Origin of the sequence: Streptomyces sp. NPDC032472 (assembly GCF_040636955.1) — a bacterium.
Taxonomy (GTDB): Bacteria; Actinomycetota; Actinomycetes; order Streptomycetales; family Streptomycetaceae; genus Streptomyces.
Genome location: NZ_JBEZVK010000016.1, coordinates 1 through 112,361, shown reverse-complemented (window position 1 = coordinate 112,361; position 112,361 = coordinate 1). Strand labels below are relative to the sequence as shown.

The 112,361-nt window shown below is 73.2% G+C and carries 99 protein-coding genes and 5 pseudogenes (1 of these 104 running past the window's edge); 44 read left to right on the top strand and 60 right to left on the bottom strand.

The genetic code is table 11. From position 1 onward, the window contains the following. On the top strand, positions 1–294 hold the 3' end of the coding sequence (locus tag AB0F11_RS13340) for a helix-turn-helix domain-containing protein (protein ID WP_362171833.1). It extends 1,269 nt beyond the left edge of the window; the window shows 294 of its 1,563 coding nt (coding positions 1,270–1,563); its start codon lies off the left edge, out of view; its stop codon occupies positions 292–294. A gap of 14 nt (positions 295–308) precedes the next feature. Further along, positions 309–2,219, top strand: a pseudogene (locus AB0F11_RS13335) (APC family permease); the annotation flags it as partial. Here AB0F11_RS13335 and AB0F11_RS13330 read toward each other — a convergent pair. Next, a complete protein-coding gene (locus tag AB0F11_RS13330) occupies positions 2,198–3,457 on the bottom strand; it encodes a helix-turn-helix domain-containing protein (RefSeq protein ID WP_362171831.1) in 1,260 nt (419 codons plus the stop codon). The pseudogene AB0F11_RS13335 and the gene AB0F11_RS13330 overlap by 22 nt on opposite strands. Before the next feature lie 146 nt (positions 3,458–3,603). On the opposite strand from AB0F11_RS13330, the gene AB0F11_RS13325 reads away from it, so the two are divergent. The 7 genes from AB0F11_RS13325 (at position 3,604) to AB0F11_RS13295 (ending at position 10,897) form a co-directional block, all read left to right on the top strand. Next, on the top strand, positions 3,604–4,182 hold the full coding sequence (locus AB0F11_RS13325) for a TetR family transcriptional regulator (protein ID WP_362171828.1): 579 nt from the start codon (positions 3,604–3,606) through the stop codon (positions 4,180–4,182). A 159-nt stretch (positions 4,183–4,341) separates the two neighbouring features. Continuing rightward, the gene (locus AB0F11_RS13320) at positions 4,342–4,746 is read left to right on the top strand and encodes a roadblock/LC7 domain-containing protein (protein WP_362171825.1); all 405 of its coding nucleotides are present in this window, start codon (positions 4,342–4,344) and stop codon (positions 4,744–4,746) included. Beyond that, on the top strand, positions 4,743–5,519 hold the full coding sequence (locus AB0F11_RS13315; protein WP_362171822.1) for a transcriptional regulator: 777 nt from the start codon (positions 4,743–4,745) through the stop codon (positions 5,517–5,519). The genes AB0F11_RS13320 and AB0F11_RS13315 overlap by 4 nt, the downstream gene beginning before the upstream one ends. 92 nt (positions 5,520–5,611) lie before the next feature. Next, the gene (locus AB0F11_RS13310; protein WP_362171929.1) at positions 5,612–6,031 is read left to right on the top strand and encodes a roadblock/LC7 domain-containing protein; all 420 of its coding nucleotides are present in this window, start codon (positions 5,612–5,614) and stop codon (positions 6,029–6,031) included. 109 nt (positions 6,032–6,140) lie between these two features. Further along, on the top strand, positions 6,141–6,515 hold the full coding sequence (locus tag AB0F11_RS13305) for a hypothetical protein (RefSeq protein WP_362171820.1): 375 nt from the start codon (positions 6,141–6,143) through the stop codon (positions 6,513–6,515). 178 nt (positions 6,516–6,693) lie between these two features. After that, a complete protein-coding gene (locus tag AB0F11_RS13300) occupies positions 6,694–10,269 on the top strand; it encodes a bifunctional glycosyltransferase family 2 protein/CDP-glycerol:glycerophosphate glycerophosphotransferase (RefSeq protein WP_362171817.1) in 3,576 nt (1,191 codons plus the stop codon). A gap of 142 nt (positions 10,270–10,411) precedes the next feature. Then, positions 10,412–10,897 (top strand): VOC family protein, encoded by a 486-nt coding sequence (locus tag AB0F11_RS13295; protein WP_362171814.1) that lies wholly within the window; start codon positions 10,412–10,414, stop codon positions 10,895–10,897. Between the two features lie 103 nt (positions 10,898–11,000). Here AB0F11_RS13295 and AB0F11_RS13290 read toward each other — a convergent pair whose 3' ends face one another. Then, positions 11,001–11,726, bottom strand: coding sequence for a Sir2 family NAD-dependent protein deacetylase (locus AB0F11_RS13290; protein ID WP_362171811.1), 726 nt, complete (start codon positions 11,724–11,726; stop codon positions 11,001–11,003). A 160-nt stretch (positions 11,727–11,886) separates the two neighbouring features. On the opposite strand from AB0F11_RS13290, the gene AB0F11_RS13285 reads away from it, so the two are divergent. Continuing rightward, a complete protein-coding gene (locus AB0F11_RS13285; protein WP_362171809.1) occupies positions 11,887–12,336 on the top strand; it encodes a hypothetical protein in 450 nt (149 codons plus the stop codon). Between the two features lie 112 nt (positions 12,337–12,448). Further along, entirely contained in the window at positions 12,449–13,300 is an 852-nt protein-coding gene (locus AB0F11_RS13280; RefSeq protein WP_362171806.1) for a GNAT family N-acetyltransferase, read from the top strand. Positions 13,301–13,379: 79 nt separating this feature from the next. Here the strand turns inward: AB0F11_RS13280 and AB0F11_RS13275 are convergent, their stop codons facing one another. From AB0F11_RS13275 to AB0F11_RS13265, 3 genes are all read right to left on the bottom strand, one after another. Further along, on the bottom strand, positions 13,380–13,823 hold the full coding sequence (locus AB0F11_RS13275) for a subtilase-type protease inhibitor (protein ID WP_362171803.1): 444 nt from the start codon (positions 13,821–13,823) through the stop codon (positions 13,380–13,382). Between the two features lie 236 nt (positions 13,824–14,059). Beyond that, positions 14,060–14,524: a cyclic nucleotide-binding domain-containing protein gene (locus AB0F11_RS13270; protein ID WP_362171800.1), complete on the bottom strand. Its 465-nt coding sequence runs from the start codon at positions 14,522–14,524 to the stop codon at positions 14,060–14,062. A 161-nt stretch (positions 14,525–14,685) separates the two neighbouring features. Beyond that, on the bottom strand, positions 14,686–14,988 hold the full coding sequence (locus AB0F11_RS13265) for a hypothetical protein (protein ID WP_362171797.1): 303 nt from the start codon (positions 14,986–14,988) through the stop codon (positions 14,686–14,688). 190 nt (positions 14,989–15,178) lie between these two features. Here AB0F11_RS13265 and AB0F11_RS13260 point away from each other — a divergent pair, with 190 nt between their 5' ends. Both AB0F11_RS13260 and AB0F11_RS13255 read left to right on the top strand, forming a co-directional pair. Beyond that, complete coding sequence (locus tag AB0F11_RS13260) at positions 15,179–17,104, top strand: cellulase family glycosylhydrolase (RefSeq protein WP_362171794.1); 1,926 nt, start codon at positions 15,179–15,181, stop codon at positions 17,102–17,104. Between the two features lie 428 nt (positions 17,105–17,532). Then, positions 17,533–20,289 (top strand): DNRLRE domain-containing protein, encoded by a 2,757-nt coding sequence (locus AB0F11_RS13255; RefSeq protein WP_362171791.1) that lies wholly within the window; start codon positions 17,533–17,535, stop codon positions 20,287–20,289. Positions 20,290–20,330: 41 nt separating this feature from the next. Here AB0F11_RS13255 and AB0F11_RS13250 read toward each other — a convergent pair whose 3' ends face one another. Further along, on the bottom strand, positions 20,331–20,735 hold the full coding sequence (locus tag AB0F11_RS13250; RefSeq protein WP_362171788.1) for a DUF3224 domain-containing protein: 405 nt from the start codon (positions 20,733–20,735) through the stop codon (positions 20,331–20,333). A gap of 126 nt (positions 20,736–20,861) precedes the next feature. Here AB0F11_RS13250 and AB0F11_RS13245 point away from each other — a divergent pair, with 126 nt between their 5' ends. Beyond that, positions 20,862–21,893 carry a transcriptional regulator gene (locus AB0F11_RS13245; RefSeq protein ID WP_362171785.1) on the top strand — a complete coding sequence of 344 codons (1,032 nt, stop codon included), beginning with the start codon at positions 20,862–20,864 and terminating at the stop codon, positions 21,891–21,893. 21 nt (positions 21,894–21,914) lie between these two features. Then, on the top strand, positions 21,915–23,012 hold the full coding sequence (locus AB0F11_RS13240) for a M20 family metallopeptidase (RefSeq protein WP_362171782.1): 1,098 nt from the start codon (positions 21,915–21,917) through the stop codon (positions 23,010–23,012). A gap of 15 nt (positions 23,013–23,027) precedes the next feature. Here the strand turns inward: AB0F11_RS13240 and AB0F11_RS13235 are convergent, their stop codons facing one another. After that, the gene (locus tag AB0F11_RS13235) at positions 23,028–23,489 is read right to left on the bottom strand and encodes a hypothetical protein (RefSeq protein ID WP_362171779.1); all 462 of its coding nucleotides are present in this window, start codon (positions 23,487–23,489) and stop codon (positions 23,028–23,030) included. Between the two features lie 106 nt (positions 23,490–23,595). On the opposite strand from AB0F11_RS13235, the gene AB0F11_RS13230 reads away from it, so the two are divergent. Continuing rightward, positions 23,596–23,916: a hypothetical protein gene (locus AB0F11_RS13230; RefSeq protein ID WP_362171777.1), complete on the top strand. Its 321-nt coding sequence runs from the start codon at positions 23,596–23,598 to the stop codon at positions 23,914–23,916. Positions 23,917–23,922: 6 nt separating this feature from the next. On the opposite strand, the gene AB0F11_RS13225 is transcribed toward AB0F11_RS13230, so the two are convergent. Beyond that, a complete protein-coding gene (locus tag AB0F11_RS13225; protein ID WP_362171774.1) occupies positions 23,923–24,498 on the bottom strand; it encodes a hypothetical protein in 576 nt (191 codons plus the stop codon). Positions 24,499–24,719: 221 nt separating this feature from the next. Between AB0F11_RS13225 and AB0F11_RS13220 the strand changes: the two genes are divergently transcribed. The 3 genes from AB0F11_RS13220 to AB0F11_RS13210 all read left to right on the top strand — a co-directional run bounded on the left by AB0F11_RS13220 (position 24,720) and on the right by AB0F11_RS13210 (position 28,339). Continuing rightward, positions 24,720–26,141 (top strand): MFS transporter, encoded by a 1,422-nt coding sequence (locus AB0F11_RS13220; protein ID WP_362171771.1) that lies wholly within the window; start codon positions 24,720–24,722, stop codon positions 26,139–26,141. 117 nt (positions 26,142–26,258) lie between these two features. Further along, positions 26,259–27,059: a peptidoglycan-binding domain-containing protein gene (locus AB0F11_RS13215; RefSeq protein ID WP_362171768.1), complete on the top strand. Its 801-nt coding sequence runs from the start codon at positions 26,259–26,261 to the stop codon at positions 27,057–27,059. Between the two features lie 203 nt (positions 27,060–27,262). Further along, entirely contained in the window at positions 27,263–28,339 is a 1,077-nt protein-coding gene (locus AB0F11_RS13210) for an RNA ligase (ATP) (protein ID WP_362171766.1), read from the top strand. Between the two features lie 60 nt (positions 28,340–28,399). On the opposite strand, the gene AB0F11_RS13205 is transcribed toward AB0F11_RS13210, so the two are convergent. Next, positions 28,400–29,137 carry an SDR family oxidoreductase gene (locus tag AB0F11_RS13205; RefSeq protein ID WP_362171763.1) on the bottom strand — a complete coding sequence of 246 codons (738 nt, stop codon included), beginning with the start codon at positions 29,135–29,137 and terminating at the stop codon, positions 28,400–28,402. 131 nt (positions 29,138–29,268) lie between these two features. Here AB0F11_RS13205 and AB0F11_RS13200 point away from each other — a divergent pair, with 131 nt between their 5' ends. Both AB0F11_RS13200 and AB0F11_RS13195 read left to right on the top strand, forming a co-directional pair. Next, positions 29,269–30,171 carry a LysR family transcriptional regulator gene (locus tag AB0F11_RS13200; RefSeq protein WP_362171760.1) on the top strand — a complete coding sequence of 301 codons (903 nt, stop codon included), beginning with the start codon at positions 29,269–29,271 and terminating at the stop codon, positions 30,169–30,171. A gap of 138 nt (positions 30,172–30,309) precedes the next feature. Then, on the top strand, positions 30,310–31,227 hold the full coding sequence (locus AB0F11_RS13195; protein ID WP_362171926.1) for an NADP-dependent oxidoreductase: 918 nt from the start codon (positions 30,310–30,312) through the stop codon (positions 31,225–31,227). A 118-nt stretch (positions 31,228–31,345) separates the two neighbouring features. Here the strand turns inward: AB0F11_RS13195 and AB0F11_RS13190 are convergent, their stop codons facing one another. From AB0F11_RS13190 to AB0F11_RS13180, 3 genes are all read right to left on the bottom strand, one after another. Next, the gene (locus tag AB0F11_RS13190; protein WP_362171757.1) at positions 31,346–34,273 is read right to left on the bottom strand and encodes a poly(A) polymerase; all 2,928 of its coding nucleotides are present in this window, start codon (positions 34,271–34,273) and stop codon (positions 31,346–31,348) included. Further along, complete coding sequence (locus AB0F11_RS13185) at positions 34,273–36,090, bottom strand: RNA ligase family protein (protein ID WP_362171755.1); 1,818 nt, start codon at positions 36,088–36,090, stop codon at positions 34,273–34,275. Before AB0F11_RS13185 ends, AB0F11_RS13190 begins: the two co-directional genes overlap by 1 nt. A 121-nt stretch (positions 36,091–36,211) precedes the next feature. After that, positions 36,212–36,646, bottom strand: a complete 435-nt coding sequence (locus AB0F11_RS13180; RefSeq protein WP_362171752.1) for a hypothetical protein — start codon at positions 36,644–36,646, stop codon at positions 36,212–36,214. Positions 36,647–37,151: 505 nt separating this feature from the next. Between AB0F11_RS13180 and AB0F11_RS13175 the strand changes: the two genes are divergently transcribed. From AB0F11_RS13175 to AB0F11_RS13165, 3 genes are all read left to right on the top strand, one after another. Continuing rightward, positions 37,152–37,664 carry an SRPBCC family protein gene (locus tag AB0F11_RS13175; protein WP_362171749.1) on the top strand — a complete coding sequence of 171 codons (513 nt, stop codon included), beginning with the start codon at positions 37,152–37,154 and terminating at the stop codon, positions 37,662–37,664. Positions 37,665–37,712: 48 nt separating this feature from the next. Beyond that, entirely contained in the window at positions 37,713–38,261 is a 549-nt protein-coding gene (locus AB0F11_RS13170; protein WP_362171746.1) for a hypothetical protein, read from the top strand. 423 nt (positions 38,262–38,684) lie between these two features. Beyond that, positions 38,685–39,569, top strand: a complete 885-nt coding sequence (locus AB0F11_RS13165; protein WP_362171923.1) for a class I SAM-dependent methyltransferase — start codon at positions 38,685–38,687, stop codon at positions 39,567–39,569. Between the two features lie 142 nt (positions 39,570–39,711). Here AB0F11_RS13165 and AB0F11_RS13160 read toward each other — a convergent pair whose 3' ends face one another. Together AB0F11_RS13160 and AB0F11_RS13155 are read right to left on the bottom strand one after the other, a co-directional pair. Continuing rightward, positions 39,712–41,088 (bottom strand): DEAD/DEAH box helicase, encoded by a 1,377-nt coding sequence (locus AB0F11_RS13160; RefSeq protein ID WP_362171920.1) that lies wholly within the window; start codon positions 41,086–41,088, stop codon positions 39,712–39,714. Positions 41,089–41,222: 134 nt separating this feature from the next. Continuing rightward, positions 41,223–41,777: a MarR family transcriptional regulator gene (locus tag AB0F11_RS13155; RefSeq protein WP_362171743.1), complete on the bottom strand. Its 555-nt coding sequence runs from the start codon at positions 41,775–41,777 to the stop codon at positions 41,223–41,225. A gap of 111 nt (positions 41,778–41,888) precedes the next feature. Between AB0F11_RS13155 and AB0F11_RS13150 the strand changes: the two genes are divergently transcribed. Next, entirely contained in the window at positions 41,889–42,248 is a 360-nt protein-coding gene (locus AB0F11_RS13150) for an HGxxPAAW family protein (RefSeq protein ID WP_362171741.1), read from the top strand. A 137-nt stretch (positions 42,249–42,385) separates the two neighbouring features. Next, entirely contained in the window at positions 42,386–42,589 is a 204-nt protein-coding gene (locus tag AB0F11_RS13145) for a cold-shock protein (RefSeq protein ID WP_362171738.1), read from the top strand. Between the two features lie 95 nt (positions 42,590–42,684). Here the strand turns inward: AB0F11_RS13145 and AB0F11_RS13140 are convergent, their stop codons facing one another. From AB0F11_RS13140 to AB0F11_RS13130, 3 genes are all read right to left on the bottom strand, one after another. Beyond that, positions 42,685–42,900 carry a ferredoxin gene (locus AB0F11_RS13140; RefSeq protein WP_362171735.1) on the bottom strand — a complete coding sequence of 72 codons (216 nt, stop codon included), beginning with the start codon at positions 42,898–42,900 and terminating at the stop codon, positions 42,685–42,687. A gap of 5 nt (positions 42,901–42,905) precedes the next feature. After that, positions 42,906–44,093, bottom strand: a complete 1,188-nt coding sequence (locus AB0F11_RS13135) for a cytochrome P450 (RefSeq protein WP_362171732.1) — start codon at positions 44,091–44,093, stop codon at positions 42,906–42,908. Between the two features lie 138 nt (positions 44,094–44,231). Next, on the bottom strand, positions 44,232–44,570 hold the full coding sequence (locus AB0F11_RS13130; RefSeq protein ID WP_362171729.1) for a thioredoxin domain-containing protein: 339 nt from the start codon (positions 44,568–44,570) through the stop codon (positions 44,232–44,234). Between the two features lie 174 nt (positions 44,571–44,744). On the opposite strand from AB0F11_RS13130, the gene AB0F11_RS13125 reads away from it, so the two are divergent. From AB0F11_RS13125 to AB0F11_RS13115, 3 genes are all read left to right on the top strand, one after another. After that, positions 44,745–45,014, top strand: coding sequence for a hypothetical protein (locus tag AB0F11_RS13125; protein WP_362171726.1), 270 nt, complete (start codon positions 44,745–44,747; stop codon positions 45,012–45,014). 199 nt (positions 45,015–45,213) lie between these two features. Next, positions 45,214–45,573 (top strand): YciI family protein, encoded by a 360-nt coding sequence (locus AB0F11_RS13120; RefSeq protein ID WP_361910204.1) that lies wholly within the window; start codon positions 45,214–45,216, stop codon positions 45,571–45,573. Positions 45,574–45,629: 56 nt separating this feature from the next. Then, positions 45,630–46,859, top strand: a complete 1,230-nt coding sequence (locus AB0F11_RS13115; protein WP_362171723.1) for an RNA polymerase sigma factor — start codon at positions 45,630–45,632, stop codon at positions 46,857–46,859. Between the two features lie 48 nt (positions 46,860–46,907). Here AB0F11_RS13115 and AB0F11_RS13110 read toward each other — a convergent pair whose 3' ends face one another. From AB0F11_RS13110 to AB0F11_RS13095, 4 genes are all read right to left on the bottom strand, one after another. Then, entirely contained in the window at positions 46,908–48,380 is a 1,473-nt protein-coding gene (locus tag AB0F11_RS13110) for a condensation domain-containing protein (protein ID WP_362171720.1), read from the bottom strand. 88 nt (positions 48,381–48,468) lie between these two features. Then, positions 48,469–49,413 (bottom strand): ABC transporter ATP-binding protein, encoded by a 945-nt coding sequence (locus tag AB0F11_RS13105; protein ID WP_362171917.1) that lies wholly within the window; start codon positions 49,411–49,413, stop codon positions 48,469–48,471. A gap of 41 nt (positions 49,414–49,454) precedes the next feature. Next, a complete protein-coding gene (locus AB0F11_RS13100) occupies positions 49,455–52,265 on the bottom strand; it encodes a hypothetical protein (protein ID WP_362171718.1) in 2,811 nt (936 codons plus the stop codon). Further along, complete coding sequence (locus AB0F11_RS13095; RefSeq protein ID WP_362171715.1) at positions 52,262–55,552, bottom strand: FtsX-like permease family protein; 3,291 nt, start codon at positions 55,550–55,552, stop codon at positions 52,262–52,264. The genes AB0F11_RS13100 and AB0F11_RS13095 overlap by 4 nt, the downstream gene beginning before the upstream one ends. Before the next feature lie 184 nt (positions 55,553–55,736). On the opposite strand from AB0F11_RS13095, the gene AB0F11_RS13090 reads away from it, so the two are divergent. Next, positions 55,737–56,474 carry an ABC transporter ATP-binding protein gene (locus tag AB0F11_RS13090; protein WP_362171712.1) on the top strand — a complete coding sequence of 246 codons (738 nt, stop codon included), beginning with the start codon at positions 55,737–55,739 and terminating at the stop codon, positions 56,472–56,474. A 16-nt stretch (positions 56,475–56,490) separates the two neighbouring features. On the opposite strand, the gene AB0F11_RS13085 is transcribed toward AB0F11_RS13090, so the two are convergent. From AB0F11_RS13085 to AB0F11_RS13075, 3 genes are all read right to left on the bottom strand, one after another. Next, positions 56,491–58,254: a hypothetical protein gene (locus AB0F11_RS13085; RefSeq protein WP_362171709.1), complete on the bottom strand. Its 1,764-nt coding sequence runs from the start codon at positions 58,252–58,254 to the stop codon at positions 56,491–56,493. Continuing rightward, positions 58,251–59,237 carry a LysR family transcriptional regulator gene (locus AB0F11_RS13080; protein ID WP_362171706.1) on the bottom strand — a complete coding sequence of 329 codons (987 nt, stop codon included), beginning with the start codon at positions 59,235–59,237 and terminating at the stop codon, positions 58,251–58,253. The genes AB0F11_RS13085 and AB0F11_RS13080 overlap by 4 nt, the downstream gene beginning before the upstream one ends. An 87-nt stretch (positions 59,238–59,324) precedes the next feature. After that, complete coding sequence (locus AB0F11_RS13075) at positions 59,325–60,071, bottom strand: GntR family transcriptional regulator (protein ID WP_362171703.1); 747 nt, start codon at positions 60,069–60,071, stop codon at positions 59,325–59,327. A gap of 271 nt (positions 60,072–60,342) precedes the next feature. Between AB0F11_RS13075 and AB0F11_RS13070 the strand changes: the two genes are divergently transcribed. The 5 genes and pseudogenes from AB0F11_RS13070 to AB0F11_RS13050 all read left to right on the top strand — a co-directional run bounded on the left by AB0F11_RS13070 (position 60,343) and on the right by AB0F11_RS13050 (position 65,087). Continuing rightward, complete coding sequence (locus AB0F11_RS13070; protein ID WP_362171915.1) at positions 60,343–61,470, top strand: extracellular solute-binding protein; 1,128 nt, start codon at positions 60,343–60,345, stop codon at positions 61,468–61,470. Continuing rightward, positions 61,470–62,465 (top strand): ABC transporter permease subunit, encoded by a 996-nt coding sequence (locus tag AB0F11_RS13065; RefSeq protein ID WP_362171700.1) that lies wholly within the window; start codon positions 61,470–61,472, stop codon positions 62,463–62,465. Before AB0F11_RS13070 ends, AB0F11_RS13065 begins: the two co-directional genes overlap by 1 nt. After that, positions 62,453–63,304, top strand: coding sequence for an ABC transporter permease subunit (locus AB0F11_RS13060; protein ID WP_362171697.1), 852 nt, complete (start codon positions 62,453–62,455; stop codon positions 63,302–63,304). Before AB0F11_RS13065 ends, AB0F11_RS13060 begins: the two co-directional genes overlap by 13 nt. A 5-nt stretch (positions 63,305–63,309) precedes the next feature. Next, positions 63,310–64,440: pseudogene (locus AB0F11_RS13055) on the top strand (ABC transporter ATP-binding protein). Next, positions 64,437–65,087: an HAD family phosphatase gene (locus tag AB0F11_RS13050; RefSeq protein WP_362171694.1), complete on the top strand. Its 651-nt coding sequence runs from the start codon at positions 64,437–64,439 to the stop codon at positions 65,085–65,087. The pseudogene AB0F11_RS13055 and the gene AB0F11_RS13050 overlap by 4 nt, the downstream one beginning before the upstream one ends. 16 nt (positions 65,088–65,103) lie before the next feature. Here AB0F11_RS13050 and AB0F11_RS13045 read toward each other — a convergent pair whose 3' ends face one another. Together AB0F11_RS13045 and AB0F11_RS13040 are read right to left on the bottom strand one after the other, a co-directional pair. Then, entirely contained in the window at positions 65,104–65,322 is a 219-nt protein-coding gene (locus AB0F11_RS13045; RefSeq protein ID WP_362171691.1) for a hypothetical protein, read from the bottom strand. A gap of 657 nt (positions 65,323–65,979) precedes the next feature. Beyond that, positions 65,980–66,459, bottom strand: a complete 480-nt coding sequence (locus tag AB0F11_RS13040; protein ID WP_362171688.1) for a hypothetical protein — start codon at positions 66,457–66,459, stop codon at positions 65,980–65,982. Positions 66,460–66,807: 348 nt separating this feature from the next. Here AB0F11_RS13040 and AB0F11_RS13035 point away from each other — a divergent pair, with 348 nt between their 5' ends. Further along, on the top strand, positions 66,808–67,899 hold the full coding sequence (locus tag AB0F11_RS13035; RefSeq protein WP_362171685.1) for a DUF2330 domain-containing protein: 1,092 nt from the start codon (positions 66,808–66,810) through the stop codon (positions 67,897–67,899). 15 nt (positions 67,900–67,914) lie between these two features. Here the strand turns inward: AB0F11_RS13035 and AB0F11_RS13030 are convergent, their stop codons facing one another. The 4 genes from AB0F11_RS13030 to AB0F11_RS13015 all read right to left on the bottom strand — a co-directional run bounded on the left by AB0F11_RS13030 (position 67,915) and on the right by AB0F11_RS13015 (position 70,211). Next, a complete protein-coding gene (locus AB0F11_RS13030; RefSeq protein ID WP_362171682.1) occupies positions 67,915–68,352 on the bottom strand; it encodes a hypothetical protein in 438 nt (145 codons plus the stop codon). 69 nt (positions 68,353–68,421) lie between these two features. Further along, positions 68,422–69,489, bottom strand: a complete 1,068-nt coding sequence (locus AB0F11_RS13025; protein ID WP_362171679.1) for a zinc-dependent alcohol dehydrogenase family protein — start codon at positions 69,487–69,489, stop codon at positions 68,422–68,424. 32 nt (positions 69,490–69,521) lie between these two features. Further along, the gene (locus tag AB0F11_RS13020; protein ID WP_362171676.1) at positions 69,522–69,677 is read right to left on the bottom strand and encodes a hypothetical protein; all 156 of its coding nucleotides are present in this window, start codon (positions 69,675–69,677) and stop codon (positions 69,522–69,524) included. A 36-nt stretch (positions 69,678–69,713) separates the two neighbouring features. After that, positions 69,714–70,211 (bottom strand): site-specific integrase, encoded by a 498-nt coding sequence (locus tag AB0F11_RS13015; protein ID WP_362171673.1) that lies wholly within the window; start codon positions 70,209–70,211, stop codon positions 69,714–69,716. A gap of 111 nt (positions 70,212–70,322) precedes the next feature. On the opposite strand from AB0F11_RS13015, the gene AB0F11_RS13010 reads away from it, so the two are divergent. After that, on the top strand, positions 70,323–70,622 hold the full coding sequence (locus tag AB0F11_RS13010; RefSeq protein WP_362171670.1) for a hypothetical protein: 300 nt from the start codon (positions 70,323–70,325) through the stop codon (positions 70,620–70,622). Positions 70,623–71,311: 689 nt separating this feature from the next. Here the strand turns inward: AB0F11_RS13010 and AB0F11_RS13005 are convergent. The 14 genes and pseudogenes from AB0F11_RS13005 to AB0F11_RS12940 all read right to left on the bottom strand — a co-directional run bounded on the left by AB0F11_RS13005 (position 71,312) and on the right by AB0F11_RS12940 (position 86,402). Beyond that, positions 71,312–71,539: a hypothetical protein gene (locus AB0F11_RS13005; RefSeq protein ID WP_362171667.1), complete on the bottom strand. Its 228-nt coding sequence runs from the start codon at positions 71,537–71,539 to the stop codon at positions 71,312–71,314. 138 nt (positions 71,540–71,677) lie between these two features. Continuing rightward, positions 71,678–72,238 (bottom strand): hypothetical protein, encoded by a 561-nt coding sequence (locus AB0F11_RS13000; protein ID WP_362171665.1) that lies wholly within the window; start codon positions 72,236–72,238, stop codon positions 71,678–71,680. Between the two features lie 970 nt (positions 72,239–73,208). Then, positions 73,209–73,544, bottom strand: coding sequence for a helix-turn-helix transcriptional regulator (locus tag AB0F11_RS12995; protein WP_362171662.1), 336 nt, complete (start codon positions 73,542–73,544; stop codon positions 73,209–73,211). Further along, positions 73,541–74,443 (bottom strand): site-specific integrase, encoded by a 903-nt coding sequence (locus AB0F11_RS12990; protein ID WP_362171659.1) that lies wholly within the window; start codon positions 74,441–74,443, stop codon positions 73,541–73,543. The genes AB0F11_RS12995 and AB0F11_RS12990 overlap by 4 nt, the downstream gene beginning before the upstream one ends. Beyond that, positions 74,398–74,664 (bottom strand): hypothetical protein, encoded by a 267-nt coding sequence (locus AB0F11_RS12985; RefSeq protein ID WP_362171656.1) that lies wholly within the window; start codon positions 74,662–74,664, stop codon positions 74,398–74,400. The genes AB0F11_RS12990 and AB0F11_RS12985 overlap by 46 nt, the downstream gene beginning before the upstream one ends. 351 nt (positions 74,665–75,015) lie before the next feature. Continuing rightward, positions 75,016–75,714, bottom strand: a complete 699-nt coding sequence (locus AB0F11_RS12980) for a CDP-diacylglycerol diphosphatase (RefSeq protein ID WP_362171653.1) — start codon at positions 75,712–75,714, stop codon at positions 75,016–75,018. 1,099 nt (positions 75,715–76,813) lie between these two features. Continuing rightward, positions 76,814–77,596 (bottom strand): type I-E CRISPR-associated protein Cas6/Cse3/CasE, encoded by a 783-nt coding sequence (gene cas6e, locus AB0F11_RS12975; protein WP_362171650.1) that lies wholly within the window; start codon positions 77,594–77,596, stop codon positions 76,814–76,816. Between the two features lie 78 nt (positions 77,597–77,674). Continuing rightward, positions 77,675–78,466: a type I-E CRISPR-associated protein Cas5/CasD gene (gene cas5e / locus AB0F11_RS12970; RefSeq protein ID WP_362171647.1), complete on the bottom strand. Its 792-nt coding sequence runs from the start codon at positions 78,464–78,466 to the stop codon at positions 77,675–77,677. After that, positions 78,463–79,602: a type I-E CRISPR-associated protein Cas7/Cse4/CasC gene (cas7e, locus tag AB0F11_RS12965; RefSeq protein WP_362171644.1), complete on the bottom strand. Its 1,140-nt coding sequence runs from the start codon at positions 79,600–79,602 to the stop codon at positions 78,463–78,465. Before cas7e ends, cas5e begins: the two co-directional genes overlap by 4 nt. Before the next feature lie 19 nt (positions 79,603–79,621). Beyond that, complete coding sequence (casB, locus tag AB0F11_RS12960; protein WP_362171641.1) at positions 79,622–80,209, bottom strand: type I-E CRISPR-associated protein Cse2/CasB; 588 nt, start codon at positions 80,207–80,209, stop codon at positions 79,622–79,624. After that, positions 80,206–81,810: a type I-E CRISPR-associated protein Cse1/CasA gene (casA, locus tag AB0F11_RS12955; protein WP_362171638.1), complete on the bottom strand. Its 1,605-nt coding sequence runs from the start codon at positions 81,808–81,810 to the stop codon at positions 80,206–80,208. Before casA ends, casB begins: the two co-directional genes overlap by 4 nt. Positions 81,811–82,383: 573 nt before the next feature. Continuing rightward, positions 82,384–85,227 carry a CRISPR-associated helicase Cas3' gene (gene cas3, locus AB0F11_RS12950; RefSeq protein ID WP_362171635.1) on the bottom strand — a complete coding sequence of 948 codons (2,844 nt, stop codon included), beginning with the start codon at positions 85,225–85,227 and terminating at the stop codon, positions 82,384–82,386. A gap of 114 nt (positions 85,228–85,341) precedes the next feature. Continuing rightward, a pseudogene (locus AB0F11_RS12945) lies at positions 85,342–86,040 on the bottom strand (nucleotidyl transferase AbiEii/AbiGii toxin family protein). Beyond that, entirely contained in the window at positions 86,037–86,402 is a 366-nt protein-coding gene (locus tag AB0F11_RS12940; protein WP_362171632.1) for a hypothetical protein, read from the bottom strand. Before AB0F11_RS12940 ends, AB0F11_RS12945 begins: the two are co-directional and overlap by 4 nt. A gap of 643 nt (positions 86,403–87,045) precedes the next feature. Here AB0F11_RS12940 and AB0F11_RS12935 point away from each other — a divergent pair. Together AB0F11_RS12935 and AB0F11_RS12930 are read left to right on the top strand one after the other, a co-directional pair. Then, a pseudogene (locus AB0F11_RS12935) lies at positions 87,046–87,213 on the top strand (ISL3 family transposase); the annotation flags it as partial. Between the two features lie 53 nt (positions 87,214–87,266). Continuing rightward, positions 87,267–87,704: a DUF4259 domain-containing protein gene (locus AB0F11_RS12930; RefSeq protein WP_362171629.1), complete on the top strand. Its 438-nt coding sequence runs from the start codon at positions 87,267–87,269 to the stop codon at positions 87,702–87,704. A 443-nt stretch (positions 87,705–88,147) separates the two neighbouring features. Here AB0F11_RS12930 and AB0F11_RS12925 read toward each other — a convergent pair whose 3' ends face one another. From AB0F11_RS12925 to AB0F11_RS12915, 3 genes are all read right to left on the bottom strand, one after another. Continuing rightward, positions 88,148–88,423 carry a hypothetical protein gene (locus AB0F11_RS12925; RefSeq protein WP_362171626.1) on the bottom strand — a complete coding sequence of 92 codons (276 nt, stop codon included), beginning with the start codon at positions 88,421–88,423 and terminating at the stop codon, positions 88,148–88,150. A 34-nt stretch (positions 88,424–88,457) separates the two neighbouring features. Then, positions 88,458–89,396 carry a CehA/McbA family metallohydrolase gene (locus AB0F11_RS12920; protein WP_362171623.1) on the bottom strand — a complete coding sequence of 313 codons (939 nt, stop codon included), beginning with the start codon at positions 89,394–89,396 and terminating at the stop codon, positions 88,458–88,460. A gap of 112 nt (positions 89,397–89,508) precedes the next feature. Further along, the gene (locus AB0F11_RS12915; RefSeq protein WP_362171620.1) at positions 89,509–90,795 is read right to left on the bottom strand and encodes a hypothetical protein; all 1,287 of its coding nucleotides are present in this window, start codon (positions 90,793–90,795) and stop codon (positions 89,509–89,511) included. A 490-nt stretch (positions 90,796–91,285) separates the two neighbouring features. Between AB0F11_RS12915 and AB0F11_RS12910 the strand changes: the two genes are divergently transcribed. Continuing rightward, a complete protein-coding gene (locus AB0F11_RS12910) occupies positions 91,286–91,909 on the top strand; it encodes a hypothetical protein (protein ID WP_362171617.1) in 624 nt (207 codons plus the stop codon). 1,131 nt (positions 91,910–93,040) lie between these two features. On the opposite strand, the gene AB0F11_RS12905 is transcribed toward AB0F11_RS12910, so the two are convergent. From AB0F11_RS12905 to AB0F11_RS12875, 7 genes and pseudogenes are all read right to left on the bottom strand, one after another. Next, a complete protein-coding gene (locus AB0F11_RS12905) occupies positions 93,041–94,051 on the bottom strand; it encodes a recombinase family protein (protein ID WP_362171614.1) in 1,011 nt (336 codons plus the stop codon). 377 nt (positions 94,052–94,428) lie between these two features. Continuing rightward, positions 94,429–95,268, bottom strand: a complete 840-nt coding sequence (locus AB0F11_RS12900) for a hypothetical protein (protein WP_362171611.1) — start codon at positions 95,266–95,268, stop codon at positions 94,429–94,431. Next, complete coding sequence (locus AB0F11_RS12895; RefSeq protein ID WP_362171608.1) at positions 95,265–95,999, bottom strand: MerR family transcriptional regulator; 735 nt, start codon at positions 95,997–95,999, stop codon at positions 95,265–95,267. The genes AB0F11_RS12900 and AB0F11_RS12895 overlap by 4 nt, the downstream gene beginning before the upstream one ends. A 137-nt stretch (positions 96,000–96,136) precedes the next feature. After that, positions 96,137–98,464: a Tn3 family transposase gene (locus AB0F11_RS12890; protein WP_362171913.1), complete on the bottom strand. Its 2,328-nt coding sequence runs from the start codon at positions 98,462–98,464 to the stop codon at positions 96,137–96,139. A 42-nt stretch (positions 98,465–98,506) separates the two neighbouring features. Beyond that, positions 98,507–99,258: pseudogene (locus AB0F11_RS12885) on the bottom strand (DUF4158 domain-containing protein). 161 nt (positions 99,259–99,419) lie between these two features. Continuing rightward, positions 99,420–101,729: an FtsX-like permease family protein gene (locus AB0F11_RS12880; RefSeq protein ID WP_362171605.1), complete on the bottom strand. Its 2,310-nt coding sequence runs from the start codon at positions 101,727–101,729 to the stop codon at positions 99,420–99,422. Further along, positions 101,726–102,436: an ABC transporter ATP-binding protein gene (locus AB0F11_RS12875; RefSeq protein ID WP_362171602.1), complete on the bottom strand. Its 711-nt coding sequence runs from the start codon at positions 102,434–102,436 to the stop codon at positions 101,726–101,728. Before AB0F11_RS12875 ends, AB0F11_RS12880 begins: the two co-directional genes overlap by 4 nt. A 147-nt stretch (positions 102,437–102,583) precedes the next feature. Between AB0F11_RS12875 and AB0F11_RS12870 the strand changes: the two genes are divergently transcribed. Together AB0F11_RS12870 and AB0F11_RS12865 are read left to right on the top strand one after the other, a co-directional pair. Next, positions 102,584–103,423 (top strand): histidine kinase, encoded by an 840-nt coding sequence (locus AB0F11_RS12870; RefSeq protein WP_362171599.1) that lies wholly within the window; start codon positions 102,584–102,586, stop codon positions 103,421–103,423. Beyond that, positions 103,420–104,145 (top strand): response regulator transcription factor, encoded by a 726-nt coding sequence (locus tag AB0F11_RS12865; RefSeq protein ID WP_362171596.1) that lies wholly within the window; start codon positions 103,420–103,422, stop codon positions 104,143–104,145. The genes AB0F11_RS12870 and AB0F11_RS12865 overlap by 4 nt, the downstream gene beginning before the upstream one ends. On the opposite strand, the gene AB0F11_RS12860 is transcribed toward AB0F11_RS12865, so the two are convergent. From AB0F11_RS12860 to AB0F11_RS12835, 6 genes are all read right to left on the bottom strand, one after another. After that, complete coding sequence (locus AB0F11_RS12860) at positions 104,079–104,936, bottom strand: DMT family transporter (RefSeq protein ID WP_362171594.1); 858 nt, start codon at positions 104,934–104,936, stop codon at positions 104,079–104,081. The two genes, AB0F11_RS12865 and AB0F11_RS12860, sit on opposite strands and share 67 nt — an antisense overlap. A gap of 95 nt (positions 104,937–105,031) precedes the next feature. Continuing rightward, positions 105,032–105,883, bottom strand: coding sequence for an alpha-L-glutamate ligase (locus AB0F11_RS12855; protein WP_362171591.1), 852 nt, complete (start codon positions 105,881–105,883; stop codon positions 105,032–105,034). Then, on the bottom strand, positions 105,880–106,782 hold the full coding sequence (locus tag AB0F11_RS12850; protein ID WP_362171588.1) for a hypothetical protein: 903 nt from the start codon (positions 106,780–106,782) through the stop codon (positions 105,880–105,882). Before AB0F11_RS12850 ends, AB0F11_RS12855 begins: the two co-directional genes overlap by 4 nt. 181 nt (positions 106,783–106,963) lie before the next feature. Next, a complete protein-coding gene (locus tag AB0F11_RS12845; RefSeq protein ID WP_362171586.1) occupies positions 106,964–107,698 on the bottom strand; it encodes a zf-HC2 domain-containing protein in 735 nt (244 codons plus the stop codon). Further along, entirely contained in the window at positions 107,695–108,294 is a 600-nt protein-coding gene (locus AB0F11_RS12840) for a sigma-70 family RNA polymerase sigma factor (RefSeq protein WP_362171583.1), read from the bottom strand. The genes AB0F11_RS12845 and AB0F11_RS12840 overlap by 4 nt, the downstream gene beginning before the upstream one ends. Before the next feature lie 112 nt (positions 108,295–108,406). Beyond that, positions 108,407–109,399 carry a DUF1996 domain-containing protein gene (locus tag AB0F11_RS12835; protein WP_362171580.1) on the bottom strand — a complete coding sequence of 331 codons (993 nt, stop codon included), beginning with the start codon at positions 109,397–109,399 and terminating at the stop codon, positions 108,407–108,409. Between the two features lie 114 nt (positions 109,400–109,513). Between AB0F11_RS12835 and AB0F11_RS12830 the strand changes: the two genes are divergently transcribed. After that, entirely contained in the window at positions 109,514–110,275 is a 762-nt protein-coding gene (locus AB0F11_RS12830; protein WP_362171577.1) for a DUF1838 family protein, read from the top strand. Positions 110,276–110,738: 463 nt separating this feature from the next. Beyond that, a partial coding sequence (locus AB0F11_RS12825) for a S8 family serine peptidase (RefSeq protein ID WP_362171910.1) occupies positions 110,739–112,361 on the top strand: 1,623 nt, incomplete at its 3' end.

Genomic DNA, 112,361 nt, shown 5'->3' with positions numbered 1-112,361 from the left:
TGGGCGCGCTCCCACCTGGAGCCGCTGAGCGCCCCCGATGCCCCGCCGGGGGCGGCGCACACCGTACGGGCCTGGCTGCGGCACGACGCCCACCTGGTTCCGGCGGCAGCCGCCCTCGGCATTTCGGTGCCGGGCGCGCGCAAGCGGCTGGTCCGGATCGAGGCCCTGCTCCAGCGCTCGCTGCTGCACTCGCCGAGCGCCCGGTACGACCTGTGGCTCGCCCACCGGGCCGTGGAGCTCGCCGGTTCATCCGGGGACACAGCCCCGAAAGCGCTCGTACCGGACGAAAAGTGAATGACCATGCCTGAATGAGGCGTATCAATCTCAAGCGCGTCCTGGTGGGCGAGCCGCTCGACACCGCCCGGCTGGGCGAGACCCTGCTGCCCAAACGGCTCGCCCTGCCGATCTTCTGCAGCGACCCGCTCTCCTCCGTCGCCTACGCCACCGAGGAGATCCTGCTCATCCTCGCCCTCGGCGGGACGGCGCTGCTCCACCTCGCCTGGTACCCGGCGGCCGCCATCGTCTTCCTGCTGATCGTGGTCGTCGCCTCCTACCGGCAGACCTGCTACGCCTATCCGGGCGGCGGCGGCGCGTACGTCGTCAGCTCCGAGAACCTCGGGCAGAGCGCCGCACTGACCGCCGCCAGCGCCCTCCTCGTCGACTACGTGCTGACCGTCGCCGTCTCCGTGGTCTCCGGCGTGGCCGCCATCACCTCGGCGATCCCCGCGCTCAGCGACCACCAAGTCAGTCTCTCCGTGGCCTTCGTGGTGCTGCTGATGCTGATGAACCTGCGGGGCGTGCGCGAGTCGGGCCGGATCTTCGCCGTCCCCACCTACGGGTTCGCCGCCGTCATCTACCTCATGTTCATCGTCGCGGCGGTCCGCCTCGCGACCGGCGCGACCATCCGCGCCGAGTCCGCCGACCTGCCCCTGACGCCCACCGGCACCTTCGTCGGCCTCGGGCTGGTCCTCCTCGCGATGCGCGCCTTCGCCTCCGGCTGCACCGCCCTCACCGGTGTCGAGGCGATCAGCAACGGCGTGCCCGCCTTCCGCAGGCCCAAGAGCCGCAACGCCGCCAACACCCTCGCCGCGATGGGCGCCCTGTCGGTCACCATGTTCTTCGGCATCACCGTCCTCGCCATGGTGTACGAGGTGCACGTCGCCGCCGATCCGACCGAACTGGGGCTCGCCCCGGGCACCCCGATGTCCACCGCCCTCGCGCAGATCGGCCGCGCCACCTTCGGCGACTGGCACGTCCTGTTCTACCTGCTCCAGGCGGCCACCGCGGGCGTCCTGGTGCTCGCCGCCAACACCGCCTTCAACGGCTTCCCGATGCTGGCCTCGATCCTCGCCCGGGACCGCTACGCGCCCCGCCAGCTCTTCAACCGCGGCGACCGGCTCGTCTACTCCAACGGCATCGTCCTGCTCGCCCTCGCCGCCGTCGCCCTCATCGTCGCCTTCGACGCCCAGCTGACCCGCCTCATCCAGCTCTACATCATCGGCGTCTTCGTCTCCTTCACCCTCTCCCAGGCGGGCATGGTCCGGCACTGGCGGCGCGAGCTCACCTCGCCGGCGACCCCGCGCAGGGAACGGGTCCACATCCACCGCCGGCTCGCCATCAACGCCGTCGGCGCGATGCTCACCGCCCTGGTCCTGGTCATCGTCCTGGTCACCAAGTTCACGCACGGCGCCTGGCTCGTCGTCATCGCCATGCCGCTGCTCTTCCTCGGCATGAAGAGGGTCCGCCGGCACTACGACCGGGTCGCAGCCCAGGTCGCCGTCCCGGCCGACGTCAGGCCCCGCAAGCCCTCCCGCCACCACGTGCTGGTCCTGGTCTCCGCCGTCCAGGCACCGACGCTGAAGGCCCTCGGCTACGCCCAGGCCCTCCACCCCGACACCCTCACGGCCGTCACCGTCGCCGCCGACGAGGACGACGCGCGCCGGCTGCGCGAGGCCTGGGCGGAGCACGACCCCGGCGTACCGCTGAAGGTCATCCACTCCCCGTACCGCGAGGTGGTCGGGCCGGTCCTCGCCCACGTCCAGGAACTGGCCGCCGCCGAGGGCACCGACGTGCTCTCCGTGGTCATCCCCGAGTACGTGGTGGGCCACTGGTGGGAGCAGCCGCTGCACAACCAGATCGCCCTGCGCCTGAAGGCGCGGCTGCTGTTCACGCCGGGGGTCGCGGTGATCGACGTGCCCTACCTGCTGGAATCGGCCCGGTCCGCCGCCCCGGACTGACGGGCGGGCGCCGCCGGGCGCCGGACGGCGGCCTTCGGGGTGCGGTCCGCCTCACCCGCGGCGTGCTGCAGGACCGCGGCGTGGGCGAGCGCCAGCTCCACCACGTGGGCCGGGTCGGACAGCGACCGGCCGGTGAGCTGCTCCAGCCGGCGCAGCCGGTTCGAGACGGTGTTGCGGTGGCAGTACAGCCGCTGCGCGGCCTGGGTCGTGGAGCCCTGGCAGGTCAGCCACGTGCCCAGCGTGGTCAGCAGCACCCGGCAGTCCTCGGCCGGAAGCGCCAGCACCGGCCCGAGCACCACCTGCCGCAGCCGGCCCGCGAGTTCGGCCTGGGAGGCGACCAGCGCCATCGGGAGCCGCTCGTCCAGCAGGGCCGTGTACGGGCGGCCGCCCGGCACCGGGGTCGTGCGCAGCGCGAGGGCCGCCAGCCACCGCGCCCGCGCCAGATCGCCCGGGCTCTCCACCACCGGGCTGACCCCCGCCCGCACACCGAGCGGGGCGAGCAGGTCCCGTACCGACTCCAACGGGGCGCGGCCCAGCTCCACCAGCCCGGTCTCCCCGTCCGCCCGGATCCGCCACAGCACGCGCGGGCCGGCCGCGGAGGGCTCACCGCTCCGCCCGTCGGCGCTGCCCGCGCCCAGCACCACCACCGCGAACCGGCCGCGCTCCGGCAGCCCCAACCGGGCCGCCGCCTCGGACACCGCCGGGCCGTCGGTCGACCCGGCCCCGTCCAGCAGGGTGTCCAGCAGGGCGGCGCGCCGCTCCCGGTCGCGGTCGCAGCGCGCCGCCTCAGTGGAGCGGTAGGCCTCGGCCACCGCGTCCGTCTGCTGGTCCAGTACGTCCCACAGCACCGCCGCCAGCGGCAGCAGCCGGGGCAGCCGCGCCGGATCGTACGCGGTCACGGCCTCGGTGAGGGTGTGCCACAGCAGGCGTCCGCCGCGCCGGTACGTCCGCAGCAGCGAGGCGAGCGGCAGCCCCTGCTCGGCGCGGAGCGTGCCGGTGGCCCGGGCGTCGGCGAGCTCCACCGGCAGCCCGCGCGCGCTGCGCAGCAGCCCCTCGACGGACTGGCCGAGGTTGTGGTGGATCCGCTCGCGCAGCTCGGCCCGGCCGAGCAGGGCGGCGTACGCGGGGTCCTCGGCGAGCGTCCGGTCGGCGAGCCGATCCGCCGTCACGGCGATGCGGCGGGACAGGTCCTCTCGTATCTCCTCGATGATCCGCTCCATGAGGGGCAGAGTGACACGGAAGGGGGACCGGTGGGGAGGTCCCGGACCGTGCCGCGTCCGCTAGCGTGTCCGAATCACTGCAAGTGGAGTGCCCTCGCGCAGTGCACTCCTGCACCCACAGCCCCCACACCGTCAGGAATCCTCGCATGCGCCAGAACCCGGAGCGCCGCGCCGCGCTGCTCGACGCCGCCATCGACGTGCTCGCACGCGAGGGATCACGGGGGCTGACGCTGCGGGCGGTGGACGCGGAGGCGGGCGTGCCGACCGGTACGGCCTCGAACTACTTCGCCAACCGGGCGCAGCTGCTCGTTCAGATCCTCCACCGGACCCGGGAGCGGCTGACCCCCGAGCCCGCCGACCTGTCCGGCGAGCTGGACACCAAGGAGCTGCTGGTCCGGCTCCTGGAGCGGATGCGCCGCGAGCGCAACGTGCACATCGCGATGCTGGAGCTGCGGCTGGAGGGCATCCGCCGCCCCGAACTCCAGGCGGAGCTGGCCGAGTTCCAGCGCGAGGAACTGGAGGCGAACATCGCATGGCACCTGGAAGCGGGCCTGCCCGGCGACCGGCAGGGCGTGGTCCTGCTGTACCTGGCGATGCTCGGCCTGATCGTGGACGACCTGACGGCCCCGGCCATGCTGGACGCCTACGCGCCCGAACACCTCATCGACACCATGGTCGAACGCCTGCTCCCGCGCACTGCAGCCCGGCGCGATCAGCATTCGTGATCAGAAGTCGACGGGATCCGGCCAATGAGCCGTGCTGTTCTGTGCATGTTCCCGCGGAAAATGCCAGAAGGCCCTTCCGGACTGCTGAACTTGAGTAGGTTCCCTCCTGTCGCGCCGTAGACCGTGCACCTCGCACGTCCGGCCGGGAGGGGAGCCCGCGTGCCCGGGATCGACGAATGCCTGCTCGAAGCCATGGCCCTGCCCGGGGCGCGCGGGGCCGCGCTGGTCGACTGGAGCAGCGGACTGGCCCTCGGCACCGCCGGGGACTCGCCGGTCGGGGACCACGAGACCACCGCCGCCGAGACCGCGGAGCTGGCCAGGGCCGCCGCCGAGTACGAGTCCTTCGCCCAGCCGACCGCGGAGCTCGCCGCGGACGACCCCGGCGGCCCGCCGGTGGAGGACGTGATCGTCACCACCCGGACCGGCTACCACGTCCTGCGCTTCGTGGAGACCAGCTTCGACAGCAGCGTCTTCCTCCACCTCTGGCTCGACCGCACCGACGGCAACCTCGCCCTCGCCCGCCACAGACTCCGCGCCCTCGCCGAGGGGCTGGTGCTGAGATGAACGCCACCGCCGCCGCTGCCGTCTCGCCCCTGCTCACGCGGCTCGCCGCCGAGCGCGCCACCGGCGCCCTGCTGCGCGACCGCGGCACCCTCTTCCTCGAGGACGGCCGCATCGTCCACGCCGAGAGCCCCGCCACCCCCGGCCTCGACGTCCTGCTCACCACCGGCGGCGGCCTCGCCCCCGAACGCTGGCGCGAGGCCGTGGACCGGGCCGGTGCCCGCCGCCAGGTCGCGCGCTTCCTCGTGGACAGCGGGGGCCTGGCCGGCGGCGAACTGGAGATCTGCCACCTCGCCGCCATCTTCGACGCCGCCTTCTTCGCCCTCTCCCCGGGCAGCGGCCCCTCCCGCTTCCGCCGCGGCGCCACCCACTGGATCGGATCCGTGCGCTCGGTCCCGGCCGCCGCCGTCGAGCGCGAGACCGCCCGCCGCCGGGAGCTGCTCGACGCCGTCTGGCCCTACCCGCAGCTCGACACGGTCCCCGTGGTGCCCCGGGCCGCGGCCCCCGGCCAGACCGTCACCGCCCGCCAGCGGATGCTGCTGGCCCACGCCGACGGCGTACGGACCCCGGCGGACTTGGCCTGGCTGCTGGGCCGGCCCGCCTTCCACACCCTGCTCGACGTCCGGCGCCTGGCCGCGGCCGGGCTGGTCGAGACCCCGCACGCGCCGGTCCCGGCGCACGCGGTCACCCCCCTGCCCGACTGGATGACCGAGACCCAATCCCCGGACGTGGCGCTGCTCCGCCGGTTACGCGACGCACTGGAGGCAAGCCTGTGAGGCTCCCGCTGCGACCGGCACTGCGCTCCGAGCGCGCCGACCGCTCCGAGCGGAGGCAGCCCGAAAGGAGAAAAGCCGACATGATCACGGCGATGGTGCCCGCCGAGGCAGAAGCCGAGATACTCGCCGAGCTCCGCCGGCTGCGGGCCAGGGTCCCCCAGCTCAGCGGCGCACTGGCCGGCAGCTCCGACGGCCTGGTCCTGGCCCAGGACAGCGCCGCCACCGAGGTCGAGGCCGTCGCGGCCCTGACCGCGGCCGCCCTCGGGGTGGCGCAGCGGCTGAGCGACAGCACCGGCCAGGGCGGCTTCCGCGAACTGCTCGTCCGGGGCGAGCACGGCTACGTGGCCACCTACGCCGCGGGCGACGCCGCCGTCCTGACCCTGATCGCGGAACCGCGCGTCAACGTGGGCCGGCTCCACCTGGAGGCCCGCCGGTCCAGCCTGCGGATAGCCGAACTCATCGACCACACCCTCGGGCGCCGCGGCCCCGAGACCCCTGTCCCGCAGGCCTGAGGGCCCCCGCACCGATCCACCCGTACGTTCACCGCCCGTACAGACCCGTACACACACGTCCAGACCCGCACAGATCCGTACATACCCGTAGAGAAAAGAGGAACCCGTCATGGCCAGTGTGGAAACCGCCCTCAAGGAAGCGACCACCGTCATCGACGGCGCCCTGGGCGCCGCCCTCGTCGACTACGACAGCGGCATGGCCCTCGGCACCGTCGGCGGCGGCAAGGACCTCGACCTCTCCGTGGCCGCGGCCGGCAACACGGACGTGGTCCGCGCCAAGGTCCGCACCATGGAGATGCTCGGACTGAAGGACGAGATCGAGGACATCCTGATCACCCTCGGCGGCCAGTACCACCTGATCCGGCTGCTGAAGGGCCGGGGGAGCAAGGGCTTCTTCCTCTACCTCGCGCTCGACCGCGGCCGGGCCAACCTGGCCATGGCCCGGCACCAGCTCAAGAAGATCGAGAACGAGCTCGAAGTGTGATCGAACGTTCGGTCGGTCACCGACGCCGAGGTGGCGGGCGGCTTAAATCTTTGCCGTCCGTCCCGGCCGACCGCCGCATATGTCCAGGATGGGGGGACTTTATCATCCCGTAACCGAGTAGGATGCTCTCACCTACCTGATCATCCAAAGAGTTTGCACGCTGGAGAACCTGCACCCCATGCCCCCGCGCCTGAGCATCGTCGTCCCCGTCTACAACGTCGAGCTCTATCTCGACGAGTGCCTGGAGTCCATTGCCGCCCAGACGTTCGCCGACTTCGAGTGCATCCTGGTCGACGACGGTTCCACGGACAACAGCGCCGCCATTGCCAAGGCCTTCGCCGCGCGGGACAAGCGCTTCCGGGTGGTCATGCAGGAGAACGCCGGCCTCGGCGCCGCCCGCAACGTCGGCGCCCGCCACCTCTCCGAAGGCACCGAGTACCTGGCGTTCGTCGACAGCGACGACACCATGCCCGACTACGCCTACGAGCGCCTGATCGCCGCCCTCGACGAGACCGGCTCCGACTTCGCCGGAGGCAACGTCCAGCGCTTCCGCTCCGTCGGCATGCAGCAGTCCTGGGGCCACCGCGCCGCCTTCGCCAAGACGCAGCTGAAGACCCACATCTCGAAGTTCCCCGCGCTGGTCACCGACCGCACCGCCTGGAACAAGGTCTACCGCCGCAGCTTCTGGGACGAGCACGGCTTCCAGTACCCCGAGGGCATCCTCTACGAGGACGCCCCCGTCAGCATCCCCGCGCACTACTTCGCCTCGAGCGTCGACATCCTCAGCGAGTGCGTCTACCACTGGCGCGTCCGCGAGACCGGCGAGCGCTCGATCACCCAGCGCTCCACCGACCCGGTCTCCGTGATCGACCGCGTCACCTCCATCCGCCTGGTCCGCGAGGCCCTCCAGGGCAAGCAGGGCGCCAAGTACGTCCGCTACCTGCGCGACTACGACTACAACGTGCTGAGCGAGGAGCTCCCGCTCATCTACAAGTACGTCGAGGAGGGCGGCCCCGAGTTCCGCGCCGCGTTCGTCAAGGAGGTCGGAGGCCTGATCCGCGAGATCGGGACCGAGCCCTGGTCCGGCCTGACCGTCGCCGACCGCCTCAAGGCGTTCCTCGCCAGCGAGGGCCGCGTCGAGGAGTTCATCGCGCTCAACAACCACCAGCGCGACTACTCCTACAGCGTGCCGGTCAAGGGACTGGCCCGCCCCCAGGCCGACTACCCCTTCCTGCAGGGCCGCCCGCCGGTCCCCGCCAAGCTCCTCACCCTCGGCAACCGCGAGCGCCGCGTCGTCAGCCGCCTGGAGCAGGCCGTCTGGAGCGACGGCAAGCTGCTGCTGCGCGGCTACGCCATCCCCGGCCACCTCGGCGCCGAGAGCCGTCTCGCCTCCCGCAAGATGCTGATCTTCCGCGAGGGCGGCAAGCGCCGCCGCACGGTCGTCAGCACCCGTACGGTCGCCTCTCCGATGGCCACCGCGAACGTCGCGCACCTGGCCCTGCGCCACGCCGACTGGGCCGGTTTCACCGCCGTCGTCGACCCCACCGTCTTCCAGTCCGGCGGCACCTGGCGCGACGGCATATGGACCACCTCGGTCGCCGTCACCGGCGCCGGCGGCCTGCACCGCGCCCGCCTCAAGGGCGGCGAGTCCGACAGCGGCCAGAACCCGCCGGCCCACTGGGTCGCCCCCGACGTCCGCATCCTGCCGAACGCCCAGGGCGCCCTCACCATCCAGGTCGAGGTCGTCCGCGCCCGCGCCCTGGACGCCCGCCCGGCCGGCGACGACGCCGTCGAGATCAGCGGCGAGCTCGCCGCGGCCCTCGGCACCGACGCCACCCTGCGCCTGGAGCACGTCTCCACCGGCACCGTGCTCACCCTCCCGATCGAGACCGCCGGCGGCGCCGACCGGATCCCCTTCACCGCCCGCGTGCCGCTCGCCGACCTGGCCGCCGTGCCGGACGCCGAGACCGCGCCCGGCGCCTGGGCCCCCGAGCCGTGGAGCGTCAGCGTCACCGCCGCCGACGGCACCGAGCACCGCCTGGCCTACGACGAGCGCGGCGGCTTCACCGGCCTGGTCGTGCCGCTGCCGGGCGACACCCCCGGCCGCACCCTCTACGTCAAGCGGGGCAACACCGGGCACCTGACCCTGTCCGTGCAGCCCTCGCCGCCGCTGGTCGACTCGGTCTCGGCGCAGGACGGCACCGTCACCCTGCGCGGCCGCTTCACCGCCCCCACCGACGAGCCGTACGAGCTGGTCTTCCACGACGCCAACGGCATGGAGTTCAGCTACCCCGTCACCCGGGACGGCGACACCTTCGAGGCCTCCTTCGAGCCCATGTGGCCCGAGCCCTTCGCCGGCCGCACCACCATCCCGAGCGGCCGCTGGTGGCCCACCCTGCGCCCCGTCTCCCAGGGCGGCACCACCGCCGGCCTGCTCGGGGTCGAGCGCGGCGCCCCGGTGCAGTTCGCCCCCGGCGCCCTGCACGCCGGTCCCGCCGCCCTCACCGTCCAGGGCCGCCGGATGCGGGTCGAGGCCCGCTTCTACGACCGCATGGCGCTCGTCGCCGACCCGATGCTCAGCCCCCACGACCGCTCCCGGTACGCCCAGCGCGTCCTGCGCTTCGAGACGTACCCGGCGCGCCGTGCCCTGCCGGTCAAGGACATCGTCGTCTACGACGTGCACCAGGGTCTGGGCGGCGGCGACTCGCCCCGCGCCATCCACGAGGAGCTGGTGCGCCGCGGCGAGAAGCTCGACCACGTCTGGCTCGTCCGCGACGGCCGCACCGAGGTCCCCTCGACGGCCCGCGCCGTGCAGTACGACAGCGCCGAGTGCTGGGACGTCCTGGCCCGCGCCCGCTACTACGTCGTGAACGACAGCGTGCCGCGGCACTTCCTGCGCCGCTCCGGCCAGGTCGTCGTCCAGACCTGGCACGGTACGCCGATCAAGGAGATCGGCCACGACTTCATCCACGACTACTACACGAGCCCGGACGTCCTCGACGGGCTGGAGCACGACAGCGCCCAGTGGACGCTGCTGGCCTCCCCGAGCTCGTACGCCACGCCCATCCTCAAGCGCGCCCTCGGCTACCAGGGCGAGGTCATCGAGTCCGGCGCCCCGCGCGCCGACGCCCTCGTCCGGCCCGACGCCAAGCGGATCGCCGAGGTCAAGCGGCGGCTCGGCCTGCCCGAGGACAAGAAGGTCGTCCTGTACATGCCGACCTGGCGGGAGAACCGCGAGGGCTTCTCCGGCGGCTACAAGCTCGACCTGCAGATCGACCTGGACGCCGCCCGCCGCGAGCTCGGCGAGGACCACGTCCTGCTCGTCCGCGGCCACCACAAGGTGAACGAGCAGGTCCGCGACCGCGTCCGCGACGGCTTCGTCATCGACGTGAACCGCTGGCCCGACCCGACGGACCTGCTGCTCGTCGCCGACGTGCTCATCACGGACTACTCGGCCGTGATGTTCGACTTCGCGCTCACCGACCGGCCGATCCTGCTCTTCACGTACGACCTGAAGCACTACCGGACCACGCTGCGCGCCCTCAACTTCGACCTGGAGGAGAAGGCGCCCGGCCCGCTGCTGGCGGACTCGGCGAGCCTGATCGAGGCCGTCCGCAACGCCGACGCGCTCGGGGACCAGTACAAGGACGCGCGGGCCGCGTTCCGCGCCGAGTTCTGCGACCTGGACGACGGCCGCGCCGCCGAGCGCGTCGTCGACCGGATGCTGGAGCAGGGTGCCAAGCCCAAGGCGTAAGCCATAGGAGTGCATTCCAGGCGCACCTGAGACCGGCCCCGGGCCCACCGATGAATTTCGGGCCCGGGGCCGGTCTGTAGTGGAAAGCGGTGCGGCCCCGCCGTCGGGGCCGCGTGCGACCCACCCCGCCTGGAGGGCAGTCATGAGCAGCACCGGTTTCACCACGTGCCTGTGGTTCGACGGCGTCGCAGAGGACGCCGCCGCGTACTACGTGTCCGTGTTCAAGGACGGCCGGATCGGCCGGACCGCCCGCTACACCGACGCGGGCCCCGGCCCGGCCGGCGAGGTGATGGTCGTCGAGTTCGAGATCAACGGGCAGAAGTTCGTCGGCCTCAACGGCGGCCCCCAGTTCACCTTCAACGAGTCGATCTCCTTCCAGATCCACTGCGAGGACGAGGCCGAGGCCGACTACTACTACGACGCGCTGACCAAGGACGGCGGCGAGGAGTCCGCCTGCGGCTGGGTGAAGGACAGGTTCGGGGTGTCCTGGCAGGTCGTCCCGCCCGGCGCGATCGACCTGGTCACCGACCCCGACCCGGGGCGGGCCGCCCGGGCCACCGCGGCGATGATGAAGATGAAGAAGCTGGACGTGGCGGAGATGCGCCGGGCCGCCGACGCCGCGGGCTGAGGGCCCGGGCGGAAGCCCCGGCCCAGGAGCAGGCCGGCCAGCCCGGCCAGTCGGCCTGCCCGCCCTGCCCGGCCCGGACGGCTCGGACGGCCCGGATCCGGTCTCAGCCGGCGATCCGGGCCAGCAGCTTCGGCAGCGCCGTCCCGATCGGCTCGCGGATCACCTCTTCGGCGAGGGCGTCGTACGGGGTCTCCTCCGCGTTCACGATGATCAGCCGGGCCCCCGCCTCGGCGGCCATCCCGGCCAGCGAGGCGGCGGGCTGCACCTGCAGCGTCGATCCGACGGCGATGAAGACGTGGCAGCCCTTGGCGATGGCCACGGCCTGGGCCAGCACCTCGGGGTCGAGGTGCTGGCCGAACATCACGGTCGCGGACTTCAGGATCCCGCCGCAGGACAGGCAGGCGGGATCCGGCTCCCCGGCCGCGATCCGGTCCAGGGCCTCGTCCATCCCCGTCCGCGCCCCGCACGCCGTGCACACCACGGCCCGCGCGGTGCCGTGCAGCTCCAGCACCTTGCGCTCCGGCACCCCGGCGAGCTGGTGCAGCCCGTCCACGTTCTGCGTGATCACGCGCACCGGCACGCCGCTGCGCTCCAGCTCGGCCACGGCCAGATGCGCGGCATTCGGCCGCGCCCCCAGCGCCCCGAGCTCGGCACGCATCCGCCAGGAGCGGCGCCGGATCTCCGGATCGGCCATGTAGTACTCGTACGTCACGAGCTTCTCGGCGTCGGGCTCCCGGCGCCACAACCCCTGCGGCCCCCGGTAGTCCGGAATCCCGGAGTCGGTGGACATCCCGGCCCCACTGAACACTGCGACAAGCGGCTTACCCATGCCCCGACCCTACGGAGCGCCGGCGGGGGACCGCGACCGGATTTGCGGCTCCCGCGGACGGGGGCGGAGAGCCGTTCCTGCGGTGAATCCCGCCCTCCACAGGAGTGAGATCCGGCCCCCACCCCTGTCCGCGACCCCGCCCGGCGGTTACACATCCCGCATGGACATCACGCCGTACCGCCTCGGCGCCGTGCTGCTGACCCTGCTCGTGCTGCCGGCCCCGACCACCGCCTTCGCCGATCCGGCCCCGGTGCCCGCCCGCCACCGGCACAGCGCGGAAGAGATCAGCGCCTTCCTCACCTCCTTCTACGGCCATCACGGCCCCTCCGAGCACGACCGCGAGCAGAAGGTGTCGCAGCAGCTCAAGGACAGACAGGGGCAGAGCCGGTACGTGGACGTGCTGCTCTGCGCCCGCAGCGACGCGCGGGACGGCGCCCGCCGTGAGCCGCAGGACATCGTCATCGGCCCGGTGACGGTGGCCCAGTCCGCCAAGGTGGGCTGGGCCACCGTCACCACCCACTGGAGCTCGGAGGTGACCGACACGTTCACGGCCTACGTTCGCCTCGACTCCCGCCCGATCAAGATCGACGATGTGATCTGCGCCGGGTGAGATCCGGAGCGCAGGTCTCCCGACTCGGCTGCCCGCGCGCCCCGTTGGGGCTTCGCCGGTGCGTTCCCCGGGCGCCTGCGGTTCCCTCGGCGCGTCTGGTACAACACCGGACATGACGGGATTCGAGATCGGCGGTGCGAGCGCCGCGGACATGGAACTGATGCGCACCTGGGCCGACGAGGAGGGCTGGAACCCGGGCGACTCCGACCGGTTCGCGTTCGCGGTCGCCGATCCGGCCGGCTTCCTCGTCGGCAGGATCGACGGCGAGCCGGTGGCCTGCATCTCCGCCGTGCGGTACGGCTCCGGCTTCGGGTTCATCGGCTTCTACATCGCCCGCCCCGCCTTCCGCGGCCAGGGGTACGGGATCCAGCTCTGGCACGCGGGGATGAAGCGCCTCGACGGGCGGCTGGTGGGCCTCGACGGCGTCGTCGACCAGCAGGACAACTACCGCAAGTCGGGGTTCCGTTCGGCGTGGAACAACGTCCGCCACGAGGGCCGCCCGCGGCGCGAAGACGGGGTGGCGGACGGCGGGGTGGAGGTGGTCGATGCCGCCACGCTGCCCTTCGGGCTGCTGGCCGCGTACGACCGCCGGTTCTTCCCCGAGGCCCGCGACGCCTTCCTGTCGGCCTGGACCGCCCTGCCCGGCCGTACCGCGCTCGCCGCCGTGCGCGACGGGCGGATCGAGGGGCTCGGGGTGGTCCGGCCGTGCAGCGGGGCCTCCCGGATCGGCCCGCTGTACGCGGACGGCCCGCAGATCGCCGCCGCCCTGCTGCACCGGCTCGCCGAGCACACCCCGGACGGCGTGGTCGCGGTGGACGTGCCCGACGCCAATCCGGTGGCCACCGCCCTGCTGGCCGACCTGGGGCTGGTCCCGACCTTCGAGGCGGCCCGCATGTACACCGGGCCGGCCCCGCAGCTGGAGCTGTCCGGGCTGTACGGGGTCACCAGTCTCGAACTGGGCTGAGGGGCAACGGTCGAGGGCGCCCGGGGTCCGGGCGGCGGTTGCACGGCGCCGCCCGGTCCCCCCCGGCCCACGTACCCGGTCAGAACCGGAAGAGCGCGCCGCTCGCGTGCCGCAGGCCGCACGGGTTGGCGAAGGTGTAGGAGTAGCTGAGGCGGCGGCCCTGCCAGACGCCGTCGGCGGTCACCGTCATCGGGTTCCACTCCCGGGTGCAGTCGACGCCCGGCCCGGGTTCGGCGCTCGCGTCCAGCCGCGTCGCGTGCGCCCGCAGGTCGGCGCAGGCCGCCGCCGGGGACGGGTGCGTGCCGCCAGGGGCGGGCGCACAGACCAGGGTGACCGCGCGCATCACCCGGTCCTGCGCCGGGTTCTCCCCGGCGGTGATGCTGAGGACGATCGCGGAGGGCGCGTACAGGCTTTCCGTGCCGGCCGGCGCGGCGTCGGCGGCTCCCGGCCAGGCCAGCGCGCTGAGCGCGGTGAGCGTCATGGCGGCGGAACCGAGACCGAGACTCCGTGCGATGGACCGCATTTCGAACTCCCTTGAGTGGTTGCTTCGGATAGCGGACAGGAGTCTTGCCGAACGAAGCCGTGAACGCCCGTTCGGACCGTGATTTTCCGTCACCGTTCGTGAGTGGATGTATGCAGTCCGCAGTGGGGTGGGTGCAGCTGACCTGTGCCGGAGCGCTGCCGCGAATCGGCCGAACACACGCGCTGAAACCTTTGCCGCAGCCCCGCGAAGGGCCGGTGACGCGCCGGGACGGGCCCTTATTGGGTGGCGTGGGCGTGCGGGGCGTACAGGTCGAGCAGCCGGGTGCGGGTCTGCTGCAGGCGCAGCGCGAGGACGCGCCCGACCCAGTGCCCGATGGCCGAGCCGAAGGCCGGGTCGGCGTCCATGAGCATCCGTACGGCGCTCGCGTCGAACTCGTAGCTGCGCACCGGGGTCATGGCCTCCGCGCTCAGCTGCCACACGTACGGCGGGAACAGCCAGGACCAGCCCACCAGCTCACCCGTGCCGAGGTTCTCGACGGGAGCCGGACGCCGCCGGCCCGGCACCGGGAGCTGGAGGGTCACCGTGCCGGAGCGGACGATCCAGAAGGACTCCGCCGGGGAGCCCTCGTCGAAGATGCGGGCGCCCTCGGGGAAGTTGACCTCGCGGGCCCGGTCCATCAGCCGGGCGCGGTGCTCCGCGGACAGGACGGCGGCGATGCGGACGGGGGAAGGTGTGCTCACGACGGCCTCCGATCACGGCCCCCCGCTACCGTCCAGTGTGGCCGACCCCGCGCGAATCCGGGTGAGGCCGCGCGCGCCGGCCCGGCCGCGTCCGCATGACCGCATGACCGGATTGCCGCATGACCGGATTGCCGCATGACGGAATGCCGCATTGCCGCCGGTCAGTCCTCGGCATTGGCCTCCAGACAGGCCAGCTCCATCGCGTCGAGGACCGCCTCGTGGCTGCGCCGGCTCAGCTCGGCCACGTTCTCGATCTGGGCCGTGGCCCAGGCGGCCAGCGTCATCACCAGCACCCGCAGCCCGTCCGTGCCGTGCTCCGCGAGGATCGCGTCGGCGACGAGCATCGCGTCCTCGGGCACCCGCTCCGGCGGCTCCAGGCCGGCGAGGCCCCGCAGCATGACGAGGGTGCGTCGGGAGATCTCCGGCGTCATCCTCGCCAGCCGCAGGTCTTCTTCTTCGTCCATCCGCCCCGCCCTCCGGTTCCTCGCCTGTCCCCTGAGGGCACGGTAGAGGCCGGCGGACGCGCGCGGGGCCGTTTCGCCGGGCCGGCTCCGCGGAACGCGCCCGTACCCGTGGGTTCCCTACCGCCCGACCGGCCGGTAACTTGGCCGCCGCAGTCGCCCGGATCGGGCGGCCCGACCCGGCGGGAGACCGATGAAGAGCCTCGTGCGCGCGGCGGTGGCGGCCGCCCTCCTGCTGCTGGCGGGCGCCCCGTCGGCGTCGGCCGCGCCCTCGACCGCCCCGGCGGCCGTCTCCTATGCCCCCGCCGCCGCGGCGGAGAGCTGGACCCCGCCGCTGTCCACCCGGGGCCGCTGGATCGTCGACGCGAACGGCAACCGGTTCCGCCTGCGCTCCGGCAACTGGGACGGTGCCCAGGGCTCCTGGACCGGATCCGGCGACCGCAACGACCCCGCCACCCACCACGCCGGCCAGGACTCCCACGGCATCCCCCTCGGCCTGGACCGGGTTGCGCTGCCCACCCTCCTCGCCGACTTCCGGGCCCTCGGCCTCAACAGCATCAGGCTGCCCTTCTCCAACGAGATGCTCCGCAGCACCGTCCCCGTCCCGGACGCGGCCGTCGCCGCCAACCCGGAGCTGCGCGGCCGGAGCCCGCTCCAGGTCTACGACGCGGTCGTGGCCGCGCTCACCGACGGCGGCTTCGCCGTCATCCTCAACAACCACACCGTCACCACCCGCTGGTGCTGCGGCCTCGACGGCAACGAACGGTGGAACAGCGGCCGTTCCACGGCCCAGTGGGCCGACGACTGGGTGTTCCTGGCCCGCCGCTACCGCGGCAACCCGCGCGTGGTCGGCGCCGACCTGTACAACGAGGTCCGCCGCGACACCTTCGACGACCCCAACTGGGGCCTCGGGGACGGCCACGACTGGCAGGCCGCCGCCCAGGAGGCCGCCGACCGCATCCTCACCGAGGCCAACCCGGACCTGCTGATCGTCGTCGAGGGCATCAACTGGACCGGCATCCCGGCCGACGGCCTCCCGCACGGCCGCCCCGTCCTCACCCCGGTCCGCGCCCTCTCCCACACCCTCGTGGTCTCGCACAAGCTCGTCTACTCGGCCCACTTCTACGGGTACACCGGCCCCCGGCACAGCGGCGCCACCGGCATCGGCGAGACCCACGACCCGCGCTACCAGGACCTGACCCGCGCCGAACTCGAACAGGTCCTGTACGACCAGGCCCTGTTCGTCGCGGCCGAGCCGGGTACGCACTTCACCGCACCCGTCTGGATCAGCGAGTTCGGCATCGGCGCCGACGAGGGAGCCGCCCGCCCGCGGGCCTGGTTCGAGAACTTGACCGCCCAGCTGGCCGCCGCCGACGCCGACTTCGCGTACTGGCCGCTCGTCGGCTGGAGCGCCACCGCCCAGGGCGCGCCCGGCGGCGACACCTGGGCCCTGCTCCGCTACGACGCCGCCGGCCGCCGCTCCGGCGTCCTCGACGCGGCCGACTGGCGCACCCCGCAGTGGACCGGCCTCGCCGCAGCCGCCGGGCGCACCGGGCCCGTGCCCGCCACCCCGTCCTCGTACCAGCTGAGCACCGACCACCGCGACCACAACGCCTCGCTGCTCACCCGGGCCGGCGGCGACTGGGACAGCGGAGCCCGCAAGGCGGTCTGCCCCGACGGCGCCCGCCTGGCCGGCCTCTCGCACACCGGCGGCCGCGGCCTGTGCACCGACGCGGACCTGCGGGCCGCGGCGGGCGGCCCCACCGTGGTCCGCGACGAGGCGTACGTCCCGCCCGGCGGCGACTGGGCCACCGGGTACACCAAGCTCCAGTGTCCGCAAGGCGCGTTCCTGATCGGCTACAGCCTGCGCGGCGAGCGGGTCTCGGCGGCCCTGTGCGCCCCGGCCCGCACGGCCCTGCCCGCGGCCGCCGGCCGCACCGTCTGGTTCGACCGGGGCGACGGCCGCCCGCAGGGCGCCACCGGCGGCGACTTCGCGTACGGCCACTACAAGGGCCAGTGCACGGCGGGCGAATACGCGGCGGGCATCGCCTTCACCACCCGCTTCGCCACCCGCCCGTCCCCAGCGGCCCTGCTCTGCCGGCCTCTGCGGGCCGACTGACCGCGGGCCGGCCCCGGGTCGGAAACGGTCCGGCCGGCGGCGCCCGGTGTGACGGCCGGCAGGCAATGGAGGTCGGGTCGAGAGCGGAGCCACCTCCAAACGGGCATCGCCCGTGCCGACACCCAGGGGGTCGTCGATCTCCCTGCCCCGCGGGCTCCGGGGCCGCTCAAGGTTGCGGGAGAACGATCCGGACTTCACCCTGCTGGATGCCCTGCCCTGCCCTGCCCTGCCCGGCCGTGCCCGCGACATCACACCGGCCGGCCGGCCGGGAGCCGTCCGCGGGACGGCGGTGGTCGGCGGGTTTCGCATGCATAACGCCAAGTGCGGTGAACGGGTGCGCGAATCGTCCTAGGGTGCCCGTACGCAGGGCCGGGGGCGGCGTACGGCCGGTGCCCGGCCACCGATGCACCGCGCACACTGGGGGGTTCATGCGCAGATCCACAGGGGCCGCGGCCACGCTCGCCCTGTCCTCGTCCCTGGCCCTGGTCGCGGCCGGAGCGGGTCTCGGCCTCGGCCTCGGGCTCGGACTCGCAGGGCCGGCGGCGGCCGTCACGCCGCCGGTGGCCTTCACCGCCGACCCGCTGCCGACCTGGCAGCCCAACGGGGTCGTCTGGGCGCTGGCCGAGGCGGGCGGCACCGTCTTCGCCGGCGGCACCTTCTCCGCCGTACGGCCCCCCGAAGGCTCCGGCGGCACCGAGCGGACCGCGGTGAACTTCGCCGCACTGGACGCCGCGACCGGCGCCCCGACCTCCTGCACGCTCTCCTTCACCGTCGGCAGCGGCACCGCCACCGTCCGGGCCCTCGCCGTCTCGCCCGACAAGAAGACCCTGTACGCGGGCGGCTACTTCGGCGCCGTCAACGGCACCCCGGTCTCCAGCCTCGCCGCCGTCGACGTCGCGACCTGCACCGTGAAGCCCTCCTTCCGGCCGGCGTTCGCCGCTACCGTCCGGGCCCTGGCCGTCACCGGCGACACCGTCTACGCGGGCGGCGACTTCCTGACCGTCGACGGCCAGCCGCGCCGCCGCTTCGCCGCCGTCGCCGCGTCCGACGGGGCCCTGAAGCCCTTCCGGGCCGACGCCGACGAGTCCGGCCGCGCCGTCGAGCTCACCCCCGACGGCGCCCACCTCGCCCTCGGCGGCGACTTCTTCACCGTCAACGGCACCGACACCCACGCCCTGGCCATGGTCGACGCCGCCACCGGCGCGATCGCCAAGGCATACCCGGGCTTCATCCAGACCAACTCCGTCGTCAAGGACCTCGCAGCCGACGCGAACGGCATCTACACCGCCAACGAGGGCACCGGCGGCGGCGTCTTCGACGGCCGGATCGCCCTGCACCCCACCGACTTCACCCAGCGCTGGCGCGACACCTGCCTCGGCGCCACCCAAGCCGTCCTGCCGTACCGGGACGTGCTCTACAGCGCCTCCCACGCCCACGACTGCTCCAGCGTCGGCGAGTTCCCCGACGGCCAGCGCCACCACCTGCTCGCCCAGCCGACGTCCGGCACCGGCAAGCTCGGCTGGGCCCCCGACACCGACGACGGCATCGGCGAGGGCATCGGCCCGCGCGTGATGACCGTCGGCTCCGGGAGCGGCGTCCCGTACCTCTGGGTCGGCGGCGAGTTCACCACCGTCAACGGCGCCGCGCAGCAGAGCCTGACCCGCTTCGCGTCCACCGGCGACACCGGCGCGCCCACCGCCCCGCTCGCGAGCGCGGCGAGCTTCCGGCCCGGCGAGGTCCAGGTCCGCTGGCGCACCGGCCTCGACCTGGACGACAGCACGCTGACCTACCGCGTCTACCGGGGCGGCGCGGCCGCGCCCGTCGCCACGGTCACCGCCGACTCGCTGTTCTTCCGGCGCCCGCAGGCCTCCTGGACCGACACCGCCGTCACGGCCGGCCAGACGTACACGTACCGGGTGACCGCGACCGACGCGGCCGGCAACACCAGCGCCCCGTCGGCGCCCGTGAGCGTCACCGTCCCGAGCTCGCCCGAGGCCTACGCCGGCCAGGTCCGCGCCGACGGCGCCCAGCTCTACTGGCGCTACGACGACACCGTCCTGCCGTACGCCGCCGACTCCTCGGCCGGCGGCAACCAGAACGGGGTCCACCTGAACGCCCCGGCCCTGCGCCAGACGCCCGCCGCGGTCACCGGGGCGAGCACCGCCATCGGCTTCAACGGCACCGACACCCAGGTGTACGGGGACCGGCGCCAGACGGTCGGCAGCAGCTACTCCCTCGAGACCTGGTTCAGGACCGACACCACCCGCGGCGGCAAGCTCTTCGGCTTCGGCAGCAACCAGTCCCGCGGCAGCAACCAGTACGACAAGCACCTGTACATGACCAACGACGGGCGCCTGGTCTTCGGCGTCTACACCGGGGCCACCCGCACCGTCACCACCGCCGCCGGCTACAACGACAACAGGTGGCACCACGCCGTCGCCACCCAGGGCCCGGGCGGCATGGCCCTGTACGTCGACGGCGTCCGCAAGGGCTCCCTCGACGTCACCACGCACGAGAACTACTCCGGCTACTGGCACGCGGGCGGCGACAGCCTCGGCGGCTGGCCGGACCGCCCGACCAGCGAGTACTGGGCGGGCCGGCTCGACGAGACCGCCGTCTACCCCACCGTCCTGAGCGCGGCGCAGGTCCAGAACCACTACGTCCTCGCCACCGCCCCCGCCGACTCGGTCGTCCGGGTCACGGCCGCCGAGGACACCTACGCCAACGCGGGCGCCCCCGACGGCAACTTCGGCGCCTCGGGCTCCCTCGCCGTCCGCGGCACCCCGCTGTACACGAGCTACCTGCGCTTCGACCTGCCCGCCGCGCCCGCGGGCACCGTACTGAAGTCGGCCGCGCTCAGCGTGAAGACCAGCACCATGAGCGGAGCCGGCACGGCCGATACGGTCTCGGTCGTCCCCGTCACCGGTGCCTGGACGGAAGGGGCCGTCACCTACAACAACCGGCCCGCGCTCGCGCCCTCCGCGATCGGCAGCTACCCGGGCGTCCCGGACGGCTCGGGGGTCCACACCACCGCACTGTCCACGCCCGCCGTCGCGGCCGCCCTCGGCACCGGCTACGGCCTCGCCCTCACCGGCAGCGGGACGGACGCCCTGTGGCTGTGGTCCTCCGAGGCGCAGGCCAACGAGGGCACGCCGCAGCTCACCCTCACCTTCGGCCCCCCGTAGCCGGTCCCCGCAGCCGCTCCGGCGCCGTCAGCGGTCCGCCGTCACGGCAGCGCGTACGTCAGGACGTAGTCGACGGACGTGTCACCGTGGCGGGACTCGAACCCGCCGGAGCCGGAGAGCCCGGCCAGCTCGCCCGTCCCCGACCCGGGGACGACCTCGAAGGTGCACCGGGTGCCGCCGGCGTCGAACGTGCCGCGCTGCTCCAGCGCGAACGAGCCCGTACGGCCGTCGACGGCACCCGACAGCAGCTCCACACCGGTGTACGAGCCGACGCTCTCCCCGGTGTAGGTGATGGTGTAGGCGCAGGACGTCGAGGGGGCCTCGATCCCGCCGGTGAAGGAGTTCACCACCGTGGAGCGGGCGAGCCGCGGGGTGGAGTCGGCCGGGCCGACCGGCTGCTCCTCCCAGTCGGCGAACGTGAAACGGCCCGTGGTGCGGATGGACACGGCAAAGCCTCCCGAGGGGCAGGGTGTCGGGGCGGGCCTGTCCCGCCCCGGTACGGGAACCAGCCTGTCCGGGATACCTGCCACCTGCTGTCAGGTATCCCGGACGGGGCGGGAACAATGGCCGGCATGCGTGCCGACCGCCTCCTGTCCCTGCTCCTGCTGCTGCAGAACCGCGGCCGGATGACCGCACCGGAGCTCGCCGCCGAGCTGGAGGTCTCCGTCCGCACCGTCTACCGCGACATCGAGGCTCTCGGCGCCTCCGGCATCCCCGTCCACGCCGACCGCGGACCGGCGGGCGGCTACCGCCTGATGGACGGCTACCGCACCCGCCTCACCGGCCTCACCGACACCCAGGCCGACTCCCTCTTCCTCGCCGGTACGCCCGGCCCCGCCCGCGATCTCGGCCTCGGCGCCGATCTCGCCGCCGCCCAGCTCAAGCTGCAGGCCGCGCTGCCCGCCGCACTCGCCGACCGGGCCCGGCGGCTCCAGGGCCGCTTCCACCTCGACGCCACCGCCTGGTTCCGGGATGCCGACCCCGTCCCGCACCTCGCGCAGATCGCCCAGGCCGTCTGGGACCAGCGAATCCTCGTCGCCGCCTACCGGCGCTGGAACGGCGAGGAGCGCACCGGGCGCACCCTGCACCCGCTCGGCCTGGTCCTCAAGGGAGGCATCTGGTACCTCGTGGCCCGGCCCGCGGACGGATCAGCCGGGGTGTCCGCGGACGGGCCTGCCGACGGGCCGGGCGAGACTCCCGTACGGACCTACCGCGTCTCCCGGTTCCTGGTCGTGGACACCGCACCCGGGACCTTCGTACGCCCCCACGGGTTCGCCCTCGCCGCGTACTGGGAGCAGTCCGCCCGGCGGCTGGACGACGCCCTGCGCCACCAGACCGCCGTCGTACGCCTCTCCCCGCGCGGCCTGCGGCTCCTGCCGATGCAGTTCGGCGCGGCCGGGAGCCGGGCCCTCGCCGAGGCCGGGCCCGCCGGCGCCGACGGCTGGACCACGGTCCGCCTGACCGTGGAGGTGCAGTCCGTCGCCGTCGGTGACCTGCTCCGCCTCGGCCCCGAGGCCGAGGTGCTCTCCCCGCCCGAACTGCGCCGGGCCCTCGCCGAGACGGTCGCGGTTCTCGCAGAGCGATACAAGGGAACCGCTCAGTAGCGTCCCGACTACCCTGGCGCCATGACGATGCAGAAGACCGTTCATGTGAGTGTTGAGGCGATGCTCGAGGACCTCAGGACACTCGTGGAAGTCGAGTCTCCGTCGCGTGACCTCGACGCGCTGACGGCATCGGCCAAAGTGGTGGCCGGGGTGCTCGAGAGCCGGCTCGGCGGGCAGGCCGTCCTCATCGACAGCGAGGCCGGGCCGCACGTCCACTGGTCGGGCGGGGGCGATCCCAAGGTGCTGATCCTCGGCCACCACGACACGGTCTTCCCGCTCGGCACCCTCGAACGCCGCCCGTTCGCGGTCGAGAACGGGCACGCGACCGGCCCCGGCGTCTTCGACATGCTCGGCGGACTGGTCCAGGCCGTCCACGGCGTGGCCGCCCTGGAGGACCGGTCGGGCGTGGAGATCCTCGTGACCGCCGACGAGGAGGTCGGCTCCCACTCCTCCCGCGCCCTCATCGAGGAGCGGGCCCTCGCCTGCGGCGCCGTCCTCGTCTTCGAGGGCGCCGCCGACGGCGGTGCGCTGAAGACCGGCCGCAAGGGCTGCGGCACCTTCCAGGTCTCCATCACCGGCCTGGCCTCCCACGCGGGCCTGGAGCCCGCGGCCGGGATCAACGCCCTGATCGAGGCGGCGCACCAGGTCCTGGACATCGCGGCGCTCGGCCGGCCCGAGATCGGCACGACCGTCACCCCCACCGTCGCGTCGGCCGGCACCCTGGACAACGTCGTCCCCGCGGAGGCGGTCGTCGTCGTGGACGTCCGGGTCGAGACGGACGAGGAGAAGGACCGCATCGAAGCCGCGTTCGCGGCCCTGGCCCCGCATCTGGACGGCGCGAGGATCGAGGTCCACGGAGCCGTCGGCCGACCCCCGATGCCCGAGTCGGCATCGGCCGAGCTGTTCGCGGTGGCGAAGAAGCTGCAGCCCGGACTGGAGGGCACGGCCGTCGGCGGCGGCAGCGACGGCAACTTCACGGCCGCGCTGGGCGTGCCCACGCTGGACGGCCTCGGCGCGGTCGGCGGCGGCGCCCACGCCGACCACGAGTACCTGGTCGTCGACACCATGGCGGAGCGCGCCGCCCTGGTGGCCGGTCTGGTGACGGCGATCCGCGCGTAGCCGGCCGGCGGCGGGTCAGCGCGGCGGTTCCACCTCCAGGAAGCGGCGCCGGCGCGGGCCCCGGTAGAGCAGGCAGACCCAGCCCAGCGCCTCCAGCGCGGCCGCGCAGGCCGCGAGGCGTTCCTGCTCCTCCCGGGCAGCGCCGCTGCCGGGCGGGCCGAGCCAGGCCACCTCGGCCCGGGGGGCGGCCGGCTCCGGCCCGGCCGAGACCCGGTAGCCGGTCCGGGTGGGCCGGCCCTCCCCGTCCACCGCCGACGGGGGCAGGCCCGCGGCCTCCAGGGCCAGGGCCACCGCCCGCGGCAGCTGCCGCAGCTCCCACCGCGCGGGAACCCCCTCGCCCGCCCCGCCGTTCACCAGACGGCGGATCTGCAGCAGCCCCTCGTACGCCGTGCGCACCTCGCGAGTCCGCTCCGCCGTGGCCGGCACGGGCGGGCCGTCGCCGGTCGCGGGCTCGAAGCCCCCTCCGGGCGCCGTCATCGGCCACCGCCTTCCCGGGCTCCACAGGGGACTTGAGTACGTCACGGCCAACGGCCTGAGTATCCGCCCCCATTCCCGGCCGGGCCCCCGCTGCTCGAATGGGGCCATGACCTCCGACGCCCCGCGCGGCCCGCACCGCCGCCCCTTGCACGACCGCCCGCGCATGCAGCACGTGGCCACCGCCGGCTCGGCCCTGGCCGTGGCGCTGCTCCCGGTCGTGGTCGGCGTCCTGGTGGCCAAGGGCATGGCCACCGACCCGCACGCCCCGGTGAACGCCTTCATCACGGGCGGAGGGCAGCGGGCGGGCCTGCCGCGGGCCGAGTGGCGGCGCCGCGGCCACACCACCCTGCGGCGGCTGCGCACGGTCCGGCGCAGCACCGTACGGCGCTGCGCCGCGGTCCGCGGGCGGCGCCCCGGCACCCCCTGACCCCGGTCAGCGGCCGTACTCGCGTACGCACAGGTCCACGATCGACGGCGGCACGGTGCTCTCGGCGGCGGAGCACAGCTCGTCCATGCGGGGCTCGGGCGCCTGGACCGGGGGCTGCCGGTGCTTGCTGCGGGGCGGCGAGGGCTGGGGCGCGTGGGCCCGCCGGGGCGGGGCGACCGGCTTCCCGGTCCGCGCGGCGGGCGGCCGCGCCGCCTCGGCCGGCGCGTTCCTCGGCTGCGGGGCGGCCTGCGGAGCCCGCGGCTGCCGCTGCAACTGCGGTTGCGGCTGCGGTGGGGAAGGCGGGGGAGACGGCGAGGGCGAGGGCCGGGAGGCAGGCGCCGACGGGTCCTGCAGGCCCTGTGGGTCCTGCGGGTCCCGCGGGTCCGCCAAGGGGGTGGCCGCCGGGGCCGGCGAGGGGGACAGTCCGCGGGAGGCTGCCGTCGCCCCGGCGGGCGGCAGGGGCGGCGTCCCGGACGTGCGCGCCGGAGCAGGATCCGGAGCCGGGTCCGGGTCGACGGAGACACAGCCGGTGCTCGCGAGCAGTGCGACGAGGGACAGGGGCAGGGCCCGGCGTAGCTGCATCCGTCCACGATGCCCGACCGCCGGGCCGCGGGGGCCCACGCGCTCACGCGTCCGGGTGACGGGACGCCCGGCCCCGCCCGAACGGCGAAACCATTGCTCCGGACGGGAATCTCCGTAGGCTGCCGTGGAACGGGAACGGCAGTGCGGTTCCGAGGGAGGCGCGACCCCCGGCACACCGCACTGCCCGCCCTCCTGCCCGACCCAGCCACGGAGCCCCGCCCATGCCCCGACCCGCCGCGCCCGACGATCCCATACCCGCCCCCGCCTCCGCCCCCGCCGCCTCCGCCCCCGCCCCCGCCGCCTCCGACGCCGCTGCCTCCGCCCCCGCCGCCTCCGACGCGGCGGCCGCCTCCGGCCCCGTGTCCTCCGTGCCCGCCTCCCCGGCGCCCGACCGCGCGGGCCGGCGGGCCTGGGGTGCGGTGCTCGCCGTGGCTCTGGGGATCTTCTGCCTGATCACCTCCGAGCTGCTGCCCGTCGGACTGCTTACCCCCGTCGGGGACACGTTCGGCGTGTCCGACGGGACCGCCGGGCTCATGGTCACGGTGCCCGGGCTCGTCGCCGGCTGCTGCGCCCCGCTCGTCACCGTCGGCGCCGGCCGGCGGGACCGGCGGCTCGTGCTGTGCGGGCTCATCGCCCTGATGGCCGCCGCCAACCTCGCCGCCGCCCTGGCCCCGGACTTCGCCGTGGTGCTCGCCGCCCGCCTCCTCGTCGGGATCAGCGTGGGCGGCTTCTGGGCCCTGGCCGGCGGGATCGCGGTACGGCTCGTCCCCGAGCGGCACGTCGGCCGGGCCACCGCCCTCGTCTTCGGCGGCGTCCCCACCGCGTCCGTCCTCGGGGTCCCGGCCGGCACCCTGCTCGGCGAGCTCGACGGGCTCGGCGGCTGGCGCGCCGCTTTCGGCGCGGTCGGCGTCCTCGGCCTCGTCGCGCTGACCGCCCTGCTCCTGCTGCTGCCCCCGCTGCCGCCGTCCCGGCACGTCGCCTTCCGCGAACTGCCCGTCCTGCTGCGCGGCAACCGCGCCGTCCGCGCCGGAGTGGCCGTCACCTTCCTCGTCGTGACCGGGCAGTTCGCCGCCTACACGTTCGTCCGGCCCGTCCTCCAGGACGTCTCCGGCATCGACGCCGCCTATGTGAGCACCCTGCTCCTCGGCTACGGGGCGGCCGGCGTCGCCGGGAACTTCCTCGCCGGGCCGCGCGACGCCTACCGGACCCTGCTCGCCGTCAGCACCGTGCTCACCGTCGTCCTCGCGCTGATCGCCACCCTGCAGGGCGCGGTCGCCGGGACCGTGCTGCTGCTCGCCTGGGGCCTGGTCTACGGCGGCGTCTCCGTCAGCCTCCAGCGCTGGATGCTCAAGGCCGCCCCGGCGGCCGCCGAGGCTGCGACCTCGCTGATGGTGGCCATGTTCAACCTGGCCATCGCGGCGGGCGCCCTGGCCGGCGGCGCCGCCGTCGACCGCGTCGGGCCCGCGGCCGCCCCGCTCACCGGTGCGGCCCTGATGCTGCTGGGCGCCGTCACCGTCACCCTCACCGTGACCGTACGGGCCGGGGCATCCGGGGCATCCGGGACGGAGGCGGCCACCCCGGCCGCGGACTGCCAGAGCGCCCGACAGCCCGGACGGATCGGGCACTTCGGACAGCAGGCTTGACCCGGACCGTGCCGGGCGGCAAGAGTGCGCCGGTCGGACCCCGAGGGCCCGACCGGCCGGGCGGGGGCCGGCACCGCACCGCCGCGCCGGCCCCTTGCCCCCTGCCGGGAGAGCACCGTGTCCCACCACCCCGACGAGAGCGGACCCGACCCCGTCGAGCCCCCGCTCGTACGCCCCTACCTCGCCCCCTCGGCCGCCCCCTCGGCGGCCCCCTCGGCCGCCCCCTCGGCCGCCCCCTCGGCGGCCCCCTCGGCGGCCCCCTCGGCGGCGCCGGCGGAGGCGACCGCGCCGCTCTGGCCGCAGTCCGGGCCGTTCGACCCGGAACCCGGTCAGGCGGAGCCCGCCGCACCTGCCCCGGTGCTCGGCTTCGCTTCCGCCCCGGCGCGGGACGGCCGCCGCAGCCACGCCCGCGGCCGGGAGCGGTCCGGCCTGCTCCCGTGGGCGGCCCTGGCCCTGGTCCTCCTCGGCGCGGCCGGCGGGCTGGTGTTCCTGCTGGGCGGCCCCGAGCCGGAGCCCGAAGCCCCGGCGGGGCGGCCCGACCTGTCCATCCCGCAGCTCCCGGCCCGCAGCATCGACGGCGCCGAGCCCTCGACGCAGGCGCCCGTACGCAGCTCCGCGTCCCCCTCGTCGCCGAGCCCCTCCCCGAGCCCGTCCGCGAAGCCGACGCCGACGGCCGGTGCTCCGGCCCCCGCCCAGGCGGCCGCCAAGTCCGGGACGCTGCGCATGGGCGACCGCGGGGCCGAGGTGAGCGCCCTGCAGCAGCGGCTGTACGGGCAGGGGTTCACGTACGTTTCGGTCACCGGCGTCTACGACGGCCAGACCAAGCGCGGCGTCGCGCAGCTCCAGCGCGACCGGGACATCAAGGGCGACCCGACGGGGGTCTACGGCCCGGCCACGCGGGCCGCGTTCGGCATCTGAGGCACCGCCGGCGAACGGCGTCGGGCGGCGTCGGGCGGTGTCGGACGGCTTCGGATGCGGTGGACGCGGTGGACGCAGCCCGGCCCGGCGGCCGGCCGCGGGGCAGGCTAGCAGCCGGAAAACGGCTGGACCAGCGCAAATGCCCGGGCGGAGAGTGGGCGCCGAGCGGCATTCACGACCGCCGCAGTCCGAGGAGGCGCCACATGTCCACCCTGAAGGTCACCGTCGAGGAGCTGACCGTCCACGAGCACCCGAACGCCGACGCGCTGGAGCTGGCCCAGGTGGGCCTCTACCGCGCCGTCGTCGCCAAGGGCGCCTACCGCAGCGGGGAGTTCGCGCTCTACATCCCCGAGCAGTCCGTCCTGCCCGCCGGGCTGATCGAGGAACTCGGCCTGACCGGACGCCTGGCCGGAAGCTCCGCCGACCGGGTCAAGGCGGTCCGGCTGCGCGGCGAGCTCTCGCAGGGCCTGGTGTGCCGGCCGAGCGCCCTCGCGGACGTGGACCTGGCGCAGGCGGCCCGGGAGGGAACGGACTTCGCGGAGCTCCTCGGCATCACCAAGTGGGCACCGCCCGTCCCCACCACCATGAACGGCGAGGTGGAGGCCGCCCCCGACCTGCTGCCGTGGGTCGACATCGAGAACCTCCAGCGCTACCCCCACATCTTCGAGGCCGGCGAAGAGGTCGTCCTCACGGAGAAGCTCCACGGCACGGCCTGCCTGGTGACGTACTGCGCGCAGGACGGCCGGGTCCTGGTCTCCTCCAAGGGCTTCGGCTCCAAGGGCCTGGCCCTGAAGGAGGACGAGCGGAACCTGTACTGGCGGGCCGTCCGGGGCCACGGCGTGCCCGAGGTGGCCGCCAAGCTGGCCGACCGGCTGGGTGCGACCCGGATCGGCGTGTTCGGCGAGGTGTACGGGGCCGGCGTACAGGACCTGGCGTACGGGACCGATGCGCGGGCCGCGGGGGAGGCGCCGGGCTACGCCGTGTTCGACGTGTCCGCCGAGATCGACGGGCAGGTGCGCTGGCTGGACCCGGCTGGGCTGTTCGCGGACGGCGAGCTGCCGCTCGTACCGCGGCTCTTCGCGGGCCCGTACGACCTCGACGCCGTGCTGGAGCTGGCGAGCGGCCGGGAGACGGTGTCCGGGCGGGCGGTGCACCTGCGCGAGGGCGTCGTCATCCGCCCGGCGGCGGAGCGGTACAGCCCGGTGGTCGGCGGCCGGGCCATCGCCAAGGCGGTCAGCCCGGCGTACCTGACGCGCAAGGGCGGCACGGAGTACGAGTGACGGCCGCGCCGGGCCGGTCCCGCGTACGGGTGCACCGCGCACGGGTGCCGCCCGGCGCCGTCAGACCAGGCGGGCGCCTCCGTCGACGTGCAGGACCGTGCCGGTGACGAACGGGTTGCCGACCGCGTACAGCACCGAGCGCACCACGTCGTCGGGGGTGCCCGTCCGGCGGGCCGGGTTGCGGGCGGCCGCGCCGCGCAGGAAGGCATCCTTGTCCGGGCCGAGCCGGTCCCAGGCCCCGGAGTCGACGATGCCGGGGGAGACCGCGTTGACCCGCAGCGGGGCCAGCTCGACGGCGAGCGCCTCGACGAGGAACGCCAGCGCGCCGTTGGCCGTGGCCATGACGACCCGCTCGGGGGCGGGCCGCCAGGCCGCGACCCCGGAGAAGAACGTGAAGGAGCCGCCCTCGTTCATCCGGGCCGCCAGGTGCTTGGCGAGCAGCAGCGGGCCGAACACCTTGGCGGCGAACGCCCGCTGCACGTCGGCGAGGTCGAGGCCGGAGACGGGCCCGTTGGCCGGGGCGGCCGCCGTCGAGACCACGTGGTCGACGCGGCCGGCAGCGGCGGCGAGCTCGGCGACCGCGTCCTCGTCGGTGAGGTCGGTGGGCCGCACCAGCGCCGGGCGTCCGGCCAGTGTGGCCGCGGTCGCCTCCAGCCGGCCGGCGTCCGGCCCGGCCAGGACCAGCTCGGCGCCCGCCGCCGACGCGGTCTGCGCCAGCCGGCGCCCGATGTGCGAGCCGGCGCCGATGACGACGATCCGCCGGCCGTCGAGCGAGTCCTGCAGGAGAGCGGTGTTCATGGGGGCGTCCTTGCGTGTGCGGAGGGGTGGTGGCCCGGCGGCCCGAGGCGGCCGGCTTTGATCACGACTCTCGCCCGGCTGGGCACCATACGTCCAAGACTTGGTTTCTACCGCTGCCATAACCTTTGTTCATGGCAACGCTGCGTCAGCTCGAATACCTCGTCACCGTCGTGGACACCGGCTCCTTCACCCGGGCCGCCGAGCTGCTGCACGTCTCCCAGCCCGCCCTGTCCCACCAGGTCCGCGCGCTGGAGCGGGACGCCGGCGGGCCGCTGCTGGAGCGGCTCCCGCGGGGCGTCCGACTCACCCCGATGGGGCGCGCCATGCTCCCGCACGCCCGCGCAGCCCTCGCCGACGCCGAACGGGCCCGCACCGCCGCGCGCCGTGCCGCGGGCCTCGACGGCGGCGAGATCCAGGTCGCCGCCGTCTACTCGGTCACCCTCGGGCTGCTGCTTCCCGTACTGCGCATCTGGCACGAGCGCCATCCGCGGACCCGCGTCCGGCTGCTGGAGTTCCCGCACACCGACGCCCTCACCGCCGCCATGGCGGCCGGGGCGGCGGACCTCGCCGTCGGGCCCGCGCCCGGCGCCTGGGACGGCCCGGTACGGGAGTTGGGGCACGAGGAGTTCGTCGTCGCCCTTTCGGCGGTGCCGGGGGCGTCCGGCGGGGACCCGGTCCCCGGTCGGGTGCGGCTCGCGGACCTCGCCGACCGGCCGTGGGTGCACTACGCCCCGGGCAACGGGCTGGCCGAGGTCGTGGACCGGGCCTGCGCCGCCGCCGGCTTCCGGCCGCAGGCCGCCGTACGGACCGAACAGACCGCCGCGGCCCCGCTGTTGGCCGCGGCCGGGCTGGGGCCCGCGCTCGTGCCCGAGAGCGTCCTGCCGCCCGGTTTCGCGGGCCGTGTGCTGCGGCCGCAGCCGCCGGTGCGCCGCCTGCTGGCCGCGTACACGCGCCCGGACCCCGACCCGCTCACGGCGGCCTTCCTGGGCACCCTCACCGAGACCGTCCCCCTCGCCCCGGCGGACGGCGCCTGACGGGCGCGGGTGCGGCCGCGCCACGCCCGCCGCGCTTGCCGTCGTCGGCGCGGCCCTTCGTGGTGGGATGTCGGCAAGGTCGATTCCACCAGCTCACGAGAGGTCGGGCCGATGTCCCAGGAGCGTCAGCAGGACACCATGCGGGCGATGGCGTACGAGAGGTACGGCGGGACGGAAGTGCTCTTCGAGACCAGGCTGCCGCTGCCGAAGGTCGGGCCGGGCGAGGTCCTCGTCAAGGTCAGGTACGCTGCGGTCAACCCCGTCGACTGGAAGATCATGGCGGGCGGGCTCGACGGCCTGATGGACGTCATGTACCCGGTGGTCCCCGGCTGGGACGTCGCCGGAACGGTCGAGCGGCTCGGGATCGACGTCCCCGAGTTCTCCGTCGGCGACGAGGTCATGGCGTACGCGCGCAAGGACTACGTGCACGGCGGGACCTTCGCCGAGTACGTGTGCGTGCCCGTACGCGCCCTCGCGGCCAAGCCGGCCTCGCTCGGCTGGGCGGAGGCCGCCGGGCTGCCGCTGGCCGGGCTCACCGCGTACCAGCTGCTCACCCGGCTCGCCACCGGCAAGGACGACACCGTGCTCATCCACGGTGCTGCGGGCGGCGTCGGGTCGATCGGGGTGCAGATCGCCCGTGCGCTGGGCGCGCGCGTCATCGGCACCGCCTCGCCGCGCAACCATGACCGGCTGCGCGAACTCGGGTGCGAGCCCGTCCAGTACGGGGAGGGGCTGGTGGACCGGGTCCGGGCGCTCGCCCCCGACGGCGTCACCGTCGCCGCGGACTTCGCCGGCGGGGTCCTCGACGTCACCCGGGAGGTCCTGGCCGAGGGGGGCCGCCACGCCTCCATCGCCGACCACACCGTGCTCGGCGCGGGCGGGCAGTGGATGTGGGTGCGGCCGGTGGGCAGCGACCTGGCCGAGCTGGGCCTCTTGGCGGACGCCGGGCAGCTCAAGGTCACCGTCGCGAAGACGTTCCCCTTGTCGGAACTGGCCGAGGCCTTCGCCCTCAACCAGGAGGGCCACACGGCCGGCAAGATCGTCATCGAACTCTGACGGCGGCTCCGCCCGGAGCCCAGCGCCGGGCCGCCTGCGCCCGGCCGCCCTGTTCGGGCGGCCGGCGTGGGCGGCCGGGGCGCGCGGCCTCCGGCACGGGTGGCCGGGATGGGCCGGTTCAGCCGAGCGTGGGCACCGCCCCGCACTCCGTGCGGGCCACCTCGACCCCCGGCAGGTCCGCGCACCAGCCGGCCGCGATCTCGGCCAGGCGCGCCGCGTCCGGCGGGTGCGTGCCGAGCCCGATCGCGTAGCGGGCCGAGGCGGGCGAGGCCTCGAAGGGCCGCGGCCAGGCGTGCACGTCCCGTACGCCCGCTTCGTCGAGCGCGCCGAGCAGCGCGCGCACCCGCCCCCGGGTCCGCCCGAGCACCTCCTCGAACTCCGCGGCGGACGCTGCCCGCACCTCCACCACGGCCCACGCCGCATGCCGCCGGTGCAGCGGCACCGCCCCGGGCAGTCCGGCCCGGCCCGTGGGATCCGCCTCCAGGTGCTCCCAGGCCTGGTACAGCTCCTGGGCGAGGAGGTCGCGGAAACCCGGGAGGACCTGGGCGGTGCAGGTGCGGACGGGGGCGGACGGGGTGAGGACCGTGAGCGGGTCCGAGGTCGCGTGCGGCTGCGCCGGTGTGGCGGTCAGCGTGATCGGGTCGTGCCAGTCCCAGGCGGCCCAGGTCCCGAAGAACTCCCGCAGCAGGGCCGCGGGGGAGAGGTCCGCGGCCCCGCGGACCGTGCGGGCCGCGAGCACCGCCCAGGCCAGGCCAGGCAGCCCGCCGAACGGCGCCGAGTCCAGGCCGCGGGCGCGGGCCCAGGCCTTCACCTGCCGGGCCAGTACGGCGAACGCCGCCTGCCGCGGGCCCTCGGCGCCCACGAAGCCCCGTACCGCCTCGGCGTCGCTCACCGCGCTCAGCGCGATCGCCGCCGGCCCGCCGAGCTCCGCCCGCCGCTCCACCGCCCGCGCCGGATCCACCGCACCGGTGGCGACGACCACCAGGTCCACGTCCAGCCCCTCGGCCCGCAGCCGCAGTCCCGGCACCCGGGCGCCCGTCACCTCCCGCAGCCGCTCGGCCTGCGGGAGGGCCGCCGCGACCCGCTCGCGCACCTCCGAGATCCGCGCCGTGCCCGGGAGGGCGGCCACCAGGTCCAGGTCGGCCCCCGGCAGGGCGCAGCCCATCCGGCGGGATCCGGCGAGGTGCACCACACCCCCGCCCAGGGCCTGCGCGATGCGCTCGGTGACCTCCCCGGCCTGCGAATCCCCCGAGCGGTCGGCGCCCTGCGCCGAGGTGCCCCCGGGGCCCGGTTCCGGGAGCCACCGGACCGTGCCGGTCCCCAGTTCCACCGTCGCCCGTACGCGCATCGGTTCGTCCCCGCGGCGCGAGAGCACCGCCAGCTCCCCGACGCGTGCCGCGCTCCCGCCGTTGCCCAGCCGGGCCGCGAAGTCCGCCACCGCCCGCTGCGGATCCCGGCTGCGGCCGAGCGTCAGGTGCGGGGTGAAGCCGTCTCCGCGACCCCGGCACCCGGGGAACCGCTCGGCCAGCGCCTGCCGCAGCTCCTGCCAGGGGGCTTCGCCGGCCGCCGCCGGGTCCAGCCACACCGTGGCGTCCTCCCGGTGCCCGAAGCTGTGCACCCCGGCCAGCCGCACCGGGAACGGTTCCCGGCCCGCGGCCACTTCGGCCAGCAGCGGCAGCGCCTCCTCGAAGGAGGACTCCGGCACGAACCCGAACAGCAGGTTCACGTGCGCCGGCCACCGCAGGTAGCCCGGGTCGTGCCCCCGCCGCAGTTCCTCCACGACCGGATCGTGCGGCGGCAGCCAGGCCACCGCAGTCCGCGCGGTCGCCGGCACGTCGAGCACCGCGGCGCGCTCCGCGCCGTCGTCCGGACCGGCGAACTCCACCGTGGCCTCGACCCCGTAGTGGTCGGAGATGAACAGGCCCTCCGCGGCGGGCGAGTCGCCCCGCAGGGCGGCCCGCCCCACCCGGGCGCCGGCCGAGCGCAGCAGGATGCGGTCCAGCCGTCCGGGCCGGCCCGACAGGGATCCCACCGCGGCCAGCGGATTGGCCAACGGGTCGAAGGTCGGCGTGTCGTCCTGCGCCCCGTGCACCTCGCTCCAGGCGTCCCGCATGGCCAGTGCGGCCGCCGGCCCCTCGGCCCCGCTGCGGCCGTCGTTGAAGTCGCCGAGCAGCACCACGTCGGCCTCGACGCCGCTGAACCCCTCGGCGATCCGGACCAGTTCGGCGCTGCGCCGGTCCGCCCCGTTCTCGGTGTGATCGCTCGTCAGGTGGACGGAGGCGACGACCAGCGGCCCGGCCGCCGTGCGCACCGTCACGGCGGAGACGGCCTTGTACGGTCCGAGCACGTGCAGGCCCGCCTCCGCCACCGGCAGCCGGCTCAGCACGAGCAGTCCGCTGGAGGCGACGTCCTTGCCGCCCGGGTCGGTGCCCGCCGTGTACCGGGCCCGCACCCACGGCTGCGCCAGCAGCAGGACGAGCAGCTCCGGTTCGACCTCCTGGAGCGCGATGACGTCGGCGTCGGCGGCCTCCAGCGCGGCCAGCAGCAGGGGCCTGCGCCGGGCGGTGTCGATGTGCGCGGCGTCGTACCGGTCCCACAGGGTGTTCCAGGTCAGCAGCCGCACCCGCGACGGCGCGTCCGCCGCGTTTCCGCCGGCCCGCCCGGCCGCGGCCGTGCTGCCTGCCCGCCCGACGTGGGGCGCCCGGACGGCGTCCTCGGCGGGCCGCCAGGCACCACCGCCCGCCGGGTCCCACGCGTACGGGGTCCGCGGGGTGAAGAACGGGGCCCGCAGCAGGCGCGGTTCGCGGACCCGCCCGGCCGTGGTGGAGTCGATCCGGTCGGTCCCGGTGGCCCGGTCCCAGACGAGCTCGCCGTCCGCCTCGACGAACAGGACCCGGTGCCAGGGGATCTCCCCGCCGGGCACGAAGGAGTGGAACGGCACCCGCTTCGGGGCCGCCCCGCGCTGGTGCAGCCCGATCACGAACCGCGCCGGGTCGAAGCGGGGGTCCCACTGGATCTGGTGGTAGAGCTGCTCACTTGTACGCATCAGCCGGCCCCGCCGTTCTCGCCGTCCGTGGTTCCGGGGGTCCCGGTGGTGCCGGTCGTCCCGAGGCTGCCCGCGGTGTCCTCGACGGTGCCGCCCGCGCCGATGTAATGCGTACGGTGCGCCTGCGCCGCGCCCGGATACGGCGGGCTGAACCGGTGCAGCTGGAACGTCAGCACCTGCGCCGGCACCGGGTGCGGACGCACGCCGTTGCGCCGGACCAGCTCCGCCTCCTCGACCAGCACCACGGCCTGGGTGACCAGCGCGTCCCGGCGGGCCGCGACCGCGCCGGCCAGCCCGCGCTGCTGCCCGGTCAGGGAGGTGGCGTCCCACACCACGGTGCCGCCGGCGGCCAGGGCCGCGTCCAGCCGGTCCAGCCCCTCGCGCAGCACGTCCGCGTTGGCCCGCTGGTCGGCGCGGGAGCCGCGGGCGGTGCGCAGGTCGTCCAGGCTGATGTACGCGGCCACGCCCGGCAGGCTCCGGGCGTACGTGCTCTTGCCGCTGCCCGAGGGGCCGCACAGCTGCACCAGCCGCGGGAAGCCGCCGTCCCGCCAGCGCCAGGTCGCGGCCACCGCCTCCTCGGGGGTGGAGATCCCGCCCCGCCCGAAGGCCTCGCGGGCCTCCGCCCAGCACCGGTCGGCCGCGTCCGCGTCCAGCCCGGCGAGGGCCGTCCGCAGCCCGGCCCGCAGCGGGCCCAGGGGGTCGGGACCGAACAGCCCCTCCTCCTGCGCATACAGCGCCGACCACTCCACGCACTCCCGCGCCTCGGCATCCGCCGGGTCCCCCGCGGGCCCGCCCGCGGCCGCGGCGAGCGCGTGCAGCACCCCGAGGTCGGCCGCGGCGGCCATCCGGACCAGCCCGGCCCGGCGCTCGGCGTCCGGGAACGGCCGTCGCAGCCGCGGGTACAGCCCGACCAGGTCGGCGACGCGCCGGGCCAGCGGCATCCCGGCGGGGCCCGCCGCCAGCCGCGCCGCGATCCGGGCGCGGGGCGCGCGGTGCAGTACGGCGGCCAGGACCCCGGCCAGGCGGGCGTCGCCGGTACGCCCCAACGCGTCGAGCCGGCCGGTCACTTCGGCGACGACACCCTCATCGGACCCGCCCGGACCGCGGGCCTCCGTGCCGACGGCTGCCCCCATGCCGACGGCGGCAGACAGCGCGGCCACGTCCGGCTCGGAGCCCGACCGCACGGCCCAGAGGGCGGCCTGCGGGCCGAGCCCGTTCGGCACCACTGCGGCGTACATCCAGTGCGTATCGGTCTGTACGTGGCCGCTGCGGACCCACTTGGCCACGCACCGGCCGAAGTCTGCGCGGGCGAAGCCGTCGGTGGTCCGCACGACGTACCCCTCCTGCCGGGCGGTGTCGAGCCGCAGCCTGCGCAGCGCGCGCTCGTCGAAGACGCCCCGCCACAGCACGCGCGGCACCGGAATGCCGAGACCGTGGAGGTAGCGCACCGTCTCGTCCCAGTCCAGGCACTCCTCGCCGTCCCACACCGAGAACCCGTAGAACCAGCTGTCCAGGTCCTCGTACGGGAGGGAGTGCCGCGCGTACAGGTTCTCCCCGCAGATCCGCCGGCCGGCGGGTATGCCGGCGCCGATGCGGCTCTGCAGGCCCTTGACCCAGGCCCGGGACGGGTGGTGGCCCGAGTCCAGGGAGCGGGCGTGCAGGCCGTCCGCGTACAGGGTGGTGTTCTCGCCGTCGAGCTTCTCGGTGACCACGACCTCGCGCCCGGCGAACCCCGCGAGGGAGCCGGCCCGCACGTCGTCCGCGGCGGCCCCGGGCGACCACGGCAGATGCGGGGTGCGGGGGTAGTGGGTGCGCATGGGGCGGCTCCTGCTCGACGACGCGGTGCCTGGTCACTGTAGGTATCCGCAAGCCCCCCGCTCCACCCATTAAGCCCCTGGTCGGCACCGGGATGCGAGCAGCGGCCAGCGCACCGCGGCCTCAGCGGCACAGGGCGACGATGGACGGGGACACCGTGCCCTTGGCCGCCTCGCAGAGGGAGGCCATGTCGTAGCCGTGGCCGGGGGCCGGGAGCGGTGCCTTGGGCCGTTTGCGCGGCTGGGCCGGCGGTTTCGGGGCTCGGCGGTCCGGCGGCGCGGGGCGGTCGGCGGCCCGGCGCGGCGGCGGCCGGTGGTCGTCGTGCCGTACGGCGGGCGGCCGCGGGGGCTCCGGCTCCGGTTCCGGGTCGTCGGAGGAAGGCGGCGAGGGCGAGGACGTCGGCAGCGGCCCCAACGGCAGGGCCTCTACCGCCTGTTCGCCACGGGCCGCGCCCTCGGACGCCACCGGCCCGTGCGGCCGTACGGTCACGCACCCGGTGGTCAGCGCCAGCGCGGCAAGAACGAACGGCAGGGGCAGCACGACCCGACGTAACTCCATCCGCCCACCCTGCCCGACGGGAGCCCCCGCCGCCCAAGCCGTCACGCGTACGAGTGAGTCCATTGCCGACCGGGCCATGCTCGGCTCTGTTCGGGGCCTGCCGGAAGCAAGGAGGACTGAAGGAGGAGAGGACTGAAGGAGGAGCAGAGGGGGGACTGGATGTCGAGGCGGCACGCTCGCGGGCGGTGTCGCCCGTGGTGGCCCCCGCGCCCGTGGGGGCGGGGGTACGGCTGCGGCGTCTGGCCCCCTCGGCCCCGCCTGCGGGGCCCTGCCCGGGCGGTCGTGCTCCGGGCGGCCGGACCTGCCCCGGATGCCGCGGTCGGGGTGGTCCTCACGTGGTCGGACCGGAGGGGTTCATTCCGCCAGTCCGCACGGAGACGGTACCAGGACCCCGCGCCGAAAGGTAATGGGGAGGTGTGGGTTTGGTAAAGGGAGCGTTGGGAATCGGGTCGCCGCGGCCGGGGAAATCCGGCCTCCGCGGCCCGCGGTCCCTCAGCATGGGGGCATGAGCGACAGCGCGATCACCTACACCCTCTACATCCAGGCCGATCCCGCCCGGGTCTGGCAGGCCCTCACCGAACCGGCGTACACCCGCCGCTACTGGGGCCTGACGTTCGAGACCGACTGGGCGGTGGGCTCGCAGATGGAGTGGGTGGAGCGCGGAGCCCGGACCCGCGACCCCGAACAGGTCGTGCTCGACTGCGTCCCGGACCGCAGGCTGTCGTACACCTGGCACACGTTCACCCCGGAGTGGGCGGCCTCGGCCGGGGTCGCCGAGGAGCTGCGGGCGGAGCTGGCCGGGCAGCCGCGCACGAAGGTGACGTACGAGATCGAGCCGGTCGGCGACACCCTGACGCGGTTGACGATCCTGCACGAGGGCTTCGAGCCGGGCAGCACCCTGATCGGCATGTGCGGCCGGGCCTGGCCGATGCTCGCGTCCAGCCTGAAGACCCTGCTGGAGACGGGGGCGCCGCTGCCCGAGCCGCCCGCCGGCCCCGCCCCCGAACCGATGGGCTGAGCCACCCTGCCCGTCGGCCGCCTGCGGCGGTCGTGTGGAATGGGCCGTATGGGGACAGCAGAGAACCTGATACGCCAGGGGGCCGGTCCGGCGCAGGGCGACGAGGGGGCGGCCCAGCCCGAGCACTGGCGCTACGCCCGGCACCTCGAAGCCCTGGCCGCCGTGGCGGCCGCCGGTGGGACCGGTGCGGGCGCCGAGGCCGCGGACCGGGCCGAGGCCGAGGCCGTATCCGCCGTGCTGCGCGATCCCGACCCCGTGATGGCCGAGAGCGCAGTGGTCACCCACCTCGACCGCCGCGCCGCCCAGCTCCTGGACGACCCCCGCTTCCCCGGCTGGGCCCGCGCCCTCGGCGCCGCCCTCGGCGGCCGCGCCTTCCCCGCCCGCCGGCTGCGCGAGTGGACCCTGCTCAAGACGATCGGCCGCGGCGAGCCGTGGTCGGCCGAGGACCTCACCGGCGCCTCCGACTGGTGCCAGCGCACCGCCGCCCAGCTGCTCACCTCGTACGAGGCCCTCAGCCTGCTCGCCGCCTCGGCCCGCACCCGCCGCGTCCGCAACGCCGCCGCGGGGCGCCTGCGCCGCCGCACCCTGACGGCCTGAGGCGACGCGCCGCGGCGCGAAGAGCGCCCGGGCCTACGGGTGTTCACCCGTAGGCCCGCCCGCCTCGGCATGTGGAAGGCGCCCCGGGCACCGCCCGTTTCCCGGCCCGGCGTTGTGGCGTTCCTGCTCGAACTTCAGCTCTGTGGAGAGGAGTTGTACGCCCTCCCCGGCGTCGGCCTTGTCCGGCCGCTCGTTCGGCGGGCTCGACGCGGGGGCGAATCTTGGCAAAAGGGGCAAGACGGAGAGGTGGAGGCCGAGGATTTCACTCCTCTGCCCCATGGTCTCGTCATTCACCCATTCGGAGGTTTAAGGTCTGGCTACCTGGCCAGGTATCAGCGCCGATCCCATGCCACCCACTGGAGGCTGCTCTCCGTGTCGCACGTTACGCAAGCTCCCGTCACCGTCCCCGACGGCGAGCCGGCCCTGCCCGTTCCCACGGCCTACGGCCAGGTCGACGGTTGGTTCTCCGACTACGACCAAGCACTGTTCGACTGGTTCCTGACGCACCAGAACGACAGCGGGCACGAGCCGGGCGATCTCCTCGAGCTCGGTGCGTTCATGGGGAAGAGCGCGATCTTCCTCGGGGAGTACCTGCGGGACGGCGAGGAGTTCACCGTCTGCGACCTCTTCGACTCGCCCCCGCCGGACGAGTCCAACCTCGCGGAGATGCAGGACTCGTACCCCACCCTGACCCGCCGCGGGTTCGAGACGAACTACCTGGCCTTCCACGAGGCCCTGCCGACCCTCATCCAGGCCCCGACCTTCGTGGTCGCCGACCGGGTGCGCCCGGCGAGCTGCCGGTTCGTCCACATCGACGCCTCCCACCTCTACGAGCACGTCGTCCAGGACATCGCCTCCTCGAAGAAGGTGGCCGCCCCGGGCGCGGTCGTCGTCTTCGACGACTACCGCTCCGAGCACTGTCCCGGCGTCGCCGCCGCGGTCTGGGGCGCGGTGGCCACCGACGGCCTGCAGCTGATCTGTGTGTCGGCGTCGAAGCTGTACGCCACCTGGGACGACCCCGCCCCCTACCGCTCGGCGCTGCTCGCCTGGCTGGAGGGCCGCCAGGACCTGTGGCACGGGGTGGACATCGTGGCGGGGCAGTCGCTGGTCCGCATCGGCGACCACGGCGCCGTCCCGCCGCAGCAGCCGAAGCCGCTGCGCCCGGCCCCCGAGCCCGTCGCCCCGCCCGCCGTGCCGGCGCCGGTGCAGCGGCCGCGGCCCGGCGCGGCCTGGCGCAAGCTGGCCAAGGACCTGCTGCCGCCGGTCGTCACGCGGGCGATCGTGGCCCAGCGGCGCAAGCGCCGCTGATCTGCTGATGCGCTGATCTGACGGCCTGCCCGAACGCGCGCGGTGCCGGCCCCCCGTACGTGGGAGGCCGGCACCGTTCTGCGTCTCTGTGAGGCCGTTGCCTTCGTCGCCGTCGCCGTCGCCGTCGCCGTCGCCGTCGCCGTCAGTGGCCGCGGCGGACGCGGGCCGCGCGGCGGGCCTCGGCGAGGGCCTTGGCCTCGGCCGTCTTGCGGGACTCCTTGCCCTTGCCGGCCCGGCCCGGGCGGGTTCCCATCCCGCGGAAGCCGAGCTCCGACCCGGAGGGCCGGCCCTTCGCGTCCGTGGGCTCCGCACCGGCCAGCGGCACGCCGGGCGGGGTCTTGGCCCCGGTGATCCGGCTCAGTGCGGCCTCGCCGGAGCGCACCTGGGTGATGGTCGGCCGGATCCGGGCGTCCGACATCAGCCGGACCATGTCCCGCCGCTGGTTCGGCGTGACCAGCGTGACGACCTTCCCCGACTCGCCCGCCCGGGCCGTACGGCCGCCCCGGTGCAGGTAGTCCTTGTGGTCGGCCGGCGGGTCCACGTTCACGACCAGGTCCAGGTCGTCGATGTGGATGCCGCGGGCGGCGACGTTGGTGGCGACGAGGACCGTGACGGCCCCCTCCTTGAAGCGGGCGAGGGTCCGGGTGCGCTGCGGCTGCGACTTGCCGCTGTGCAGCCCCTCCGCCCGTACGCCCATGGCCCGCAGGTGCTTCACGAACTGGTCCACGCCGTGCTTGGTGTCGAGGAACATCAGCACCCGGCCCTCGCGGGCGGCGATCTCGGTCGCCGAGGAGTACTTGTCCGCCGCGTGGATGTGCAGGACGTGGTGGTCCATCGTGGACACCGTCGCCGCCGACGGGTCGACGGAGTGGGAGACCGGGTCCTTCAGGTACGTGCGGACCAGCTGGTCCACGTTGCGGTCCAGGGTGGCCGAGAACAGCATCCGCTGCCCGTCCGCGTGCACCTGGTCCAGGATCTCGGTGACCTGCGGCATGAAGCCCATGTCGCACATCTGGTCGGCTTCGTCGAGCACCGTGATCCGCACCCGGTCGAGGTGCACGTCGCGCCGCCCCACCAGGTCGCTCAGCCGGCCCGGCGTGGCCACGACGACCTCCGCGCCCGTGCGCAGCGCGCTGACCTGCCGGCCGATGGACAGCCCGCCGACCACCGCGGCCATGCGCAGGCCCAGGGCCTGCGCGTACGGGCTCAGGGCCTCGGTGACCTGCTGGGCCAGCTCGCGCGTCGGTACGAGGACCAGGGCCAGCGGCCGCTTCGGATCGGCCTTGCGGCCGGCGGTGCGCGCCAGCAGGGCCAGGCCGAAGGCGAGGGTCTTGCCGGAGCCGGTCCGTCCGCGGCCGAGGATGTCGCGGCCCGCCAGGGAGTTGGGCAGGGTGGCGGCCTGGATGGGGAACGGCTGCGTGACCCCGGACTCCGTCATCGTCCGCAGCAGCTCGGCGGGCAGGCCGAGCTCGGCGAACGTCTCCGCGGCCGGCAGCGCCGCAACCGCCGGCTCGGGCATCGCGAACTCGCCCTGCAGGGCGGTGGCGCGCGGGGCCTTGCCGGCCGTGCGGGTGCCGGCCTTGGCGGCGCCCTTCGGGGCGGCGGCCTTGGCGGCGGGCCTGACGCCGAAACGCCCGTAGGGTGACGGGTTCCTCATGCAGAGCCTTCCGTGGGACACGAAAAGGGAAATTTTACCATCGGGGGTTCGAGCGCCTCCTTGGAGGCGGGCCCCAGCTCCCCGGACCGCAGGCGGGCCAGGTGCGCCCGCGCCTCGGTGGTCGCGCGGTCGAACCAGTCGGCGATGACGGCGACCTCGTCGGGGGTGTACTCGGCGAACACCGCGGCGAGCCGGGAGTAGAACGGCTCGTACACCTCCACCACCCGCTGCGCGGCCGCGGGGTCGGCCACCACGCGGACCCGGCGCCGGTCGGCGGGGTCCGGGCGGCGCTGTGCGTACCCGGCGCGCTCCAGGCGGTTGAGGACGCCGGTGACCGCGCCGGTGGTGAGGCCGGTCAGGGCGGCCAGGTCGCCGGCCGAGAGCGGCTCGTCACCGGCTCCCAGGACGTGGCCCAGGCAGGTCAGGTCCGTGACATTGAGCCCGAGCAGCTGCGCCACCTCCTGCTGGCCGACCAGGCCGAGGGCGACGTAGTGGTCCATACGGGAGATCGCCTCCCCGGCCGTGGCCGGGGGGCGGGCCTTGCCCTGCACGCAAAGACTCCTTAGCATCTAAGTTACTTAGCTCGCGAGATACTTCCTTGATCAGATGTTTATCTCGCGAGGTAAATGTTCCTGCTCCGCCGAGCCTACTTCGGGAGAACCATGAGCGCGCACGGACACGTCGACCTCGGACACACCGTCGCCGGATGGACCGGCACCGCCCTCGCCGTACTCGGCAGCGCCGCCGCAGGCCTCGGCATCTGCCTGTCCTGGGCGCCCGGCATCTGGCTCGGCCTCGGGCTCGTCCTCGTGGCCGGGCTGGCCACCTGGCTGCTGCACCTCGCGGGGTGGGGCAAGCCGAGCGGCCCGCGCCCGGCCGCCGCCTGGGACTGGCGGGTCCGGGACGCGACTGCCCGCACCGGACACGAGAACTGCCTGGGCTGCCGGGCCGGCGGACGGGGCGCCGCAGCCCCTCGGCCCCGCTCCGCCGAGCTGTCGCCCGCCGCGGACGGCGGGGCGTGACGTACGGGAGGGTCACCAGTTCGAGCGGTCCCCGGTTGGCCGCACTCCGGGTGTGGCGTACGGGGCGGATGGGCAGGATCGAGACGGTTGCACCGCACGTGCGGCCCGCGTGGAACGTTGAGTAAGGATCGGCACCGATGGCAACAGGCACCGTGAAGTGGTTCAACTCCGAGAAGGGATTCGGATTCATCACCCAGGACGAGGGCGGCCCCGACGTGTTCGTCCACTTCTCCGCCATCCAGTCGTCCGGCTACCGGTCGCTGGAGGAGAACCAGAGGGTCGAGTACACGGTCACCCAGGGCCCCAAGGGGCCGCAGGCGGATATGGTCGTCCCCCAGTGACGCCGCTTCACGCGACTGCCGTGTGACGCCAGTGGGCCCCGCCGAGGATTCGGGCGGGGCCCACTGCCGTCCCGTGCCGGATGCCCGGCCGGGGGTCAGGCCTCCCGGAGGGTGATGGCGGCGACCGGGCAGGCCCGCACGGCCTCGCGCAGCAGCGGGCTGCCGTGCCCGTCCTCCCGCCCGGGCAGCACCCGGCTGAACCCCTCGTCGTCCTGGGTGAAGACGTCCGGCGCGGTCAGGGCGCACTGGCCCGCGCCGATGCAGAGGGCGGTGTCGACGTCGATGCCGGTGACGGCGCGCTGCGCGGACACGCCGCTCACCAGGCCACGGGCAGTTCGACCATGCCCTGGATGGTGTCGCCCGGTTTGAACGGGATCCGGTCCGGCTCCGCCGCCAGCCGCAGCCCGGGCAGCCGTTCGAACAGCGTGCCGAGGGCGATCTCCATCTCCGCACGCGCCAGGTTCTGCCCCAGGCACTGGTGGATGCCGAAGCCGAAGCCCAGGTGGTGGCGGGCGGGGCGGTGCCAGTCCAGGACGTCCGGCTCCTCGAAGACCGCGTCGTCGCGGTTGATGACGGACGTGGAGAAGATCACCCCGTCGTCCGCCCGCACGGTCACCCCGCCGACCTCGATGTCCTCGGTCGCCACCCGCAGCATGCCGTCCGCGATCGACAGGAAGCGCATCAGCTCCTCCACGGCGGCCGGCAGCAGCGCCGGGTCGGCGCGCAGCTCGGCCAGCTGCTCGGGGTGGCGCAGCAGGGTGAAGGTGCCGAGCGAGATCATGTTCGCCGTGGTCTCGTGCCCCGCGATCAGCAGGATCGCCGCCAGCGACACCAGCTCCTCGACGTCCGTCTCGCCGGTCTCCAGGCGCCGCGCGACCAGCTCGTCGAGCAGTCCCTCGCCCGGCTCTGCCCGCTTGCGCTCGATCAGGTCGGCCAGGTAGCCGTTGATCCGGTCGCGGGCCGTCTCCACGTCGGCGGGGTCCGGGCCGCGCAGCAGTCGCCTCGACTGCTCCTCGAAGAACTCGTGGTCCTCGTAGGGGACTCCGAGCAGCGCGCAGATCACCATCGAGGGCACGGGCAGGGCGAAGGCGCTGACCAGCTCCGCCCGCGGGCCGTTCGCCACCATCTCGTCGATCAGCCGGTCCACGGTCTGCTGGATGCGGGGCCGCAGGGCCGTCGTCCGCTTGAGGGTGAAGCTCGGGATCAGCATCCGCCGCTGCACGTTGTGGACGGGGTCGTCCACGCCCAGCAGGGCGGTGCGGCGCCGTTGCAGGCCCTTGAAGCGTTTGGTGGGGGTGGGGAAGGCCGCGTTGTCGCGGTCGGAGGACAGGCGGCCGTCGGCCAGCAGGGCGCGCGCCTCGGCGTGCCCGGTGACCACCCACACCGAGCGGCCGTCGAAAAGCGTCACGCGGGACAGCGGCCGGCCCGCGCGGAGGGGCTCGTACGCGGCGGGCGGGTGGTAGGGGCAGGTTCGGTCCTGGGGGAAGGCAACGGTTTCTGACATGCAGCACCTCATCGGCATGGTTCCGTGGTTCCGTCTCGCCTGAACCCCATTACATGCCTCAGGCACCTATCTCGCCCATGCCACTTTCGGCCAGACAGCGCACTTTCCCAGCAGTGTCCCAAAGACGCCCGCGGCCGCTCAGAGGTGGGCCTCCAGGAACGCCCGGAGCTCCGCGCGCGTCATCGGGCCCGCCGCGTGGGCCACCGCCTCACCGTCCGCGACGATCACGGCGGTGGGGGCGCCTGTGACGCCGAACCGCCTGGTCGGGCCCGGGCAGCGGGTCATGTCCGTCCGTACGACCGTCAGGCGCGGGCCGAACTCCTCGGCCGCCTCGGCCACGAGCGCGTCCATCGCCCGGCAGGGCTCCAGGGCCTTGGGCCAGGTCCCGATGAAGTAGGCGAGGACCGGCCCCGGGGCCATGCGGAGGATGAAGTCGAACTCCGCGTCCTCCTGCGGGCGGTGGATCCGAAGTGCCATGTGCGGCGGTGCTCCTGTTCCTGGACCTGTTCCCGGTCCTGCCGGCGCCGCTCCCTGCTCCGTCCGCCGGATGCCGTGCGCCGCGGCCCCCATCATCGCGCGGGCCGCCCTGCGCGGGCGGGGCGGCCCCGCTCGCGGTGGTGCGTTGTCAGTGCCGCCTGTGAAGCTGGCGGCATGGACGACAGGATGCTGCGGCGCCGGGTGTACGGCGCCGACCACGACGATCCCGACCCCGGCCCGCGCCCCGGCCACGTTTACGGGGAGCTCGTGGGCGGCCCCCTCGACGGGCTCCTGCTCGACGTCACGGGCTGGAGCGCGCGCCGGCTCGCCGAGGAGGCGGTCCTCCCCACGGAGATAGGCCGTTACGGGGCGGGCGGCCGGGCCCACTACCGCCGCCGGGCGGACGACCCGGGGCACTGGGACTGGGCGGGCGACAGCCGCTGACCGCCGCCGACCGTCACAGCACACCCGTGTGGCCCACGTGCCCGTGTCGCCCGCGTGCCCGTGTCGCTGCACGGTGCGGCCGACCGGCCGGAAAAAATCTCGAAAACAGTCGCCGCGAGGTGTCGATCCCGGCCCTCCCCGATCGACGCACGGGTGAGAGGCGGGGAGAACCCCCGCCCGCACCGACCGAGGAGTCACCATGCCGCGCTACCTGTCGCTGGTCCGCATCGACGAGAACAGCCTCCCCGCCGACACCCCCTTCCCGCCGGGCTTCCAGGAGCGCATGGGCGCCCTCCTGGAGGAGATCACCAAGGCCGGCGTCATGCTGGACACCGCCGGGCTGCTGCCCACCTCCGAGGCCACCCGCGTCACCTGGTCCGGCGGGAAGCTCAGCTACACCGACGGCCCCTTCACCGAGACCAAGGAGGTCATCGGCGGGTACGCCCTGATGCAGGCCAAGGACAAGGCCGAGGCCCTGGAGTGGACCCGGCGGTTCCTGGAGATCCACCCCGAGGAGTGGACGGTCGGCATCGAACTCCGCGAGATCGCCGAAGGCTGACCGGCCCCCGGCCGCCTGTTTGCCCCGCCGCGTCACGGCTGCTCTGATGGGTGGCCGTGACGGCAGCGAGCACGGCCCAGGCGGTCGAAGCGGTGTTCAGGATCGAATCGGCCCGGATCATCGCCGGTGTCGCACGCATCGTCCGCGACGTCGGCATCGCCGAGGAGCTCGCCCAGGACGCCCTGGTCGCCGCACTCGAGCAGTGGCCGCAGTCCGGCGTCCCCGACCGGCCGGGCGCCTGGCTGATGGCCACCGCCAAGCACCGCGCCGTCGACCTCGTCCGCCGCAAGGAGGTCTACGCCCGCAAGCTCGCCGAGGTCGGCCGGACCCTGGAGGACGTGCCCCCGCCCCCCGAGCCGGCCGCCCCCGACGACATCGACGACGACCTGCTGCGGCTGGTCTTCACCGCCTGCCACCCCGTCCTGCCCACCGAAGCGAGGATCGCCCTCACCCTGCGCCTCATGGGCGGGCTGAGCACCCGCGAGATCGCCCGGGCCTTCCTGACCTCCGAGCCGACCGTCGCCCAGCGCATCGTCCGGGCGAAGCGGGCCCTGGCCAAGGCCGGGGTGCCCTTCGAGGTCCCGTACGGGGCCGACCGCGAGGAGCGGCTCGCCTCCGTCCTGGAGGTGATCTACCTGATCTTCAACGAGGGCTACGCGGCGACGGCCGGCGACGACCTGGTGCGCCCCGCGCTGTGCGAGGACGCCCTGCGCCTGGCCCGCGTCCTGGCCGGCCTCATGCCCGGCGAACCCGAGGTGCACGGGCTCGAAGCCCTCCTGGAGTTCCAGGCCTCCCGGACCGCCGCCCGCACCGGCCCCGACGGCGAGCCCGTCCTGCTCGCCGACCAGAACCGGGCCAAGTGGAACCGGCTGCTGATCCGCCGCGGCGTCGAAGCCCTCCGGCGGGCCGGCAGCGGCCCCTACTCCCTCCAGGCCGCGATCGCCGGCTGCCACGCGCAGGCGGTGCGCTACGAGGACACCGACTGGGCGGCCATCGCCACCCTCTACGGGCGCCTGGTCGAACTGACCCCCTCGCCCGTGGTCGAGCTCAACCGGGCGGTCGCCGTCTCCATGTCCGAGGGTCCGGCGGCCGCGCTCCCGCTGGTCGACGCCCTGGCCCGGGAGCCCGCGCTGCGCGCCTACCACCTGCTGCCGAGCGTACGGGGTGACCTGCTGCAGCGGCTCGGCCGACGCGAGGAGGCCCGCGCCGAGTTCGAAAGGGCGGCCTCGCTCACCGCCAACACCCGCGAGCAGGCCCTCCTGCTGCGCCGCGCGGCCGACGCCTGACGCGGGCCCGGCCGGCGAACGGCCCGGCCGCCGACCGCGCCCGGCCCCTCAGGGCCGGCGGGCCACCGCGCCCACCCCGAGCGCCGACCCGACCGGCCCGCGGGGCGCAGCCAGCCCGAGGGGCCGGCCGAACGAGCCGTGCCGGGCGATCTCCCGGACCGTCCGGCGCAGCGCCTCCTGGAAGCCCTCCATGGTGCGGCGCGCCGCGGCGGTGTCCACGTAGATCGAATTCATGTGCAGGCCGTGGGCGTCCCGCTGGAACCAGGAGCAGACGCCGTTGGCGCGCGCCGACCACACGTGCGTCGCGGGCCGCCACTCCTCGTGCCGCCCGGCGCCCGGCACCTTGCGCGTGTCGATGTAAGAGAAGAAGTTCACCGGGTACGGCCACGAGCGGGCGGCGAACTCCTCGGGCGCCAGCAGCTGCCAGGCCCGCACGAACGGCACGTCGATGTGGCGCATCATCTCGCCGAACCCCTCCCGCACCCCGGCCATCACCTGCCCGAAGTCCCGGCCCGGCGAGGCGTCGAACTCGATGGGCATGGTGTTGACGAACCAGCCGACCGAGTCCGCCCAGCCGGCCCGGCCCCGCTCGCTCACCGGCATGAACCCCCGGTAGACGCCGGGTCCGCCGGCCTCGCGCAGGCAGACCGCGACCGCGGCCAGCACGCCCATGAACGGCTTGCCGTCGACCTCCCGGCACGCCTTCTCGAACACCTCGGCCTCGCCGGCGTCCAGCAGCTCGGAGGCCTCGTTGACGATGGGGTACATCCGGCCGGGCGCCACGCCGAGCTCCAGCGGGAAGCGGGGGAAGAACGCGCCGCCGCCGCGCGCGACGAACTCCTTCCAGTAGCCGAGGCGTTCGTCATCGGCGTCGAAGGACAGGTAGCGGCGGCGCTGTTCCTCGGCGAAGTCGAGGTAGGACGGCGCGGTCGCCGCCGCGGGCTCCTCACCGCGCCGCAGCGCCTCGTACGCGCCCTGTACGTCCTGCACCACGACCGGCATCGACAGGCCGTCGCAGACGATGTGGTCGAAGGCCAGGTAGACGGTCGCGGAGTCCTCGCGCAGCACGGCGCCCATCGTGAACAGCGGCCAGGACAGCGTGTCGATGCTGCGCTTGAACCGCTCCGACAGATACCCGACCAGCTCCCGGTTCGAGTCGAAGGAGGCCACGGGCACGGCGTCCAGGGCCAGTTCGCCGGGGGCGATGGGCTCGCACGCCAGCTCCCCGGCCAGCCGCCGGAAAGTGCACCGCAGCACCTCGTGGCGCCGTACGAACACCAGCAGCGCCCCGGCCAGGGCCCCTTCGTCCAACGCCCCCTCGACCTCGAAGGTCACGGCCACCCAGGACGCGACCGGGTCGTCGGCCCCGCGGCTCTCCTCGGCGACGGTGAAGTGCTTGTCCTGGTTGAACGAAGCCCACCTGCCCCCGGCGACCGGCTCCGGCCCCGCGGTGGACCGGAGCCGCCACTCGACGACCCGGCCGGGTGCCATGCCGTGCATCTCCACAGGAAACTGCCGCATCAACGCCATCCCTTCGCCCCCAAGCCAACCCCGAGGCCCTAACGACACCCGGGCTGCGGAAGTGACGCCGGGCCGGTGGCCCGGGGGATCAGACCTCGGCGCTGTCGGGTCGGACCTCGATGCGGTCGGCGGCCAGATCGACGGCCACGCGGTGCTCCATGCCCAGGGCCTCCAGGAACTTCCGGGGCAGCTGCACGCGGCCGGTGCGGTCCAGCATCACGTACTCGCGCTCGCTCACCGACTCCGCGCCGTGCTCGTCGGTGACGGTGCGGCGCAGGACCTCGCTGCTGGTGCGGCCGTCGCGGATCGCGACCGTGCGGCGCACCTCGCCCGCGACGAGCGGGTCGTGCGTGACGATGACCACGGTGGCGCCGAGTTCCCGGTTCACGGTGCGGAACGCCTCGAAGATCGCGGCGCCGGTGTCGGAGTCGAGCTCGCCAGTGGGCTCGTCGGCCAGCAGCACCGCCGGATTGTTCGCCATGGCCACCGCGATCGCGACCCGCTGCTGCTGGCCGCCGGACAGCTCGGCGGGCCGGCGGCCCGCCAGATCGGCGATGTCCAGGGCCTCCAGAAGCTCGGCGACCCGGGCCGCGCGCCCGGCCCGGCCCGCGGGGGAGCGGCCGGCGGCGGAGCCGCCCGCAGTGCGGGAGCGGCCCCGCAACTGCATGGGCAGCGCGATGTTCTGGGCGGCCGTCAGGAACGGCAGCAGGTTGCGGGCGGTCTGCTGCCAGACGAAGCCCACCGCCTCACGCCGGTAGCGCAGCCGGTCCTTCGCGGACATCTCCAGCAGGTCGTACCCGTCGACAGTGGCCGTGCCGGCGGTCGGCACGTCCAGCCCCGCCAGGATGTTCAGGAGCGTCGACTTGCCGCTGCCGGAGGCGCCGACCAGCGCCACCAGATCGCCCCGGGACACGGTCAGTTCCAGCCCCTGCAGGGCCTGCACCTCGACCCCGTCGGTGCTGAAGATCCGCACCAGCCGGTCGCAGGCGATCGCTGTGCCCGCCTCGGGGCCGCGGGGCGCGGAGGCCGCCAGGGCCTGCCGGCGTAGCTCTTCGTAGGTCGGCTGCTCGGTGTTCAACGCTGGTCTCCCGCTCTCAACTCGGTGGTGATCTGGCGCCGCCCGGACACCGCCGCCTCGGCGCATACGGCCACGGCGACCAGCCCGGCCAGCCCGAGCGCCTGGGTCAGCACGGGCCCCGCGGCCGCCCGGACCCCGGTCGGCACGGTCGAGCCGACCAGGGTGGACAGGTCCACGGCAGGCCCGAGCAGGGCCACGGCCGCCGCGGCCACGGCGGCCCCGCCCAGGGTGGCGGCCACGGCCTGCGGGAGCGCCTCCACCAGGACCAGCTGGACCCCCTGCCGGGGGCGCAGGCCCATCGTGCGCAGCCGGGCCAGGACCGCGGCCCGTTCGGGAGCGGCCCGCACCAGGGTCAGCAGGACCGCCAGCAGGGCGAAGCCCGCCGCGCCGGCCAGCGACGCCCAGAACAGCCGGCCCGCAGACCGCTGGAGCGGGTCGGCGGCCAGCTCCGCGGCGACCCGGGTGCTGGTGGCGACCTGGAACTTCCCGGCCTGTCCGGCGGGCTCGGCGGCCCGGACGATCTCCCGCAGCCGCCCCTCGTCGACGGCGCCGGTGGCGAACCAACGCTCGGGGCGGGCGGTGCGGGGCAGCGCGGCCGTCGCCGGACCCGCGGGCAGGACCACCACCGCCCCGCCGGTGCCCGGCCGGGCAGGGGTGGCGTCCACCACGGCGACGCCCTTCACCTTCACCTCGCCGCCCCCGTCGGGGCGCAGCAGGAGCGGCTGCCCGTCGAGCGGGGCCATCCGGGCGAGGGAGCCGCCGAACAGGGCGGGCACGGGGGCGTCGGGGGAGCCGGTGGTGCCGGGGGTGAGGAGGGCCGGGTCGAACCGGCCGCGGCCCGCTGTCCGGGCCAGTTCCGCGTACGCGACCGGCTCGGCGACGATCACCGTCACCTGGGTGGAGCCCTCGGCCGTGCCGAACACGAACGCCTGGTCGTCGCTCCACACGCTGACGGAGGTCCGCACGCCGGGCAGCGCGGCGGCGGCCCGCGCCATCGCCTCGGGCACGGAGGAGTTCTGCGGTGCGGTGATCTGCACGTCGCCGCCGACCGTCTGCCGGGCCACCCGGATCCGGGCGGTGTCCACTGCGCCGAGCACGGTGGCGCCGAAGCTCCCGGTGATCACGGCCAGCAGCAGGGCCACCAGCGGCAGCGCCGACGGACGGGCCGCGCCCGCGGTGCCGCGCGCGGCACGGGCCAGGCCGACGAAGCCGATCAGGCCCCGCCGCCGGCCGGCCGCCCGGGCGGCCAGCCCGACCGCGTACGGCTGGAGCCGCGCCAGCAGCAGTCCGCCGGAGAGCGCGAGCAGCAGGGGCGCCGCCACCAGCAGCGGGTCGGGGCCCTGCCCGGCCGGGGCCACCCCGTGCCGCCGGACCTCGAAGACGGCCGCGGCGGTGGCGGCGAACACCAGAAGTTCGGCGACCAGGCGCCGCCGCGGCGCCGGCCCGCGCCGCGGTGAGAGCAGCACGGCGGCCCGGACGGGGAAGGCCAGCAGCGCCAGCAGGGCCACGGCCACCGCGGCGAGCAGCGTGCCCGACCACCGCGGGGTCGGCAGCAGCGCCACGGCCAGGGCGGTCGCCGCGGCCGCGGCCGGCAGCACGGTGACCGCGCCCTCGCCGAGGAGCCGGCCGACGATCCCGGCAGGCGAGCCGCCGCGGGCGAGCAGCAGCTGCAGCTCGGCCCGGCGCCGGTCGGCGGTGAGGGCGCCGGCCAGGCAGAACACCACGACCGCCACCCCGGCGACGCCGACCGGTCCGACTGCGGCGAGCGGCGCGGCGGCCTGCTGCCGGGCCTGCGCCTCGGCGAACAGCTGGGGCAGCCGGGAGGTGACGCGCAGATCGGGGCGCCCCGTGACGCGTATCAGCTCGGAGGCGACCGGTCCGGCCACGAGGGAGGCGACCTCCCGGCGCAGCGCGGGCAGCCGGTCGGCGCGCAGTGGGCCGGTGTCCAGCGGGAGGCGCCAGAAGTCCTGGGCGCCCTGGCCCCAGGGGGCGAGGCGGTCGAGGGCGTCCGGACCGACGAGGGCGGCGGTCACCCAGTACTGCCGTGGCGGAGCGGTGTTGGTGTAGTTGGCGCAGGCATGGGTGAGGCAGGGCAGTTCCGTCCAGAACGGGTCGTCCTCGGAGTGGGCGGCGTACAGGCCGACCACCTCGGCCCGGAGCGGGTTCCCGGACAGGTCGGGGCTGCCCTCCAGCACCATGCCGACCCGGACGCCGAGGGTCCCGGCCGCCTGCTGCGACAACGCGACCGGCACCGGCGCTCCCTCGGGGGTGCGGCCGCCCGGCCAGCGCCCCTCGACCAGCCGCACGTGCTCCTCGGCCCGGCGCAGGTGGAGCAGGCCGAGCACGGGCGGGATGCCTTCGGGGCGGGCCAGGCCGGGGTTCTCCAGGGCGCGCGGTTTGACACCTTGGGAGCCGTGCACCGGTCCGGTCGGGGCGACGTTGAAGACCGGGCCGGTACGGGCGGTGATGTCGGCCAGGGTCGCGTCGAGTGCCTCGGCGGTCGGCGGGCCGGAGCGCTGGTAGGAGGTGGCGAGCAGGCTCGTCGGACCGGGCCCGCGCTCGTGCAGGTACGAGCGCAGCGCGCCGTCGGCGCCCCGGTCCAGGGCGCGCGGGAGCGCGGCCGCGAGGAACACGGCCGTGAAGGCGAGGGCGGCGGCGAGCAGGGCGCTCAGCGGGGCCGAGCGCAGCCGCGTCCGCACCCAGGGCGCCGGGCGCGTCGTCACGCCGTCCGCTCGGACGGCGGCGGCGCCGGATCCGGTGCTCTCCTCGTTCCGCCCGCCGCCCGGACGGGTCTGCAGGCCGGTCACATCTCCTCCACGTTTCGCAGCCGGGCCGCCACGTTCCTGCCCCCGCCTCCGGCACGGGCGCCCAGGACCGCCGACAGCAGCGGCACCGCGGCGACGGCCAGGGCGGTCGCCAGTGTCGCGCCGGCCGGCAGGTCGACCAGCACCTCGGGCACCGGGCGGCGGGCGGCCGGCGTCAGCACCACCATCGGCACCACCAGATGGACGACGAGGGCGCCCAGGGCCAGCCCCACCGCGCTGCCGAGCCCCACCAGCAGGCAGCCCTCGGCGGCGGCCGTCCGGGCCAGGGAACGCCGGGGCGCGCCCAGGGCCAGCAGGACGGCGGACTCCCGGGCCCGGTCCCGGCCGGCGGCCGCCGCGGACGCTGCGAACCCGATCGCGGCCAGCACCGCACAGGCCACTGCGAGCGCCGCCAGCGCGGCCTGCGGGCCGGCGCTCAGCGGATCCCGGAGCAGCCCGGCCGCCACCTCCTCCCGCAGCTGCACCTGCTGCGCCCCGGCGCGGGAGCGCAGTTCGGCCGCGGCGCGGGCGGGGGCGGGGTCCTCGGCGGAGGCGGCCGGCAGCCACCACTCGGCAGGGGCGGGCAGTTCGCGCGCACCGGAGGCGCCCAACAGCCGTCCCGCGGCGCCCAGGTCGACCGCGAGAGCGGTGTCGCCGGCCACGGGCAGGGATCCGACCGCCGCACCGATCCGCACGGGCACGTCCACACCGCCCAGCCGTACGCGGATCAGGTCGCCCACGGCCGCGCCGACACCGGCGAGGTAGCCGCGGGTGGCGACCCCGGGCACCTCCGTCACGGGCCGCGCCCCGGGCGGTGCGAGCGTCAGCTGCGCACCGCCGGCGGCGTCGCCGCCGCCCCGGTAGCGCAGCCGCAGCAGCTCCGAGCCGTCCTGCGGGCCGGGCAGCAGCTCGCCGGCGGCGGCCCCGCCGGGCAGCTCGGGGGCGGACAGCGTCCACCCGGAGCCGGAGCCGGAACCCGCCGCGGGGGCCGGTACCGGGACGGTGGCGGCCGCGCCGTCCGGGCTGTCGGACACCGCGAGGCGGCGCAGCGCCAACTCGCCCCCGACGACGGGACCCTCGCCCATCCCGTAGCCCGTACGGTCGCCCGCGGGGAGGTAGCTGACCACGATCCCGGTGACGCTCAGCGGCGCGGCGGGGGATCCGAGCGGGGCCCCGGAGAGGGAGCCGAGGTCCACCGACACGGTGGTGTCGCCCCCGGCGCGCAGCTGGGCCATCGGGGTCCGGTAGGTCAGCCCGAACCGGTCGCGCAGCATCAGCCCGAGCCCCGGGTTGCCGCTGTCCGAGGGCACCCGCAGCGATACGTCGAGGTCGATCCGCCGCGGCTGTCCGGGCAGCGCGATGCCGTCGGCCCCGGGGGCCGCGGCGCCGGCCGGCGGCGCGAACACCTCGCGCATGGGCCGCCCGTCGCGCAGGTCGGCCCGCAGCGGGACCCGCTCGGCCGCGGCGGCGTCCAGCGCGAGGAGCTGGGCGGCCCGGCCGCCGGGCAGCTCCTGGGCGGCGCGGATCACGGGGAACACCCGGTCGCCGCCGGGCAGGGCCGCGTACCGGCCGCCCTGGCCCATCGGGGCGAGGTCGCTGCCGGTGATCCGCAGGCCGCCCGCGGTGGCGAAGTCGGCCTGGTCGCGCTGGGAGGAGGCCCAGGCGGTGTGCTGGCCGAGGGCCAGGACCCCGCTGGAGACGGCGAGGACGAGCAGCAGGACGGGCCCGGTGGCCCGCCCGGGCCGGCGGGCGAGCTGCCAGCCGACGAGGGCCGGGCCGAGGCCGCGCCCCCGTGCCGCGATCCGCCCGCCCAGGCGGGCGGCGAGCGGCAGCAGCCGCAGCACGAGCACGGTCCCGGCGCACAGGGCCAGCGTCGGTGCGGCCACCAGGACCGGGTCCACGCCGAGCCGGCCGCCGGCGGGAGCGCCGCCTTTGTAGCGGGAGAGCTGCTGGTGGGCGAGGACGGCGAGGGCGAGCAGCGCCAGGTCCGCCCCGGAGCGGGCGGCACCGGCGACGAGCGTCTGACGGCTCCCGGTGCGGCGCAGCGCGGCGGCCGCGGCCCCGCGCAGCACGGAGGGCAGGGTGGTCAGCAGGACGCAGGCCAGTGCGCAGGCGGCCGCGGCCGGCCAGAGCAGCCGGATTCCGCCGGTGTCGAGGGGGATCCCGGCCGCCGGGCCGACCGCGCCGAGCAGCCGCAGCAGCGGCGGGGCCAGCAGCGGGGCGATTACGGCGGCGGGCAGCGCGAGCAGCGCCGATTCGGCGAGGCCGAGGACGCCGATCCGGGCCCGGGAGGCACCGCGGGCGGTGAGCAGGACCCGCTCGCCTTCCTGACGGTCCGTCAGCAGGTGTGCGACGAGCAGGAGGGCCGCCGCGGCGAGCACGGCCAGCTGGAGCGCCCCGATCAGCACCGCGGAGCGTGCCACCAGCCGGGCCGACTCCAACTCGCCGAGGAGCGTGTCCAGTTCGGTCTGGGCCTTGAGGCCCGCCGTGCGCTTCAGCCGGTCGGCGGTGTCCGCCGTGCCGGCTCGCAGGGCCTCCGCTTCGGTGCCGCGGACGTCCGCGAGGTCGGGTGTGAGCAGCCAGGCGCGGCTGTTCTGGGCGAGTCCGCCCGCGGTGAAGGCGCTGTCGTCGACGAGGAGCGGGCCGTAGGTGGTGAAACTGCCGACCTGGACCTCGCGTCCGCCGAGCGGGTCGAGCCGCCAGTACGGGGAGCGCGGGTCGGCTGCCCGGTACACGCCGGTCACCCGCACGGTCAGCGGGGGGCCGCCGTAGCGGTCGTCCAGGGTCACGTCGGCGGGCAGCGCGTTCGCGTCTGCACCGAGCGGGGCCAGGGCCTCCTGGGGTACGGCCACGGGGACCGGGCTGCCGGGCGCGGCGACGGGGTCCGGCCACCGGCCGGCCAGGAGGGTGGTCCGGCCCCGGTCCAGGGAGGCGAGCAGCGTCAGTGCCGCTTCCGCGGCCCGGGTGTGCGTCCGCGGGAGTCCGTACGGGCGGCTGCGGGACGCGCTCTCGACACCGGCCGGCAGCCGGTCGCCGAACAGGTCCTTGCCGAAGGTGCGTACGGCGTCGTCGTCACGGCCGCGCGCGGATGCCGGGTGGTCGCCGGTGACCAGCACGGTGGTGCGGGCGCGGTCCGGTCCGGTCAGGGCCTGGCGTAACCCCGCCTCACCGACGCCGCGGGTGAACGCGAGCAGTGCGGTCAGCACCGTGGTGGTGATCAGTACGGTCAGCAGCACGGCGGCGGCGAGCGGCAGTCGCCCGCGCAGCCGGCGCACGACGAAGCCGAGCATGTGCCGTTGTTCCTCCCCCGTTCCGGACCACTGGTCCCGGATATCGGACGATGCTGTCAGATTCGAACGTGTTGCGGAAGGGTCTTGCGCGCAGTAGGTGACGGATGAACAAATTCCCGAGAGAAGCGAAGCAGAAGCGAAGGAAGCGGCGTTCGTCGCTCCATTTCCGGGGGGAGCCCGCACCATGACAGAGGACCACCGCGCCGGTACGGCGGCAGCCGCACCCATGGTCGCGGTGCACGACGTGCACCGCACCTTCGGCAGCGGCGAACGCGCCGTCCACGCCCTGCGCGGTGTCTCCTTCGAGGCCGGGCGCGGCCGCCTCACCGCCCTCAAGGGCCGTTCCGGATCCGGCAAGACCACCCTGCTGAACCTGGTCGGCGGCCTGGACGCCCCCACCGGCGGCACGGTCACCGTCGACGGCACCGACCTCGCCGGCCTGGACGAGGCGGGCCTGCTCGCGCTGCGCCGCGACCGGATCGGCTTCGTGTTCCAGTCCTTCGGCCTGATCCCGGTGCTGACCGCCGCGGAGAACGTCGGCGTCCCGATGCGGATGCGGGGGGTTCCGGCCGGGCAGCGCGAGGAGCGCGCCCGTACCCTGCTGGCCCTGGTCGGCCTGGCCGAGCACGCGGCCCAGCGGCCCGGGGAGCTCTCCGGCGGGCAGCAGCAGCGGGTCGCCGTCGCCCGCGCCCTGGCCAACGAACCCGCGCTGATCATCGCGGACGAGCCGACCGGGCAGCTCGACTCGGAGACCGGCCGCTCCATCATGCAGCTGCTGCGGGCAGTGGTCCGCAGCGAGGGCGTGACGGCCCTGGTCGCCACCCACGACCCGGCGCTGATCGAACTCGCCGACGAGGTGGTCGAGTTGCGCGACGGCCGGATCCACCGGCCGGAGCCGGAGGCGGAGTCGGCGCGCGGCTGACGGGCGGCCGTTCCGCTCAGCGGGGGCCCGCGGCCCGCGCACGGCCGTCGATCAGCTCCTCCATCACCTCCGGAGGCAGCGACGGGTTGGCCGCCGCCGCCCGCGCCACGTCGAGATCGGTGTCGGCGAGCAGCGCGACGAGCGCCGACGGGGGCAGGGCCGGGTGGGCGGCGGCGTCGCACCGGGCCCGCTCGTCCTGCAGGCACACCAGGAGCGCTCCGGCCGGCGCATGCGGGTGCACGGCGAGTCCCCGCAGGGCCCGCCGTACGGGCGGCTCGTGGCGGGCCAGCTCCTCCAACAGTCCCGCCGGGGCGTCCGGGTTCACCGCCACCCGGGCCAGCACCCGTACGCCGTGCAGCGCGACCATGGCGCGCAGCTGCTCCTCGGACAGCCCGGGATGCGGGGCGACGGCCTTGACCACCTTCGCATCCGGGTCCGCGGCGAGCGCATCGCGCAAGTCGTCCGGCAGATCGTGCCGTTCGGCCACGAGCATGCGGACGCGGGCGTGCGGGGAGGCGGCGAGCTCCGCGAGCTCGGCCGGCGAGGCGGCGGCGATCCGCGGCAGCAGCACCGATCCGATCCGGGTCGCCGCGGAGAGCCCGGCCAGCAGGTCGAGCGGCAGCCGCGGGTGGTGGGCCAGCCGGCGCAGGGCATCGGTCGTGGAGGCGGGGTCGGCGGCGAGGGCGCGGATCAGCGGCTCGCCGATCCCGGGGTTGCCCGCGACCTCCCACCGGGTCCCGGGGACGGGGTCCTCGGCGAGGCGGGCGTACAGCTCCTGCGGGAGGTCGGACCGCTCGGCGAGTGCCCAGCGGACGAGGGCGGAGGGGTGCCCGGCCAGGCCGGCGGCGGCCGCGGCCGGGGCGGCGGGGTTCCGGGCCGCCTGCTGCAGGATGTCGTGCGCGCTGGACTCGTGCGCACCGCTGCAGGCGGCTCCGGGAGGCAGGTCGCAGTCCGTACGCGGGCATTCCGGCGGGTGCGTGAACGGGACCGGCTCGCGGTCGCAGACCAGGCAGGAGCGCGGTGGGGCGAGCCCTTCGCCGGTGATGAGCGCGGCCAGGGCGGCGGGCGGGGCCGCCGGGTTGCCCGCGGCGGACCTGCGGACCTCGGCGTGCGGGTGGGCGGCGAGCCGGGCGGCTGCCGCCGGGTCGGTGGTCCACAGCGCGAGTTCGGCCGCCACCTCGGGGTCCGGGTCGGCGGCGAGGGCCGCCGTTGCCTCGGGTGGCAGGCCAGGACAGGAGGCCAGCCGCCGCCGGACCTCGCGATCCGGGTGCGCGGCCAGGGCCCGGGCCCACCGCCCGTCCCGGCCGCCCGGCGTGTTCACCTGCGGCGCCGTTGCGGGGGCTCCGCCCCCGAACCCCCGCGCCTCAAGCGCCGGCGGGGCTGGATTGGCGGGGGCTGCGTCCCCGGGCCCCCGCGCCTCAAACGCCGGCGAGGCTGCATTTTCGGGCCCGGTGGCCTCAAGCGTCGGTGGGGCTGGGCTGTTGAGGAGGGCGAGGGCCACGAAGGGCTGGGCCAGCGGATCGACGTCGGGGACCTGGTGGCCCTCGTGCGCCAGTTCCTCCGCGACGCAAGCGTTGAGGGCCGCGAGTATGCGTATCTGCTCGGGCCGTAGGTCCGGCCGAGCGGCCAGCGCGAGGGCGAGCTCCCACTCCGCGTGGGGGCCGGCGTTCGGGTCCGGGTTCTGCGCCGGCGTGCTGGCCAGGGTGATGAGGCGGGTGAGGAGGGCGGGCGGGAGGGCCGGGTTGGCCGCCAGGCCGGGGAGGAGGAAGCGGTGGGTCATGCCCGGGCCTCCGTTCCGGCAGTCCCGGCTTCGGGGTCCGCGGCCGTGCGCGGGGTCTGCGTCGGCGGGGCGGCGGGCGGCGCGCCCGGGCCGGCTTCGGGGGCCGTGGCCGCGGCGGTCAGTGCCTTTGCCAGGGCTCGCGTGTACGGGTGCGGGGTGCGGCGGCGCGGGGTGATCAGGCCGAGGTGGCGGGCCGGGCGGGGCGGGGCCACCCGTACCGCCGTGCAGGAGGCGGGCGGGGCCAGCGAGATCTGGGGGACCAGAGACACGCCCACGCCCGCCGCCACCAGCGTCTGGGCGAAGAAGTAGTCGGTGGTGGAGGCGGCCACCTGCAGCTCGAAGCCGGCCAGGGCCGCGTACCCTCGCAGGAACGCCTCGGTCTTCAGGCAGCCCAGGACCCAGCGGGCACCGCCCAGTTCGGCCGGGTCGAGGCAGGCGCGGCCGGCGAGGGGATGGGCCTGCGGCAGCACCAGCCACATCGGATCGTCCATCAGCGGAGTCCAGTCCAGCCCGGCCCGTACCGGCGGCGGGCCGTCGAAGTGGTAGGCCAGGGCCAGGTCCGCGCCGCCGCTGCGCACGAGCGCGACGGCGGCCTCCGGCTCGGCCTCCAGCACGGTCAGCTCGACCTCGGGCCGCTCGGCCACGAACCGCGGCAGCGCCGACGGCAGCAGGTGCCGGCCCCCGCTCGTGAACGTGGCGAGCGTCAGCCGCGGCCGCCCGGCCGACAGCCGGTCGATCGCGCTGCGGACCTGGTCCAGCTCGGCCGCGATCGTCTCGGCCGCATCCACCAGCAGCCGCCCCGCCTCGGTCAGGGTGACCCCGCGGGTGCTGCGCTCGGCCACCGGATGGCCGAGGCTCCGCTCCAGCGCGGCGATGTGCTGGGAGACGGCCGACGGGGTCAGCAGCAGCGCACCGGCGGCCTTGTTGAAGCTGCCGTGCTCGGCGACGGCCCGCAGTACGCGCAGCCGCTGCACATCGATCATCAGTTTTCCTTGACACCCGTTCAGCAAGCGGCCGGTTGTGTTCCGGACGATACAGCGGCAGCGGCAGCAGCCGCCTGGCCGACCCCGTCAGCCCTCCCCGGTGCGGCGTTCCAACGGTGTTGCTACCGCGGAGTTGCTCACACTGAAGGTGACGCTGCCGGCCCGGTAGCGGTCGTCGGTCCACTCGATCGGCCGCCCGGTGGCGGTGGCCGATACATGCCGCTGGCGCAGCAGCGGGCTGCCGCGCCGGATCTCCAGCAGCCGGGCGTCCTCGCTCCCGGCCGACAGGGCGTCGATGAGGTGCTCGCCGTAGTGGGCGACGATCCCGGAGCCGTGCGCGAGGCTGTCCATGACGGAGCGGCAGTCCTCCGGCAGGGCCTCGACCGCCGCCGCGACCCAGTCCGCGTACGCCGTGCGCTCCACCATCGTGGGCTCCCCGTCGAGGAGTCGCAGCCGCAGCACCGCGAGGACCTCAGTGCCGGCGGGCAGGGCGAGCCGCTCCGCCTCCTCCGGGGTGGCAGGCCTGCGGGTGCGGGCCAGGAAGCGGCTGGTGACCTCGTGTCCGATGCCCTCGGCCCACTGGGCGAAACTGTTCAACTCGCCGAAGCTGTGCCGCCGCTCGTGACGCAGGACGATCCGGCGGGCCCCCTGCCGCGAGCCGATCAGGCCCTCGGCGGCGAGGGTGGCGACCGCCTGGCGGACCGTGCCGCGCGAGGCGGACCAGCGGGCGGCGAGGTCGCTCTCGGAGGGCAGTTGGGCCCCCACCTCGTACGCGCCGGACAGGATCGCCGAGCGCAGCGCCTCGGCGATCTCGAGATAGCGGGCCGTGCCCATGCCGTGTCCCCCTTGGCGTCGGTGTGCACCGCCAGCCTAGGCGGGGCCGGATTCAGAAGATCATCTCCGGCCCGTTTGTCACGGCTTCTTTCGGTCATTCTCCGGTCTTCGTCGAGCCGTGCCCCGCGGTCCAGCCGCCGTTCACCGTCCGTACAGTGAGACCGGGCGAACTGGAGCCACTTGTTCAGACAAGTAGACCCGCTGAATCCGCCGAACGTCTCCGGGAGAGACCGTGCTCCGTTCCTCCGCCGCCCGCCGCGGCGCCACCGCCCTGCTCGGCGCCGCCGTCCTCACCACGCTGGGCGCGTGCGGCGCCGCCCCCGACCCGTCGGCCGGGACCCCGGCCGGCGGCAAGGCCGCGGCCCGGCCGGGTGCCGCCGTCTCCGTCGCCGACTTCGGCGGCATGGACGCCCTCGTCGCGGCCGCGCAGAAGGAGGGCAAGCTCAACGTCATCGCGCTGCCGCCGGACTGGGCCAACTACGGCGAGATCATCAAGGCGTTCGAGGCCAAGTACAAGATCAAGGTCAACAGCGAGAACCCGGACGCCTCCAGCTCCGACGAGATCGCCGCCGTGAAGTCCCGCAAGGGCCAGGACCGCGCCCCCGACGTCCTCGACCTCGGCATCGCCTTCGCGCGCAGCGGCGCCGGCGAGAACCTGTTCGCCCCGTACAAGGTCACCGCCTGGGACAAGATCCCTGCCGGCCAGAAGGACGCCGACGGCCGCTGGTACAACGACTACGGCGGCTACATCTCGATCGGCTGCGACGCGGCGAAGATCACCACCTGCCCGCAGACCTTCGCCGACCTGCTCAAGCCCGAGTACAAGGGCAAGGTCGCCCTCAACGGCAACCCCACCAAGTCCGGCTCGGCCTTCGGCGGCGTCTACGCGGCAGCCCTCGCCAACAAGGGCTCCTTCGCCGACATCCAGCCCGGCATCGACTTCTTCGGGCAGCTGCGGCGGAGCGGCAACTTCATCCCCGTCGAGTCCACCCCGGCCACCGTCGAGAAGGGCGAGACGCCCATCTCCATCGACTGGGACTACCTCAACGCCGGCTACGCCGAGCAGTTCAAGGGCAAGGGCGTCGACTGGAAGGTCGCCGTCCCCGCCGACGGCGTCTACGCCCAGTACTACTCGCAGGCCGTCAACAAGGAGGCCCCGCACCCGGCGGCCGCCCGCCTGTGGATGGAGTTCCTCTACAGCACCGAGGGTCAGAACCTGTGGCTGGGGGGCCACGCCCGCCCCGTGCTGCTGCCCGTCATGACCCAGGACGGCACCGCCGACAAGGACGCCGCCGCCAAGCTGCCGCAGATCCAGGGCACGCCGGCCTTCCCCGCCTCCCCGGAGCTGGACAAGGCCAAGGCCACCCTCGCCGAGAAGTGGGCCAAGGCCCTCTCCTGATGTCCACCCCCGCCCTCACCCCCCACGCGGAGGACACCACCGGCGGCGGGCCCGACACCGCCGCCGGGGGCGGGCCCGGCACCTCCGCCGAGGCCCCCGCCTCCGCCGCCCCCGCCCCGGCCCCCGCTTCCGCCCGTGACCGCCGACGCCGCCGGCGCGGCCCGCGCACCTGGCTCGCCGCGCTCCCGCTGCTCGCCTTCACCGGGCTCTGCTTCGGCCTCCCGCTCGGCGCCATCGCCTTCGGCGCGGTCACCCGCCCCGACCCGGCCGACGGCGCCACCCGCCCCACCGCCGAACACCTCGCGCGCTCCCTTCGGGGTCCGTACCTCACCTCACTCATCGGCAGCGTCCAGCTCTCCGCCCTCACCGCGCTGATCGCCACCGTGCTCGGCGTGCTGATCGCCCAGGCCGTCGTCACCTCCCGCTCGACGGCCCTGCGCAACGCCACGCTGACCGCCTCGGGCGTGCTCGCCAACTTCGGCGGCGTGCCCCTCGCCTTCGCGTTCATCGCCACCGTCGGCATCTCCGGCGTGGTCACCCAGCTCGCCGACCTCACCGCCCTCGGCTGGAACCTGTACTCCTTCACCGGCCTCGCCGTGGTCTACCTGTACTTCCTGATCCCGCTGATGGTGCTCGTGACCGTGCCCGCGCTGGACGGACTGCGCCCGCAGTGGCGCGAGGCCGCCCGCAACAACGGGGCCACCTCCTGGCAGTACTGGCGCCTCGTCGGCCTGCCCGTCCTCGCGCCCACGCTCCTCGGCGGCTTCGTGCTGCTCTTCGGGACCGCCTTCGCCGCGCACGCCACGGCCGCCGCACTCGTCGGCGGCTCCGTCCCGCTCGTCACGCTCAAGATCGCCGACGCGCTGTCCGGCAACGTGCTGACCGGCCAGGAGAACGTGGCGCTCGCCCTCGGCCTCGACATGATCCTGATCGCCGGCCTCGTGATGGCGGTCCACCTGCCCCTCCAGCGACGGAGCGCCCGATGGCTGCGATGACACCCCGCCCGTGGCGCGTCGCCGTGCTCCTGCCCGCGGCCGCCTACTTCCTCCTCCCGCTCCTCGCGTCCTTCGTCTTCACCGTGCACGTCCCCGGTCAGGGCATCGACTTCGGGGCGTACACCCAGCTGCTCTCCGCCGACGGGTTCACCCCCAGCCTGCTGCTCTCCCTCGGGCTCGCGGCCGCCACCATCGTGCTGTCCCTGCTGCTCACCGTGCCCGCGCTGATCGCCGTACGGCTCGGGGCGCCCCGCCTGCGGCCCGTCGTCGAGGTGGTGTGCACGCTGCCGCTGGTCGTGCCGCCCATCGCCCTGGTCACCGGGATCACCACCGTGCTGCGGTGGGGCCCCGAGCACCTGTCGCGGACCCCGCTCTACCAGACCTTCCTGGCCGTCCAGAACCCCGACTTCCCCGTCGTGCTGGTCCTTGCCTACACGGTGCTGGCGCTGCCCTTCGTCCACCGCTCGCTCGACGCCGGCCTGCGCGCCGTCGACGTGCCCACGCTGGTCGAGGCCGCCCGCAGCTGCGGCGCGAGCTGGGCGTACGTGGTCCTGCGGGTGCTGCTGCCCAATCTGCGGGCCTCCCTCGCCGGCGCCGCGTTCCTCACGCTGTCCCTGGTCCTCGGCGAGTTCACCATCGCCTCGCTGCTGGGCTTCCGGCCGTTCGCCGTGTGGATCGTCTCCATCTCCGGCGCGCACGCCCGGATGTCGGTCGCCGTCTCGATCCTCAGCCTCCTCGTCACCTGGCTGCTGCTGCTCGTCCTCTCGCGGGCCGGGACCAACCCCTCCGCGGTCTCCGCCGCACCCCGTACGCCCGCCACCTCCCGCAAGGAGTCCTGACCCCCATGTCCACCACCCTTCCCGCGGCCCGCAAGCCCGGCGGCCCCGCGGACGGCACGGACGGCGCGGCCGCCGCCACGGGCGCGCGGGTCGTCTTCCGCGGCCTGCACCGGGCCTTCGGCCCCACCACCGCCCTCGACGGCCTCGACCTGACCGTCGAACCCGGCGAACTCCTCGCCCTGCTCGGCCCCTCCGGCTGCGGCAAGACCACCGCCCTGCGCATCCTCGCCGGCTTCGAGCAGCCCGACGCCGGCGAGGTCCTGATCGACGGAGAGGACATCACCCGCGTCCCGGCCAACCGCCGCGACATCGGGATGGTCTTCCAGTCGTACAGCCTCTTCCCCCACCTCAACGCCCGCGACAACGTGGCCTTCGGCCTGCGCGTTCGGGGCGTCGGCGCCGCGCAGCGCCGCGAACGCGCCGCCGAACTCCTGGACCTGGTCGGCCTCCCCGACCACGGCGACCGCTTCCCGCACCAGATGTCGGGCGGCCAGTAGCAGCGCGTCGCCCTCGCCCGCGCGCTGGCCCTGCGCCCGCGGGTCCTGCTGCTCGACGAGCCGCTCTCGGCGCTCGACGCCAAGGTACGGGCCACCCTGCGCGAGGAGATCCGCCGGCTCCAGCTCTCCCTGGGCATCACCACCGTGTTCGTCACCCACGACCAGGAGGAGGCGCTGTCGATGGCCGACCGCGTCGCCGTCATCGGCGCCGGCCGGCTGGAGCAGTGCGCGGCCCCGGCCGAGCTGTACGAGCGCCCCGCGACGCCGTTCGTCGCCGAGTTCGTCGGCACCATGAACCGGCTGCCCGGCCGGCTCACCGACGCGGGCCTGGTGGAGGTGGCGGCCGCGGGTGCCCGGCTGCCCGTGGACGGGCCCGTCCCGGAGGGGACGCGGGAGGTGGAGGTGCTGGTGCGTCCCGAGAACGTCACCGCCGCCGCCGACCCGGAGGGCACGGCCGCCGTCCTCGGCGCCTCCTTCCTCGGCGCCGTGACCCGGCTCCGGCTCGAACTGCCCGGGGTGGCCGCCCCAGTCAAGGCCGACGTGCCCTCGCGGGACGCGGCCGACCTGGTTCCGGGGGCGCGGGCCGCCGTCGGCCTGGTCGAGCGGCCCGTGCTCGTGGTGGCCCGGAGCGCCGGATGAGCGCCCTGGCCGCCGTCCTGTTCGACATGGACGGCACCCTCGTCGACACCGAGGTCCTGTGGTGGCAGGCCACCGAGGAGGTCGCGGCCGGGCTCGGCCACGCCCTGGGCGGCGCGGACGCCCCCGAGGTCGTCGGCCGGGCCGTGGCCGACACCGCAGCCCACCTGGTGCGGGTCTCGGGCGGGGGAGACCCGCACGAGGTGGCCGAGGAGCTCACCGGGCGGTTCTTCCGGCGGGTGGCGGCCGGGGCCCCGCTGCGGCCCGGCGTCGACCGGCTGCTGGCCGAACTGGCCGCCGAGGGCGTGCCCTTCGCCCTGGTCAGCGCCTCGCCCCGGCTGGTCGTGGACGCCGTGGCCGGCGGGGCGCTGGCCCACGTCCCGTTCGCGTTCACCCTCTCCGCCGACGACACCCCGCGCACCAAGCCCCACCCGGACCCCTACCGGGCGGCCGCCGAGCGGCTCGGCGCCGCACCGGGGGCCTGCGTGGCCGTCGAGGACTCCCCGGACGGCGCGGCCTCGGCCGAGGCCGCCGGCTGCGCGGTCCTGGTGGTGCCGTCCCTGCTGGAGGTCGCCGCGTCCCCGGCGCGGTCCTTCGCGGCCTCCCTGGAGCACGTCGACCTCGCCGGGCTGCAGGGCTGCCTGCGCTGAACCGCCGCCGCCGGGTTCACGGGCTGTGCAACCGGACCTCGGGCTGCGCGGGGCTCGGCCCGGCGAGCAGGGGCTGCGGTACGCCCCGCGGGTGCTCGTCGAAGAAGGCCGTGACGCAGGCCCGGGTGACGGCCACCGCGCGGTCGGCCGGGATGTCCCCGGTCTGCAGGCCGAAGCGCTGCTGGAGCACGGGGCCGTCGCAGAAGCCGAAGTGGTCGGCTCCCCGGTCAGCCACCGCTTCCAGCCGCCCAGCGCCGGCCAGGTCCGGTCCCAGGTGCGGTCGGTACCGCCCGGCCGGTGCCCCTCGTCGTCGGTGCCGAGCATCAGGAACGGCCGCCCGCCGAGCCCGTCGGCGGGCAGGGCGTCCCGGAACGCGCCGTCCATGTCGACCCCCGCGGCGATCCGGCGGTCCGCGAGCGGTCGACGGCCGCCGCGTACGGGGTCGGTCGGCCGCGGGCCCGTCAGCCGGTCCGGTACGAACCGGGTGTCGGCGGCGCGCGCGGCCGTCACCGCGGTGCCGCCCACCTGCCCGTCCTCCGCGGCACCCCGAACCCGGGCGAGCACCACCCGCGGGTGCCGTCCCGGCGCGGGCTGCACGTCCACCGCGCCGCGGGTCCGCTCCGGGCCACCTCGCGCACCAAGGCCGGGTCCTCGACCCCGACGCCGCGCAGCAGCAGCCGCGCCTCCTCATCCGCGGCATACGGGGCCGGCCGGCCCGGCCCGTGCGGCGCCGCCGGAGGTCACCATCAGCTCGCGCCCGTCGGCCACGTCGTGCGCACCGGTGGGCGCGGGCAGCCGCAGCCGGCCGGGGACGCCACGGGCGCCGCCCCCCGCCCCCGCGTCGCCCCGCAGACGTACGCGCGGCGGCGGCCGTACGCCGCGAGTCGCCCCCTCAGGCGGCCAGGCCGAGGAGTCGTAGCACGCCGTCCACGTACGCGGCCGAGACCGAGCCCGGCCGGGCCGCCGCCTCGCGCCGCAGCGAGTCCGCGGCGCGGCGGACGAAGGCTGCGCACTGGCCGTACAGCCCGGCCTCGTACGCGGACCCGTCGTCGTCCGAGCCCAACAGGGCGACCAGGGCCCACAGCAGGGCCTCCCGGGTCGCCAGCCGCGGCGGCCCTGCCGTCCACACGGCCATCAGCACCCCGCACACCGCCGGGGCGGGGGCCTTGAGCACCCCTGCCTGGAACGCGTGCCCGTTCAGCGCGCGGTAGGCCGCCGGATGGCCCTCGGCCGCGTTCCACAAGGTGTCCACCAGGTGCCCTGCGCTGCGGCCGCATCCGCACTCGATGGCATCCCAGTCGTGCCGGGCGATTTCGGCCACGACGGCGTCGGGCACCAGCGGGCTGCTGCGCGGCTTGTCCGTCCCTCTCATGGCAGCAGTATGAGGACCCCCGCAGACAACGAACCAGGGGGCCCACCCCGCGCCTCAAACGCCGGCGAGGCTGAAATGGCCCACCCCCGGCTTCGAAGCGTGAGGGCGGGGCCGGGATTTCCGACCCTCGTCTTCCGGCTTGGGGTGTCTGCTTCGCTCGTCCCATCACTCGGACGGGGGTCCGACACATCCAGCCCCGCCGGCGATTGAGGCGCGGGGTCTGGGGCGGAGCCCCAGGGGGCACCTCCCAGCGGTAGCCGGGGGAGAAACCCGGCTCCCCGGGGTCGAACAGGGAAGCGGAATTGGGGGAACCGGATCGACCGGGGGGTCGTCTGAGAGCCCGTGTGGATGAAGAGAAGAATCCTGACCCTGCTGCTGGCGTTGCTCGCGACCCAGCTCGGCTCGCTCATCAGCCCCGCCTGGGCGTGCGGCTGCGGTGCAATGATCCCCGACGGCCAATCCCGCATCGGCGTCTCCCGCGAGACCTCCGTCGTCCGCTTCGACGGCCGCACCGAGCAGATCGTGATGCGCTTCACCGTCGGCGGCAACGCCAAGCAGGCCGCCTGGATCATGCCGGTGCCCACCCGCGCCACGGTGGAGCTCGGCGATCCCGCCGTCTTCGGTGAACTGCAGTCGGCGACCAGGCCCGAGCACAAGCCGCGCTACTACTTCTGGCCGCGGCAGGGGGACTGGCCCTTCTCCTCCTCCATCGGCGACGGCGCCGCCGCCGGCGCCCCGCCCCGCGACGCCGCGGCCCCGGTCGGCGTCGTCGGCCGCGAGCAGCTCGGCGACTTCGACGTCGCCCGGCTGACCGCCACCGACCCGGAGGCCCTGCGCGGCTGGCTGGAATCCAACGGCTTCCGGCTGCCGGACACGCTCGCCACCGAGGTCAAGCCGTACGTCGACCAGGGGTGGGAGTACGTCGCGGTCCGCCTGGCCCCGCGGGAGAAGGGCCGGACCCTGTACGGCACCCTGGACCCGCTGCGGATCCGCTTCGACAGCGACAAGCTCGTCTACCCGATGCGGCTCTCCCGCATGGCCAAGACCCCGCAGTCGCTGGGCCTGTACGTCCTGGCCGACCACCGCATGGAGCCCGTCGGCCGGATCGGCGGTGACGCGCCGAAGGTGACCTTCGCCGGGCGGATCACCCCGGACCGGCACCTCGCCCCCCTCACCGACGGCAAGGACGCCTTCCTCACCGCGATCGACCAGGAGTTCCCGGAGCCGGGCCGCATCGACGGCGACCACGAACTGCGCGCCACCGCCACGGACACCCCGTACCGGCGCACCGTCTACTACGGCCTGATCCGCAAGGTCGGCGGCGTGCCGACCTGGCTGCTGACGGTCGGCGCCGGGCTTCTCCTCGTCGTGCTCGGGGCGGTGTTCGTCCGGCGCCGCCGCGCGGCCCGGCGCGCATCCCCGGCGGCGCCCGCCGCATGACCGTCCGTCCGGCGGCTACCTCGGCAGCGGCGGGACCGTGTACGTGGCGCCCGGGTCGAAGGTCGGCGGGGTCCAGTCCAGGATCGGCGTGTGCTTCGGCGCGGGCGGCGGATTCGGGCCCCGGTTGGGGTTCTGCGGGATCTGCGATCCGCCCGAGCCGCCCGAGCCGCCCGAGCCGCCCGATCCGCCGGTCGTCGGCGGGGTCTTCGGCCGCGCGCCCGGGGTGGCCGTCGGATCCGGCGTCTCGGCCGGCTCCGAGGCCCCCGCCGGGGTCGGCGACTGTGCCGAATCGGAGGCGGACGCCGACGGCGACGGCGTGGGCGAGGCGGGGGCCGGCGCGGCGGGCTTGTCTGCCGTCGGTGCCTTGCCCGAGCAGCCGCCGGCCAGGACCGCGGCGGCCACGGCCGCCAGTACGCCGGTCGCGGCCCGCGCCGCCACGGTTCTGCGGGACATCGCGCCCACCACCCACCCCACCCCTTCACGTGTGTTCGATCGATCGACCGAAGTGCGGCAGATCGTAGCTCAGATCGAGGCGGACTCCTGCGGCAGGACGATCGTCACCCCGCGGCCCGGCGCCGTGCCCATCGCCGCGAGGGCCGCCGGAGCCGCGTCGAGCGGGATCGCGGCCGTGACCAGGAGGTCCGGCCGCAGCGCCCCGGACCGGACCAGCTCCAACATCGGCGGGTACGCGTGCGCCGCCATCCCGTGGCTGCCGAGGATCTCCAGCTCCCAGCCGATCACCCGTTCCATCGGCAGGACCGCCGCCCCGGCCGCGGGCGGCAGCAGCCCGACCTGGACGTGCCGTCCCCGCCGGCGCAGTCCGGCCACCGAGGCGGCGGCCGTCACCGGCGAGCCCAGGGCGTCCAGCGACAGGTGCGCGCCGCCGCCGGTCAGCTCCCGCACCGCCTGCACCGTGTCGGAACCCGAACCCGAGCCCGAGCCGGCGTCCACCGCGTGCACCGCGCCGAACTTCCGCGCCAGCTCCAGCGCTTCGGGCGCCGTGTCCACCGCCACGACCCGCGCCCCGGCCGCCGCCGCGATCATCACGGCGGACAGCCCGACCCCGCCGCAGCCGTGCACGGCGACCCATTCACCGGGAGCCACCCTGCCCTGCGCGACCACCGCGCGGAACGCCGTCGCGAAGCGGCAGCCGAGCCCGGCCGCCGTGGCGTACCCGAGCTCGTCCGGCACGGCCACCAGGTTCACGTCGGCGTGCTCCAGGGCCACGTACTGCGCGAAGGACCCCCAGTGGGTGAAACCGGGCTGGGTCTGCCGCTCGCACACCTGCTGCTGGCCGGCCGCGCACTGCGCGCAGCTCCCACAGGCGCAGACGAACGGCACGGTGACCCGGTCCCCGGCCCGCCAGCGGCTGACCCCCGCGCCCACCGCCTCCACCACCCCGGCGAGTTCGTGCCCCGGCACGTGCGGCAGCACGATGTCCGGGTCGTGGCCCATCCACCCGTGCCAGTCGCTGCGGCACAGTCCGGTTGCCTCGACACGCACCACCACCCCGCCCCGGGACGGTGCCGGATCCGGTACCTCCCGCACCTCGGCCGGCTGCCCGTACTGCTCGAAGACCACCGCACGCATCGCGTCCGCCCTCCACTCGACTCCCGCGCACGCTACCCGCCTTCGCCGCCGCCCTCGCCCCCTTGGCCGCCCCCGCCCCCGCTCCCACCCCCGCCCCCGCCCTCGGCCGCCCCGGCCCGGGCGAGGGCGATGACGCCGACGCAGATCAGGGCGATGCCCAGCAGGCCCAGTAGTCCCAGCTCGGACACCAGGGAGCAAGTAACTCCTCGGTAGGTTCAGGTAGCTCATCCCTTGCGGCGGGCGGCGGGGTCTCGCTCGGCGACGTGCCGGGCGACCGCGTCGACGCCGGGGCGGGCGTACCGCTCCAGGGAGCGGACGCAGGCGTGGTGAGAGCGGGCCGGCAGCATCGGGGTGGAGGTGCCGTTCTCGGCGTCGTGGGTCAGGGCGCTGTGGCGGAGCCGGTGGGTCCAGCCGTCCAGGTCCTCGATGTCCTCGGGCGAGGCGATTGGGTTGGCCACCAGCCGGGTGTTCTCCTCGAAGATCTCTTCGGCCCGCCGGTAGGAGAGCCGGGCGCGGCCGGTCTCCTCGCACACGTCCAGCGCCGCCGTCCCGGCCGGGGCCCTGCGGCCGGTGAGGAACAGCGGGCCACGGGTGCGGCGGGCGGTGAGACGGGGCAGGAGCTGGGCGGTGCCCGACTGCCAGTGGATCCACTCGGTCGCCCCGCCTTGGCGGTGATCCGCCCGCGCTTGTCCTGCGGGTACAGATCTTCCACGTTCAGGCACAGCACCTCATCGGCCCGCGCGGCGGACTCGTAGAGCATCTTCCAGAACGTCTTCTCCCGCAGGGCGACGTCCAGGCGCCACAGGGCGGCGATCTGGTTCTCCGCCAGGGCCTTGGTGCGGTCCGGCGGCGCCGGCCGCCGCTCGATCCCGATCGTCGGATCGACGCTGACCCAGCCCTGCCGCTGCCACCAGCCGGTGGCCTTGCGCGCGATGGACGGCTCCCGGTTGACGGTGTCGGCGTCCATCTCGTCCGCCCGGGCCGCTGCCGGCTCGGCCGGCACCTCCGGCAGCACCGGGTCGTCGATCGCGGCGACGGGGAAGACGGGCGGCTTCGCGCCCCGGCGGGCCGGGCCGGTCGGCGCGGGCTCGCCGGCGAACATCCACCCCCACGTCGTCAGCGAGATCTGGTAGACCCTGGCGGAGGACTTCGCGATCCCGGCGCCGGCGAGGTACCGCTCGACCGCCGCGGTGTACGACGAGGGAGGGGGCGGACAGGGGCACCACCCGGGCGCGCGGCAACCTGAGCGCGCCCCGGGCCCCGAGTTCGGTCACCGGTTCGATCGCCATACCCGTCCCCGCCCTCCGGCTCTGCCGCAGTAAACGCGTACACCTCGCCCCGGCGGCCGGCATGCCCCGCCGCAGGTCGCGAAGATCACCATTGAGGCTCCTCCGCAGTGAATCCGGCATTTACTGCGGCACCACCCCGACGATCCATCAGGCGCCGGAAGTCCGACAAGCAGACCTCGCGGAGATCGGCCAGTCGGATCGAAGGCAACGCGCTGATCGCCCGGTTCTGGGCGCGGCGGGCCGCGTGGCTTGAGCCAGCCATCCGACGATCCGCACGGGCAGCTCGTTGTTCCGCCGCTCCCACCTCAGACCAGCAGAATCAGTGAATCCGTAGTGGCACTCCATCCGGAGCCGCAGCAAGTTTTGCCCGACGTGCGTCCTTCAAGAGTCACATGCACGCCAACCTGACCTCCCCGCTGGAGGACCTGGCAGAGTCTCAGGGGCGGCGGCGCTGGGTCCCGAACCAGATCGGTCCGGCGAAGCTTTGCTGCCGCGATACGTTTGCCGGATTCCGGATGCACCAGGGCGACTGATTAGAGCCCAACATCGATCACTGGCAGCTGACTGTTGTTATGGATGATCAAGACGGCCTCGGAATCGCGGCGCGAGAGGATCAGGCGTGCCTGGGCCGCTTCCGCGTCCCGCTTCTCCGCAGTCCGCTGCTCGCCATCACGGATCGCCACCCAGAGTGCCACGCCGACCGCTCCCACTGTGGCGGCCGCGCTTGCGATGCTCGTCCCAGTCGTCCACCAGTCCGTCACACGCACTCCTCTCGTCCGATCGACCGTAGGGGGAGAGGAATGGGCCAGCTCGGCGGCGCGGCGCACAACCATCAACGCCCACCCCGCCGGAGGATTCCCATGTGCAAGGGGTTCGGGTAGTCAGGTGGGCTCGCGCATTCACCCGTCACCAGTTCTCCGAGGGGTCCAGCCTGGTGGTGACCGCCGATGGTCTCCGGAGGCGTATCGGCTCCAGGTGCCTCCGGCCTCGGAGGCCAGCTTGGCCGTGGTAACCCGGTGGTAGCTCAGGGCCTCCGCGACAACCGGGGCAGGCATTTCCAGCACGTGCTGCCGGATCGCGGCAGCGCGGCCGGCGGTGGTGGGAATGCCGAGGTCGTTGAGGAGGGTCGCAAGGACATCTGGGTGGAGCGGTTGCCCGGCTCGGCGGCCCGGGAACAGCCACCGGCAGGCGCGGTTGGTCGCGGTGTTCATGTTGTCCCGGCTGTCGATCCAGCGGAGCAGGAGTTCCGCGAGCGGTTCGGGAACGGGGGACGGCGGCTCGCCCAGCCGAAGAATGGTCTGCTCTTCCGCGTAGGCGATGTCGTCCAGGGTGAGCCGGACGACGCGGCTGAGGGGCTGGGCGTATAGCAGGACGTTGCTCCCCGCGACTCGGGCTCGCAGAGGCAGGCTCGGGTCGGTGAGAAGGCGGCCGATCAGCTCCAGGCGCTCGGTCTGCGGCATCGGTGCGGCTCGGCTGATCTGCACTGGCGGCAGCCGAAAGGGCCGGGTGAGCTTGCTGGCCGAACACCACAGCAGGAAGCTCCGGATGGTGTTGCGGGCGTATTCGTTGTGCTCGGCGTGCCAAGCGTCGATGCCGGTCTGACCGCAGGCGGCGAGCGTGTGGTCCCGCTCGGCGATCCAGTTGAGGAACGCAGTGGCCTGCTTGACCTATCCGCGACATGTCTGCGGGCGGCTGGTGTGACCGGCTTCCTCTCGGCGCGGGCCCGTAGCCGCGGCAGCGCCTCCCAGGTAGCGAACCGGCGGATGATCTGTGCGTGGTCAGGGTCGGGGATGTCGGAGAGGTGCCCGATGAGCCATCTTTCGAACGAGCAGATCTGCTTGTCGATGGCGGGCAGGATGCCGCAGGCCATGAGGAGTTCCCGCAGGTGGGCGGCGGCTCGCCAGGGCTGGAGAGAGTGGAAGGCTTCGTGGGTCAGCTCGATGTCGCCTCTGCCGAGCCTCCGGAGGAGGTCAGCGGTGGAGCCAGGGTTCCCTTTACGCCTGTCGAGCCAGGCGAGGGCGGACAGTGGGCGGTCCATGGCCAGGAGCGACGTGGCCAGTGGGAGGAGTTCGGGGCGGATGCGGCCGGTTCCGTCATCCAGTAGCTCGTCGAGCCGGTCAGCCATGGTGCATCGAGTGCAGAGCCGGGCACGGTGGAGCTTGTCCTCCGTTCCGCAGCGAGAGCATCAGTAGGGCATCATGAAGCCCGCGCAATCAGAGCAGATCCGTCCTCCGTCGCTGGGCCGCAGGCCGGGAAGCGCGCGCTCGTCGCCGCAGCCGGGACATGTGCCGCGGACGAGGAGGGCCTTGTCGTGGCAGGTACGGCAGACGTGGCGATCGGGCCAGCGGGCGGCGAACCAGCCGTGCCGCCCGCAGCGGGCGCAGGTCCTTTTGTGCCAGCGCTCGCACTCTTCCGGGGTGTAGGTCGGGCTCACGCGTCAGGCAGGTTTCGGGCCGGCCGGGGTCGCAATTTCGCGACCGCCGACGGCGGTGCCGGGAGGTCCCCGGTCGCGGTCTTGCGGACACCGGCGTTCTCGGCAGTCGTCGTCACCAAGTCGGCCGGGGTGCAGGTCAAAATGTCGCAGAACGCGGCCAGCACCTGGAGGGAAAGCCGTTCCGGGGTGCCGGAGACCAGGCGGTGGATCTGGGAGGCGGACAGCTCGATGCCCCGGTCGCGCAGCATCGGCACCAGTTCGGTGGTGGTGAAGATCCCGTGCGCGGCCATTACCTCGCGCAGCTTCCATGTGTAGCCGACCTTGCGTTTCACGACTGCCTCCGGTTCTGGCTCTCCAGAGCGGCGGCGACAGTGCCGTCGAGGTGTCGCCGCAGGGTGCGGGTGCGGAAGTCAGAGCTGACGCAGGTGTAGATCGACGTTGTGCTCGCGTGGTCGTGACCGACCTGTTCCTGGACGAACCGCGGGTCCCAGCCGTCCTCGATCAGATGCGTGACGTAGGACCTGCGGAAGGAGTGGAAGTCCAGCCCTTGGTCCAGGCACAGGGCCTGGCGGTAGGCGATGAAGCGGGAGTCGAGTCGCTGGCAGCCGATGCGCAGTCCGCGCTCCGAGGGCCATGCCGCAGGGTTGCCCTCGGCACCGAACAGCGGCCGGACCTCGGCGAACCACTCGTCCAGGACGTCGGGGGTCCCGTCCCACACGGTCAGCACGGAACGACGCTTGGGAGGTGAGCCCTTCTTGGCCTTGCCGAAGCGGACCCGGCAGAGACCGAACTCGCCGTACTCGGCTCCGTGCGGGTTGCGTCCGAAGTCGGCGGCGTCCAGCATCCGTGTCTCGTTCCGCCTTGTGCCGAAGGCGTACGCGGTCTTGAACAGAGTCGCGTCGCGGAAAGCCGGCAGCCAGCCCTTGCGGCCGAAGGCTCGGATGCGGGCGACCTCGTCGTCACAGTGAGCGAAGAAGGCGTGCAGCTCGGCCTTGGTGAAGGCCCGCTTCTTCGCGTCGGCCTCGTTGTCCTGGACGTGTACGGCGGTGTTCCACTCGTGCACGACCTGGACCGGGTGGGAACCGAACCGCTCTTCGCAGGTGCTCGCCCACTCGTAGAGGGGATCGGTGGCGAAGTGGCAGAAGGCGCGGACGGCTTCGGAGTACGAGCGGATCGTCGATCGCTTCAGGTCACGCAGGGAGCGCAGGTCACCGAGCCATTCGTCCACCATCGCCGGCGTCCACTGCCACGGAAGGCGTTCACGTAGGCGGCGAACGCCTTCACCGTGTTCTCCCCGCCCTCGACCGTTGAACGGGCCAAGTTCCGCGCGAGCTGCTGGTCGGCAAAGCCGCCCAACATCGCCGCGAACACCTGCTCTTCCGGCCGCAGCAGTGCGACCCCGTCCGCAAGGTGCAGCGTGGCCGCCCCCGGCACCTTCCCTCTGAACCCCACCGGCCACCACTCTCCGTCACTCGCATCTGATGCGAGGAAACCGCATCAGATGCGAGCCGGAGCTGAAACCGCAGGCCATCCACCCTGACGAGTGACGAGGGCTCCCCACTTCCCCTTGCCAAGCGCTACGGTCACACTCCACTCAGACGTCCGACGTCGCAGATCAGCCGCGCGGCCGCGGCTCGCACAAGACGCGTTGCGCATACCGTCGCCAGTTCGCATCCGATGCATTTGGCGGCGCTTGTAGTTGCGGTACAGAGAGTGCCGCTGAGATTGATCGTGTAAGACCGCAAGATCACCCCATGGCCCCTTTTGGGCTTACCTCGGCGATACCCCATACGGGGCGGGCGCTCAGGCGCAGTCGAGGAGGTGGTTGCAGGTGTTGGTGCCGCTGGGGAGGTCGCTCTCACTGTTCAGGATGTAGAAGCCGGACTTTGCCGGAAGCACGATCATCGTCTGATACTGCATCCTGCTGTCGTCCCCGACCACGTGATGCCTGAGGGAGTAGAAGAGGTTACCGCTGAGGTTCGGGGACTTCATCACCCGGTAGTTTCGGGTCTCCGATGCGAAGCCCGTCACCGGAAGCACCGCATTCTTCCACTTCGTCACGTCCGCAGTGATCTTCTGCTGCTTCTCATATCCTTCGAGGTCGCGCAACGCCTGGGCGGCGCAATGGGACATGTGGATGTGCAACTGGTCTTGTCTGCGGGCCTGTTTGGAGTTGATGCCCAGTCCGGCCGCGCCCGGTTGACTGAAGTAGTGGGGGATCCTGCCTTGCGCGGCAGACCAGTAGTCGGTAGCGGCGCCGGCCCAGATCTTGGGGCACTCGATCCCTTTGAGGCGCTCCGTCGGAACCAGTTGAAAGTCCGTCGTGCTTCCCTTACGGCCCGCCATCACGCCCCAACGGCTTTCCACTTCCAGGCAGGGTCCGGGCTGTTTCAGGACACACGCCTGGATTTCCTCCCAGAGGTGTCCGCCGTCCGTCTGGCTGCCGCAGTCGTCGCCGAGAGGATCGGCGCTGGGAACGTTCTCCTGATTATTCGTGGACATGGCGTACCTCCGCCTCTGTGGAGTCGTCCGAGAGCCTGCTGTGTGCGGGATCGGCTGAGTTCAGGAATCCCTCCGATATTGAAAAGATAACCAGTCAGGTGAGCCAATCACCCGCAGGGTGCAGCTGTGACGCCGTCGGGCAGGGTGCCGTTCGAGAGGAGAGTTCCCGTCTCGTGCGCTCCTTCCCCCGCCCTCGCTGGCCGGGAGGTGTCAGACGCGGGGCCGCGGTGGACGCCGAGGAACATCCCAGCCGCCTGGTCTCCTGGCCCGCGGACGCCGACGCCATCCCCCGCCCCCGCCGAGTCCGCATCCAGCGGCCGGACGACCCGCTCACCCCAACGCCAACCGGACGATGATCAATCTCAGTGGCACTTTCTGTACTGCAACTACTCACACCCGGTGATGGCGGACCGCCTTGGCCTGGGACGCTATGAGCCACTGGTGCACCAGGCCGGCAATGCGGACCGGGGAGCGTTCACCCTGCTCGACTCAGCCCTGCGCGACAAACGGGCCGAGCCCGCCGCGAGGCGATGTGGACTGCTGACCGGGCCTGCATCCTGTCCCGGCACGCCCATTTTTCAGCGACAGACTTTTGTCCGCGGACAAAAGACGAGGAAGTTGGTCGTGACGTTCGGGGAGTTTCGGGGACGGAAGACGCCAGCTCATTGCTGCAGTGGCCCATCTCCATCCGCCGTGCAGGTCTGTCGCCAGACGGGCACCGCACAGCAGCCCCGAGCCGCCCTCCAGGCTGCTTGCGTCCGTCAATGGGCCTCATACGTTCCTGCCCGGTGTGCCCCTCGGTGACACCAAGGCTGGACTCGACCTGATACGGCGCACAGCCGTCAGGAAGCCAGAGCTACAGCTGTTCCCGCTCATGAGGGGATCGACTCCGATGGGGGAAGAGCAGGACTTTGGCAGAGGGGCATCCCCGGGCAGCAGGGTCGGGAGCACCGTCGGAACCGTGTCGTAAACGTACGGGAGCTCGGGTAGTTGAGAGCCATGCCGGGCGGCCGGGGGCGAGGGCAGGCAGAGGCGCAGACTGTCGTGCTCCCGTCTGCTGGCCCTATGGCCCGGCAGGCGCCACTTTGCACATATGCGGTTAGACAGCTGCCAGCGTCAGGAGACCGCAGCCGTAGCCCTTGCCCGGTCCGATGCCGGCCAAGAGCGCTCGGCCGAGTGAGGCCGGGTCGGTTACGCGGAGTGTACCGGCGTAGGTGGCAGTGGTGAGTGCGACGGTGTTGGGAAACGTGGTGCCGTCCGGGCGGGTTTCGGTTTTGGTGAAGACGAGCCGGGCATGGCCGGTCACACGGACATCGAGGACCGGCTCCTCGGTGGTAATGCGGTCAGTGAAGGGCAGGATGCCGGGTGCGGCCGGGACGGTCGCTGGGATTTCGACGAGGTCGAAGCCGAACTTCTTGACGCGACTGGTGAACCACTGGAGCTGATGCGCCGTGGTGCGGTGGCCCATGCGGAAGGAGCGCCTGGTCTCATCGCTCATTCGGGCCTTCTGCAAGGGGCTGGGCTTGTTCGGGTTGCGGACGTTCTGCACTGGGGCGGCAGTCAGACGGAAGGCGTACTCCTGCCCGGACCGCAGGCCGGCGAGGAGGCGGGTGTAGTCGGCCACGGCGGGCTTGGCATTGGGGTCGTCGATCTGCCATCCGGCCTGCTCGGTCATCGCTGTCCAGTCGGGCTCGACCTGGGTCAGGACATACAGGTAGGGGCGGTGGCGGTTGTCGGCGTCCAGACGCCACAGAGTGCGGCCGGGTTCGGGGTGGTAGGCAACGGCGCCGAGCACGGCGGCGTGCATGGCCTGTGGCGACTGAAGCAGCTTTCGGGCACCTGGGCGCAGTGGAGCGAGTGGAATGCGGGAGAGCTTGGGCATGGTGGTGTCCTCTGAGCAGGGGCAGGTTCTGTGCGCTTCTCCCCGGCATGGCGGGGCCGATCCGGCTGGCGGGTGGTGCTACCAGCCGAGGAGGGCGAGGGGGTCGTGTTCCTTGCTGGGCGCCTTGCCGGGCTGTGGAGCGAAACCGGTGGCGAGGGCGATGAGCATGGGGCGCGCACGTCGGGTGGTGTGCCGGGGCCCGGTCAGGGCGAAACCGAGGGGTTGGTCCTTGAGGACGGTGTCGCCGTGTGGGTCGTCGACGAGGGCTGGCACCTCAATGGAGGCCGGAGTGGAGCCGCGGTGCTGGCGCTGCCATAGGGTGCGGGCGTGCTCGGAGGCGAGCCACGGGTGGTGGCTCAGGGCTTCCGTCAACGGTCGGGGTACGACTCCCAGGACGAGCGGGAATGTCGGGGGACAGGACCGCCGGCCGAGGCTGAGGTGGCAGGCTGGGTTGCGCACGGCGTCGGCCACCTGCTCAACGAAGTCGGCGGGTCCGTGCACGGCTGCCAGGAAGGTGGCGTCCTGCAGATAGAACCGCTCGCTGGGTGCGGTATACCGCGGCTTGTTCGTGCGTTCCTGGACACCTTTCTTGTTGACCTTAGCCGCCAGCAACGGCACGCCGCGGTAGTCACTGGTGGTGTGGTAGTCGCGCAACAGGGTGCCGGGGACGTCCGCGCGTACGCCGATGGTGAGGTCGGCGAGCGGCCCGAGCGGGACGGTCCGGTCGTGGCCGAGGGCGGCCGTGCACAGTCCGATGATCCCGGACTTCGTGGGCATGGGGGCGGTGTGCCGGGTGTCGACCACGGCTCGCTGGTCCCCCCAGGACTGCAGAGGGCCGGCCAGGCGCAGCAGGAGCGTGCTTGTGGTCACCTGGTCAACTCCGTGGCGATGGCGTCCAGCAGTGCGGGGAAGGCATGGACGGTGCCGAAGGCCTCCGCGAGGGGCTCGGCGGCCGGGCCGGTGAAGGCGTGGGTGACGCCCGTCCACAGTGCCGGTGCTCCCCAGGTGGTGGCGATGGTGTGCTGCTCTGCGGCCAGGGCTTGCGCGGAAGGTTCGGCATAGCCAGTGGTGCGGCCGGGGCGCACGGGGGCCTCGAAAGCGGTGACGAGGTTGATGGGCTGGTCATCGCGGATCGCGACGGCGACGAGCTGGGGCATCGTGCGGTGGCCGAAGCTGTTGCCGTAGCCGGTGGGCATGGAACGCGCGAAAGCCGATACGAAGGCGGTGACCGCGTCCACGGCAGCCTTGGGATTGCCCATGTTGGCATCGAGCTGGTGCAGCGACACGGATCCGTACCGGTACAGGGTCGCGGAGTTGAAGCCGATCCGGCCAATCATTCCGGCGCCCTTCGTATCGGCAGGCTGCCGGTCGTCGACGGCGGTGTAGTAGTCGAATTCGAGCTCTGCGCCGTGTGTGGCGATGGCATGGGCGACCTGGACGGCGCCATGGACGTCGATGTCGGGAACGTTGGCGACCATGCGGCCGAAGAGGGCGACATCGAGCGGGTGCCCAGTGGTCAGCACTTCCTTCACAGCCTTGTCGTCGATGGCCTTGGCCAGGGCCTTGTCGTCGAGGGCGGCGAGGTCGGCGGCCTGATCAGCGATGAGGTCGACCAGCTGCTGGATCTGCCGGTTGCCGTAGAAGAGGAGGTAGGCGGATTCGTCCGCGTTCTTCTTGCTCGAGGTGATGCCGAGGGGGGCGATCATTGCAGCCGCCAGGCGGGCGGCTGCTTCGGCGGGGAGGGCGGTGCGGCCCGCGATTGCCTTGGTGAGGTGGTCGGCAATGGTCTTGGTGCGCGTGCCGAGATCATCCTCGGCGATGCCGAGTGCGGCGAACGCCAGGCGGGTGGCACGCTTCCAAGCCTGAGAAGAGGCGCGGGGTCGGCGCACGCCACCGTAGGTGGCCTCCTTGGGCGCCCCGGCATCGTCGCGGTTGATGTTGGACGGCGGGACGGTCTGCAGGATATGGACGTCGATGAAGCGGCGCCGGCTGGTCTGGACGGACATGTGCTTCTCCCGAGGATGGTTACGTGTGGTCGGTGGGCGGGGTCCACACGTGGTAGGTGGATCCCCAGGCGCGCACGGTGCGGGCGCGGGTGTCGGGGTAAGGCCAGCCGCGCAGGTCGTACAGGAGCTGCGTGTAGTCCAGGGGCTGGCTGGTGGTTGCGAGCTGGGAGATCAAGCCGCGCAGGTGGAAGAAGACGGCGTTCAGGCTGCGGGCCTGGGCGGCGGCGGCCATGCGTCCGTCGACGCCTTCGACGCTGAACCTTTCGTGCAGGGCGCGGGCGGCCGTGCCAAGGCGTGCGCCGCGCGCATGGACAAGGGTTCCCTTGCCTTGCTGGTGCATCGCGAACAAGGCGAGCGTCATGTGTTCGGCGATCAGCGTGTCTTGGACGAGGCCGCGGGCTGCGAGGTCGTCGTCGACAGAGGTGCGGTAGTGGCGCCACATACCGTGCACCGCTCCTGCCGGTACAGTCAGGCCTTGGCGCAGCAGGGCCAGTTCGTCGCCAGGCGGAAACTTCCCCTCGTGGCGGCCTCCGGGCTCGAACTGGCTCCAGTACCACGGTTCGGCGCTCGGCTCGGCGCGTGCGTCGGCCTTTGCATCGGCGGTCATGCAGCGCTCTCCTTCCCGGTGTCAGGCTGCTTGGGGTACAGGTAGGTGAGGGTTCTGCGCAGGTCTGCATGGAAGAACCGCTCGGCGCTGGCCTGCCGGAACACGACCCGGTTGCCCCTCGAGTCGGTGTCGGGGCGACCGGCGAAGGCGGACCCCGGCAGGCGGTGCAGCAGTTCCTCTGCGATGTGGCACGAGGCCTTCTGAGCGAGGGTCTCGAACGCCACGTGCGCGAGACGGAGCTCCTCAGGGCCGGGGTTGCGCCGGCATCCGGTGATGAAGCGGCGCACCAACGGATCGAGGGTGTGGAGCAGCTTGGTTCCGGGCTTTTGGCCCTTGTCGTCCGGTAGGGGCTCTCCGCCGACGGAGCGAGCCAGGTGCGCGGCGAGATTGTCGACGGCCCGGGAGAGGTTTTCGGCTTGCTCGCACACCTTGATGACCGAGTCGCGCACGGCCGTGTCGGCGCGGACTGCTGCGACGGGTAGTGGGAGGGAGTCGAACAGGATGTCGTCAACGATGGAACTCTGGTTGCCGTAGACGATGCGGCAGGTCTCGGTGCGCAGTGGGTAGTCGAAGGGGAGGTCGCCGTGCAGGGTGGCGGTCGCGACCTGGGCCAGGAGCCTCGACGTCTCGTAGCCGATCTTCTTGCCCTTGGCGGGGGTGGTGTCCCGCTCGATGGTGAGCAGACTGTCGAGGCCCTGCCAGGCGGCGCGGCCGCGCTGCTGCCGGTGGGGGAAGCGGACGCTGCCCTTGGCGTCGGTCTTGATGGCCCAGCAGGTGTGGGGCTCCCAGGCCGGCACTTGGTCGATCCGGTCGCCTGCAGCGAGGACGACCTGCCTCACGCGCAACCCTTCGGGGGTCTCCTCGGGTACGAGACGGATGCGGCGCTCCTGCCACGTGAAGAGGTCCAGAGGACCCCGGGGGCTGCGCTGTGTCCAAACTGGGGTGTGCGGGGCGCGGGTCCACTGCGGGACGTCCTCGGGGGCGCGTGGTCCTTGCGGCAGGTTGAGGACGATCGTGTCGAAGAGGGTGCGACCCGTGAGTGTGACGACGCCGAGGTACCCGAGGGGGCCGGTGCGATTGCCGGTGGTCTTTCCTGACTTGGTTTCTGGGTCGCCGACCGTGCCGCCCTTGATGGCCGCAGTGTCCCAGCACTGGCAGTGCAGCATCCAACGGACAGCCTCACCCACCGTGAGGGGGATGGGATCGGCTTCGGTCCGGGCGTCGCGTAACGGGGTGTTGTTGCCCGTTGCGACGTGCGGCATGAGCAGCGACACCGGCTTGTACTCGCCGTTGGTGTGCACCAGGCCGGGCACCTGCCCGAACGGGCGGGTTTCGTGGAACACTTGGAACCGGTCTAGGTTGTCGTCGAGATAGGCGTTCAGGCGAGCCCGTTCTTCCGAGGAGAACCTGCCGGCTTCCATCCAGTCCGCCCACGTATCGGCGTCCACGGGTCCTAGCGCGTGCAGGACGACGGGGATCAAGACCTGGCGTAAGAGTACTGGGGTCATGGTCGGCAGGTCCGGGGCGAGCCCGTCGAGGGTGTGGGCGTCCAATACGGCGGCTCGGAGCGCGATCTCGGCGTATTTGCCTTCCACCTGCACCGGGATCCATGGCAAGCCATCGACGAGGCATGCCTCTTGAGCAGGCAAATCAACCCCCAATAACGTTCTTGACGTCTTGTCGGACGATCTGACAGCACGGTAGTCAATGTTGAAGAGCTATAGCAATGCGTGGCCAGCGATTCACTCATGGTGAGTGTGGGTATGAGAAAGACCCACCCGGTTGTCTACCGGATGGGTCTGACAATCCCCGCTGGAGCGAGGTCAACGGCCTTGAAGCCAGCTTTTCAAGCTCTTCAACGGAGCCATCCCCGCCGTCACGACGAGGTCAGTGGTCAGTCAACACCCTCGGGCGTGCGGGGCCAACCCCGACATGTGGCATGTGCGGGCCTGTAGCGACGAGCCATTCCCACGTGCATCGGTGTCGGACGTCTCGTCTCAGCCCGGATCGGTGGACCATCCCCCGTGCGTACGGGGCCGAGAGCACGAGATAGAGGCCAGCAAACCGGAGAAGAGGGAGGTGTCACCGCCAGGCGGGGTCGGCAAAGTAGCACTCTCGGGCTGTTGCACCCACAGCCCGAAGAGCCGGTGAGGCGGCCGGGATGAGCCTCCTCGTCATCGTTCGCCAGTGTAGGCAAGACCGGTGTTGTCGTTGTAGGTCACGGTGACCCCTCCGACAGTGCCTACCAGCTCCGCCTTCGGCTCCGAGGAGTCGGGCGTGAGCACCAAGGCGCGGGTGCGGCGCAGCCATGCGTGGCCGGTCCACCCGGGGAGTGGCGCGAGGTTGCTTACGGCCTCCGCGGTGAGGCGAGCAGGCAGGCGCATCATGTCCCCGGCCAGTGCTTCCAGGGCCTCCGGCCCGGGGCTGCCGTCGTTGGCAAGACGGGTGCCGTTCAGAGTGGTGTAGCCGGTGGGAGTGCGCAGGACGAGGATGGCCTCGATGCTGGGTTCTCCGTCGCGGACCACAGCGGCCAGTTGGTCGTCGTCGGCGGCTTCCGTAGCGGCGTAATGGAGGCCGTCGAGGTTGGCGGCTCCGTGTTCACCAGGCCTCGTCAGGAGGTAGGTAGAGGCATTTTTCCGGCGGGTCTCCTGAGCGGCGTCCCACTGGGCGCGCGCCTGTTCAGCCTCCGGCATCCAGGTCATGGGGAGGGGCGCGGCATCTGCGTACACGCCGGCGACGAGTTCCGGGACTTGTGACGGGACGGCCCAGCCGCCGGTGGCTGCCCCGCGGAGAACGGCGGCCGCCGTACGCAGGAGAAGGTGCCGGCCGTAGATGAACTCGGCGCCCCGCTCGAAGGCGGGTCCGGCACCGTCGGTGCGGGGCGCGAAAGCGGTGACATAGACAGCTGGGGTGGCGAGCCGCTCGGGTCGTGCCGTGCCGGTGTGGCGGTGGGCGCGCCCGACGCGTTGCAGGAGCAGGTCGATGGGGGCGATATCGGTGACGATCACGTCGGCGTCGATATCAAACGACTGTTCCGCAACCTGGGTGGCGACCAGGATCACACGCTTGGGGCGGGGCACGAAGTCGTCCGGACCGAGCTTGTCGAGGAGGTCCTGGGTACGGTCCGCGCGCGCGGCGGTTGTGAGTTGTCCGTGGAGGATCACGACGTCGTCGCCGAATCGGTGCGCCAGCTGCCGGTAGGTGCGCTGGGCTCGACGGACGGTGTTGCGGATGACGAGGGCGCACCCGCCGTCGACAAGTTGCTTGGCAAGAAGGTCCGCGACAGGCTGTTCCCGTTCGGCGTCCGGGGTGGGGCGGCCAGCACGATGGGTCGGTGGTTCGGGAAGGACGCGTACCTGGACGGGCAGGTCGTCACGCCAGGTCGGTGCGTGGGCGACAAGGGGAGCGTCCATGCCGGACCAGACGGCGGTGACATTGGGGTAGCCGTCAGGAGCGGGCAGCGACAGCTGCCTGTCGGGTTGGGCTCCGGCCATGTAAGCGTCGGCGAGCTCGGCGCGCTGCGTCGGCGGCAGGGTGGCCGAGAGCAGAACCACGGGGACTTGTAGCTGGCCCAGCCAGAACAGTGCCTCTTTGAGGAACTGACTCATGTAGACGTCACAGGCGTGGACTTCGTCGAGGATGACGACCTTCCCTGAGAGCCCCGCAGTGCGGAGCATGACGTGCCGTGTACGGGTTGCGGCGTACAAGAGCTGGTCGATGGTGCCGACGGTGAGGTGGGCGAGCAGTCCCATTTTGGGGCCGAGGAAGAATTCGGCCGGTCCATACCGCTCGCAGCAGTCCTCATCGTCTTCCTGGATGCTCCGGAACCGGGCGTCAGCAGTGGTCCAGTCTCCCGCGCGGATGGCCTTCCACTCAGGGTTGAACGCCCGCTTGCCATGAAGCAGCACGGTGTCGTCCTCCGCGCCGGGGCAAGCTGACGCGGCCCAGGCGCGAACATGGCTGAAGATGGGGTCCGCCGTGGCCTGCGTGGGCATGCCCACGAACACCCCGGACTTGCCGAAGCGTGCTGCAAGGATCTCGGCTACAGCCAGCGCCGTCTTCGTCTTGCCTTCTCCCATGGGGGCCTCCAGAAACAGCAGGCCGGGAGCGGCCATCTCGCCGGCCACCTCTATGGCGAGTGACTGCGAGGCGCGGGGGCTCTGGCCGAATCGTTCCTGGAACAGGGAGGGGCTGTTGCCGGGCTTGAGGGCTCGCAGTCCACCGCCGAGACGCCTGTCGGCCCAAGCAGCAGCAGCCCGCTTGCGGGCGCCGGCGAGGCAGACACGATCGAGAGTGGGGATGCCCGGGAAGTGAGTGGCATCAGAGGCGATCCAGTCCGCCATGACGAGGAAGCCGAGAAGCGCGAGCTGGACCGCGCGCGCTGGTACTCGCACCGGTTGGGCTTCGGTCAGGGACTGGTAGCCGACGGCACGGGTGAAGACCTCGACGATGTGGGCCTGAGCGGTCCTCCACTCTGCCGTAGTGCCATGTGCGGCACCATTGGCGTGGGCGGCGTCCTTCATGGTGGCGGCGCGCAGCGTGCCGTGGTGCCCGGAGACGAGGGGGGCGATCCAGTCGGCATGCGTGCGACTCCAGCGAGCGGAAGTCTTGAGGTACGTACGCAGCAGGTGGCCGCCCGCTTTGTCATGGGTCCATTCACGGCTGGTGGCCGTCGTCACCAGGCCGGCGTCCCATACGAGGCCCACAGAGGGGAGTGCAGCAGCCTCTGTGGCGGCTTTGCTCTGGAACGCAGGGGTGGCCTTCCCGCAGTCGTGGATACCGCACACCCAAGCGAAGAATCGGCGGCCGCGGCCGTCGGTGGCCTCGTCGAGCAGCTGCTTGGTGGAGGGTGCCAGATAGTCGTCCCAGACGCGTTCGGCGACAGCGGCAGTGTCGAGCATGTGGGGGAGCAGCAGGTTCATCGTGCCGTCGGCGAGCTGTGCAGACTTGCCCCACAATGTGCCGAGCCGTTGGATCTCCTCGCGCGTCAGGCCTAATTGGATGCAGATGGTAAGCATGGCGGCAGCGTAGACATTGGCGCTGACAGTAATCGGCGAATCGCGCCGCAGACGTATGCCCCAAGGTTCCTCAAGGCCGGACGCACGCGAATTCTCAACGACGAGGCGGCGAGCTCAGGTCCCCTCCTCGTCACAGTGCACGTCTTCGTCCTGGTCCTGGTCGTGCTCGTGCAGGCGCTGATCGAGGTCGCTGGCCCAGTACTGTGCCCAGGCGCGCAGTTCGGCTGTCTCGATCTCGGTCAGGCCGTACGCGGCGAATTCGGTGTCATCGGCCCACTCGGCGCCGACAAGCCGGTCGCGGAGGTCGTGGAGGCGGAACTCGTCGCGGCCGTGTCGCTTGCCGAGGCGTTCGAGCTCGTGGGTGGTGCGGTGGCGGGAGGCGGCGTGGACGTCGATGAGGTCGCGTACGGCGCCTCGGTCGGCCAGGGCGCGGACCTTGGTGCCGATGACGGAGTCGAAGGCGAGGACCGGCCCGTACTCGGTTTGGGCGGGCGGCGTTCAGAAGTGCTCCTTGAGCACGTCGACCTCGCACTCCTCGCCGGTGTCCCGGTCGACAACCATCAGCCGGGCGGAGAGCGGGTCCACGTCGATCACGCGGACCTGCCAGCCCCGCTCGGCCAGGCCCTGATCGAGGCCCGCGGCGATCTCCGACATGGGCGCGGGGTTCTCGGTGGCGACGTCGAGGTCCTGGCTGAGGCGATCGACCAGGCCGTGGGCCTGGACGGCGTAGCCGCCAGTGATCACGAGGGGGTACGGTGCGCCGATGTCGATCACCGCGGCCAGGAGCCGACGGTGCATGTCGCTCAGCTTCACGCGGCGGCGGACCTCACCGTCGCGAGCTCGGGGAAGGCTTCCTCCCAGACCTGCCGGATATGCCGACTGACCAGGGTGCGCAGGACGGGCCACTGCTCCAGGAGGAGCTCGCGGTTGAGGAGGGTCACGAGGTCCTCGTGCTGCCCCTCGGCCAGGACGGTGCGATACAGGCCCATGCGCAGGCGCGGCCGGTCCAGGTCGTAGGCACGCAGTCCGGACCAGGCCACGTGCAGTGGCAGCTCGACCACGCCGTGCCGCGGACCTGCGAGCTTCTCCAGGGAGGCAGGCAGCCGGCCCGCGTACCGGGCGCGGAGCACCTCGGCTGCCGAGGGCGCCGTGCTGCTGGGGGAGAGCGTGACCATGGACCCGATTATCCCGCGCCCCGCCCGTCTCCGGTACCGCAGACGTGACACTCACCGCCAGCCCATCCGGGCTACGTCCCGCGGCGGGTTTCTCGGCCCACGGGATTGGTCGAATTGCGTTGCAGACCCGAAAGGCCCGTTTCAGCGAAAGTGCTTCGAAACGGCTTCACGCTCGCCTAATGTTGCAGGTCAGCAAGCCTGCTCCCCGCACCCCCGGGGATGTCCCCGAGTGCGGCAACCTCCTCGACTCCCGCGATATCTGCTCCCCGCACCCGCGGCCGAGGCGACGACCTGGACTTCCCACTTGGAGAGCTGCTCCCCGCTCCCGCGGGGATGACCCCGTGGTCCACCGGTGCGCCTGCACGCCCGTACCTTCGTCGAGCAGGTATCCGGCCCTGACGCCCGGCACGGTCAGCGGACCGAGCGATTGCGCTCCAACCTGGCCGCGGTCAGTCTGGCACTCGCAGACTGGGCCGGAGCCGGCTTCGCCCGCGTTCGCGGCTATCCGTCAGCTGCAGCACGGTGCTCCGATTGGTCGACGCACTTCCCGAACCCGACCATGCTCCCGTACCGCCAGGGCGAACATCTTCCGGAGTGGCTCGACGCAGTTCGGCAAGACGACCTTCCCCGCCTCCACACCCTCGCCGTCGGCATCGACCGCGACCTCGACGCCGTCATCGTCGGCCTGACCCTGTCCTGGAGCTCGGGCGTAGTGGAAGGCCACGTCAACCGCATCAAAATGATCAAGCGACAGATGTGCGGACGCGCTGGCTTCAAGTTCCTGCGCAAGCGGGTGCTGCTTGCCTCCTGACCTCATTGTCGGTGGCCAGTGCGACGATCTCTGAGGACCGCGCGAGGAGAGATATGGGCACCTGGGACATCGGCCCCTTCAATAATGACACCGCCGCCGACTTCGCCGGCGACCTGGACGAGGCAACCATGGAACAACGCGAGTCCATGATCCGCAGAGTCCTCGAACGCGCCGCTGACCCTGCGGACTACCTGATCACCCCCGACGCTGAGCGAGCAGTCGCCGCAGCAGCCCTGGTGGTCGCACAGCACCCTGACGGCGAGCCCGCGTGCTCGAACTACGGCCCATCGGAGCCGCTGCCGGAGTTGCCCGCCGACCTTCGGGCGCTTGCCGTCGGCGCCCTTGACCAAGTAGTCGACGAGCGGTCTGAAATCGCCGAGCTGTGGGACGAGGCCGCGGACGGGCCGAGATGGCGCCAAGACATCACCCGCCTCCGCGACGTCCTCGACCCTCCGAACCCGCCACAAGATGAAGCCCTCTTCGAGATGTGACCGGTTACCCACCTGGACACGGAAGTTGAGCCAGAGCCGCTTGTGACCTACGCAGCCAGCCGGTCACGTCTCCAATCGGTCCTTGCGGCAACGGCCACCAACGCCTCCGCGAGCCGGTCTCCGGCTCAGCTTCACCCCGCCCAGCTCGACCGACACCTCGGCACCTCGGCGAGCTGGGCCTGGTCCTACTCGGTGCTTCACGGAAGCGGAACGCGCCCTGGACCTCCGTCCGGTGCTGCTTGATCACCCGCCCCAACCAGGCGTGCGCGCGGGCTCCTCCGCAGCACCTTTACCTGCCGTGCGGCATACGGCACCACCCACGCCGAAATCTTCCCGGGCATCCTCCGGGAAGCGGGCCTTCACCTCGAAGGACTTCAGCAACAGTGCGAACCTGCCCGCTCAGGCGGCGTTCCGGCCTGCGCGTGCGGGTTAGGGAGCCAGGCCTATTTGAGTTCCTGGATGATCTGGATGGGGCTTTTCTCCAATGTGAACCAGTCCGCGACGACGATCTTTGCTGCGTCCTGTGTGTACTGCAGGGCGGCCTCCAGGGCGGGGCGGAGATCAGTGCTGGCCAGGCCCCGTTCACAGGCATGGAGCGGATGCTTCGCCACGACGGCGCGGCGGTCTCCCATGCGCGTTGTGAAGACCATGGCGGGCAGATCCCCGTTGAGGAGGTCGCCTTTGTACATCGTTTTGAGGCCGGCCAGGGATCGGCGCACGCGGTCGGTGGAGGTGCTGGCGAGACCGCCGGCTTCATGATCGCTGCTGCATCCCGGCCGGGGCAGCCGAATTCGGGGCGAGATGGATCGGATTGCTCCAAGCCCGCCCTCCTGCAGCGTCTTCGACCGTGACCCGGCAGAACCCCTGCCCGAACATGGCCACCGGCAGGGAGCACTCCGTCAGCGCCTCCCCCTCGACGACCTGCAGGCCCGGAGCGCCGCCGGTGACCAGTATTTTGCTCACGGGCGAGCAGCGCACAGTGATCAGGCCGTCGTCGAGCCTGATGTCGTGCAGCTCGGGGCCGGTGCTGGAGTAGTAGTGGCCGGCCTTCAGGGCCGACAGGAGTGCCTCCGGGTCGAGGGACTCGGCGCGTACCTGGACCCAGGCTGCGCAGCCGGGTGGGTCCTGCGGTTGGAAGTGTGCGTCGTCGGCAGCGTAGGCGTTCAACCGGTGCCCGCGGTTGAGCAGGACGTCGGTCAGGTGCCAGCTGTCGCCCCGGTGCTCGCGCTCGGCGAGCGCGTTGTACACCTCGACCGCGTGGGCGGCGTCCAGACTCTCGGCATCGGCGGTGGTGAGCAGCGAAGCCGCCGGGTGGGCCATGCCGATGAACGCACCCGCGGCCCGTGCCCGGCGCGCCAGCTCCGGTCCGCTCTCGCCGGGCCCGGGGGGTGCGAAGCCGAGAGGCAGTCCCACCGCGACGATGTGCCACTTCGGCCCGGCCTCGGTGTGCGGGGCGTGCAGCTCGGCTCCCAGCAGCGTGGTGAATTCCGGTGTACGCAGGGACCGGGTGTCTGTCAGGGGGAATCCGTACTCGGCCCGGAAGTGATCGGTGACGGCCAGGAAGTCGTACCCGGCCTCCCGATACCGCTGTGCCACTTCCCCGGGTGAGAGTGCGCCGTCGGACTCGTTGGAGTGGGTGTGCAGATTGCCGCGCCAGAAACGGCCGGGCCGATCGAACGGGAGATCCATCATGATCAGAGTCAAACACCTCGGGCTGTGGGGACGAAGGGAAAATTGATGCCCGAGCGCTGCCGGGGCCGGCGCTCTCCGCTCTCGTGAGCCAGCCACGCCCAAGGCCGGGGCGTCACCCTCCGGCCGGGTAGCTCGACAGCACGCCTCCCTTGAGTACGACACCGCTGAATTCGTTGACGAGGATGGGTGCGACCTCCGGACGGGTGGGCATGTCCTTGCCGGTCCGGGCATCCAGCGTGACCGCACCGTTGGCCGTGGTTCCGTAGATCCGCCCGTGCCACACCGCCTTCACGGTTGGCGCCTTCCGACCGTCTTGACCGTCGTGGAGCTGCCAGAGCAGCTGCCCTGAGACCGGGTCGACGGCGATGACCCTGAAGGGGTCCGAGAAGACCAGCGTCACCGCCTGGTCGTGAGAGCAGCTCAGGCCGGCGGCCTCCGGAGGCAGAGGCCGCTGGACTTCTCCGGTGTGAGGGCTCGTCAGCTGGTCGTACTTCTTGCCGTCGAGGTTTCCGCGGGCTCTGACCAGTGAGGCACCCGCGGGTTCCAGGCTCGCGCCGAAGGTCTGCTTGCCTCGCCATTTCTCGTTGCCGGTGGCCAGGTCATGCCCCACGGGTACCTGGTAGTCGCCGTCCTGGACGAGCAGCAGGCCCGCCGCCGTTTCGGCGGTTACGGCTGTCACCTTCAGGTCCGGCTGCGTCCAGGCCAGCCGGTGGCCGGTCAGGTCGACGCCGTACGCGACCACTTCGTGCCCGAGTACGGACCTGGAAGTCTGCACGCTGACCACGGCAGTGGACCTGCCCGCGCCGATGACGGAGGCCTGCACCCGGCCGGTGGAGGATGCGAACCAGTCGGGGAGCCGGACCGTCGTGCGCCACAACGGCTCACCCGACTCCGCAGAGGCGGCGGCGACCTCCAGGACGGTGGAAGCGGACTGCGTCCCGGACCCGGGCTGCGTCAGCAGGAACGCCGTGAGGACCGTCCCGCTGTCGGTGACGACGAGGGGGGCCGACGCTTCCGTGTCGTCGCCGCGGAAGGGCTTGCCCTGCGCCTGGACGACCGCTCGCACGCTCCCGGTCGTCAGGTCGACTGTCTGCATGCGATCTGCGGAGGCGACGTATGACGAGGTCTTGTGGAGGGCTACGGGCAGGGTGCTCATCTGGTTGCCCAACAGGTTCATCCGGTTCTTCGTCGCCTCGGGCGGCAGGACCACCTCACCTGCGGTGTCGAACCAGGCCGGCGGGTCGTGCGGGATACGAGAGGACAGCGAACGCGCCGGGCCCGCCGCAGGGGCAGCCGGCTTCTTGGCATCGCCGGAGCCGTACTCCGCCCCCGCCGAGCAGCCTGCCACACCGAAGACCGCGAGCGCCGTGAAGGTCAGTAACTTCCGTAACGCAGACATGCGCCCCATCCCCATATGCCGGAAGCCGGCCGGCCACAGTCCCGCCGCCGACAAGTCGGCAAAAGGATCTCACGCACCCATGCCAGGCTGTATCGGCTGGCCAGGCGGCGCCTGCTCATCCTCCAGCCTCGCCGGGCCGGTCTGCCGACACCCACCACTCCAGCCCTGCAAGCGCCGGCAGCGAGGCTCGGGACCGAACTATGGGCTGTACAGGTCCGGGAGAGCCGTCACCCTGCCACGGGCCATGGTTGCCCAGGTCCTCCGAGCAAGTAGCCCCCTGACACGTGTGAGTCTGGGCCGATCTGAAACACCGGTGCTTGGCACCAGGCCAGCCCTCTTCACCTCGACGGGAGCATGGGCGAGCACTCACGACGCCAGTGTCTCGTCGGGCAGAATCGCCAAGCCCGCTGCTGCCGAGGGGAAGCGAGCGAGCCGTGGCCCGGTGCTTGCTCCCTGGCTCGCTGGGATCGGCATCGTTCATGATGAGGCAGTGAACCCCCGTGACCTCGACCTCGTGATCGCTGCCGCCCATGCTGTCGGCCCCTGCCAGCCGGGTGAAGAAGCCGACTGGACCGACCGCGTACGCGAACGCGCCGTCAGCCTCTATGTGCTGGGCGACACGGTTGGGCTGGATATCGCCCGACTTGATGCTGCGAAGCAGTTCACAGCCACGCTGCTGGATGTGCGGGTGGAGGCCTCCAGCACCCGCGGTGTTCTGGTTCTTCGCAACACTTCCGGGGAGCTGGAGCAGCCGATCCGGACCGACCGGGGTGATTCGGAGGCCGGAAGAGTGATGATCGAGCGCGCCCGTGCCCTGATCGGTCACCGCGTCCGCGTCTATCGCCTTAACGAGCGCATGGCGTCCAACCCGAAGCTCGAGGTACGCATCGTGGTGCACCTCGCCGACTTCGGGCTCGATTCAGACCCGATCCACGAGAACAGCGCAAAGCAGAACGTCCTCGCGGCCGCCGAAGGCGACACGGCTGCGGCACAGCAGGCTTGGTCAGCGGCCGGCCTTCCGGAGTCCGGCGCCGTGTCCGTACGACAACTGGCCGAGGCTTTGGCTTGCCTCCCGCACCCCGACGCGGGACCCGATCCGCGACGGTTTTCCTGAAAAGCCGGTTTCAGTGAAAGTGCTCGAGAACGCCTTCCCTCTCGCTTAAAGTGGCAGGCCAGCAAGCCTGCTCCCCGCACCCGCGGGGATGACCCCAGGCCCGCGTCAGCGAGGTGGTAGATGACGTTCTGCTCCCCGCACCCGCGGGGATGCCTCCCGGAAGGTGTGCGAGGCTGGCGGCCACGAGGTCTGCTCCCCGCACCCGCGGGGATGACCCCGAACTGGAAACAATTGTTTCTAGCGGCCGGAACTGCTCCCCGCACCCGCGGGGATGACCCCAGGGCGGTGGAGCGCCACGTCTCAACGGACGGCTGCTCCCCGCACCCGCGGGGATGACCCCAGGGCCGAGGACGAGGACGGGGTCTGTAGGAGCTGCTCCCCGCACCCGCGGGGATGACCCCGGCTCGCCAGAGTCTGAGCTGCTCTCCAAAGGCTGCTCCCCGCACCCGCGGGGATGACCCCGCCGCCAACCGGCGCGAACACGGCGCGCAGATCTGCTCCCCGCACCCGCGGAGATGACCCCGAGCTGGAGGCCGCCCGCCGGCGAGGCCGGGGCTGCTCCCCGCACCCGCGGGGATGACCCCGTCCGCCGGGACCTCGCAATCACTGACGCATTCTGCTCCCCGCACCCGCGGGGATGACCCTGAGACGATCTCGACGCTGGTCACCGCTGGGTGCTGCTCCCCGCACCCCCGGGGATCCCCCCCGGTCGACTTGATACCGCCACCCAGGATCGTCTGCTCCCCGCACCCGCGGGGATGACCCCGAAATCCTCATGGCGACTTTTCCCCCGTCAGTCTGCTTCCCGCACCCCGGGATGCCCCCGTACCCGTCGACGAAGCCGCGGGCGGTACGGCTGCTCCCCGCACCCGCGGGCATGACGCTGGGGGTCCGGGTCGGGCCGCTCGGGCTCCTGCTCCCCGCACCTGCGTGACCACGGCCGACTGGGTGCCAATCGTCCTTCTTGCTAGCTGTATTGAGCTGAAGCGTTGTTCTGCGATCTCGCCCAGCCGTGCCCGGTGCGGGTCTTCGCCTGGGCTGGCACGGGGGCAGGTACGACCCCGCACAGGGAGCGCTCCCGGCCTTGGGGAACATCGGTACAGCCGTTGGCGCTGAGAACGATCATGGGCTCTAGCTGCGGATCTCCGCGTTCGGTTGGGGCTCGGCCTGGAGGCGTTCGCGGAGGTCGATCTCCGCAGGGGTGAGCGGGTCCTCGGGCCGGCGGATGCGGACGGGCTTGGGCCGCAGCGGCAGGCCGTCGTCCGTCGCGGCGGCCTCGGCTTCGGCGAGTGCCCGGTAGAGCGAGGCGACCGAGGGGTTCTTGCCCGCGTTCTTCCCGGTCTTGATGACCAGCTTCCTGGCGATCTCCGGGACGGGGACGCCCTTGTCCTTCAGCGCGACGGCAAAGGTGAGCATGTCGTCGTCGATGACCTTCGGCCGTCCGCCGTGGTTGCCCTTGGCCGCTGCGGTGACCTGGCCTTCGAGGGTCTTCTCCCGGATGTAGTTGCGCTCGATCTGCCCGGCGACGGCGAGCACGGCGAAGAACATGGCGCCCATGCCGTTGGGGTCGTAGATCCCGGTGAGCGGACCGGTAAGGAGTTCGAGCTGGATGCCACCGGCCTGGAGCTCAGCGGACAGCATCATCAGCTCGGCCGCGTTCCTGGCAAGACGCTTCAGCTCGTGGACGGTGAAGATGACCGGCGTCTCGGGTGCGGCTTCCTTGAACTGGCGGGCCAGCGCGAGCGCCTTCTCCAGCTCGGGCCGCACCTTGATGCGGGTGCTGATCTGCTCCTTGAAGACCTTGTGGCACTCCGCCCGGTGGAGGGCTTCGAGCTGGCTCGCCAGCTCCTGCCGCGCGGTCGAGGTGCGGGCGTACCCGATCCGGACCGGGCGCTCGGTGCGGGGCGCGGGCACCACTGCGAGCGCGGGGCCCGGTTTCCACGCGCGGCCCGGGTGCCGGTCGGCGGGGACGGGGATCTCCAGCTCCTCCCGGAGCGCGGGGACGAGGACGAAGCGCGGGGTGTGGTATTTCGCGGCGGTCTTCCCGCCCCGGGTGCGGCAGGCGCTGCCGGCGGGCGCGTCACAGTTCGGGCAGTCGTGACGTTCTACCGCCAATGCGGCCTGATCGGGCGTGAGATCCATAGCCGGAGTCTCTCAGAAGTGCCTCGCATAACGCGCGGGTTTCGAGAGGACTTTCGCGAACGGCGACCTGCGGAAACGTGATCGCTCCGGGGGGTCTCGCAGAACTCTCACAGATGTTCATTTGTGAGAATGCCGAGCAGTCGAACGCGGGCGCCCGATCGGAGCGCCTTGCCGGACGCCACGTCGCGGCGAAGGCCGCGGGCGTCCGACCTCCTGCACGTCGCCGTAGTGCTGCTCATGCATGGTGAGTGTGATGGTGGCCAGGGAGTGTCGTTGGGCTGGAGGGTCTGCCAGGAGTCGTCGGCTTCGCGGAATTGGTTCACAGAGGGCGAAGTTGTCTACCGCTCCGTCTGTGTGGTCGGAACCGATCTGTGGGCTCAGGCGTGCTGACGGAGTGCGCTGACCAGTGCGTGCGGGTCGTCTGCGTGGAAGCGGATGGTGTGGGCCTCTTCCGTTGCACCGAGCGGGCGGGTGAAAGGGAGTGGCCGGTTCAGCTCCAGGGTCACCGAGGTCTGGCTGCCCACGATCAGGTCGAGGACCCCGTCCTCGGAGAGGGCGATCAGGCTGCCTTCGGGATAGCGCCGGTCGACCCGGACCGAGGCCACCGCGTCCGGCGGTACGGCGAGGTCGAAGAGGGCTCCGTAGCGGATCCGCAGAGAGCCGTCGGGGCGCACGACGTGCGGCCGGGTGACGCAGGCTGCGTGCAGGGCCAGCACGAGGACGACGCCATACAGGTCGATTACCAGGATCACCCGGTGGACCACCGGCCAAGGAATGAGCAAGGCCAGGACCACCGTCTCGATGACCATCACGAAGAGCAGCCCGTACATCATCGCGGTTTGGGGCCCGGTGTACGCGGCAGCGTGGTCCCCGGGACGCACCCCGTGCGTGCCGCGCCGGACCCACCGCCCCAGGGAGGCGAGGGCGCGCAGTTCGTGGAGGACCAGGCGGCGGACCGTCACCGGCACCGCCTCCTGCACGGCGGACCGCTGCGCCGCCCGGCGGTCCGCGCCGCGGGCGCGCGCGGCGACGTACAGAGAGCGCAGCACCCAGGCTTCCAGCAGCAGCACTGCGAGCACCAGCGCCTCGGCGCCCGCCAGCGCCCACGCGGGCGGCCGGACCCCGGCGACCAGGCAGGCCGCCAGGGCGAGTTCCCCCGGCAGTACGGCGGCCACCGCGACCCGCGCCGCCCGTACGCCCCTTGGCCGGCCGCTCATCCCCGGCCCCTTTCCACGAAAGCCTCCATGAGCCGGCCCACGACTTCCGCCTGCGCTGGGGTGTACTCGGCGAGCAGCGCCTCCTTGAACCCGGTCACAACCACCCTGTCCTCGGGGATCGCGGCGAACAGCTCCTCGGGGACGGCTGCCATCAGGTCAGCTGCCAGGGGTGCGATCCGCGGATCATCGGTGGGGGCATCGGCGAGCGCGTCAAGGCGCGCATACAGTTCGACAACCGCGGGATCGGCGACCAGCGTCCCGAGCAGCGCGAAAATCTCTTGGTTACCGGTGCCGGTGGCGTCCAGCAGCGTGAGGTACTCGTGGTCCTTGGCCGCGCTCGGCGAGTCTGTTCGGGGGGCCTGTGCCAGCAGTGCTGCGAGGGCGGGTGAGACGGGCCCGGTCGCGCCGGGCGGCTCGGCGAGCAGGGCGCCGAGCCGGCAGCGGCGCTCCCTGATGTCGGCTTCCTGACGGGCCAGGTCGGCGTCGAGTTCTTCCAATATCTCGGTCAGTTCGCGCCCCGCATCGTCGGCGAGGGCGTCGCGCACTTCATCGAGGCTGAGGCCGAGTTCGGTGAGCCGGCGCACCCGGGCGAGCAGGACGGCGTCGCGGACGCTGTAGGCCCGGTAGCCGTTGGGGCGCCGCTCCGGCTCCGGAAGCAGCCCGACATGGTGGTAGTGCCGGATCGCCCGGGTGGTGAGCCCCACGAGCGCGGCGATCTCTCCGATTCGCATGCCGCCAGTAGAAACCCTGCCCTTGCGTCAAGGTCAAGCGGCGAAAGCATCGTCGGGCGCAAAACGGTTCAAGCGCGTCTACACACCGGAGTGGTTCGGCCTCGCCAGCGCACGTATCTGGCCAGAGTCCGCTCCCGCTACCCCTCGTCGTCCTCGTCGAGTTCCACTGTGTCCGGGTTGCGAAGCGGGCGTAGGGCGCCGCCAGCCGGGGTGGAGGCGGTGAAGCTGTAACGGCCCAGGACGTTGAGGTTGCGGTGCTTGAGCGGGGACAGGCGGGCGATGTCCTCGTCCCGGACCTCGTGGCCCTCGGCACGGAGCCGGGCGACGGCGGCGTCGATGTACCGGGTGGTCCAGAGCACCACCGCGTTGAGGACCAGGCCCAGTGAGCCGAGCTGGTCCTCCATCCCGTCCCGGTACGCCTGGTGAATGGTGCCGCGCTTGCCGTGGCACACGTCGCGGGCCAGCTTGTGCCGGGACTCCTGCACGGTGAGCTGGCGGTTCATCCGGCGGCGGTAGGTGTGGTCGACCGGGTCGACGACGCGGAGCAGGTGCTCGGTCTTGGCGATCCGGCCGTACTCGGCGAATGCCTGCCCCAGCGGGGTCGGGTGGCCTTCGCGTCCGAACATCCGCAGCAGGTCGTAGGCGCGAACCTGGTTGGTGACCAGGGAACCGGCGATCCGGAGCATGTCCGGCCAGTGAATGATCACCTTGTTCAGGTTGACCCGGTTGCGAGCCAGCGGCTCCAGCGGCCCGTACGCGCCGGTCTCTACGCCGGGAAGGGACGCGCGCCAGAACCGTTGGTCGTCCAGGTCCTTGAACCGGGGGCTGAAGTTGTAGCCCAGGATGCGGAAGATGCCGAACACGATGTCGCTGTACGAGGCGTTGTCGGTGGCGACCATCTCCGGCTTCACCCCGCCGTCGAGGTTCAGCAGGGCGTCCAGGATGTGCAGGGAGTCGCGCGGAGTGCCCGGCACCACCATCTGCCCGATGCCCGCGACCTGGTCGTTGACGGCGTTGAGCCAGGTGATGCCGCGCTTGAACCCGAAGTACTTCGGCGACGGGGCAGCGTTGATGGTGCGGACCGGAACGACGAACCGCAATCCGTCGACCGAGGCCAACAGCCCGTCTCCCCAGTACCGCACGATCGGCACCTGGCCCTGCGCCTCGATCAGTGCGGCGTTCGCCCCGGCGATGGTGTCGGCCCGCAGGTAGAACTGGTCGACGTGCACCAGCCGGAAACGGTGAAGCGCCTCATGCGCGGGGTTGATGACCGGGGTCATGCCGATGTTGCACGCCTCCGAGACCAGGAGGGCCACCAGTGAGGTGGTCAGGTCCTTCATGCGGGTTGTGCCGTCGCCCAGGTGTACGAAGGCGTCCAGGAACCCGGTCCAGCCGTGCACCTCGAACAACAGCTCCGGCAGGTCGATCTTCGGGAGCATCTTCTCCACCCGCCCCCGCAGCCACGTCAGGGACTTCGGCTCGCCCAGCGCGCCGAGCTTGGACACGTTCAGCTTCGCCCGGCCGCCCGGCGGGACCTCGATGGTGACCTTCGTGTCCTGCGCAGCCGTCTCCAGCCGCTCCGCCATCTGCTTCCACGCTGCATCCAGCGCCGTCACCAGCGCGGCCAGGTGCTCCTCGACCGGCATATCCAGGCTCAGACCCGCCAGAACGTCCTCCCGCACGGCCTCCCACTCCGTGCCGTCCAGCAGCCGGGCGCGCGGGTCGGACCAGCGGTGCGAGGGAGAGGCGAACACGTCGCGGCGCTGAAGCGCGCGGTGCAGCTGCTCCAGCACGCACACCACGTATGCGTCCCGGTCCACGGCCCCCGGCGGCAGCTCGGCGTTGGCATACACCGCCTTGCGCCACGCGGCCGGCACCAACTTGTCATCGACCTCGCGCGGCAGCAGCGGCTTGTCCTTCACCCTCCGCCGCGCCAGAGCGGGCAGCCGCTTTACCGCGGCCAGCACCCGCTTCCCGCCGGTCGCCGCGTCCAGTGCCTTCGACTCGCCCAGCAGTGACAGGAACGGCCGCACCGTGTTGTACCGGGTGGCCAGCGCCGCCCGCATCGCGACGGCCGCCGAGTCCTCGTCCTCCGGCACCAGCGAGACCACCAGCACGGCCGCACTCATCACCGCGGCCCGGGGCGCGACCTCCTCCACTGCCCGCCACAGTGCCGCCGCGTCCAGATCCGTGCCGTGTGCCTCGACCAGCTCCAGCTCCTCGAACAGCGCCTTCGCCGCCCGCGCCAGGGTCCGCGACGCCTTCTCCAGCGGCGGCAGCGTCGAGAGCCGCTCCTTGTCCGTCGCCCGCTTCGCCGTGCTGATCAGCCTCGTCGCCATCAGCACCGAGAACAGGTCCAGGGCCTCATCGATCGCTTTGGCCTCAAGGTGGCGCATCACCGCGGTGAGCATCGCCGTGCGCTTGGGCTCTGCGGCCCGCTCCAGGCTCGCAGCCTTGGACCCCAGCCCGTAACGGGCCAGCGCCGCGAGCCGGTTCGGCGGGATCTGCTACAGCTTCAACCGCCCCAGCTGGAACGCACCGATCTCGTCGACCCGCTCCAGCGACCGCGCGAACGCCGTGCTCGTCGTACGCGTCGGCGGTCGGCGCAGCCGCTCCAACTCCGAGTACCGGCCGCCCTCCGGCGTCTCCAGCGTGGCCACCAGGTCCGCCGGCAGCGCAGGGTCCGCGCGGTGAGCCGCCCTGGCCACGGTGGCGTGCAGCCGCTTCTCCGCGATCGTGCGAACCTCCGACACCTGCCGGGCCAGCACCGAGACACCCGGCAGCAGCACCCGGTTCCGCCGCAGCCAACCCACCGCCTGGTTGAACAGCGCGACCGGCCCCTCCGCATGAGTCCACGCCCGGCCGTGCAGGAACGTCCGGAACTTCCGCGCCCACTCCGCATCTTCGTACGGGTGGTAGCCGTAGGCGTCCCGGATCTTCCACGCGTGCTCGTACGCCGTCTTCAGCCGCTCGGTGTACCGCTTCACGCACGACGGGTCCTGAATGCCGAGCTGTACGGCCAGGTGCTCGACCACCGGCCACGGCACCATGAGGGGGTCCTCCAGAAACAGCCCCACGTAGCGGACCGCGCACATCTGGAGGCGAAGCCCAGCTGATGATGCTTCGTACGCCGCAGCGCGATCAGATCCCGGTCGCCATCGTCCAGGAAGAAGAACCGCTCCAGCTCGGCTCTCGTCGGCTCCTCGGGGAACTTTCCGTACGCCTCGGCCTGATCATCAGTTAAGAACTCCACCGGCATGACACGGACCGTAGTCAGGCCTCACGCGTGATCGACGATCTTTCGGCGAATCCCAGTTCTGGGGATGATCGCTGCGCTAGCCGACCATGATCGTTCTCAGCGCCAACGGCTGTACCGATGTTCCCCAAGGTCGGATCGACAGAATGGTGCTGACGGGTGATCTACTCGGTGTGCAGCACCGAGGCGATGGTCATCCGGGCCGCCGACCGGGCCGGGACCAGGGCACCGAGGACGGCGATCAGCACGCCCGCCAGGAGCATCGCGGCCACCTGCGGGGCGTGCCACACGTCTTTCATGTACGCCGGGAAGTCGACCACGCCGACATGGTCCACGACGAGGCGGTGCGCCACGACCCCGAGCGGGATGCCGAGCAGTCCGCCGACCGCGCCGAGCCCGGCCACCGAGGTCACCGTCATCACCACCACCTGCCGGGGCGTCATGCCGATCGACTTGAGCATGCCCAGGTCCCGGCGCCGCTCACGGGTGTTCAGGAGCACGGTGTTGAAGACGCCGAGCGAGGCGACGAGGGTCAGCAGCACCGTGAACACCGTGGAGAAGGTGACGACGGTGGCGGTGCCGGCGTTGCCGGAGTCGAGGACCGACGCGTGCAAGGCCGGGTCGAGCGCCGTGACCGCCTCGGCGTAGGCGCGCGCGTCGGCGCCGGGGGCCAGCCGTACCGTGTACTCGGTGGCGTGGGCCTCGGGTGCGAGCCGGGTGAAACTCTCCCAAGTGGCCTCCAGGGCACGGGCGTTGCCCTCGACGAGCTGACCCACGACGGTCGCGGTGAGTTTCCTGCCGTTCAGCTCCAGCGTGACCCGGTCACCGAGCTTCAGGCCGCGTTGGGTCAGGAAGGCCGGCCCGGCCACGATCTCGCCCGCCGCCTTCGGCGCCCGGCCCTTCACGATGCTGTGGTCGTACACGGAGTCGTCGCCGCGGTAGAAGTCGGCGAAGACGGGCTGGTTCTGTCCGGTCATGTTCGCCTGGGACAGCGCGCGGGCCCGTACTCCTTCCGCACCCGGCAGGGAGCGCAGCCGTTCCTCGATCTGCGCGTCGCCGAGGCGGGGCGGCGTCCGGTCGTTGCCCGAACCCCCGGTCGTCACGTGGATCCTGGCGCCGCCGTCCTCCCGCCCGATCTCGCTGTACGCCAGCAAGGTGCTGGTCAGTCCGGTCGACAAGGTCACTGTGGTGACCCCGAGGACGATGGCTGCCAGGGTCAGCAGGGTGCGGGCGGGGCGGGCGAACGGCTGGCCGAGGCCCAGGCTGACCGGGCGGGGCAGCCGGGTGGCGCCGAGCATCCGCTGGACGCGCAGCCCGCGCCCGGTCCGCGGCGCGCTGCCCGCGCTGATGGCCAGTGCGGCGGGCAGCCGGTGGGCCCGCAGGGCGGGGACCAGTGCGGCGAGCAGGACGAGGGCGGGCATGCCGACCAGGCAGGCCACGGACACCCACGGGCTGATCTCGCCGACCGAGGCCCGGCCCACGTCGATGCCGGTGAACGCGACCTTCAGGATCGGCCCGGCCAGCGCGTTGCCGGCCAGTGTGCCGAGGACGCAGCCCACCACGGCCGGTACGGAGAGCATCGTCAGGTAGACGGCGACGACCTGGTTCGGCGTGAAGCCCAGGGCCTTGAGCACCCCGATGTGCCGGTACCCGGAGACGACCGCCCCGCTGACCACGTTGCCGACGATCAGGACGGAGACCAGCAGGCCGAGGGCGCCGAAGAGCGTCATGAACGGGAGGTAGGAGTCGGCCAGGGCGGAGAAGGCCTGCCTGAGGGTGAGGTAGGTCTGGGTGCCGGTCAGCGCGTCCGCGGGCAGACCCGTGGTGGCCCGGGCCAGCGCGGCGCTCAACTCGGCCTGCGTCGAGGAGTCCGTGAAGCGGTAGAGCATCTGAGCGGAGGTCGGGTGCAATGCGGCCATCTGCTCGGGCGAGACCCAGGCGCTCGCCGACTTGCTCATGCTGGTGGCGAATCCGACGACGGCCAGCTTCCCCCCGCCGGGGACCTCCAGCTCGGTGCCGAGCAACTCCGTGCCGGGGGAGCCCTGGACGGACCAGTTGACGACGATCTCGCCGGGCTTGGTGGCCCAGTGGCCCTCAAGGAGATCGATCCGATCCACGGGGCCGGCCGGATCGGCCCGGCCCACCACGGTGAGGGTGCCGCCCGCCATCCAGAGCCAGTCCTTGGGGATGTCGACCACGGCCTGCCCGAACGGTCCGGCGGCAGCCTCCACCCCAGGCTGCCGGGCGGTCCGCGCCAGCTGCTCCCGCGAGACCTTCGTGGTGTCGAAGGACGCCGCCGTATGGGCGCCACGCTGTGCGGCGTAGGCCTTGTCGAAAGGGTTCGAGGAGGCGGTCAGCAGGGCCAGCGCGAGCAGGACGGTCGTGGTGGAGCAGAGCACGACGAGCCCGACGACGAAGGTCTGGAGCCGGCGCCGCTTCACGGCCGCGCGCGAGGCTCTCCACACGGCGCTCACGCGGCCGCCTCCAGCGTGCTCTCACGGGCGACCCGGCCGTCGGCGACTTCGATCAGCCGGCTGGCGCAGCGGGTGGCCAGCTGCGGGTCATGGGTGACGATCAACAGGGTCTGGCCGATCTGGTTGAGGTCGATCAGCAGGTCCATCACCTGCTCGCCCGACCGGCTGTCGAGGGCGCCGGTCGGCTCGTCGGCGAGGAGCAGGGTCGGACGGTTCATCAACGCCCTTGCGACCGCAACCCGTTGGCGCTCGCCACCGCTGAGCGTCGCCGGATAGTTGTCGCGGCGCTCGGCGACACCGAGTTCGTCCAAGAGCTCCAGGGCGCGGCGGCGCGCCTGCCGGGCCGGGGTGCCGGTCAGCTGGGCGGCCAGGGCCACGTTGTCCAGGACGGGCAGGTCGTCGATGAGGTTGAAGAACTGGAAGATCATGCCGACGTTCCGCCGCCGGAACAGCGCCAGGCCCGTCTCGTTCAGTTTTCCGAGGTCGTGGCCCTGCACCTCGACCGTGCCCGAGGTCGGCCGGTCCAGGCCGGCCACCATGTTGAGCAAGGTGGACTTGCCGCAGCCGGAGGGGCCCATCACGGCGACCGCGTCGCCCGTGCGGATCTCCAGCGAAAGGCCGTCCAGGGCCTTCGCGTCGCCGTACTCCTTGTGCACGCCGTCCAGCCGCACCACTACCTGCCGGGCACTGTCATGATCGGTTGTCATGGCTCGAACCTAGGCCGGGGTCGATGACGGGGCGTCACCCCCCGGATGTATCCGTCGGGGGAGGTCATCCTGGGGATGTACGGGGATGTACGGAGCTGCATCCGGGGGCCGATGTGGGGTGGGGCGGGCCCCTGCGAAGATGTTCGGGTGGGGGAATCCTGGACGATCTGGCTGGTCATCACCCTGGCAGCGGCAGTTGGCGCCGCCGGGTGGCTGTGCGTGGCGGCGGTCCGGGCACGGCGGGCACACCGGAAGGCCATTGAGGAGCGCGGCTGGCTCCTTGAGCGGGAGCGCGAGAGCGCGACACGGACCGCGGTCGAGGCCGAGCGGGCCCGGATCGCCACCGAGCTCCACGACATCGTCAGCCACAACGTGAGCGTGATGGTGGTCCAGGCAGGGGCCGCCCGGGAGGTGCTGGCCACCATGCCCGAGGAGGCGGCGGCGGCGATGAGCGCCGTCGAGGCCGCCGGGCGCAACACGATGACCGAGCTGCGGCACCTGCTCGGCCTGCTCGCACCCGCGCAGAACGGCGAGGACGAGCCCGACGGCGTGGACCTGTCGCCGCAGCCGAGCCTGAGCCGGCTCGGCCCGCTGGTCGACCGGATCGCCTTCGCCGGCCTGCCCGTCGAGATGCGGGTCTCGGGCGAGCCGCGCCCGCTGCCGACCGGGATCGACGTCACCGCCTACCGGATCATCCAGGAAGGCCTGACCAATGCGCTCAAACACGGGGGCGCGGCGAAGGCCGAAGTGACGGTGCGGTACGCGGACCACTGCCTGCGCGTCGAGGTGCTGAACAGCGGACCGAGCGTCCTGTCCGGCGGTGCGCCCGCGCGGAAGGAGGCAGGGCAGGGCCGGGCGGACGGAACAGGACGCGGGCTGCTCGGCCTGCGGGAACGGGTCGCGGTCTACGGCGGCGACCTGGACGCCCGCCGCCGCCTCGGCGGCGGCTACCGCGTCCGCGCCCGGATCCCGCTGGACCGCCCGTGACGACGCCCGCCGGGCCCGCCCCGCGCGTCGTGATCGCCGACGACCAGGAGCTGGTGCGCACCGGCTTCCGCATGATCCTCACCGCGCGCTGCATCGACGTGGTGGGCGAGGCCGCAGACGGGGCCGAGGCGGTGGCCGCCGTGCGCGAGCTGCGGCCCGACGTCGTCCTGATGGACATCCGGATGCCCGTGATGGACGGCCTGGAGGCCGCCCGCCGCATCCTCGCGCAGAACCCGGACTGCCGGGTGATCATGCTGACCACCTTCGACCTCGACCAATACGTCTACGCCGCCCTCGCCGCCGGAGCCAGCGGATTCCTGCTCAAGGACGTCACCCCCGCGCATCTGGCCGCTGCCGTTCGCCTGGTCGACACCGGTGACGCCCTACTCGCACCCTCGATCACCCGCCGCCTGGTGGAGCGCTTCACCCCTAGCGCCCCCAGAAACGGTTCGGGTCTCGCGCCCCCGGCCGTCCACCGAGACCTGGCCGCGCTGACGCCGCGCGAGCGCGAGGTGCTGACGCTCATGGGCCGGGGTCTTTCCAATACCGAACTGGCGCAGGAACTGACGCTCAGTGAGGCGACAGTGAAGACCCACGTGGCCCGGATCTTCGCCAAGCTGACCCTGCGCGACCGGGCCCAGGCCGTCGTCCTCGCCTACGAGACAGGACTCGTCTCACCGGGCGAGTCCGCTGACACCGCCAAGCCGTGGGGGCGAAATTGAGCGTCGCACGGTGCCCCGAGGGGTAGCGCGCGGTCGGCGGTGGCTACGAGGCTGCGGCGGAGCGTGGATGCGGCACTCGCGTCGCCCAGCGTCAGCGCCGGTTGCGAGGCCACCAGGGGGCCGCCCTGCATGGCGTGTTCGAGCAGCAGCAGGGCGCAGACGCCGCAGGCCGCGAAGCCGTACGTCTGCCACGCGCTCAGGAACGCCCCGAGCCCGCCCTCCCCGAGCAGCGGCACCGAGTCCTTCATCAGCGCGGCCGTGAGCGCGTAGCAGACGGCGGTGGCCGCGCCCAGGCACCCGGCCCGGGCCCGTCCCGGCGGCCGGCGCAGCCCGGCCAGGGCCAGGGCCGCGGCGGCGGCCGCGCAGCCCACCAGCGCGGACAGCCACCGGTCCAGCGGTACGTGCGTACGGTTCCCGGCGGGTGAGGCCGCGGCCAGGGCCAGCCCCAGCCCGGCCACCACCGCGGCCACGGCCCGCCACACCGCGCCCGGGAGCCGGTGCCGCGTCACGAGCGAGGCGATCAGCAGGGCGAACGGCAGCTCCAGCACGAACAGCGGCTGTACGAGGGCCAGGGCGCCGGTGGCCAGCGCCGCGGCCTGCCCCGCACCGGCCGCGATGACGGCGAGGATCCCGCCGACCCAGACGGGTCGCCGCAGCAGGTCCAGGATCAGCCCGAACCGGAATCCCTGGCTCTGCGGCACCGTGAGGGCGGCCCGCCGCTGGAGCACGGTGGCCAGCGCATTGCTGAGTGCGGCGAACAGCGCGAAGAGGACCGGCAGTACGACGCCCATCCGCCGATCCTCGTGCCGCCCGGGGCACCCCGGCCCCGGCCGACACGCCCCGCCCTCTCCGGATTCCCCCGACCGGTTGCGAAACGGACGGACCCCTACGGGAAATGCCCGGCGCGGGCCAGGGCCAGGTCGGCCAGGGCCCGGGGGGCGGCGGCCTGGCCGCGGATGCCGGGGAAGGCGTTGATGTCCACGATGAGGGGGCTGCCGCCGCCGGTGTCGATGATGTCGACGCCGTACACGTCCAGGGCGAATACCTCGCCCACCCGGCGGACCAGCCGCTCCCAGCCGGCCGGGAGTCCCGCCGGGTCGAGCGGCTGCGCGGGGCCCCGGCCCTCGGGTGCCAGCTCGGAGCGGCGCAGGGCGGCGAAGACCCGGTCGCCTATCGCCCACAGCTTGTGGTCCCAGCCGCTGTTCGGCGCGAAGTCCTGCACCACGACCGGCTCCTGCGGCCAGGCCGCCGCCAGCTCCCGCAGCCGCGCCGGGCCGTCGACCCGGGCGACCAGGTCGTGCCGGCGGCTGAGCCGGCTCTTGACGACCACCGGCCCGGCGTCAAGCTCCTGCCGGGCCTCGGAGGATGCGGCCCAGGCCGCGAGCGAGCCGTGCGTACGGGTCCCGGCGAAGGGCAGCCCGGCCCGCAGGGCCAGCTCCGCCATCGCCGTACGGTCCTGGCAGAGCGCGGTCGCCGCGGCCGAGTTGACCACGGGCGCGCCGCGCCGCTCCAGCTCCCGTGCCAGGCGGAGCGCCCGCGGGGTCCGCGCCTTCAGCAGGTACACATCGGCCGGGGCCGGTGCGGATCCCCGGGCCACAGGCACCTCCCCGGCCCCACCGGCGTCACCGTTGGCGCCGGGGTCCAGCGACTCCACCCGGTGCCCCGCCCCGCGCAGCAGCTCCGCCGCACCGGCCAGCAGCGGATGCCCCGGCTCCGGCGTGATCAGGCAGATCCTCACCGCGCGGCCTCGCCCGCCCGTGCGGCCTGCGCCGGAATCGCCACCGGCAGCGCCCGCGCCCGGCTCCGGCACCCGCCGGCAGCCGCGGAGCCGCCCGCCGCCAGCCCGAGGACCGCCCGGGCCACCCGGGCCGCCGCATCGGGGACCTGGCGGAAGCTCGGGAAGTCGTTCACGTCGACGACCACCGGCCCGTGCGGACCCAGCAGCACGTCCACCCCGTACAGGTCGAGCCCGTACACCGCCCCCACTTGCGCGGCGATCGCGGCGACCTCCCCGGACAGCGGCACGCGCCGCTCGCGCACCGCCGGGTCCGGGTGCAGGGGCGAGCACCGCTCGGTGGCGAACAGCTCGCCTCCGACCGCGTACACCTTGACGTCGGTGCCGGGGTTCGACACGTACGGCTGGGCGATGAGCATGCCCTCGCCCGCGAGTTCCGGCAGGAGCTGCTCCAGCCGCTCGGGCGAGGACACCAGGCGCACCCCCCGCCCGGAGCTGCCGTCGGCCGGCTTGACGACCAGCGGGTACTCGGCCGCGGGTATCTCCCGCAGCAGGTCGGGCCGTGCCACCGCGTACGTCGTGGGCATCGGCAGGCCCCCGGCGCGCCCGACGGCCGCGGCCAGCGCCTTGTCCCGTACGCCCCGGATCGACCGGGCGTCGTTGACGGTGGTCAGCCCGGCCGCGGCGGCGGCCTCCAGCAGGGTGAGCCCCGGACCGCCGGACACCGTCTTGAGCACCCACGCGTCGTGCGCGCCCGCGTCCACGGCCTCGGTCATCCGCAGCAGCGAGCCGCCCGGCCGCACCACGTCCACCCGGTGACCCCACGCCGTCAGCTGCCCGATCACCTCGTTGGGCATCCCGTCGTGGCGGTAGTGCTCCTCCACCAGGAAGCAGAGCCTCATCGCCTTTTCCCACCCCGTATTCCCCGGACGTCCGCCGATTCCGTCCGGCGAGTTGTGACGTCACAGGATGTCATGGACCGCAATGTGACAATCGGTCCGACTCGGAGCGGGCGTGGCGCACGGGAGTCCGGCCTGCGAGCGGCAGGCCGGACTCCCGTGCGGGCGGGGCGAATCGGGGGATTTACGTCGGCATCGGGACGGAGACGAACGTCCTGCCGGCCTCGTTCTCCACGACGACCGCCTTGACCAGGGACGGGTCGATGGCCGCCGAGCCGTCCAGGGCCGCGCCCCTGCCCCCGCCGTTCTCCTGGCTGCCGACGACCCAGCTGCCCGCGGAGGTGCGGCTGCCGTCCTTGCCGACCACCACCAGCCGGCACCGCTCGCCCGGCGGGACCCCGGTCACCGCCGCATGCACCCGCACCCACTTGGCGGCCGGCGTGACCTGGACGGTCATCCGTGCGCCGGAGCCGGCATCGGTGGCCGAGGCCACCTTGGTCCCGGCGGGCGGCGGGGACGGCGCCGCCGAGACGGTGGTCCCGGGCGGCGGCGGCACGGCGACGGCCTCGCCCTCGGACGATCCCACCCGGGCCCCGGCCCAGAACACCGCGGCCAGCGCGGCCGCCGCGGCGAGCCCGGTCAGGCCCAGCCGGCGCCGCCGCTGCGCGGCCGCCTCGCCGCGGACCTGCCGCAGGGTGCGCTGGAGCAGCAGGTCGCCGCCCTGGGGCGGTCCGTCGAGGAACGCCTCCGCGGGCACCTCGCCCAGCGCCGCTTCCATCTCGCGCAACGCGGCCACCTCCTCACGGCACTGAACGCAGCCGCTCACATGCTCCTCGACCCGGAATACGTCCTGCCCGTCGAGGACGCCGAGGACGTACGGGCCGAGGAGTTCCTCCTCCTCGTGCCGCTGCCGGTTCATGCCACCACCTCCCGCAGTCCGGTGGGCTGCTGGGGCGGCCTGCCGCCCATGCGATTCCCCTCCTTGGTGCTGTTCTGCCGGAACACCTCGCGCAACGCCTTGAGCGCGTAGTGCGAGCGCGATTTGACCGTACCGGCCGGAATGCCGAGGCTGTCGGCGGCCTCGGCGACGCTGAGCTGCCGGTAGTACAACTCCTTCAGCACGTCCCGGTGCTCCGGGGTGAGCTGGTCGAGCGCCCCCAGCACCGTCATCGTGTCCACGACCGCATCGGCGTGGTCGAGCTCCACCGGGGGCGCGGCCGCCGCCCCGGAGACCTCCTGTGGGCGGGCGGCCCTGGCCCGGTAGCGGTCGGTGATGATGTTGCGGGCCACCGTCAGCAGCCAGCCCCGCACCGATCCTTTTCCGTTGACCAGGGCTTCGGAATGCCGCCAGGCCCGGATCAGCGTCTCTTGGACGACGTCCTCGGCGGTGGCCCGGTCCCCGGTCAGCCGGGTGGCGTACGCGAGCAGCGCATGGCCGTGCTCCTCGTACACCGACCTGATCAGTGCCTCGTCCGTCGAGCCCCGCCGCGTACGGGGCCACAGTGGTCCGGCCATCGCACCTCTTCCTCTTCCTCGCCGAGCCGTGCGGTCAGAACACGCGGCGGGTCGGAATCCGGTTCATGTGACCTGCGTCACCCGCAGGTGCGCGGGTCTTACGGGGTGCGGCTCATGTACGGCAGGTGCGGCCCTGGTTGAGGCAGTCCACGAGGGCGGCCATCTGGGCCTCCGTCATGGCGTTGACGAACATGGCGTGGTCGGTCTTCGGGCTGTGCCGCTGCTCGGGGAAGGAGTCCACCGCGACCGCCGCGCCCGGCGGTACGTCGTACGCGAGCGTGATCCGCAGCTGCGGCACCGCGAAGGAGCCCTGCGGGCAGACCCCGTTGGCGGCGGGGAAGGCCAGGTGCGTGCGGTGGTTCGCACTGTCGTGGTCCAGCCCGTTCCAGCAGCTGGGGAAGACCAGCGTGCGGGTGAGCCGGTCGCCGGCCGGGCAGCGCGGGTAGCGGGCGGTGGTCCGCTCCGGGGAGCCGGAACACCCCCAGCGGGCGCGGACGTCGGCCTCCGTGCGCGCGGTCGCGGCCACCGCGTCGCCCGTCACGGCGCGCAGGAAGGGCGGCATCGGCACCACCTTGCCGACCGGGTTGCCGCGGAACTCCACCGTGACCGCGGCCTCCTGCAGGATCTCCCCGCTGTTGCCGTGGCCGGCGGAGTGCTCGTGCGGTTGCGTGCCCGCCCGGTCGGGGCGGCGCAGGACCGGCCAGTAGTACGTGGAGCGGTCGCCGCCGCGGCAGCCGGTCGCGGCGGCGGCCAGGGAGGCGTCGGTCGAGAAGGCGTCCGTGGACAGGTTCCCCACGTAGGCGTGCGTGTGGTGGGCGCCCGAGCGGAGCCCCGGGGACACCACGAGGTTGTCCTCGTTGTAGTGGCCCTCCTGGTTGCGCCCGCAGTCCACCGTCACCGTGCCGGCGGACGCGTCGGGCCCGGGAGGCGGTTCGGCGGGGGCGGGCGGCACGTCGCGCAGGTCCACCGTGTCGCCCGCGCGTGCGGCCTGCGCCGGACGCGGGCCGACGGCGCGCGAGGCGCCCAGGACGGCCGCGACCAGTCCCGTGCCCAGCACGAGGCAGACCAGCAGCGTCAGCAGGCGGCGTTCGTTCCCCATCCCCATGCGGATCACGGTTGCGGCTGCCCGCACCGGCGTCAACCGGCATCCGCATGTCGGCCACGGATCGGCTCGTGCCCTTCTTGCCGCCGGCGGTGGCCGCCGAGCACAGTACCCGGCATGACGCCTGCCGACCTGCTGCACGCCTTCGCCCGGACCCGCGCCTCCCTCGACGGCGCCGAGGTGGTCTTCTCGTGGTCCGGGGACGTCTTCTCCTGGGCCCCGGACCAGCCCTACCGGTGCCTGTTCGGCTTCGAGGGGGTCAACGTCGCCCGCCTGGTCGAGGACGGCGAAGCCGGCCCCGAGGGCGGCTACCGGCTGCTCACCCGCGAGGCAGCGTTCTACCTCGACCCGCAGACCCGGGAGATCCTGGACACCTGGGAGGGCAAGCCGGTGGTCCACGTCTGGAACGACCCGGCGAACCAGAAGCTGCGGCCGTTCCCCGTCCCGTTGACCCGGCTCGGCGACCAGGTCTGCTTCAGCCTGGAGATCCCGCTGGCCTACCCCTCGCCGCTGCCGGTCGCCGACTACCCGCTGAACTCCGCCGGGGACACCTACCGGGCGCTGGAGCTCTTCCAGTTCTTCGCCCCGGAGTCGGTCCTCACCACGGACGCGCCCGGGGTGCCGTGCACCATGTCCTGGATGCGCATGTCGCCGTGGCTGCCCTGGATGGAGCAGGGGCAGCGGCCGGGCGGGCTGGCCTTCCACTGCCGGGGGCGCAAGCTCGGCTCGTACGCCGAGGTGCCCGAGCGGACGCGTGCGTACATCGCGGAGCGCCACCCGCAGTACGCCCACGCCCCGGAGAAGTGGACCGAGCCCAACGAGACCAGCTGGACGTACTTCCGCCGGCTCGGCACGACCGGGACCCGGCACGGGGACTGAAGTCCGGAGACTGAGACACCGGAGGGGCCGCGCGGCGGCCGAAACCTGGTGGTCCAAAGGGGAGGAAGGGGGTAAAGGGGCGCTGTTGAGGGCCCCCAAGAGGCGCAAAGGGGCCAGCTGGGGACGGACAAGGGTTTTCCCCGTATCGCGTTCATCCCCACGTTGCCTACTGTCTGCCCACCGGCGATCTTCCCCCCGAACGGCCCCCGCCCCAACCCCACATGGTGTGAAGCCGTGCGGCCGGGTGGATCGCCCGCACCGCCGTTGCCCCCGCCCCGCCGAAGCGGCCGGGGCAACGAAGGCGAAGCGGTGGCCGGAGCGGAACTGACCAGCCCGCTCCGGCCCCGTAAGCGCCGTCCACCTCCCACAGCCCCAACCGGGGTCGCTCCGGCCTGCCCGGATCCGGCCCGCGAAAGGGAACACCGTGCACGCAACGCGACGCAGGCTGATATCCGTGGCGGCGATGTCCGTCACCCTGCTGGCCGGCACCGCCACCGCCTCCGTGGCCCTGACCGGCGCGGTCCCCGCGCCGGCCCAGTCCGCCGCCTCGACCCTCCCCGCCGCGGGCGCCCCCGCCTCCCCGGCCGCCGCTCCGGTCGAGAACCTGATCGTCGGCTACAAGAACTCCGCCTCCGAGGCCAGTTCGAACCAGGCCGCCGCCGACGACGCCGCCGCCAAGAGCAAGAAGGCCGGCAAGAAGGCCAAGTTCGACCGGCGCCTGGGCACCGGCGCCGCCCTCGTCAGCCTGGGTGGTGCGACCGCCCCGGCCGACGCGGCGAAGCTGATGGCCCAGTTCCGGTCCGACCCGGACGTCGCCTACGTCGAGCCCGACTCCCGCGCCTACGCGATGGCCACCCCGGACGACACCGAGTACGCCAAGCAGTGGGACCTCTTCGAGCCCACCGCCGGCATGAACGTTCCGGCCGCCTGGGACAAGACCACCGGCGCCGGCGTCACCGTCGCCGTGATCGACACCGGCTACGTGGCGCACTCCGACGTCGCCCCGAACATCGTCGCCGGCTACGACTTCATCTCCGACTCCACCGCCGCCCGCGACGGCAACGGCCGCGACAACAACCCGGCCGACCAGGGCGACTGGAGCGCCGCCGGCGAGTGCGGCACCGGCTCCAAGGCCAGCGACTCCTCCTGGCACGGCACCCACGTCGCGGGCACCATCGCCGCGGCCACGAACAACGCCAAGGGCGTCGCGGGCATCGCGTACAACGCGAAGATCCAGCCCGTCCGCGTCCTCGGCAAGTGCGGCGGCGCCACCTCGGACATCGTCGACGCCATCACCTGGGCCTCGGGCGGCACCGTCGCGGGCATCCCGGCGAACGCCACCCCCGCCAAGGTGATCAACATGAGCCTCGGCGGCTCCGGCACCTGCAGCACCAGCTACCAGAACGCGATCAACGCGGCCGTCGCCCGCGGCACCACCGTCGTCGTGGCCGCCGGCAACAGCAACGCCGACGCGAGCGGCTTCACGCCCGCCAGCTGCAGCAACGTCATCACCGTGGCCGCCACCAACCGCACCGGCGACCGCTCGTTCTACTCCAACTTCGGCAACACCGTCGACATCGCCGCCCCGGGTGGTGAGACCCGCCGCGCCACCGACACCCCGGGCACCGTCACCACGCCCGAGAACGGCATCCTCTCCACGCTGAACAACGGCGCCACCACCCCCGGCTCCGAGATCTACAAGCCCTACCAGGGCACCAGCATGGCCGCCCCGCACATCGCGGGCCTCGCCGCGCTCCTCGTCGCCGCCAAGCCCTCGCTGACCCCGGCGCAGGTCGAGGCCGCGATCAAGGCCAACGCCCGCCCGCTGGCCGGCACCTGCACCGGCGGCTGCGGCGCCGGTCTCGCCGACGCGGCCGCCACCGTCACCGCCGTGACCTCGACCACGCCCGGCACGGGCTTCGAGAACACCACGAACGTGAACATCAACGACAACACGACCGTCGAGAGCCCGATCACCGTCACCGGTGTGGCCGGCAACGCGCCCGCCACGCTGAAGGTCGGCGTCGACATCAAGCACACCTACATCGGTGACCTGAAGGTCGACCTCGTCGCCCCCGACGGCTCC

What these genes read in the sequence shown, in the direction of transcription:
- cas7e (WP_362171644.1), bottom strand. Translation starts at nt 79,602, where the DNA reads ATGTCCGTCCAGACCAGCCGGCGCCGCTTCATCGACGTCCATATCCTG.
- AB0F11_RS13130 (WP_362171729.1), bottom strand. Translation starts at nt 44,570, where the DNA reads ATGGCACTTCGGATCCACCGCCCGCAGGAGGACGCGGAGTTCGACTTC.
- AB0F11_RS13035 (WP_362171685.1), top strand. Translation starts at nt 66,808, where the DNA reads ATGAAGAGAAGAATCCTGACCCTGCTGCTGGCGTTGCTCGCGACCCAG.
- AB0F11_RS12905 (WP_362171614.1), bottom strand. Translation starts at nt 94,051, where the DNA reads ATGGATCTCACGCCCGATCAGGCCGCATTGGCGGTAGAACGTCACGAC.
- AB0F11_RS13205 (WP_362171763.1), bottom strand. Translation starts at nt 29,137, where the DNA reads ATGAACACCGCTCTCCTGCAGGACTCGCTCGACGGCCGGCGGATCGTC.
- AB0F11_RS13190 (WP_362171757.1), bottom strand. Translation starts at nt 34,273, where the DNA reads ATGCGTACAAGTGAGCAGCTCTACCACCAGATCCAGTGGGACCCCCGC.
- AB0F11_RS13120 (WP_361910204.1), top strand. Translation starts at nt 45,214, where the DNA reads ATGCCGCGCTACCTGTCGCTGGTCCGCATCGACGAGAACAGCCTCCCC.
- AB0F11_RS13050 (WP_362171694.1), top strand. Translation starts at nt 64,437, where the DNA reads ATGAGCGCCCTGGCCGCCGTCCTGTTCGACATGGACGGCACCCTCGTC.
- AB0F11_RS12835 (WP_362171580.1), bottom strand. Translation starts at nt 109,399, where the DNA reads ATGGGGATGGGGAACGAACGCCGCCTGCTGACGCTGCTGGTCTGCCTC.
- AB0F11_RS13030 (WP_362171682.1), bottom strand. Translation starts at nt 68,352, where the DNA reads ATGTCCCGCAGAACCGTGGCGGCGCGGGCCGCGACCGGCGTACTGGCG.
- AB0F11_RS13315 (WP_362171822.1), top strand. Translation starts at nt 4,743, where the DNA reads ATGAACGCCACCGCCGCCGCTGCCGTCTCGCCCCTGCTCACGCGGCTC.
- AB0F11_RS13080 (WP_362171706.1), bottom strand. Translation starts at nt 59,237, where the DNA reads ATGATCGATGTGCAGCGGCTGCGCGTACTGCGGGCCGTCGCCGAGCAC.
- AB0F11_RS13295 (WP_362171814.1), top strand. Translation starts at nt 10,412, where the DNA reads ATGAGCAGCACCGGTTTCACCACGTGCCTGTGGTTCGACGGCGTCGCA.
- AB0F11_RS13240 (WP_362171782.1), top strand. Translation starts at nt 21,915, where the DNA reads ATGACGATGCAGAAGACCGTTCATGTGAGTGTTGAGGCGATGCTCGAG.
- AB0F11_RS13180 (WP_362171752.1), bottom strand. Translation starts at nt 36,646, where the DNA reads ATGGAGTTACGTCGGGTCGTGCTGCCCCTGCCGTTCGTTCTTGCCGCG.
- AB0F11_RS12930 (WP_362171629.1), top strand. Translation starts at nt 87,267, where the DNA reads ATGGGCACCTGGGACATCGGCCCCTTCAATAATGACACCGCCGCCGAC.
- AB0F11_RS13330 (WP_362171831.1), bottom strand. Translation starts at nt 3,457, where the DNA reads ATGGAGCGGATCATCGAGGAGATACGAGAGGACCTGTCCCGCCGCATC.
- AB0F11_RS13060 (WP_362171697.1), top strand. Translation starts at nt 62,453, where the DNA reads ATGGCTGCGATGACACCCCGCCCGTGGCGCGTCGCCGTGCTCCTGCCC.
- casB (WP_362171641.1), bottom strand. Translation starts at nt 80,209, where the DNA reads ATGACCGCCGATGCAAAGGCCGACGCACGCGCCGAGCCGAGCGCCGAA.
- AB0F11_RS13040 (WP_362171688.1), bottom strand. Translation starts at nt 66,459, where the DNA reads ATGAGAGGGACGGACAAGCCGCGCAGCAGCCCGCTGGTGCCCGACGCC.
- AB0F11_RS13185 (WP_362171755.1), bottom strand. Translation starts at nt 36,090, where the DNA reads ATGCGCACCCACTACCCCCGCACCCCGCATCTGCCGTGGTCGCCCGGG.
- AB0F11_RS12850 (WP_362171588.1), bottom strand. Translation starts at nt 106,782, where the DNA reads ATGAGGCTCTGCTTCCTGGTGGAGGAGCACTACCGCCACGACGGGATG.
- AB0F11_RS13285 (WP_362171809.1), top strand. Translation starts at nt 11,887, where the DNA reads ATGGACATCACGCCGTACCGCCTCGGCGCCGTGCTGCTGACCCTGCTC.
- AB0F11_RS13195 (WP_362171926.1), top strand. Translation starts at nt 30,310, where the DNA reads ATGCGGGCGATGGCGTACGAGAGGTACGGCGGGACGGAAGTGCTCTTC.
- AB0F11_RS13245 (WP_362171785.1), top strand. Translation starts at nt 20,862, where the DNA reads ATGCGTGCCGACCGCCTCCTGTCCCTGCTCCTGCTGCTGCAGAACCGC.
- cas3 (WP_362171635.1), bottom strand. Translation starts at nt 85,227, where the DNA reads ATGCTTACCATCTGCATCCAATTAGGCCTGACGCGCGAGGAGATCCAA.
- AB0F11_RS13265 (WP_362171797.1), bottom strand. Translation starts at nt 14,988, where the DNA reads ATGGACGAAGAAGAAGACCTGCGGCTGGCGAGGATGACGCCGGAGATC.
- AB0F11_RS13260 (WP_362171794.1), top strand. Translation starts at nt 15,179, where the DNA reads ATGAAGAGCCTCGTGCGCGCGGCGGTGGCGGCCGCCCTCCTGCTGCTG.
- AB0F11_RS13090 (WP_362171712.1), top strand. Translation starts at nt 55,737, where the DNA reads ATGACAGAGGACCACCGCGCCGGTACGGCGGCAGCCGCACCCATGGTC.
- AB0F11_RS12830 (WP_362171577.1), top strand. Translation starts at nt 109,514, where the DNA reads ATGACGCCTGCCGACCTGCTGCACGCCTTCGCCCGGACCCGCGCCTCC.
- AB0F11_RS13325 (WP_362171828.1), top strand. Translation starts at nt 3,604, where the DNA reads ATGCGCCAGAACCCGGAGCGCCGCGCCGCGCTGCTCGACGCCGCCATC.
- AB0F11_RS13110 (WP_362171720.1), bottom strand. Translation starts at nt 48,380, where the DNA reads ATGCGGCAGTTTCCTGTGGAGATGCACGGCATGGCACCCGGCCGGGTC.
- AB0F11_RS13160 (WP_362171920.1), bottom strand. Translation starts at nt 41,088, where the DNA reads ATGCCCGAGCCGGCGGTTGCGGCGCTGCCGGCCGCGGAGACGTTCGCC.
- AB0F11_RS12980 (WP_362171653.1), bottom strand. Translation starts at nt 75,714, where the DNA reads ATGTCCACGAATAATCAGGAGAACGTTCCCAGCGCCGATCCTCTCGGC.
- AB0F11_RS12895 (WP_362171608.1), bottom strand. Translation starts at nt 95,999, where the DNA reads ATGCGAATCGGAGAGATCGCCGCGCTCGTGGGGCTCACCACCCGGGCG.
- AB0F11_RS12875 (WP_362171602.1), bottom strand. Translation starts at nt 102,436, where the DNA reads ATGACAACCGATCATGACAGTGCCCGGCAGGTAGTGGTGCGGCTGGAC.
- AB0F11_RS13175 (WP_362171749.1), top strand. Translation starts at nt 37,152, where the DNA reads ATGAGCGACAGCGCGATCACCTACACCCTCTACATCCAGGCCGATCCC.
- AB0F11_RS13075 (WP_362171703.1), bottom strand. Translation starts at nt 60,071, where the DNA reads ATGGGCACGGCCCGCTATCTCGAGATCGCCGAGGCGCTGCGCTCGGCG.
- AB0F11_RS12840 (WP_362171583.1), bottom strand. Translation starts at nt 108,294, where the DNA reads ATGGCCGGACCACTGTGGCCCCGTACGCGGCGGGGCTCGACGGACGAG.
- AB0F11_RS12940 (WP_362171632.1), bottom strand. Translation starts at nt 86,402, where the DNA reads ATGGTCACGCTCTCCCCCAGCAGCACGGCGCCCTCGGCAGCCGAGGTG.
- AB0F11_RS13230 (WP_362171777.1), top strand. Translation starts at nt 23,596, where the DNA reads ATGACCTCCGACGCCCCGCGCGGCCCGCACCGCCGCCCCTTGCACGAC.
- AB0F11_RS13225 (WP_362171774.1), bottom strand. Translation starts at nt 24,498, where the DNA reads ATGCAGCTACGCCGGGCCCTGCCCCTGTCCCTCGTCGCACTGCTCGCG.
- AB0F11_RS13305 (WP_362171820.1), top strand. Translation starts at nt 6,141, where the DNA reads ATGGCCAGTGTGGAAACCGCCCTCAAGGAAGCGACCACCGTCATCGAC.
- AB0F11_RS13210 (WP_362171766.1), top strand. Translation starts at nt 27,263, where the DNA reads ATGTCCACCCTGAAGGTCACCGTCGAGGAGCTGACCGTCCACGAGCAC.
- AB0F11_RS13200 (WP_362171760.1), top strand. Translation starts at nt 29,269, where the DNA reads ATGGCAACGCTGCGTCAGCTCGAATACCTCGTCACCGTCGTGGACACC.
- AB0F11_RS13310 (WP_362171929.1), top strand. Translation starts at nt 5,612, where the DNA reads ATGGTGCCCGCCGAGGCAGAAGCCGAGATACTCGCCGAGCTCCGCCGG.
- AB0F11_RS12990 (WP_362171659.1), bottom strand. Translation starts at nt 74,443, where the DNA reads ATGGTGGACGAATGGCTCGGTGACCTGCGCTCCCTGCGTGACCTGAAG.
- AB0F11_RS13280 (WP_362171806.1), top strand. Translation starts at nt 12,449, where the DNA reads ATGACGGGATTCGAGATCGGCGGTGCGAGCGCCGCGGACATGGAACTG.
- AB0F11_RS13275 (WP_362171803.1), bottom strand. Translation starts at nt 13,823, where the DNA reads ATGCGGTCCATCGCACGGAGTCTCGGTCTCGGTTCCGCCGCCATGACG.
- AB0F11_RS13000 (WP_362171665.1), bottom strand. Translation starts at nt 72,238, where the DNA reads ATGCCGCAGACCGAGCGCCTGGAGCTGATCGGCCGCCTTCTCACCGAC.
- AB0F11_RS13135 (WP_362171732.1), bottom strand. Translation starts at nt 44,093, where the DNA reads ATGTCAGAAACCGTTGCCTTCCCCCAGGACCGAACCTGCCCCTACCAC.
- AB0F11_RS12900 (WP_362171611.1), bottom strand. Translation starts at nt 95,268, where the DNA reads ATGAGCGGCCGGCCAAGGGGCGTACGGGCGGCGCGGGTCGCGGTGGCC.
- AB0F11_RS13085 (WP_362171709.1), bottom strand. Translation starts at nt 58,254, where the DNA reads ATGACCCACCGCTTCCTCCTCCCCGGCCTGGCGGCCAACCCGGCCCTC.
- AB0F11_RS13170 (WP_362171746.1), top strand. Translation starts at nt 37,713, where the DNA reads ATGGGGACAGCAGAGAACCTGATACGCCAGGGGGCCGGTCCGGCGCAG.
- AB0F11_RS13025 (WP_362171679.1), bottom strand. Translation starts at nt 69,489, where the DNA reads ATGCGTGCGGTGGTCTTCGAGCAGTACGGGCAGCCGGCCGAGGTGCGG.
- AB0F11_RS13290 (WP_362171811.1), bottom strand. Translation starts at nt 11,726, where the DNA reads ATGGGTAAGCCGCTTGTCGCAGTGTTCAGTGGGGCCGGGATGTCCACC.
- AB0F11_RS13145 (WP_362171738.1), top strand. Translation starts at nt 42,386, where the DNA reads ATGGCAACAGGCACCGTGAAGTGGTTCAACTCCGAGAAGGGATTCGGA.
- AB0F11_RS12845 (WP_362171586.1), bottom strand. Translation starts at nt 107,698, where the DNA reads ATGAACCGGCAGCGGCACGAGGAGGAGGAACTCCTCGGCCCGTACGTC.
- AB0F11_RS13235 (WP_362171779.1), bottom strand. Translation starts at nt 23,489, where the DNA reads ATGACGGCGCCCGGAGGGGGCTTCGAGCCCGCGACCGGCGACGGCCCG.
- AB0F11_RS13065 (WP_362171700.1), top strand. Translation starts at nt 61,470, where the DNA reads ATGTCCACCCCCGCCCTCACCCCCCACGCGGAGGACACCACCGGCGGC.
- AB0F11_RS13095 (WP_362171715.1), bottom strand. Translation starts at nt 55,552, where the DNA reads ATGCTCGGCTTCGTCGTGCGCCGGCTGCGCGGGCGACTGCCGCTCGCC.
- AB0F11_RS12860 (WP_362171594.1), bottom strand. Translation starts at nt 104,936, where the DNA reads ATGGGCGTCGTACTGCCGGTCCTCTTCGCGCTGTTCGCCGCACTCAGC.
- AB0F11_RS13125 (WP_362171726.1), top strand. Translation starts at nt 44,745, where the DNA reads ATGGACGACAGGATGCTGCGGCGCCGGGTGTACGGCGCCGACCACGAC.
- AB0F11_RS12915 (WP_362171620.1), bottom strand. Translation starts at nt 90,795, where the DNA reads ATGTCTGCGTTACGGAAGTTACTGACCTTCACGGCGCTCGCGGTCTTC.
- cas6e (WP_362171650.1), bottom strand. Translation starts at nt 77,596, where the DNA reads ATGCCCAAGCTCTCCCGCATTCCACTCGCTCCACTGCGCCCAGGTGCC.
- AB0F11_RS12920 (WP_362171623.1), bottom strand. Translation starts at nt 89,396, where the DNA reads ATGATGGATCTCCCGTTCGATCGGCCCGGCCGTTTCTGGCGCGGCAAT.
- AB0F11_RS13255 (WP_362171791.1), top strand. Translation starts at nt 17,533, where the DNA reads ATGCGCAGATCCACAGGGGCCGCGGCCACGCTCGCCCTGTCCTCGTCC.
- AB0F11_RS13220 (WP_362171771.1), top strand. Translation starts at nt 24,720, where the DNA reads ATGCCCCGACCCGCCGCGCCCGACGATCCCATACCCGCCCCCGCCTCC.
- AB0F11_RS13150 (WP_362171741.1), top strand. Translation starts at nt 41,889, where the DNA reads ATGAGCGCGCACGGACACGTCGACCTCGGACACACCGTCGCCGGATGG.
- AB0F11_RS13300 (WP_362171817.1), top strand. Translation starts at nt 6,694, where the DNA reads ATGCCCCCGCGCCTGAGCATCGTCGTCCCCGTCTACAACGTCGAGCTC.